This window comes from Paenibacillus sp. cl141a, assembly GCF_900109305.1.
Taxonomy (GTDB): Bacteria; Bacillota; Bacilli; order Paenibacillales; family Paenibacillaceae; genus Paenibacillus_AQ; species Paenibacillus_AQ lautus_A.
Window position 1 is genome coordinate 576200 of sequence record NZ_FNZO01000001.1, and the last position, 115343, is coordinate 691542.

A 115343-nucleotide genomic window follows, 5' to 3' on the forward strand; every position below is an offset into this window, starting at 1 on the left:
CGGAATGGGGCTGTTGCCATCGTGGCCGAGCGGGAGCTTTGTGGACTGCCAGGAAACGTTACGCAAATAACGGTGCCGGATACAAGAAGAATCCTGCCGATTCTCGCAAACGCTTTTTTTGGCGATCCTACGCGGCGATTGAAATTGATTGGAATTACCGGGACGAACGGCAAAACGACGACGACTCATATGGTAGATCAAATACTTAACGACGCCCGCCGCAAAACAGGGATCATCGGCACCTTGTATATGAAGATTGGCGAGCACGTGGAGAAGACATTGAATACTACGCCGGATACGATCCAGCTCATGCGTTATTTTCACACCATAATCTCGCATGGCGGTGAATACGGCGTTCTGGAAGTATCTTCGCACGGATTGGATATGGGAAGGGTGCGTGGATGCGATTTTCAGACGGTCGTCTTCACGAATTTATCGCATGATCATCTAGACTTCCATCAGACTATGGAGAGCTATCGCAATACGAAAGAGCTGCTGTTTGCCCAGCTGGGTAACAGTAACCGTGACATGCAGAAGAAGGCCGTCTTGAACGCAGACGAAGCCGCATCCTCTTATTACGCTAAACGAACATCCGCACAAATCTTAACCTATGGCATTCAGAATCAGGCGGACGTCCGGGCAACGCAAATTCATCACTCCAGGGAAGGCTGCGCCTTTCATGCAGAAACGCCCTGGGGAAGCAGCGACGTTTATCTGAAGGTGCACGGAGTACACAATATATACAACGCGCTGGCCGCCATGACAACCTGTCTGCTGGAAGGGATACCGCTGAAAGAAATCCGCGCAAGTTTGGAGCAATTTGCAGGGGTTCATGGCCGGTTTCAAGAAATACAAACAGGACGCCGTTTTGGCGTGGTGGTCGATTATGCGCATAATCCGGACGGTCTTAAAGCAACCTTGCAATCCGCCAAGGCCATTACTTCAGGCAAAATGATATGCGTGATGGGCTGCCGGGGCGAGCGGGACCGTTCGAAACGCCCGATCATGGCCGATATTGCAGCCTCGTATTCGGATTATGTATTGTTCACGGCCGACAATCCGTTCTCTGAGGATCCGGAGCAGATCATGGCCGAGATGCTGGGCGGTTTAACTTCCCGCGAATCGGAGAACTGGGAGGTTGTCTTAGACCGTAAAGAAGCAATTCAACGCGCAGTGGAAATGGCCGGTGACGAGGACAGGATCATTATTACCGGAAGAGGGCACGAAACCCGTTATGTTGCGGGCAGTCGGATCGAATCGTTTAGCGATGAGGATATCGTGATGAGTTCTTTGCAGGGCATAGCGCAGGACATCCAGATGATGACACCGAAGCCCTGAATAAACCCGGGAGGTGCTGGATTTGAAACGAAAGATGTTCGGCGTGATGTTTACAGCGGCGCTTCTGTTTCTTGCTGCATGTACAAGCCAGTCGTCCCCTTCGGCTGAAGAAGGAACCCAGGAGGAGAAGCGGGAAGCGACTCCGGATTCTTCCTATCAGGTGCTTGCGGAGCAATTGAGAACGCCTTGGTCCATCGATTTTGACGGTGAGACGATTTATATCAGCGAGCGGGAAGGGAATATCGTTCAGATCAAGGGCGGCACACTGAACAGACAATCGGTACATACCGAAAAGCCGGTTTTGCATCAAGGAGAAGGGGGATTTCTGGGCTTTGCGTTAGCGCCTGATTTTCGGGATTCCGGAAAAGCCTTCGCCTATCACACCTATGATCAGGGTGGAACACTGTTGAACCGGCTGGTTCTGCTGGAGTTGAAGGGAAACCAATGGAGGGAGTCCCAAGTCTTCCTTGAGTCCATTCCCGGCTCCAACGTGCATAATGGCGGCAGAATCGCGATCGGGCCCGATGAGATGCTATATGTTACGACGGGAGATTCGGGCGAAGGCGAGCTTGCGCAAAATCAGGAGAACCTGGCAGGCAAAATATTGCGATTGACGCTGGACGGGAAAGTCCCGGCGGACAATCCGACGGCAGGTTCTTACGTCTACACGTTAGGGCATCGGAATTCGCAGGGCTTGGCCTGGAATTCGGATGGGGACTTTTACAGCTCGGAGCACGGGCCTTCCGGCACGCCGGGCGGACACGATGAGATTAATGAAATCACGGCCGGCAGCAACTACGGCTGGCCCGAGATTTATGGCGATGATACGTTGGAAGGCATGGAACTCCCGCTGTACCATAGCGGCGAAACGGCAATAGCTCCTTCCGGCATCGCTTTCGACGAGCAGGACCGCTTGTACGTGGCGACCCTTCGGGGACAGAAGCTGTACCGGTTCCAGCCGGAGAAAGCCGCGCTCGAGACCGTACTGGAAGGCGAAGGCCGATTAAGAGACGTTAAGGTCCATAACGGCAAAACCTATGTCATTACCAACAATACCGATGGCCGGGGCGTGCCGTCCGATCAGGATGATCGACTGCTTGTACTGGAATAATTCCAAGAAACATACATGTCTCGTGATTCAAGAGAATAGGATAGGACAAGTGCTATAAGAAAATCGTCTATCGACGTACTTTCTCAGAAGACAGACCTCATATAGCGGAGGTTCTTCTTGCGAGTAAGGTGGGGAAGCCTCGGAAGTTTATACTTTCTTATCTCTTAACAAAAAAAGGGCCCCTTCCCGTATGGAAGGAGCCTGAAGTGGCAATAACAGATATTATGTTTGTTTGGCTTCGGCTTGCTTTCGGATCCGGTACACGCATTTCTTATCGCCTTTGGCAAGACATTCGGTACGTTCCACATCCGCCTCCAGCAAGGATTGAAACAGATCAAGTTCGCAGCGGCATGCATGCTGGTACCGGTTGGCTACCTGGGAAATCGGGCAGTTCAGTTCTTCAAGCACATATTCTTCATCCGCGATTTTTTGGTAATCCACCATGTACCCGTTGTCATTCTGAATCTGGGCAAGGGCCGCGACCCGATCTTCGAGAGTTTCGGCTTTTACCGTCGGCGTGTACTTGTTCAGCAACGTGTCTTTGCGCTTGTCGAACAGCAAAGATATCATTTCGTCGCCGGCCTCGTCCTGGAGCTCGTTAAGCAGATCGAGGGCAAGCGAATGATAGTTCTTAGGGAAAAAATCCTCTGCAGATTCAGTAAGACTGTATAGGGACACGGGTCTGCCCATCGGCTGCTTCACGGTTCGATACGTGATGTACCCTTCATTCTTCAAGCTCTCCAGATGTCGACGGACGGCCATGCCCGTAATGCCCAATGCCTCGGTAATGGATTTCGTGCTGAGTTCACCATTTATTTTCAACATTTGCATGATATACTCGCGGGTGCTGTATGCAACTTCTTGATCCACTATAATCACCGCCTTGTTTCTCGATGAATGCTTCCTTTTGCAACAAAAAAGGTTAAAAAGCAATATGTCTCATCTTATGTCTTTACCTTCTATAAGTCAACCGGAATGGCCGTTTTCAAGGCTGTTCTCTCGCGGTTTGTTGACAACTGGCATGATTAACCACATAATTATGATATATTTTAGTATAAAAAGTATAGAAACCGAGCAAATGAATGAGTAATGGACTTTTTGAAATGATAGCCCGGCGTAGCATTTAGAAGATTCTTATTACACTTGGGAAGGTGGAATCACGGATGTATGTTATTGGCTCAGCTTGTATCGAAGAGAAGGCGGGAGAATGCGTTGACGTTTGCCCAGTGGATTGCATCGAGGAAGGGGACGACCAGTTCTATATCGACACCGATATATGCATTTCCTGCGGTGCCTGCGAAGCGGCGTGTCCGGTAGCGGCCATTTACTATTTTGAGGACCTGCCTGAGGACGAAAAGCATTATTTCGATAAAGCGGTGGAATATTACAAAAACAAGTAGGGTGCTCGAGCGCTCCGGTTTGAGGCTATCGGGCGCTCCGGTTTGAGGCTATCGAGTGCTCCGGTTTGAGGCTATCCGCTCTGTTGTCCGTCCGTTTCCGGAATGGAAATAGGCAAGGTAGAAACGGACTCCCAAAGGATCGGCTATCCTCAAACCTCCGCTGGGGGGAAAGATAAAAGACTAAAGATAAGAGATAAAAGAGATAAAGAGATAAAGAGATTAAATATAAGAGATTAAGATTAAAGATAAGGGACTTAAAAGATTAAGAATTGATGTATAAAGGATTGCAAGCGATTGAATCTATATGTTATGTGTGTCAAAACAAAGCGGTTAAGTTAAATAACCGGAAAATCGTAAAGCAGCGCTCATGCTCGATCTATACATAAGCCATCCGGGATTTCGAGGCCCCCCTCGAATTAATTTCTCGGGTGGTTTAATTCGTTTTAGGCGAATGATGCAAGGATGTCCTAAACGAGCTGGGACAATACCGAAAATATCATAAGATGTACGCCACTTATAGCCATTCGGGATCAAGAATGTTCCATCATTCTTTTCTCGGGTGGCTTTATTATTGGGGTGAAACGACGTTGTTACCTACATTTTAGGAGTTTATACGTCATGTTCATGTCATGTTGTGCGTGATAGGAGGTCATCTGTATGTATGCAGGAGATTGAATTTCTTTCGTAAAAAAGTGAAATGCTTACATTTCCAGAATCAAAAAAATAATTATTTAAATGTGTCATATATATTGACACTTTTACAAAACACGTTTTATTATTAATATCACTGGAGAATAAAAATATTAAAACTGATAATAATCACTGTTTTTTGATGATTTCGGATCTTTTTATTTGGAAAATTGATCTAATTAATCTACTGGTGAAATTAAATAGGGGATGTCTTCATGAAAAAGCATGATCAAGACTTTATGAAGCGGCAGAACAGACTCACAGTATTTCAAATCATCAAGAATGAACAGCCGATTTCAAGAGCCGTCATTGCCAAACAGACGGGCATGAGTCCGACAACGGTCAGCCGGATCGTATCGGAGCTGACGGAGGAAGGATACGTTCACGAAACGGAAGAGCAGGCCTCGGCCGGCCGCGGCAGAAAGTCTTCCTTAATAAGGCTGCTGGATACGGCGGTCATCTCGATCGGCGTCGAACTGGATCGGCATCAAGCGAATATCGGATTCATTGACGTTCAGGGTAACGTATTGTGCAGCGGAAGCTTTTCAAGATCATCCGATGAAACGGCAGATGTCACGGTGACCCGGATTGCGGAAACCATTGAAGAGCTGATCGCCGAATGCGATATCGACCGAAGACGGGTGGTCGGCATTGGCGTTGGACTGCCGGGCATCATCGATGTCGACGCCGGCATCGTCAATTTTTCGGTACAGCTGGGATGGAAGAATGTGGGGCTCGCCGAGAGGCTCAAGGAACTAACCGGGCTTCAAGCTGTCGTGGACAATGAGCTGAAGGTGAAGGCGCTGGCGGAGCAGCTCAAGGGCTCGGCCTACGGCTCCAACCGTACGGTGCTCCTGGGCTTCGGTAATGGCGTCGGATCGGCGCTCATTCTGGAGGGGGAGATTTACCGCGGGGTGACGAACAGCGCCGGGGAAATCGGTCACACGACCGTGGACCCAGAAGGCATGATGTGCGACTGCGGGAAAGCCGGATGCCTCCAAACGTATATCAATATACCGTCCTTGTTGTCGGAAGCCAGCAAAATCAAACCCGTCCGCACGATCGAGGAGCTGTTCGCGGAGAGGCGGGCCGGAACGCGCTGGGCAAGCTATTTGATCGATCGGGCCCTTGCCTATATGGCGATTACGATCAACAACGTCGTCAGCATGTACAATCCGGACAGCGTCATTTTGAGCGGCGAGTTTCTGGACAAGTTTCCCGAAGTGTACGAGGAGATCACCAACCTGTGTTACTCGCAGTATATCTGGGAACCACTTCAAGAATCCTTTGCGATTGTTCGCTCGGAGCTTCACGAGCATGGGGTCATCATCGGGTCGGGACTTGTCGCACAGGACCGTTACTTTCAATTGAATTAATTCATCTGGAGATCGGGGGAGCATGAACATGGGATTTGTGCCATTGGTAGAGGAATATCGCGGGAACGTATTGGAGAACGTGCACTACGGCGCGATCAGCGTCGTAGATGAGAACGGAAAGGTTGTATACGCAGCAGGCGATCCGCATCACATGACCTTTTTAAGATCGGCGGCCAAGCCGTTCCAGGCAATTCCGGTAATGAAACGCCGGATTGACGAAGTGTACGGACTAACGGGGGAAGAAACGGCCTTGTTTGCCGCCTCCCATCGGGGCGAGCGATTCCACATTGATGCATTGGAATCCATTCTGAAGAAAACCGGGATTCGGGAAGAGAACCTTCACTGCTGCGCGACGTATCCATTGAACGAGGATGCTAAGGCGCAGCGCCATCGCGATCATGAGGAGAAGCGCAGAATTTTCCATAACTGCTCCGGCAAGCACAGCGGCTTGATTGCCCTATGCAAGCATATGGGCTGGGACGAAAGCACGTATTACAAACCGGAGCATCCGGTTCAGCAAGAGATCCTCGAGACGCTGGCTTATTTTGCCGAGGTTCCGGTTTCCTCGATCCCGCAAGGCATTGACGGCTGCGGACTTCCCATCTTCGCGCTTCCTCTGGATCGCATCGGGTATTCCTTCCTCAAGCTGGCATGCCCGGATTTGATCGAGGATCCAGAGACTGCAGAGGCAGCAGCCAGAATGGCGAAGCTGATGAATGAGTATCCGGATATCATTGCAGACACCAAGTTTGTGTGTTCGGCTCTGCTCCGGGACCACAACCTGACAGCCAAGGGCGGCGCGAAGGGCGTGTACGGCATCGGTCTTCGGAAAGAACGCTTGGCGATCTCGCTTAAAGTATCCGACGGCTCCGAGCAGGTATGGCCATGCATCATCGCTTCCATTCTGGAGCGTCTCGGCTACAGCGATCAGTCTACGATTGACCGGTTGTATGAGCTGGTTCCAAATGCAATTTTCAACGATGGGGGCACGCTTGTCGGTGAACGGCGCGCTGTGTATGAATGGAATGCTTAAACGGTGAGGAACTCAAGGCGGCAGGCAGGCTGTTTCATGCCGAAGCGGCGAGTGAATCTATAGATATTCACTACATCAAAGGGGGAGTAAAACAATGAGATTCAAAGGTAGAACATGGTCACTGCTCATGCTGCTGCTCGCATTTACGATCGTTGCGGCAGGCTGCGGCGGAAACAGCGGAAGCGGAGAAGGGGCAAGCGAAGGCGGCGAGAGCAAGCCGGTGACAAAAGATAACAAAGATGTTGTCATTGCGATTAACGCCAACTTCATCACGCTTGACCCTCACAATGCCGGAGACACGCACTCCATTTCCGGTGCTCGCACGATGTATGAAGGTTTGATGGGCTTCAACGAGAAAATGGAACTCGTTCCCGTGCTGGCTGAAGACTACAAGATCAGCGAAGACGGCCTGACGTACACATTCAATCTGCGCCAGAACGTCAAGTTCCATGATGGAACGGATTTCAATGCGGAAGCGGTAAAAGCCAATCTGGATCGCATCATGGATGAAAAGAACAACCTTAGAATGCGCAAGAGCTTCTCAACAGTAGCCGATGTTCAAACGCCGGATGAACACACCGTTGTCATCACCCTTAGCCAGCCGTATAACGCTTTCTTGAACAAGACGGCCATGGCGCTGATGATCAGCCCGAAGGCCCTGAAGGAAAGTGCCGACATCACCAAGAACCCGGTAGGTACGGCTGCTTACAAATTCAAGGAATGGATTCAAGGCGACCGCCTTGTCGTTGTGAAGAATGAAGATTACTGGCAAGAAGGACTTCCGAAGGTGGACAGCATTACGTTCAAACCGGTACCGGAGAACGGTTCCCGTATCGCGATGCTGAAAACGGGCGAAGCGGACTTCATTTATCCTATGCCGACAGAGCAAGTGTCCGAAGTAGAAGGCGATTCCAATATCGTCATCGACAAGACTGATTCTACGATCGTGCGTTATATCACGCTGAATACGATGAAGAAGCCTTACGACGATCTGAAGGTGCGTCAAGCGATCAACTATGCGATCGATAAAGATGCTTACATTAAAGTCGTTAAATCCGGACTGGGTTCGAAGCTGACTTCTTCCATGTCATCCATGACCCAGCACTACTTCGAGCAATCCGGTTATGATTATGATCCGGAGAAAGCCAAGGCCCTTTTGGCTGAAGCAGGATATCCAGATGGATTCGAAGCTGAGATTTGGGGAGAGAATGATTCCGAAACGGTAAAAGGCATGCAGTTTATTCAGCAGCAGCTTGCCCTCGTCGGAATCAAGGCTGAACCGAAGTCGATGGAAGGTGCAACCCTGTCCGATCAGATTAACTCGGCTACGCCGGAAAACGCGAAAATTCAAATGTGGTACGTAAGCTGGTCTCCATCGTCCGGCGATGCCGACGGCGCGACAAAAGGTCTGTTCAGCAGCGAATTCTTCCCGCCAGCGGGTTCCAACACCGCTTACTACAAGAACGACAACGTTGACCAATGGATCAAAGATGCTAACGCATCCGTCAAAGCTGAAGATGCCAAAGAAATCTATGCAAACATCCAAAAACAAATCTGGGAAGATGCTCCTTGGGCATTCCTCGGAGTCGATCAGGTCATCACGGGCAAACGTGCTTACCTTGAAGGCGTGAAGGCCCTTCCGGACGGATCGATCAGCGTGATCAACGCAGAAGTCAAATAATCAGGCAGCGAAGAGCTTGCTAAACGTATACCTTGTGGTGGGCCGCCTCTTGAATCAATAGGAAGCGGCCCATCGTATTTTAAAAGCTGGCATGTTGAAAGGAGGCACATCCTTTGGGAAGATATGCAATTCAGAGGCTGCTGGGTGTAATCCCGCTGTTGTTCGTTGTATCCATCCTTGTATTTATGTTCATTCACCTGATTCCTGGAGATCCGGCACGGCTTGTTGCAGGTAAGGATGCCACCCTTGAGGAGATCAACGGGATTCGAGAGCAGCTAGGCTTAAACTTGCCGCTATGGCAGCAGTATGTGAACTACATGAGTGATCTGTTGAAGGGTGACTTGGGTGTATCCGTTACTTCCGGTTTGCCGGTGACGGACATGTTGGAAAGCCGCTTTTTCCCGACGATTGTCCTGACCTTTACCAGCCTTGGCTGGGCACTGGTCATTGGTCTGATCATTGGTATCATATCAGCAGTCAATCGCGGCAAATGGCCGGACTATATCGGGATGCTGACGGCTATATCCGGTATTTCCCTGCCAGGTTTCTGGCTTGGTCTTGTATTGATTCAAATTTTCTCCGTTGAGCTGGGCTGGTTCCCTACAGGGGGCATCGACAGCTGGCAATCCTATATTTTGCCTTCCTTTACGCTGGGAGCGGGGATTATGTCCATGCTGGCAAGATACTCCCGTACTTCGATGCTCGAAACGATGCGCGAGGATTATGTCCGGACCGGACGCGCAAAGGGATTGCGGGAATTCGTCGTTGTCGGCAGGCATGCGCTGCGCAACTCCCTGATCCAGGTCGTGACCGTAGCGGGCCTTCAGTTCGGATTTTTGCTGGGCGGCTCGGTTATGGTCGAGACGGTATTCAGTATTCCCGGCATGGGGCGTCTCTTGGTAGATTCCATCGCGTTCCGGGATTACACCGTGATTCAAGCGCTTCTATTGCTGTTCGCAGCCGAATTTATCCTGATTAACCTGATTGTTGATTTATTGTACGGTGTACTGAATCCAAAAATCCGGTATGCATCGAAATAGGAGGGGGAGCTCATGAGCGACAATTCAACAGTGACGGTCCATTCCTCCGTACCGGAGGATATGCTTGCGAAGAGTCAGGCAACTGGCAAATTCAAAGCGTTTACGTCTAAATTCTTGAAACAAAAGCTTGCCGTTATATCAAGCGGATTTATTTTGTTACTACTTGTGCTGGCGGTGATCGGTCCGCATATCGTTCCGTATCCTCCGAACGAGCCGAACTATGATGCGATGATGCAAGGCCCGTCTGCTGCCCATTGGGCTGGAACGGACGAATACGGCCGCGACATTCTCAGCCGCTTGATCGACGGTACGCGGTTGACCATGGCGGTCAGCTTAAGCGCCGTATTTATATCCGCCGTGCTGGGTACGATTCTCGGATTGATCAGCGGGTACTATGGCGGGTGGCTGGATCGCCTCATCATGCGGGGCAGTGACGTTATGTTCTCGTTCCCTGACCTGCTGCTGGCCATCGGTATCGTGGCAATACTGGGGCCGGGCTTATCCAATGTAGTCATCGCGGTGGCGGTCTTCGGGACCCCGTCGTTTGCCAGAATCATTCGAAGCGTGACGCTCTCCGCAAAGGAATCTTTGTATGTAGAGGCAGCACGGTCCATGGGTGCCAAGCATAACCGGATTATCTGGAAACATATTTTTCCCGAGACGGTTCCCAGCATTATCGTCAACGTATCGATGAGAATCGGCGGCGCCATTCTGGCGGCTTCTTCGTTAAGCTTTCTCGGCCTTGGTGCCAAGCCGACGGAACCGGACTGGGGCGCCATGCTCAGCATGGGTCGGGATTACTTGAGTATTGCACCCCATATCGTGTATTACCCGGGGCTTCTCATATTCCTGACCGTGCTCGCATTCAACCTGATCGGTGACGGACTGAATGATGCCCTTGATCCGAAGACGAAAAACTAATAGGGGGGATAGATCGTGACGCAAACATTGCTTGAAGTTAAAGGTCTTAAAACCGAATTCAAACGCGATGGCTCATCGGTGCTTGCCGTAGCAGGAGTGGATTTTCATATCAATAAAGGCGAAGTGCTCGGGCTCGTGGGTGAATCCGGATGCGGCAAAAGCGTGACCTCCCTGTCCATCATGAGGCTTCTTAAAGACACGCCCGGCCGAATATCCGGGGGCTCGGTAAGCTTTGAGGGCAAGGATCTCGTGCAAATGTCGGAAAAAGAAATGCGCCGCTATCGCGGAAATGAGCTGGCCATGATCTTCCAGGAGCCGATGACGTCGCTGAATCCCGTCCTTCGGATCGGGAAGCAGCTGGAGGAAGCGATTATGCTGCACTTGGGATACGGCCGCAAGAAAGCGCGGCAGCATGCCATCGATTCGCTCAAACTCGTCGGCATTCCGCGGGCGGACGAGGTCGTGGATGACTATCCGCACCAATTATCCGGCGGCATGCGCCAGCGGGTCATGATTGCGATGGCCATGTCGTGCAATCCGAAGCTGCTGATCGCGGACGAGCCGACGACCGCCCTGGACGTTACGATTCAGGCTCAAATCCTGGATCTGATGAATCGACTCAAGACGGAACAGGAAATGGGCATGCTGCTCATTACCCATGACCTCGGCGTTGTGGCTGAAATGTGTGACCGGGTGGTTGTCATGTACGCTGGCCGAGTCGTCGAAGAGGCGACGGTCGAGGAATTGTTTGAGAACCCGCAGCATCCCTACACCAAAGGACTCATAAATTCGGTGCCCAAGCTTAGACAAAAGGTGCGCCGCTTGGAATCCATTCCGGGGAATGTACCGGATTTGCGGAACATGCCGCAAGGCTGCAAATTTGCTCCGCGTTGTCCGTTCGTCATGGAGCAGTGCCTCTCCCAGGAGCCGGAACTTCTTCCTGTTGTAAATGAAGAACATCGCAAAAGCCGCTGCTGGCTGACACAGGAAGGTCACTCGAAGGGAGGAGAAACCGCATGAAAGAAACACCTTTATTAGAAGTAAAAAACTTGCAGAAATCATTCACGGTAAAAAAAGGGTTCTTCGGTACGTCCAAGCAGCTCCGTGCCGTGGATGGCATCTCCTTCGCAATCCATAAGGGCGAGACCTTCAGCCTGGTTGGCGAGAGCGGCTGCGGCAAATCGACGACCGGCCGGCTGGTGACCCGACTGCTGACGCCGAATAGCGGCGAAGTGATTTTTAACGGAATCGACATTAGCGGATACAACGAGAATCAGATGCGTCCGCTGCGCAAAGACATGCAGATGGTCTTTCAGGATCCGTACGCTTCCCTTAATCCAAGGATGAAAGTCAAAGAGCTCGTAGCGGAGCCCTTGCTGATTCATACCAAGCTGAGTTCCAAAGAGCGCGATAAACTGGCTTGCGAGCTGTTGGAAACGGTCGGTTTGAACAGCTTCCATGCCGAACGCTTCGCCCATGAGTTCAGCGGCGGGCAGCGCCAGCGCATCGGCATTGCCCGAGCCTTATCCGTGCGTCCCAATCTGATTGTAGCCGACGAGCCTGTATCGGCACTGGACGTATCCATTCAATCCCAGGTATTGAACCTGCTGCAGGATCTTCAGGAAGAATACGGACTGACCTATCTGTTCATCTCCCATGATCTCAGCGTGGTTGAGCATATCAGCGACCGGATCGGCGTTATGTATCTGGGCGCGCTCGTGGAGACGGCCGATAAGGAGACGTTGTACGATCGACCGCTTCATCCTTACACTCAAGCGCTGCTGTCGTCGGTGCCGGTTCCGGATCCGAAGCAGAAGAAGGAACGGATCATTCTGAAGGGGGATCTGCCGAGCCCGGTCAATCCGCCGACAGGCTGCCGATTCCATACCCGCTGTCCTTCCTGCATGGAAGTATGCAAACAGATTACGCCTGTATACCGTGAGATTGAGCCGGGACATCAGGTGGCTTGCCATTTATATGACGAAGAAATCATGAAGAAGGCGTAACAGGCATTTTCTCATAAAAGGAGGTAAGGGCTCGATATGAACATCACCATCGATGAAGTTCAGCTGGCAGATACTTCGATTTATGCGGTTTATGAGGGGGAAGAGTCTCATTACCGCTTAACGGAATCCCGGAAGCAAAGCCAGACGCTGACCTGGTTCTATGGACGTTCCGAGCACGAGTCGGACGATCTCGTTGCCGGAATGGGGCGACGTTCGAACCTGACTTCGGAGCAGGTGCGAAGAACGGGCGCTTCGGCCGCAAGAGCGCTGCTCAAGGAGAATAAAACAAGCGCCGTGCTGATCCGCCCGGCAGTTAGCAATGTCGGGGCAGCATCAGGGATTTCGGCGAAGGAAGAGCTCCAGGCGTGGTTGGAAGGCTGGCTGTACGGATTATATCAATTCAATAAGCATCGCGGGGTTACGGCCAATCTGCAAGCCCTGTCTCTTCATCTTCGGCAAGAGGACTGGGAGGGGCTTTCCCGTGAAGATATAGAAGCTATCATCCGAACGGCGGAAATCCGGATCGAAGGAACGCAGTTCACCCGAGACTTGGTGAATGAATCACCTGAGACGTTAAATCCGGAGGCGTTTGTTGCGGTCGTTGAGGATCGTTTCAAAAAAGCGCCCGTAGACCTTCACGTATACCGCGGACAAGAGCTTCACGACCGGCAGATGAACGGACTGATCGCCGTGGGTGCCGGCAGCAAATACGAGCCAGCGATGATCGAGATTTCCTACAATGGAGCGGAATCCGGGAAGGAAAGCCCTCATATCGTGCTTATCGGCAAAGGCGTTACCTTTGATATGGGCGGCATGAACGTTAAGATCGGCCGAGATATCAGCGATGCCCGCATGGATATGGGAGGCGCAGCCGCCGTCGTGGGCGCCATGGATATTCTGGTGTCGCGGAAAGCTCCGGTACGGGTTACGGCATTGGTCGCCGTAGCGGATAATTTATCGGGACCGGATGCGATGCTTCCTTCTTCCGTCGTTCACTATCCGAACGGCCTGAGCGTTCAGGTAGCGAATACGGACGGGGAAGGAAGATTGATCATTGCGGACGCGCTGCTGCACGCAGCCCATCTTAACGCAGATAAGGTGATCGATATCGCTACCCTTACCGGCAATGTCGGTGCGGCATTGGGCTTGGAGATTGCCGGTATTTGGGGCGATCAGGAGATAACGGCCGATTTGGTCGAGATCGGGGAGCGCAACGGAGAGCGCTTATGGCCCATGCCGCTGATGGACGAGTATGAATCCGAGCTCAGAAGCGATTATGCCGACCTGAGGAATGTCGGCACGTCGACTTTGGCAGGCGCGATCACGGCAGCGTTGTTCATCCGACATTTTGTGGCGGAGACCATGAAATGGGTGCATATCGATATGGCAGGCACGGTCCAGTATAAACGGGAATTCCCTCACTCCACGGCAGGGGCTACCGGCTATGGAGCCAGGCTGCTGGCGGACTATGTGGAGAAGCAGTTTCGCCCTGCATAAGCGAACCAACGACAGTAAGGAGTGAAGAACATGCTGCTTGAAATTATCGCAACATGCGTGGACGATGCCATCACAGCCGAGAAGAATGGCGCGGATCGTCTGGAATTGATCACGGCGATCACCGAAGGCGGGCTCACGCCGGGCATCGGTCTCGTGGAAGAGGTCGTGAAAGCCGTTCGGATTCCGGTCCATGCGATGGTAAGGCCCCATAGCAGATCCTTTGTGTATAACTCGCTGGATATAGCAACCATGGTTGCGGAGGTTAAGGCGATCCGCAAAGCGGGTGCGGCTGGCGTGGTCCTTGGCATGATGACTCCGGAAGGAAAGATCGACGAGGCCGCCTTGGCCCAAATGCTGGAATGGACGGGCGATATGCAAGTGACATTCCACCGGGCTTTTGATGAATTGGAAGATCAGTTCGAAGGGCTGCGTACGTTGCAGAAATACCCGGCCGTCACCCGCGTCTTGACCTCGGGAGGACCTCAGCCGGCACCGCAAGCAATCCCGAGGATACGCGAGCTTGTGGAACAAGCCGCAGGGAGCGGGCTTAAGATATTGGCCGGGAACGGCCTGAAGTGGGAAATCATACGCGATTTCATCGACCAGACCGGCGTGAGCGAGGTTCATTTCTGCTCCGCTGTCCGGTATGGCCGATCAGGGCTGAAGCCCATTGATCCGGTTGAGCTGCGATCATTGGCTGACAGCTTACATCAATAGAAGTAGCAAACCTATCGGAAACAGGTGAACAAAAATTGCAAACCGAATTGAATAAACAGCAAGAATTTGTGGTTGGCGTTGACCTTGGGGGTACGAAGATCGCGGCAGCGCTCTTTGATTCCGAAGGACAGCTGCTGAACCGGGAGCAAATGGAGACAGCCGGAGCGCGTACGGCCGAGGAAGTGGTCGCGAGAATTACGAACATGATTCGCAGCGTGTCGGGCGGCCACCCGCTTCGAGGCGTAGGCATGGCTTCGCCGGGAACGGTTAACAGCCGGGAGGGCATTGTCATTCACGGCACGAATTTGCCGGAATGGACCAACGTCCCTCTCAAAGCCTGGATGGAACGAGATCTGAATACGGAAGTACAAGTGCTGAATGATGCCAATGCAGCCGCATGGGGCGAATATGTAAGAGGTGCCGGCCGAGGGTCGACGAACATGGTTTACGTGACGCTCAGCACAGGCATCGGTTCAGGCATCGTGCTGGATGGCAAGCTGTTTCTGGGCAGCAATTCCTTTGCAGGGGAGCTTGGGCATCATATCATTGATCCCAGCGGTCCGCAGTGCAATTGCGGCAGCCATGGCTGCTGGGAGGTGTTTGCTTCAGGAACGGCCATCGGCCTGGCAGCATCCCAGCGGATGCTTACCCAGACCAGCGTTATTTCTGAACTGGCCGCAGCCGATGGAGGCGTGAACGCCAGGCATGTATTCGAGGCTAAACGTCTTCATGACCCCGTCGCAGTGGAGGTCATCGATCGTGCCGTTTATTACATGGCGCTTGGAATGGTTAACGTCATTCACAGCTTCAACCCCGATCGCATCGTGGTTGGCGGGGGTGTGAGCAGAGCAGGGGAGCTCCTATTCCCGCAGCTGCGGGAAATGACGGATAAGCTCGTCATGCCGTCCTATCTAGGAACGTACGAGATCGTTCCTGCGGGACTGCGGGACGATGTTGGCCTGGTGGGAGCCGCAGCCTTGTTCCAATAGTACATTCGTAAAGAAAAGGCAACAAAAGCCGCCCTTCAAGGGCGGCTTTCTGATTATTTCATGAAGAGAGCGGGAAACGGAGCGATCATATTTGCGTAAGCGAAGTCCGTAACTTGTGACAGGTGATAGGCGTAAACCGTAAGCCGTCATCCGTTTTCACTGGAGTCGAGTTTTTGGTTTCCTATTAGGTTTGTTTGTATCCGACAAACAATAAGCGGTTGCCCGCACTTTCCCGCCCGCCGACGGAAGCCGCCGGCTCCAAACCCGCACGCGAGGCGGCCTGCAGGCTTGGAGCCGGCGGCTTCCGCTATTCCATGTATTTTGATGCGTCGAACGTAATCATGCTCGTATGGTTGGCATGCTCGATCAGTGAGGAGAGCCTGGTCACTTCGCGTTCCTTCTTGCGCGCCTGCGCCTGATAAGCTTCCGGATCGTATAAGGCCACGTTAAACAGCGTTACGGCGCCATCTCCGCTTCCCCGGCCGTTCTGGCGCTCCAGCTTCTTGCGGGAGCCGAGATGGGCAAGTTGTCCGATATCGCTGCGCATTTGTTTGGCGAGCTCGATCGCCTCCATGATGGTCATGTCGGAGCCGTTCCAACTAATGGTCTGCGTCGTGTTGGAGATTGCCATCAGCAGATCCAGCTTTCTGTAATCCGCTGCGGCGGCTTCGATCTCTTCCGTAATGGCATCCACGCTTCGTGCAGGATACTCCGCCGTTTCCCCTTTTTCAATGATCGTGCTGCTGTTGTTCAAGCGTTCCGACATCAATTGATTCATGAGACGGTTGATTGCTGCCCGGACTGCCAAAGCTTCAGCCATCGTGATTTGACTCATAAGCGAAGGATCACCTCTTTGATTTCTTGTCTGAATATGTAAACGTTCCGAACTGCCAAAAAGTTGCATGCCCGTTCATAAAACGTCGCCGGAGGCTCGATGGAGTGTTACATAATTGTCATGAGTATGTGAGATGGCATTATGAAAATACATGAAAATTTTCAGCCTAAACGACATTGATTAACATATAGTGATAGATTTCTAGGATATTATTGACAGCATCCTTGCTTGTATACTATATTAAGAGAAGGTTACAAAATGTTAATGAATTTTGCCGAATTTCGTTTGTGAAAACGGGGGAACCGTCTTGGGTGAATTATTCTTGTACCATAGAGAGTATAGGGAACCTTCAACCGAACCCTTAGCTAACTCCGTAGGCATCGAAGGAGAGAACATATTTTGAAGAAATTTGTCATCACATTGCTTGGGTCTGCAATTATTTTTTCTTCAGGTGCCGTATCAGCCTATGCTGATCAACAACCGAATTTTCAGCATCAAGTGAAGCAATTGGTAGGAACGCCTTATAAATGGGGCGGAACAACGACAAGCGGATTTGATTGCTCCGGATTTATTCTGTATATGTTTAGAAATTTCGACTTGGATCTTCCACGCACTTCCCAGAGTCAGGCTAATGCCGGGGTTCATGTGGATCGCGAGGATCTGAGAGTCGGAGATTTGGTATTCTTCAATACAAGCGGAAGCGGCATTTCCCATGCGGGCGTTTACATTGGAGATGGACAATTTGCGCATGCTTCCAGCAGCAAGGGCGTAAGAATCAGCAAGCTTAGCGACTCCTATTACGAACCGCGTTATGTTACGGCGCGCCGTGTATTGAGTCAAGAGAACTATGCTAAACTGGTAGGAAGCGCGAGCTAATTGGAATACGCAGTTTAGAGTGCGATACATAACCGGAAAGCCTGACAAGAGATGATCTTGTCAGGCTTTCTTTTTTTTTTGAAGATTATAATTGGGGATGCTGCGAAAGGATTCATTAGATTATTCCTTTACGACAGAGGCATTCACGGCGGCTTCCATGCCATTATTATAGGAACGGAACAAGCCCAGACGCCAGAAGGCGGCACCTTTCAGACCATAGCGCTTGGCCAAGCCGAGCTTATCGTCGACGGATGTGGCGGTTTCGCTGCTTAAGCTGATGCCGAGCAGGAGCTTCTGCTTAGGAACGCCTGCCTGAAGTGCCTGCTGAATGGCTTGGTCCACCAGACTGTTGGGTTCAGGAACCTGGGCTTTAGTGCCAACCGGATTGTACTGATACGCCATGACGATGAGATCGTCGGCAAGGGAGGCCAGCGTCTTGTAATCATAGCCTTTATAGGCGCTGTTCAATGGCGGAACCGCTAAGGACAGAGCCATGTCGCTCGGCAATGCCGCTTTCAATTGCTTGACGTAATCATTAAGCAGCTTCTGCTGCTTCACGGCATCCAGTTTAAAACCGAGCCCTTCGAAATCAAGCACCACGCCGCCGAATCCGTTATCCGCCACCGCGGTTGTGATGCCCTCAATGGACTTTTGGCGTAGGCTGCTGTCGCTGAGGACTTTGGTTAATTCGCCGTTTCCGTCCAAAGCGTATACCATCAGGTACGGTTTAATCTCCCGATCCGCTGCATCCGCAACAATCGATTGCGGAGTCACGTCGCCGGCCGGCGCAGGCAGACGATACTCGTCGCCTTGAAGCGTAAACTGACCTTCCCGATCAATGCGGCTCCAGCCGAAGGCGACTGAATTCATGGATGCTACGAGATCCCGCTCTTGGAAAGATTGCAAAGCGTAAAAGGCTCTTAGATGCATTTCGCGCTGCGGCGACACGAGGGAGACCGTGCGAGTCGCCTGATTCCAGCCCACATTGACGCCGAATTGGCTGCTGAACGAGCTGAGCGGAATCAGAACGCGGCCTTCCCGCTGGACAGGGGGAGCGGCCAGCTTCACTTTTTTACCGTTGACGGTTGCGCTCGTGCTTCCCACTTGAAGCAGCACTTCCGTCGTTTGACCTTTCACCTCGCCGATGGCCTTCACCGTTTGCGTCTTGCTGTTCCACGTGATTTGAATGCCGAGCGCCTCACCGACCGTCCGGAACGGCACGTAAGTGACCCCTTTGTCTATCCTGGGAGCTGCATCGAATGTAAGCGCAACGTCATCCAGCTTTACCGAAATGGCAGGCGCAGCATGTACCTGGCCGATATGGGGAGCGGTTCCGAGCAGAGATAAGGCAAGAACGGCAGCGACGGCCGTTTTTCCTATTGGTTTATGCAGCATGCTATTGTTTTCCCTCCAATCCAATAAAATAATAGAATGATTCTCATAGAATATGGAATTTGCTCTAGCATACGCTAGTATAGCAAAATTTTCATAGAGTTCCAATTGCATGATGTCATAGAATCGATAAGAGTAAGCATGTTGATTTTTTAAACTTTCCAGTATAATAATTGAAGGAATTCATACATAACCTGATGATTGTACATTGCATAGGGGGATAAAGGCGTGTTTAAATTCTGGAAAAACAAAAAGGGCGGGAACAGTGAAGGGGAATCGTCACCTCCGGCAGCGGAAGAGAGAAGGGAAGCCGTGCCGGACCGGATCATTGAGCTTTCAGGCCGCGAGGTACAGCGGAGCGTGGCCCCTGTTCTGGGCATGACGGTGCTTGACTTGGCCGAGCGGAATGAGGTGGATTGGAACTCTTTTTGCAAAAGAGGGACATGTGCGCGCTGCCGCTGCATGGTGGTGGAGGGAATCGAGTATTTGTCCGAGCCCAATCTGGCCGAAGAACGGCGCCTGGATCCGGAAGAAATCGAAGAGGGGTACCGTCTCGGATGCCAGAGCAGGATCGAAGCGGTCGGCCCCGTCAAAATCAAGCATGCTCCATACTTTTGACGATATAGAAGGACATACAACTGTAATATATTTAAAAAGCAGGCAGCCGCCCCAATGCGGCTGCCTGCTATGTTGAAAGGAAAACAGACGAAAATTCCTTCACTCCACGGCCATTTTGCTCTGTTCTCGGAACGAGCTTGGCGTTTGACCGGTAATTTTCTTGAATAACATCGAGAAATACTTGTCGTTGCCGTAGCCGACCTGGGAAGCAACCTCATGCACCGGCATTTCGGAATCCGCCAGCAGGCGCTTGGCCTCTTCAATCCGGCGGGATATCAAGTAATTGAAGGGGGAATCGCCGACTTCTTTTTTGAACAGATGGGATAAATAATGCTGGCTGACATACATCGTATCGGCAATGTCTTTGAGGCTGATGCTCTGGGTGTAGTTGGCGTCGATAAAGTGCTTGGTCCGCAGCGCGATTTCATTCTTGCCCTTTAAGGATTGGAATTGGTGTTTAACGTCCACGATGCGATAAATCACGGTAATCAATGACATCAGCAGGTTCGTGCTCAGCGTTTCATATCCCAGTACCTGCGAATCGCATTCGCGGAGGATCTCGGAAAGATAGCTCTCCACTTTATAAGCGTATTTCTCGCAGGATATGACCGGCTCGACATAGGCCGGCAGCAGCATCCCCTGAGGCACCCCTTCAATGTGAAGCGAATCCACGCCGCAATAGATTACCTTGAAAGGCCCATTGGTGATGGATTTCTCCTCATGGGGAATGCCAGGGTTATAGATGGCGACATCGCCTTTGTTAAGCTCATATACTTTACCTGCTATGGTGAATTCTCCGCGTCCTTCAACCACAAAGATGATCTCGCAGAAATCGTGGATTTGCGGCGGGCCATAAAAGAAGTCCTCGTCCACGACCTGGCCGGCAAAGAGCAGCTGCGGATTTTTGATGAAGCGGAAGTGATCGCTTTTACTATGCGAGATTTCGATTTTTGGCACGGTCTCGTCCCTCCTGAAAGCAGCATCCTTTTCCTATTATAATGCATATTGCTCCTCGATGCCGAAATCGTTTGCAACCCGCTTACGCATAGGTACACTGTCTTGCTGAAATTGGAGACCGATATAACAAAATAGTGGGTTATCCTCGAGCCCGAATCAACTTACAATGATGTCATAATCTTTATAGGGAGGCGTGACATACATGACAATTGAAAACGATTACAGATGGCGGGACGGATTTCCGAAAATCGGCATTCGCCCTACGATAGACGGCAGACGGAGAGGGGTAAGGGAATCCCTTGAGGAACAGACCATGAATCTGGCCAAGGCCGTCGCCGAGATGCTGACGAAAGAGCTTAAATATCCGAACGGCGAGCCGGTTGAATGCGTGATTGCGGATACTTGCATCGGCGGCGTTGCCGAAGCGACCGCAGCGGCCAAGAAGTTCAAGAATGCCGAGGTCGGCCTGACGATAACCGTTACGCCTTGCTGGTGTTACGGAACGGAAACGATGGATGCGGATCCTTCGCGTCCGAAGGCGGTATGGGGCTTCAACGGAACAGGACGTCCGGGCGCGGTGTATTTGGCAGCCGTCTTGTCGGCCCATGCGCAGAAGGGACTTCCCGCATTCGGCATCTATGGCGAAGACGTTCAGGATGAAGGGGATACCCGCATTCCGGATGACGTTCAAGAGAAACTCCTGCGCTTTGCGCGGAGCGGGCTGGCTGCGGCCTATATGCGCGGACAATCGTACTTGTCCATGGGCTCCGTGTCGATGGGCATCGCCGGCTCGATCGTGGACGACAGCTTCTTCCAGGAATATCTGGGCATGCGGAACGAATATGTGGATATGAGCGAGTTTACGCGCCGTTTGGAGGAAGGGATCTATGATCCGGAAGAGTATGAGAAGGCGCTTGCTTGGGTGAAGGAGAACTGTACGGAAGGACCGGATAACAATCCGGAACATCTGCAGAACAGCCGGGAGCGCAAGGATCTCGAATGGGAAACCGTCGTCAAAATGACGCTGATCACCCGTGATTTGATGATCGGCAATCCGCGATTGAAGGAGCTTGGTTTCGAAGAGGAAGCCCAGGGCCACAGCGCGATCGCTTCCGGCTTCCAGGGGCAGCGCCAATGGACGGATCACTCCCCGAACGGAGACTTTCTGGAGACCATCCTCAACTCCTCCTTCGATTGGAACGGCAGACGTTCGCCCTATATCGTGGCAACGGAGAATGACAGCCTGAACGGAGTCGGCATGCTGTTTGGATACCTGTTAACCAATACGGCACAGATTTTTGCGGATGTGCGGACGTACTGGAGTCCGGCCTCGGTAGAACGGGTTACCGGCTACAAGCTTGAAGGCAAGGCGGAGAACGGCATCCTGCATTTGATCAATTCCGGTTCGGCTGCACTGGACGGAACGGGCGAGCAGGAGCTTGACGGCAAACCGGCCTTGAAACCGTTCTGGGATATCACGGATGAAGAGGTTGACCGCACGCTCAAGGCCACGCAGTGGAGACCGGCTAACCTGGAGTATTTCCGGGGCGGCGGATACTCGACCGACTATCTGACGCGCGGCGGCATGCCGATGACGATGTTCCGCCTTAACTTGGTGAAAGGACTGGGTCCCGTCCTGCAAATCGCCGAAGGCTATTCCGTGGATCTGCCGTCGGAGGTGCACGATACGCTCGATAAGCGTACAGACCCGACATGGCCAACGACTTGGTTCGTACCGAACCTCACGGGAGAGGGAGCCTTCTCCAGCGTTTATGAGGTCATGAACCAGTGGGGCGCCAATCACGGCGTGATCAGTTACGGACATATCGGAGCAGATCTTATCACCCTGGCTTCGGTGCTGCGAATTCCGGTCAACATGCATAATGTGCCCGCTAACGAGGTGTTCCGTCCTCGTGCATGGGGCATGTTTGGAACGTCCGATCCAGAAAGCGCCGATTTCCGCGCTTGCCAGAACTTCGGTCCTCTATATAAATAAGGCCATTCGAGAGGAGAGCGAATCATGCTGAATGTAGAAACGAGAAACGAGCTCTGCAAGTATGCCAAAAAAATCGTCGACAGCGGACTCGTTGTAGGGCCAGGAGGGAACATCAGCGCCAGGGCAGGGGACAAAATGTATTTGTCCCCGAGCGGTTTCGCGCTGGAGGAGATCGAGCCGGAGCAATGGATCGAAGTCGATATCCCGACGGGCGATATTACCGATACGGGTCTGCGGCCTTCCTCCGAAGTGCTGATGCACCTGTACGGATACCGCAGCAACCCTGACATCGGGGCCATGGTGCATACGCATCCGTCCCATTGCATTGCCTTTACGCTGGTGGAACAAGAGCTGCCGGTGATGTTCCCTGATCAGGCGGCATTGGTCGGCCGTACGGCTTATATCCCGTACATCATTCCAACGACGGATTTGTTGGCGGATGCCGTCGCGGAGAAGGTGACCACGGCCAGCTCCATACTGCTGGGTAATCATGGACTGGTCACAACCGGCCGGAATCTGCGCGAAGCGTATTACCGGACCCAAGTGGTTGAAGAGAGCGCCAAAATTTATCTGAGCGCCAAGGCGGCCGGCACGCCGGTGCCGCTGACAGATCAGGAAGTAGCTGATATTGCTGCACTGGAGAGCGAGGATTATCGAATCCAGCTTCTGCAGAAGATGAAATAAATGTCGAGTTAAGCTTCAGACTCGGTTAGTTGAAATTTGAATTGGTTTCGTACCTAAGGTGAGAAAGGATGCGGCGTATGAGCAATTCATCTGCGGTGCTTGCGTTTGACTTGGGGGCCAGCAGCGGCCGGGCGCTGCTGGGCGAAATCACCGCTTCTGATCATGACTCTCCCGGCATACTGAAGATTACGGAGATTCATCGTTTTGCCAATACCCCCGTTCAGATGCGAGATCGTCTGCACTGGAACTTTCCGATGCTGCTCCAGGAGGTCAAGCATGGCATTCGTAAAGCGTTTCAGGACGGTTATCGCCCGGTCAGCTATGGCATTGATTCGTGGGGCGTCGATTATGGACTTATTGACCGGAACGGAGAGCTCATCGGAGTGCCTTATCATTATCGTGACCTCCGGACGGATGGCATGGTGGAGGAAACCTGCAAGCAGGTTGGCAGAGAGCGGCTGTTTCAAGAAAGCGGCCTGCAATTCATGCCGTTTAACACCATCTTCCAATTGAATGCGATGCTCAAGGCGAAGTCGCCGATGCTGGATATCGCGGACAAGTTCCTGCTCACGCCGGATCTTCTGAACTATTTTCTTACAGGGGTTCAGGCATGCGAGTTTACCATGGCAACCACGACCCAGCTGTATCATGTTACGGAAGGCAAGTGGAATGAACGGTTAATGGATGAGCTGGGACTTCCCTCGTCCTTGTTCCTTGAACCCGTACAGCCGGGAAGCGTGATTGGCAGGCTGCAGGATGCCGTGGCGCAAGAGCTTGGCGTTCCGGCGATCGAAGCGATTGCCGTGGCGTCGCACGATACGGAATCCGCCGTGGTGGCTGTTCCGGCGAATGCCGCCCGGTTTGCTTATCTCGTATGCGGGACCTGGTCGCTTCTCGGAACCGAGCTGCCGGAGCCGCTTGTTCACCCGGACGTGCTGGAAGAAGACTTCTCCAATGAGGGTGGGGCTTATCAATCCTTTCAATTGCTGAAGAATATCATGGGCCTCTGGATTCTTCAGGAGTGCAAGCGGCAGTGGGAAAATGAGGGACTGAAGTATTCTTATGCAGAGCTGGTTGAGCTAGCGGAGGGCACGGTGCCTTTCCGCAGCCTCATCCATCCCGATGATCTGCGCTTCATGAATCCGGCCGATATGACGGCTGAAATTCGGGATTATTGCCTGGAGACCGGGCAGCCCGTTCCGCAAAGCGCCGGTGAGTATGTCCAGTGCATACTGCAGAGCCTAGCTCTAAGATACCGGGAAGTGCTTGAACGGATGGAAGTCCTGACAGGGCACTCATACGATGGGCTTCATATGGTTGGCGGCGGCATTCAAAACGAGCTGTTATGCCGGTATACGGCGAATGCCATGGGCCGTACCGTGTGGGCGGGTCCGGTAGAAGCCAGCGCCATCGGGAACATGCTGGTTCAATTTGTGGCCAATGGCACGCTGTGCAGCAGGGAAGAGGGGGTCGAGCTCGTGAAGCGGTCTTTTCCGCTGGCCTGGTATGAACCCGAATCCAGTGAGGATTGGGAGGCAGCGTTCCTGCGTTACAAGTCCTTGATCGGACAGCAGCAGGCACAGCCCTGATCACAAGAGCGTTCAGGGACTGACAGCTCCCTGGCTCAGATTCTCATCTTGCTTCAAAATCTGATAAAGAAGGATGTCGTTCCATGCTAAAAGGCATATCTCATTTGCTCTCGCCTGAGCTGCTGAAAATACTTATGGAGATGGGACACGCGGATGAAATCGTTCTTGGCGACGCCAATTTCCCTGCAGCCAGTCACGCCCGGCGGTTGGTCCGGGCAGACGGACATGGAATCCCTGCGTTATTAAAAGCAATATTGCCGTTATTTCCGCTGGATACGTACGTTGAATCCCCGGTAGCGCTGATGGCCGTCACCCCCGGAGATACCATGGAAACGCCGATCTGGGAGGATTATCGCAAGATCGTGCAGCAGTTTCACGCCGTTCCCGTTGACTTCGATGAGATGGAACGCTTCTCGTTCTATGAACGCGCCAAGAATGCGTATGCCATCGTGTCGACGGGCGAACAAGCGCTGTATGCCAATGTTATCCTTAAAAAGGGCGTAGTCGTATAGTTGAAAATGCCAAAGAGTTTAGGGGTTAAATCCTTCTAGGCTCTATATGAAGAAAACCCTTGATGATTCAAGGGTTTTTTGTTGTTGCCGAGGACAGTCTGAATAGGTATGCAATACTGACCGTTTTGGTTAATGAAACCCCGATGCCGTAAAAGCAATGAAGAAAATTCATATACGGGGAACTCCTTAAAGAATCATGACACATGGGCGACCTGCCCACCATATTTTTTTAAACGATCGGTCGTTAAATTATTGACAATACATTATGATCATCCTTATAATGGCATTAATTCAAATGAAGGGAGCCTGAGGGTTATCAAGAAAAGAGATATTACATCTAATCATATCGTCCAAGCGGCATATGAGCTGTTTGCAGAGCATGGGATAGAGAGAACGAGTTTGGGCTTGATTTCTAATAAAGTAGGCATAACCAAATCCTCTATATACTACCATTTTGCAACAAAAGAAGAGTTGATTAGCCGAACCTTTGAGTATATTTTTAGAGATCATTATTTTGCTGCATACTTTGATACTGAATCCGTTAATGAAGACAATTTTGTAGAGACGATAATTAGAGGCGGTTTAAACATGCTGCCAACCGATGGTGAAGAGTATCGTTCAACCTTAAGAGTGCTTAGTGAGTTTACAATGCTAGCCGAGCGTGATGACCAATTTAGGGCTCCCTTGTTGAAAGTTCAACAAGATTTTGTCAACGGTTTTTATAATTTATTGTCAAAAGGCGCTGAATGGGATCTAGTTGAACCTACAAAAATCGAAGTTAGTTCTACAATTCTTGCCTTGCTGATTGATAATTTGTCTAGATGCAAAATGATGAAGATGGATATGGAATATCAGATGATTTGGGAAGAGACTGTTAATCGAATTATGATTCGAGAAAATACATAGTTAGCTTATAAGGAGCGGTCCATTTGAAACATATTATTATTACAGGTACATCAAGGGGTATCGGTGAATCTTTGGCTAATCAATTAATCGATAAGAACCACCACCTTATATGCATCTCTAGAACTACAAACCAACGGATTATCGATCTAGCCCAGGAAAGGGACTGCAGAGTTGACTATTTTAATTATGATTTAACAAACATGGGCGATATTGATCAACTTTTCGAAGAAATCTTCAGCCCAATTGAGCTCAATTCCAACGATGAAGCGATCTTTCTTATCAATAATGCCGCCATGTTGACTCCTGTAAGCCCAATTGAACGGATAGAAACCGATAAAATAATAGAGAACATCCATTTAAATCTATTAGCACCGATGATCATAACCGCAAACTATCTCAGACATACCAAGGATATGAATGTGGACAAAAGAATTCTAAATATATCCTCAGCATCCGCAAAATATTTATTACCCTCACAAAGCTGTTACAGTACTGGAAAAGCCGGCCTTGACTCGTTTACCAAAAGTATTGACATTGAGCAAAAGCTCGCTACATATCCTGCAAAAGTAGTCGCTGTATATCCAGGCATGATCGATACCCATTTACAATCGGAAATACGATCCGTAAGTATGGACCTGTTCCCATATGTTCATGAATTCATTCAACTTTCCGAGGAAGGAAAATTACAAACCCCCGAATATACTGCGCACAAATTAATCGAGATTCTGCTAAGCGAAGATTTTGGTAAAACTGTTGTTATTGAAACCATTGATTAATGATCCGATTAATCGCCTACTGACACAATTAAGATTCAGAAATGAATGCCACAGTATACGACAGTCAACTACATACTAAACCTAAAATAATTCTTGGGGTCGAACGTTATTCACGAGTTAGTGGATGTTCTATTTCCACATGACCCATTAAACTTTCGGTTGCATCTCCGTCAACAAGCAGTTCAATACTGCTTATTTCTTCAAACTGAAAAAATGTTTCTTTCAGGGCATCGATGGCTAGAAGTTCTCCTCCAGCACCTAATCTTGCTTCATCCGGAATATGCACATCAAGTGTCAATTTTCCTTGATTAAAAGTCGATGAGAGTAAATCAATACCATTCCATAATGAGATCAATTCGGTTTGATCGTTACTTTTAAGGGCGGCAAACGTCTTACTGTATTTGTCGGAGTCATCCTCAAAAGTAATATTCTTCGTACTTTGTTCTAATTGTAATAGTTGGTCGTCCGCGTAAAAAACCTGAATATCTTGAGATTGTTCGCCCTCCTCGTTCTGATTAGCTGTTGTCTCGGGTGAAGTACTTGCAGGGTCAGAACCCTGCACTGGACCAGAAGAAGTAGGCTTGCTACCACAGCCCACCGCTAGTATGCTGATGGCACAAATTGCGATAGCAAGATAGATTCCTTTTTTCATAGGAGCACATCCTTTTAAATTGATCATTGTTTATAACGTCAGATATTCTTTTATTCCATCAACAATGGCTTGTGCCGCTTTATTTTGATTGGTTTCTGACATCATAGCCTCTTCCTCAGATTTGTTACTTAAGAATCCGATTTCCAAGAGAACCGCAGACATTGTGGTTTCTCGAATGACCTGGTAATTTCCGTTCCTAACGCTACGATCTTTAAATCCCAAGGCCTTAATCAAATTATGATGAATGAGGTTTGCTAGTTCTTTACTACTTTCACGTTGGTAATAATACGTTTCGGTTCCCGATACTTGGGGAGCAGCCTTTACGCTGTTACCGTGTATAGATACAAACACATCTGCCTTAAGATCATTAGCAAGTTTAACTCGTTCCGATCGTGTAGGGTAAATATCCGTTTCACGAGTCATAATCACTTCTATGCCAGATTCTTGTTGTAAGAGAGCCTGAACTTTAAGGCCTAAAGCAAGGGCAAAAATCTTCTCAGGCTTTTTGGAGAAACTAGTTGTACCTGGATCACTTCCTCCATGTCCCGGATCAATAACGACTATTTTTTTGCCACTGCTGACAGGAGTTATAGGAACAGGTTCGTTTACCATACTTAGATCAAGGATGAATTTGCCGGCGATGGTCTGTTGCTCATAATTAACCGAACGAACATTGTTTAGTTCAATCACGATTCGAACTTGAGCAGGGTCATTTTTGAAAAGAGAATAACGTATATCGGTAATATTTGGAGATTCACTAGTATCTAGCCTCCCCATGGCTCCGCCAGAGAGTGCTTGTCCCATATCTCCCAAGTTGGTAGATGGAAAATCCACGACGATTCGTTCAGGGTTTTGAAGAGTTGTTATCACTGGAGTAATTTCCTGGTCTAACGAAACCACCAGTTGGTTACTTGCATAGTTTATTTCATGAATTTGATTAGTGGCTGCTTCGATCCCACTTTCATTAGAGGGCTCTGATGGAAGGGATGTATTGCTAGATAGAGTAACAAGCTTGTCCTTGTTATTCCAGCCAACGCTCAGACCCATTTCTTCACTAACAAAACGCATGGGAACGACAACCGTGTTCTTAATCATTTGAGGAGCAACGTTAAGCGTCACGGTGTCGTTTTCGACTAAAGCCTCATTTTTCCCAACGGTCAATGAAATTGCTTTTGAGCCTTGTTGAATATGTACATTTTGTGTTTTTTTATCCCAATTCACATTGAACTTTAAATTCTCAGCGACTACTCGAATTGGAATCATAATATTGTTGCGTATATTAACAACTTCAACAGAATGAGGTAACACAAGCTCCTGGCCATCTAAAAAAATTTTTGTTTGTTTTGCAGCTGCTTGAGTGTGCATGGGAATTAGAAAGAGTAGCAGTGCAGTAAACAGTAGCATCATCATAGATTTCTTCATTTTACACCTCGGTTTTAATTTTTACTTAAACTAATTTACTCATCTCCAATGACCCGTAAGTTAGTTCAAAAGCTGAAAGTACAAACTACTAAATTATGACATCATTCTACAATTATACATATTTAACCTGTGAATCGGTACCAAAAATTGAAAATATCAGTTGAAGTTTATAGCTAAGGGGACACGATCGTTCAATGCTAAAAGACTGCCCAAGGCAGCCTCAACAACATGAATTCATCCATACTATTGTCGATATCGCCGCTGAACCGTCTCAGGCAGTTCCTTGAAGGCAACCTCTTCCCAGCGCGTGACTCCCCGAAGCAGCGTGTGATATAGCTGTACATAAGCTCCTTCTCTTAATTGCTTTCCGGCCGAAAACCCAAGTCTTCTTTCATGTCCTTTCCCATTATATGAAGTCAGCTCATAGTTGTAACGTCCATTGTCATCTTGAATACCGAGGCCGGTTATCATCGTATAATAGATGTTTTTACCTGCAGAATTTTCTGGGGTAAGCTTCTCTGAGTCCAAGAAGAACATCCACAAACATGCTCCAATCAGGATGATGAGCCCCAGCACTAGTACTATTTTTTTCATTCTAAAAATCCTCCTAAGCGTAATCAGGATGAGACAATGTCTTTATTCTTCAACCGGCGAATAGTCATCGATGCAAAAATGATGATGAAAGCCAAATTGATGATCCAAAACAGAATGTTCTGCATGTCTGTTAACGGATCTTGACTCATCACACTCATCCCGATGTTGAGTAACGAGAACGGGAAAAATAGGCCTAACTTGGCAATATACATGCCCAGACCAATAAAGACCGCGCACAGACTGATGCCGATCGGCGTGGCAAAGCTGCGGATCCGCAGCGAAAGTCCCAGTTGTAGAGCAGTAATGGACATACACGCATACCATCCACGGATCATCCAACCTATAGTCTCTATCGGGAAAGGCCCGGGTAAGGAGAATAGGGTACCTGCAACCCAATAGAGTCCTATGAACAGTACTTGCGCGAACAAGATTAAAACACCGACGACTATCCATTTTGCAAGAAACACGCTGGCAATCGAAACAGGAGAGGTCATCACGATATTCCAATTTCGGTTTAAATGCTCCAGCCTACCAATATAGGAACAGCAGATGGAAATCAGAATAGGCAGGAAAAACACGCCGTAGAATAGGGCGACCTGGGTCCAAAGACTGTACCAACCATTTTGCAGGGCGTCCTGGTTAAAATAATAATTCGCACATCCAATCAACAGACTTAGAATTGGAAGCACCGCGATGATAAGGCCAATTCGAGAATGACGCAGTTTGAGCCATTCAGCAGAAATGCTTCGTTTCATAAACGCTCCTCCTCAGATTTCCTGCCTGCTTACATGGAAGTTCCCCACGAAATAGAACAGGAGAGTCATAATAAACGAACCCAGTACGATTCCAACGCTTTCAGGCTGTACGATATAGACGCTCGCAGACTCGGCGTATCGATAAGTTACAGGACTGAGATCCAAATAGTAAGACCAAATAAAAAGATGCCGAATTGCAGCCGGAAATAATCCGGCGGTCATTCCGATGAAGCCGCCCAGCATGCCCAAACCCAGCGCAAACGCCTGATTTTTGATAGCAAAAGATATCCACTGTTGAAGAGCGGCAACAGCAAGCGTCGTGAGGAGAGTGCCTCCAACGAAACGGAATAATAAATCGCTAGGCAGCGTACCGGGGAAATCCTTTGTGAGCCCGATCACGATGATGAATAAAGCCTGTACCCCGATGCCATACAGGATTAGACTATTGGTGCATATATACTTCGCTGCGTAAAGCCGTCCGCGTCCAACATTGGTGGCAGCAAGCATTTTCCAGGTCGATCCCTTATGTTCCATATCACAAATGCGTGAGACAACAACAGCCGACATAATGGGCATAAACAAACCATTCATGGATGATATACTAAAAAAAACGGATTCCCAAACGGCGTGATCCGGGTTGCTCGCAATGGACCGGCTTATGGACATAAAAGCCCACAGCATCTCTACGACAAGAAATAATATCATCATGATCCCTATTTTTTTGCGACGGATTTTATAATACTCCAGCCCTAACAACTTGATCACAAGCTCCGCCCCTTTCCTGTCAGCTCCAGGAATATATCCTCCAAACTTGTCTTCTGCTCTTCAATCCGAGTGACTTCGATTCTATGTTCAACAAGCAGTCTGTTCATCTCTGCCACTTCCGTATCCTGAAGCGTGCCGAGCTCAAGCCGGCTGCCACTTTGTGCCGGGCTGTATCCTTGAGTGAGCAGGAGCTGCTCGGCTTTCGCATTGTCCCCGGTTTTCATAAAAATGGCGTTTCTGTTTTTTTGCCGCAAGCTTGCCATACTCCCCTGATACAACAGATTCCCTTGCGTGATAATACCAACGGAGGTAGCGATTTGTTCGATCTCCGAGAGGAGATGGCTGGAGAGCAATACAGTGATTCCATAGCGTTCAGGCAATGACTTGATGAGCTCCCGAATTTCTCCAATGCCTGCGGGGTCAAGTCCGTTCGTCGGCTCATCAAGGATCAGCAGCTTGGGGAAAGCAAGCAGTGCCATCGCGATGCCCAGCCGTTGCTTCATTCCTAGCGAATATTGTTCCGTTTTTTTGTTTTTCTGATTTTCCAGCCGCACAATACGAAGGGCCTCGTGCACGTTTTTATCGGGTACATTCCGAAGGCGCTGCATAACCTTCATATTCTCAAGCCCGGTCAAATGCCCGTAATAAGAGGGAGATTCAATCAGCGACCCGGTACGTTGCAGAATGGATGGCCGATGTTTGCTCAGGTTTTCCCCGAAAATATGGATGGTCCCTTCCGTAGGCTTGACGAGACCGAGAAGCATTTTTAGCGTCGTTGTTTTCCCTGCACCGTTTGGGCCCAGAAACCCATAGATTTCTCCCTCTTGAACACGTAAATCCACTTTATTTACACTGTTATTTGCCCCATACGTTTTAGACAGATTTTGCGTTTGCACAATTGCGAGTGCACTCATAAGAAAGTCAGCTCCATTCCAGTCTTTAATTTCTCCTTCGTTTCAACCATAAAGAATCTACCTTACTTCAGTCTTTAGACAACCTTACGCTAACCTTAAATAGATTTAGAAAAAGACGGCGCATCCCCTTGTTCATGTATAATAAATTCAGGTGATGGGGCATGGAGAATTTAAAAGACAAAAAAATATTAATTGTAGATGATGAACCGGAAATCAGAATTATGATCGAACGATTTTTAAGAAAAGAGGGCTTTTACCGTATTTACATGGCAGGCGACTGTGCTTCGGCTCTGTCGATCTGCCGAGAGGGTAAACCGGATATCGCGATTCTCGATGTCATGCTGCCTGATGGCGACGGATTCTCGCTTCTGTCTTCCATTAAACAGTTGACGGATATTCCGATTCTTTTTCTCTCCGCGCGAGGTGAGGATGAAGATCGATTGCTTGGACTGGGTTTGGGGGCAGATGATTACATTGTGAAACCTTTCCTGCCGAGGGAGCTGGTATTACGGCTGATGGCAATACTGAAGCGGGTCTACTCCTCTCCCGTGGCAGAGCGTCTGCCTGTCTTCCGATTGGGGGAACAGACGATAGACCTTGAGAGCGCTGTCGTGCACAGGAACCGGAAGGAACTGTCATTGACGGCAAAGGAACATGCGATTCTTGTAAAGTTGTACGAGAACCAAGGCCGAATCGTCACGAGCGATGCCTTATGTCAAGCCGTTTGGGGAGATGACAGTTACGGATACGAAAATACATTGATGGTCCATGTCAGACGGGTACGGGAAAAAATCGAGAGGGATCCTTCTAAACCGATTCATCTACTCACCGTCAGGGGACTGGGATATAAGCTGCTGGTGAAGGAGATACGTTAGTGGAGGGGATTATTCGCATATTACGGCGGTTTGTCGCCGCAACCCTATTGTTCTCGTTATTTCTGCTTCTTTTTAATTTCGTATTACTAGGCACGCTAGTGTTTACGGAAAATGACCAGAACTCGTCCCCGGAAGGCATAGTTAAGCAAGTGACCCAAGGCTTGGAGATGAAGAAGGACAGCTTTCAACTGGACGGGCAAGCTACCGAGCTGCTGCAGCAGAATCATGCCTGGGCCATGCTGCTCGGTGAAAATGGTCATGTGATCTGGGAGTATCATATACCTCATGATGTTCCTGATTCTTACAATCTAGTCGATGTAGCCAAGTTCTCACGGTACTACCTTAAGGATTATCCGGTTTATACGTCAGAACATCAGGAAGGTCTGATGGTCGTAGGGTATCCCAAGGAAAGCCACTGGAAGTATCAATTGGACTTCCTTGCAGAATGGATAAGCTCGTTGCCCCTGCGGATCGTGCTGCTGCTACTTTGTAATTTGGCGTTAGCTCTACTGATATCTATTGTCATTGGCACGCGGCTCATCAGAAAGATACGCCCTCTGGTGGAAGGAGTCCACAATTTAGCCAGGGAGCAAGAGGTTCAGTTGGACACCAAAGGGATATTCGGTGATTTGGCCCAGAGCATGAATTCAGCGTCAGCAATACTCCAGAACAAGACAGCCGCGCTGCAGTCACGGGATGAAGCACGCGCCAACTGGATCGCCGGGATTTCTCATGATATTCGGACGCCGCTCTCCCTCATCCTCGGATATGCCAGCGAAATGGAGGATCAATCGGACTTGTCGGAGGAGCAGAGGCATCAAGCCGGTATTATCCGGAGCCAAGGCGAGAAGCTGCGCTCACTGGTAAGCGATCTGAATCTGGTCTCTATGCTTGAATATGAGATGCAGCCATTGCACTTGAAGTACATCCGGCTATCAGTTCTGGGTAGACAGGTTGTCACGGAATTTGTGAATCATGGTTTGGATGACCGGTATGACATTGAATTAAAACTAGCCGATGAAGCGGTTCGGGTCCATGGGGACGAGAAATTGCTGCTTCGGGCAATCAGCAATCTTGTCCAGAACAGTGTGCGTCATAACCCGCAGGGCTGCAAAATCACAATAGAAACCTCTCTATCCCAAGACCGCTCCCAATATCACATGATCGTAAGGGATGATGGGCGAGGAATCCCGCAAGAGCAATTGGCGGAGATAACCGAATTGTACTTTTCTGCAAGAAGAAAGCGCCCTGACCAGCAAGGTCACGGTTTGGGACTTCCGATGGTAGCAAGGATTGCGAAGGCGCATCACGGCCACCTCATTCTTGCAAATGGTGTGGACCAAAGAGGTCTAACAGCGATCATGGAATTCCCTGTGCAGATCATAAACCCAATATATCCCACGCTTGATTAAGAAGTTGTTTTATATGTTCCGTTTCTGCTGTTCATCGAATTTTGACGGCAATCATTGCACGGATTAAAACTTCCATGCATCATTTCCAGCAATAACTCCAAAAGACATAACATGAACAAACAGAAACGGACTAGTCACGCTAGTCCGTTTCATTCTGCTTGTATATATCCAAGTTCCAGTAGAATCAAAAGGCTTCCAACTTTTTCGACAGGAAATCAAGAACTACTTGATTGAATGGATGGGGTTCCTCGACAAAGGGGAGGTGGCCGCGGTCTTGCATGGTTATATTAGATGATCGTTCTATTCGTTTATGTAAAATTTCGGCAGCCTGTTTGTTAAAAGGATGGTCTTGATCGGAAATTATCAAGTGAAAGGGCTACTAAAAGAAGAGACAACCTGAGATCGACAAACAATCGAAAGTTGTGCTAATACCGCACGTTACCGGAACACCTACTCACAAAAAAATTAGAAATTCTCTGCTCGAATAAGGTGCAAATTCATATTATTTCCTTGGACAGACTCCGTAGAGTTCAGACTTAACTTAAGGCTGCTGTTCCTTGGCATAATTCAACCCTAAGAGATGAGCTTGGTTAAGCAGCATCTCATAATGCTTGGAATTGGAACCCAAAGTCTCGTATAAAAATTCGACTTTGGAATTGGAAACACCACAATAGTCTGCAATTCCCACATTAAGCAGATGAGTTATACTTTCATCATAGTTACGCTTTTTCATCTGTTCTTTGGAAACACCCGCTAGACCAATCCACAAGACATGCTCGTGATGAAGCTGATTCGAACCGTACGCAAACCCATTGTTCCATACACGGTCAATATAACCTTTGAGCATAGCTGGCAAATGCCACCACCAAACTGGAAAAATAAATGCCAAGGCGTCGTGCTCTTTCAATCGCCGTATTTCCATTTCCACCTCAGGAGAAAAGGACTGTTTCGCTGCTGACAAATCAGGTTCATCTACTCCTTTAAGAACAGGGTCGAAGCCAACCCCGTGTAAATCCAATATCTCATAGTCGTGGCCAGCCTCAGCAAGACCTTGTACGAAACGATCGGCCACCTTAAAGGTAAGGGAATCTTTCCTCGGATGCGAAACAACGATTAATACTTTCATACTAGTATATTCACACCTTTCTCATGATCAATGGCTGATGTTATTATAAACAGTAATAAAAACAACCTGGAAGTACGCACTTTCAAGTTCTATAGGATGATTCAGGTGCCATAGGAACATGGAAGTGCCTTAGATTGGTGCACTAGAAACTTTCGTGATTAACGAACTGAAGTAATGAATTTATGTCCCCAGCAAAAACACAGCCATTTAACGGAGGAATAAGAGATGACTGAAGAGAGGAAAAATAGCGTTGAAAAGAAGTATAAAGTTGGCGTGGAGGCGGCATTAGAGGTAATGGGGGGGAAATGGAAGCCTTTAATCATCTATCATTTGATGACGGGACGAAAACGGACGTCTGAGTTTCGACGGTTAATACCCGGCATTACACAAAAAATGCTGACCACTCAACTAAGAGGCCTTGAAAAGGATGAGATTGTCGCACGAAAAGTTTATAAAGAGATCCCACCTAAAGTAGAGTATGAGTTAACTTCCTACGGCTGGGGATTAAAGCCCGCTCTAGACCTTTTATGCTATTGGGGAGAGGATCACTTGGAAAAGGTTCACGGCGACAAATCAAAGGTTTTGGAAGATTTTTAAGGCTAACTTATGTTTGACCTAATCTCGTTCTTTTACTAAAAAGCAACCGATTCAACAGACCAACTTTCTCCTTGCTTTTATTCAACTAATCTGCCCGTTAGCTTAATAACTATCATCTTCTTTAGCTCAGCAAGATCAATTAAGCAGAGCATGCATGGAATTAAGCGAAATTTGATTGTAAACTGCACACGAATTGACTCTAACGTGACCCTAAGCTGAGCACCACATGACGGTTTTCCCGTCTGGAGCATATCCTCATTTCCGGGAATGGGGAACCCGGGCGGCTTTAACGAACATGAGCGGGCCAGATTGCCTGCCCCGATTTACGGGCACCTTCCGTTATGAAACAGAATTTGAATGGGGAGAATCAGCGAACGGGGCTTTGCTGGAGTTGGGAGAGGTTTATGAGACGGCAGAAGTATTGTTGAACGGCGAGCACATTGGAGTTCGCATTTGTCCGCCTTACCGCCTGGAAATCGGCGATCTCCTTAAGAAGGGGAAAAACAGGCTGGTCATCGAAGTTACGAATACGTTGGTGAAAGATCAGAGCGACTTTTTGTCGTCCTTTGCGCAGCAGGACCCCATCGGTCTGATCGGACCTGTTCGGGTGATCCGTGCCAAGTCGACGGAGTGTTGAAAACAGTAGTAGAAGGAAGAACGCGTATGGTGGAACCCATACACGTTCTTCCAATATACATGCAACTAGGATCCTTGATTCGAAGTGGATAGCACCTACGAATCTGTTGATTCCAGATTACTAGGGCTACGCAATACAGAAGTAACTATAAGTTATACCACCACTGCTGTTCCGCTGACGGCCACCATCAGCATTCCCTCACGAATGACCTCATAGTCGATGTCCACCGCTACGATAGCGTTGGCCCCCATTCGCTCAGCCTTGTCCTTCATCTCGGCAAACGCTACATCCCTTGCTTCCTGCAGCTTGTTCTCGTAGGCTCCCGAGCGCCCACCAACAAAATCGGTAATGGAGGCCATAAAGTCCCGCACTACATTAGCGCCCATAATGACTTCGCCGTTCACAATGCCGATATACCTTTTAACTGGGTAACCTTCAATGGTAGAGGTTGTTGTCAAAATCATATGATCTTCCTTCTTTCAAATAATTTTATGTAGCGTTTACGAATAAAAACACCTTTCACCTGGTGCTGATTTGGATTGCAGTACTTGGAAATATACAATCGTTTACCAGCGTGAGTGCTTTCTTTTAGTACGCCGACAGAAGAGAATTGGTTTCACGAACGGGCGTAAGAAGACAATTATCCGATGGAAAATGCTTATTGAAGTTGCAAAGCAGGTGGTCGAATAGGCGGTTGTTTCCTAAGAGGTATAGTAGTCACGCAAACAAATCTTGCATGGAAACCTGTAAGCCTGGATAAAGTTTGGATTCCGCAAAAGAGTCATGGGCTTGCGAGAAGTAGTTCACATCCGCGATCTCGCCGTCGGACAAGGAAAAGAGGATGACTTGAGCTTTCATCGGATCGATGATCCAATACTCTTTTACGCCGCATTGCCGGTATAGATCAAGCTTCGGGATCATGTCCTTGCTACGCGTGGACGGAGACAACACCTCGATGACGAGGTCAGGCGTACCCATATAGTTTCCCTTCTCATTGATTTGATCTTTGTCGCAAATGACGACCAGATCCGGCTGTACGACACAGATATTTGCCTCATCCTTCTTCAATGTAATATCAAGTGGGGAAGTCAGCGGTGTACAGGGTTTTCCTTTGAACCAATTGTAAAATGTGCCGTGCAGTTCATTAACTGCATGTTGGTGGTTGTATGAAGGGGAAGCCATGTTATACATGATCCCGTCGATCAACTCGTGGCGCTGTTCCGAGCCTTCGGTTAGTTTCAGGAAATCCTCGTAAGTGACGTTGTCATTGTCGGCTGTATACTTTACAGCCCCCTCTCTCAGGACAGGTTCATCTGTGCCGGCATAGGCTATTAATTTGGCAATATCTCTGCCGTTTCTCGTCACGATGATGTCCTCGCCAGCCTCAGCTAACTTAAGATACTTTCCGAAATTGTTTTGCATATCGGTGGAAGTCATTCTCATAAATTTCACCTCGATTTAGCTAATTTGAGTCTATAATAGCTAAATACAGGGAATGTTTCAATTAATTTAGCTAATTAAAAAGTAGGATGATTTTTTCGAACAGTTTGCTTCTGCTGCAGTTGCATTGAAACTCACGGATTTGTGGCGGACGGTATTTCTCGCGCCTTGCAAAGTGCTTACCTGCGCTTTCGGTACACTTTAGGAGATAGGCCATACACCTTCGAGAACTGTCGGGTAAAATAATTGCTGTCGTTGAAGCCGCTCTGATAAGAAATGTCCGAAATCGGAAGGGATGTCGTCTTTAACAGTCTGCATGCGTGCTCCAAGCGGAGCTGCAGAAGATAGGCGAACGGCGTTGTTTGGTAATAGGATTGGAATATCCGATTCAAATGCCTGACGGATATATTGGATTTGGCCGCAATTTCTTCACGGGAAATGGGCTGCAAATAGTTATCCTCCATAAAGGAAATGGCTTTCGCCAAATGCATCAGATGAATTTGGGCTCCGTGCCGCTCTTGCTTTTCATATTGCCGCGACAGCTGGACGACCAGCTCCATAAATCGCGAACGCAGGATGGTCTGGTAGCCCTGCAGTTTGTTCGCGTATTCCTCAATCATGAAGTCAACAACGGACGATACGTACTCCAGACTAGAGATTGGCAGGCTCATCTTGCTCAACGCGTGGTTGATATTGCGGTAATACGGCTCCAGAACGAAAAGCGCTTGATACCCGTTCGATCTTTTGAACTCCGGACCCGCCAATTCCAGCATCTCGGGCTTGTACATGATGTTGCAAATACGAAACTCATGCGGGTCTTTATATCCATGGGAGGTGGTGCCGTTAATGACAAAGACGTCCCCCTTCTTGATAAACGATTCCTCTGTGTTGACGATATGGGTGGCATGACCATGCAAAACGATAACGAGTTCGGAGAAATCAACATGGTGATGCACGTACATGTCCTCTTCGTGTCCGCCATATTGAATAAAGAACTTAAACTGCTCATCGGTCGTAAACCAATTCAAATGTACGCTTCTCATTCGGCCACCCTCCCAAGTATATTATGTCGTATCTTGATGTCCTTATCATGCTATATTCAGGCTCTAAGATCAAGGAATAAGGACGAAACTAGAAGATATAATAGGATCTGAAAGTGGAGTCGCTCTAAACCATTCATACAAAAAAGCTAGAATGCAGGATCTGCTGGCGACTGACAAGAAGATATTGAATAGGGGGTAAAGGCATGAAACACTGGAAGGGATTATCGCTGCTCTTGGCCATGATGATGCTGCTGGTTACTTTTATTCTGTCTGCGTGCAGCAGCGGTGACAGCGGCAATTCCGCAGGCAGCGAAGAGGAAGATTTGAAACCGGTTACAATTACTTATTTCAGCGCCGATTCGAATGCGAACTGGGCAAGTATGCAGGATGCCGTCGGCAAAAAGCTGACCGAGACGACCGGCGTTACGATCCAAGCCGAATTTGCGGTTGACGGTTCCAATCAGAAGTTGCCGTTGATGGTAGCGAGCGGTGAATATCCGGATCTCGTTTTCGCTAAAGGCGATGCGAACCTGTTCGTTGATTCGGGCGCTTTTATCGACCTTACCGATTTGATCGAAGAACATGCACCGAACCTGAAAAAACTCTATGGGGATTACATGAACCGTCTGAAGTGGAGCAACGAGGATGAATCGATCTATGTCCTTCCGACGCTCAATGCCGTGGATCATCAGCAATTGGATGCCGGCGGAAACTTTCATATCCAGCATGAAGTGCTGAAAGATCTCGGTTATCCGGAAATCAAGACCGTCAAGAATTTTGAGAAGGCGCTGAAGGATTATTATGAGAAACACCCGACGATCGACGGTCAGCCAACGATTCCGTTGACGCTCAATGCCGATGGATGGCGATTCATGATCTCCGTAACGGATGCGGCCGTGATTGCTACCGGTTTGTCAGGGGATGGGGAGTATTATGTTGATCCGGAAACGTATGAAGCGAAATTGCACTACAGACGTCCGGAGGACAAGGAATACTTCCGCTGGTTGAATCATCTCAACGCCACGGGCATATTGGACAATGAAACGTTCGTTCAGAAGACGGACCAGTACGAAGCAAAGATCGCCTCGGGCCGCGTTCTTGGCGTTATTGACGCCGATTGGGGGTTTGGAAACCCGACGAATGCGCTGAGAACGGCCGGCAAAGAGAACCGTACCTATGCGAGATTCCCGATCCAATTGGATGGGACGACCAAGGACGCTTCGTTCCAGAATGCAGGGTATGCAGCAGGCTGGGGCGTAGGCATCACGACATCCGCGAAGGATCCGGTACGGATCATCAAGTTCTTGGATTATTTGGCTTCCGAAGAAGGGCAGATTTTGATGAACTGGGGCATTGAAGGCGAGCATTACAATGTCAAAGACGGCAAACGCGTCATTCCGGAGGACGTGCAGGACCGCAAAGTTAACGACAACGCCAGCTTTACCAAAGAGAGCGGAATTGGATTATATAACAGTTTGTTTCCTCGTTATGGCGACGGCGCGAAGGATTCGACCGGAAATTTTTATACGACCAACTTCCCGGAACAAATCAAGGCCAATTATACGCCTTCAGCCAAAGAGACGCTGAAAGCGTATGGTGCGGAAATGTGGAAGGATCTTTGGCCAAAGTCCGAGGAATTTCCGACGAAGCCGTGGGGTGCGGCATATCTTATTTCCCCGCCGATCGACTCCAACATTGCAATCACCTACAAGCGGGTTGAAGAGATTGTTCGCAAACGCATTCCGGAGATCATCCTTGCGGACCCGTCCCAATTCGATGCCCTTTACGATCAATTCATTCAAGATCTGAACGCTGCCGGGGCGGAAAAAATGGAGCAGGAATATTCGGAGCTGGTTCGTGATCGGGTTGAGCTGTGGAATAACTGAACCGTTTGATTTGAGGGGCAGGCCCCAAAGCTGCCTCTCTTTTATGCCAATCTGTTTTTCACCATTGTTTCATAGACCATCGTTTCTTAGACATAAATTAGGAGTGCAGAGGAGTGTTTTGTTTCATGAAGTTTAGCAACCCCATCCTACCGGGCTTTTATCCGGATCCAAGCATTTGCCGGGTTGGCGAAGATTATTATTTGGTGACGAGCACATTTGAGTATTTCCCGGGCGTTCCCATCTTTCATAGCAAGGACTTGGTAAATTGGAAGCAAATTGGCCATTGCCTTACATCGGAAAAACAACTGCCTCTTCAGAATGCCGGGAGCTCAGGGGGAATTTATGCCCCGACCCTTCGCTATCATGAGGGCTGGTATTATATGACGACAACCAACGTCAGCGGAATCGGCAACTTTTACGTCAAAAGCACGGATCCGGCAGGTCCATGGTCTGATCCGATCCCTGTCGCCCAGCAAGGCATCGATCCTTCGCTGCTATTCGACGACGATGGTCGCGTCTATTTTCAGACGGCTTGCTACGGCGACGAGGGAGAGGGCATTTATCAATGCGAAATCGATATGGCAAGCGGCAAGAAGCTGACGGAAAGCCGCTTAATCTGGAGAGGAACCGGGGGAGCCAGTCCGGAAGCCCCGCATTTATACAAAATACACGGTCTGTATTATTTAATGATTGCCGAGGGCGGAACCGAGTACGGACATATGGTCACGGTCTCGCGAAGCCGACATCCTTACGGGCCGTTTGAGCCTTGTCCCCATAATCCGATTCTGTCCCATCGAAGCAGGAGAAGCCCCATACACGGGACAGGGCATGCGGATCTGGTGCAGGCTCAGGATGGCACGTGGTGGGCCGTTTTCTTGGGGATCAGGCCGGTTTCATACCCCATGCGCCATCATCTCGGCAGAGAAACTTATCTGGCTCCGGTCACATGGACGGCGGACGGTTGGCCGAGCATCGGATTCGAGGGAAGGGTCGAGCAGGTAATGGACAGTCCTCAGCTGCCGGCATGCCGGTGGCCTGCAAAGCCGTCCAGAGACGATTTCGATCACGCCTCCCTCGGTTTGGACTGGGTCTTTTTGCGCAACCCATTGCCAGGGAGCTGGTCGCTGCAGGAACATCCGGGATATCTCATGCTGCGGGGCAACCCATCGTCCATGAACGACGCGGCATCCCCTGCTTTTGTCGGGCGACGATTAAGGCACTTTTCTTGCAATATATCCGCTGCTCTGGACTTTGAGCCTGCAAACGAGGGGGAAGAAGCGGGAATAACCGTTTTTATGAATGAAAGGTATCATTATGATCTGGCCGTAAAGCTTATAAACGGGGAAAAAACGATCGTATTCAGACGTACCGTGGGGTCGCTTAGCGTAGAACAAACCAGTCGATGTCCGGAGGGGCCTGTCGTGTTACGAATCGAAGCAATGCCCGAGCATTTTCTATTCTCCGTGGGACAAAGTTCATCAGAGGTCATGAATATGGGATCAGGTGAAACCCATCTGCTGGCGACGGAAGTAGCCGGCGGATTTACAGGGTTAATGATTGCTATGTATGCATTCGGCGACAATGGAACAACCCCTGCGCTGTTCGACTGGTTTGATTATGAAGTCATCGATAGCCGGGCCGAATAGTCGAATTCGATAAGATGAAAGAGAGGGGACCGTTTATTTCGGTAACATGTTAAGAAGCAGAGGAAGAAGACATCTTCCTTGCGGCAGATGTCTTTTTGCGCGAACCTTGCTACCCGCCGCAGCGGGGTATTTTGCTCACCGTTCAAGTTACCACCTGAACGGTGAGATACAGCACCTCCAGCAAGATGGGCGTTCCGGCCAGAAGCACATCGCCGGGAGAATATAAGGTTAGTGCCTCCGAAGTGATGGTGTAGATACGGCCTTCCTGAATCATACCATTGATATAAACGGTCGAGGAGCTGTTCGGACCAACCATAATGCTCTGAAATGCCTGGTTACCGTCGTCATCCGTAAATTGTCCGGCAGATATGACGAAGGGATCATCCAGATTAACCTCGGACATCAATACGTAAAAATAGCGAAGCGTGGTCGGCAGCACGTTAATCTCCGGCACAATGACGCTTCCGGGGATTCCTTGAGGGCCTTGCGGCCCCGTAGGCCCCTGGATTCCAGCCGGCCCCTCCATACCTGGAGCGCCCTGAGGACCTTGGGGTCCCACCGGTCCGGGAATGCCCGCCGGCCCCTCCATACCTGGAGTGCCTGGAGCGCCCTGAGGACCTTGGGGTCCCATCGGTCCGGGAATGCCCGCCGGCCCCTCCGAGCCAGGGTTGCCAGGAGCGCCCTGAGGACCTTGGGGTCCCACCGGTCCGGGAATGCCCGCGGGCCCCTCCAAACCAGGAGTGCCAGGAGCGCCCTGAGGGCCTTGGGGTCCCATCGGTCCGGGAATGCCCGCCGGCCCCTCCGAGCCAGGGTTGCCTGGAGCGCCCTGAGGGCCTTGGGGTCCCACCGGTCCGGGAATGCCCGCCGGCCCCTCCCAGCCAGGGTTGCCAGGAGCGCCCTGAAGGCCTTGGGGTCCCACCGGTCCGGGAATGCCCTCCGCCCCCTCCGAGCCAGGGGTTCCGTGAATGCCCTGGGGTCCTTGAAGCCCGGCTGGCCCCGCCAAACCCGGGTTCCCAGGAATGCCTTGAGGTAATAGTGTCAATAAGAAGTCTTTCGGGCCGCGTCCCTCTTGATGTTTATGCTGGGCAGCTGAGGGGGTGGTCCGATGAGTGGATCTGGAGTTGCATCTCCATTTTCGTTTGCCTGCCGACACGACTCGTTTGTATTTTCGCTTCTTGCAGGTCCTGCGTTTTCGATATTCTGCAGCTTGAAGAATTCGATATCGTTTCCGCTTGATCACGGGAGTTTTCAGTCTTATCCCCCCTCTCCCGGATGAATGTCCGTACTTAGTTTATGTCATTGGAGAAGGACTCGAGTGGACATTTATCCTTTCTTCATGGATATATTGACCGGAATTTTGGATAATTGCTATACAATTTCACTGAAATTGGGAGAATGTCAGAACCAAATCTCATAATCTATCATTTAATGATAATGTGGCACAGCCATATTTTTTCTATTTAAGACAAGAGAGGAGTGAAGATAATGCCAGTTATTAAACCTATCATTACCGCGGTCGCATCGGTTCCCGTTGCAACAGGCGGCACGATCACCACGACGGTAACGCCAACCGTAACCCGTTATTTTGCGCTGGTCGACGAAGCGATGATCGGTGCAGACTCGATTACCATGCCGGCCACGAGTTTCATCGATGATGCTGAAGCACCCGTGACGGCATTTCCCGCGTTGACAGGCGCTGAATACTTTAATGTGTATATTAACGGGATGCTGCAGCAGCTTGCGTTATCGACTTTGACAACCACCAGCTTGGTGCTCGATACGACGGATGTTCCGGCGGGAGTACCGGTGTTGTTGGAAATTGCAAGCTTCACGAATACGGCCTCCGTCATCACGACACAGCCTACCATTTCGGCGCCGGTCATTACGATCATCAGTTAAATAGGTAAGCAAAGGGCTGCTCCGATTCACAAAATGGGGCAGCCTTTTGTTTATGTAATTTCTTTAATAAGGGATAATATTCTATTATTTTACTATAAGATATTATCCTTGTAAGAAATGATAAATATAGTATATTAATATTATCCTGCAAGCCAGCTAGTTAGCATACAGCACGTGCACCCCTCAGAAATTGAACCCGCTTACAAACGACTCGGCATAAGAAATTGGAAGATCCCTTCAGCCAGCGCTCAACACATCCGAAGCTTATTGCATAGCAACACCTTTCATATAAATGAATGAACTTCATGACTTGAAAGGAGGTGAGCATTTATGTGCATTCTTCGTCATACTTCCTGCAACACTACGGAGCAATGCGGACGCGACAAATTCGGCGTTCGCCTTGAAGTATGGGACTGCGGCAACGGTTCCGAAGAGAGATATACTTGCGGCTGTTAATTCTTTTGTAAACGCATGAACTTATCGTATAAACAGCGGAACTTCTTGTTCCGCTGTTTATATTTCACGCAGGGCATGCGGCTTCCTATTACGGTTGAAGAGTGAGGGGTCGAATATGGTTTTGGGTCCATTACAGTATGATCGGGAACGGGTGAACAGCGAAGAAGAACGGCAAGGTGCAGTCCAAGCAAGATATCAAATTCATCGAATGGGGGCTTGGTCTCCCTGGTTGTCGGGAAGGAGAATGAACCATGTCCATGAGCGCGCTTTGCCTTTTGTTTCTGACCTTGGTGTTTGTGTTTTCGGGAGTGTCGAAACTGTTATCGTTAGCGGATTTCAGGACGACGATCGAACGGCTGCAGATGCCTGCAGGCCGCTTACGGATTGTACCTGTTCTCATCTGCGCCGCTGAGATTGCAGCCGGGGCGGGTTTATTATTTTCCAGGAGCAGAGTCGCTGCGCAGATCGCGATTTTTATTTTGCTGGCAGGGTTCGGCTACGCCGTTTATAAAGCCAGGGTTGTGCAGAATCAGGAGATCCAATGCAGCTGCTTTGGCTCATGGTCTAGTGAGGCTCTCGGCATGAATACGGTCGTTAAGATTGCATACTTAGGTATATTGAATGCGCTAATTTGGCTGTTGTCCGAACCCGTGAATCTCTTCCTCATGCCGGTCCAAGAGGCGGTTCTTACCTTGCTGTCGGCCGGCGGCATTGCCGTTATTTCGTTGGTGGCGGTGAATGCGTATACTCTTGATTCATTACAGGCGAAGGAGGGAACAAATCCATGAATTTGATTACGAGCGTGCTCGTGATTCAGTATGGCTTGATATTCAGCTTGGCTTTCTTCGTGTTCAAACTATATCGCCAGGTTCGGGAGTTGAAGTTGAAGCCGCAGACAGCCGTGACTGGGCATGAGGAGCCTGCAGTTCCGAAGGAAGGGCTCGAGCTTGGCACGCAGATTCCTCAGGCAGCCTATACGAGCATGGCCGGCGATACCGTGAATTTGTACGACGGCAAGCCCAAAATTCTATTGTTCACGATGAACCATTGCAATGCCTGCAAAGAAACGTACGGGGCCATCAAAGCGTTTATGGCTTCGCATCCGGATCTTTCGGTCACGCTATTCCTATATGCCCAAGATGCGGATGAAGCCGCAGAAATGGCGGTTGCCAATGAGTTAACCGATATGCAGGTCGTGTGGGCAGACCGGGCTATGATCGATTCATTTAAAGTGAACCGGTTTCCGTTGGCGTTCTACTTATCCGAGGAGCAGCTCGTCATCAACAAAAGCGTCACGAATTATTTGCATCATTTAGAACAAATGATCAACCAGCTGCCTCATGCTAAACCTTCAGCCCTAAACAAATCGGCTTAGCGACGAAGGAGGCTCAAGGTTATACAACATGAAATATGCGAACCTGATGTTCGAGGTTATGAAACAAGTGTACCGCGTCTCTCCGCGGATGTTTACCAGATCGACCATGATTTATTTGATGCAGGCTTTTTTGCCCGTTGCCCAGATTTATATTACGGCTCAAGTCATCGACGCCGTTACCGGCGTGTTGATTCGGGATCAGGCTCCATACCAAGCATTGTATTGGCTGTTACTCCAGATGGCGGTCATTCTGATTGGCCTCGTGCTGGCATCTCTTCAAAAGTATACCGAGCGAAAGATGAATGCTTATGTATCCTATTGGTTTAATCTCCAAGTGTCGGAGAAGTTAAGCAAACTTCCGTTCGTATTCTTTGAATCTCCGGAAAGCTACGACAAGCTGCAGCGTGCTCTTCGCAATCTGAATATCTGCGGAATTAACATGGTGTTTTACATGTTCTCGATTATTCAGAACCTCATCACGCTGACGGGTTTGCTTGTTCTCTTGTTCAGCTTTCATTACATATTGCCTATCGTTATGCTGCTTCTGATCGTCCCGCTGTTGATCATCCAGAAGAAAGAGGGGGCTTCCCGCTTCGTGGTCATTCATCAGCAGACGGCTTCGTCTCGAATGGCGGCGTATATGAACCAACTGCTGCAGACGAAGGAAGCGGCCAAGGAAATCCGGCTGTTTCATGCCAAAGATTATTTATTGAATAAATGGCGGGGCATCTATTTCAAAAATACGTATGAAATGCTGGGCGTCGAGCGGAAAAACATGAAGAATCGCCTGATCGTGGAAGGGGCGGTGACGATTTGTTCTTTTAGCATTTTAGCCGTGTTCGTCTGGCTCGGCTCACGCCTCAAACTAACCATCGGCAGCTATGTCGCCCTCTATCAAGCGGTCCAGGACACGCGATATTCCATCCAGAACATCAGTCAGAACATCGGGCAAATCTATCATGACGGTCTGTTTATCCACGAATTGTTCGAATTTCTGGATACGCCAGTTCCGCAGCCGGAAAAAGCTCTGCCGATGACCACGCCTTTGCGGGAAGGAATCGAAGTCGATCGTGTTACCTTTTGCTATCCGAATCAGGATAAGCCCGTACTTGACGATTTGACGATTCGCATCAAGCCCGGAGAAAAGGTTGCCATCGTCGGGGAGAACGGTGCGGGAAAGAGCACGCTCGTAAAAATCATGCTAGGCTTGTATGAACCGACGCATGGCGTTGTGCGCTATGGCGGCATCCCGATCCAGGATTATGATTCCGCCAGCTTCCGCAGCAAAGTAACGGCGGTGTTCCAGGATTTTTACCGATATGAATGGACCCTTGAGGCTAACATTGCGCTGCGTGAGCATGATCCGGACGACCGGCAAGCCTATCTCCGATTGAATCATGCCATGGAGAAGGCCTCGATGACCCCGCTGGCGGATTCGCTTCCGGACGGAGTAGCAACCCAGCTGGGTACGCGCTTCTCCGGCGGGCGCGAACTGTCTCAGGGCCAATGGCAGAAGGTCGCGATCGCCCGGGCGTTCTATCGGGATTTCGAAGTGATCTATCTGGATGAGCCGACGGCAGCCGTAGACCCGCTTACGGAATCCGCGATCTTCGAGAGCCTGATGTCCATGACCGAAGGCAAAACCGCCATCTTCATATCGCACCGATTGGGAAGCTGCAGACATGCGGACCGCATTCTCGTCCTCAAGGAAGGGAGAATCGTTGAAGAGGGAAAACATGAGGAGTTACTCGGGCAGGGAGCCCATTATGCCGAAATGTTCAATAAACAGGCCCAGTGGTATCGTTAGCATGCAGCACCGGTTTTGAAGCGAATGCGAAAGTTAAGCGGAGCGGATCAAGAACTCATTCTTGGTCCGCTTCCTGCGTTTAGTTTACGTTAGGAGGGGCAAGCCGCCATGGGAGAAGAGAGAGCCGTTAAGATGCCGACCGATTGCGTGCCAGGAGGAGTTTCGTGTCTGAATCCCGAATTGAATAGGGACTTGAAACGTCTGGAGGCTAAAATATGAAACGTTAAACCCCACACCTGCCGCAAGATTAGTAAATTAAGGGGGACCATATATGAGCTTGGATAAAAGAGCATGGATTGTGGAAGCAACCATAGCGGACATGCAGCATGCCATGGAAGAAGGCTTGATGTCTTCGGTCGAACTGGTGCAATTGTATCTGGAACGGATCGGGTTATACGATGGATGGCTTCGCTCGATTCTAGAGGTGAACCCGGATGCGCTGCAGATTGCCCAAGAGCTGGATCAGGAGCGCAGAAACTTGGGAGCGCGGGGACGGCTGCACGGGATTCCGATACTGCTCAAAGACAACATCGACACCGGGGATCGGCTGCATACGAGCGCCGGCTCCATCACGCTGGCCGATTCGTACGCCGCCAAAGATTCCTTTGTTGCCGCAAAGCTCCGAGAGGCGGGGGCCGTTATTCTGGGCAAGAGCAACATGACCGAGTGGGCGAATTTCATGTCCTCGACCATGTGGGCAGGATACTCGTCAAGGCGCGGGCTTACTTTAAATCCCTACGGTCCCGGCGAAATGTTCGTCGGAGGTTCGAGCTCCGGTTCCGGAGCCGCCGTGGCGGCAAATTTGGCTGCGGCAGCCATCGGCACGGAAACTTCGGGATCGATTATCAGCCCTTCCAGCCAGAACAGTCTGGTTGGCTTGAAGCCGACGATCGGACTGGTAAGCCGGACGGGCATTATTCCCATCACGCGTACGCAAGATACGGCAGGTCCAATGACCCGAACGGTGGAAGATGCCGCGATTCTGCTTGGCGCGATCGCGGGTGCGGATGACCTGGACGAGGTGACCAAGACAGCTGCTCAAGCAAGGGTAGAGGATTACACGAAGTTTCTGGACGCCAGTTATCTGAAGCAGGCACGAATCGGGATTCCCCGATACTACTATAAGCACCTGGATCGGGATAGACTAGATATCGTAGAGTCTGCCATTGATGTTCTTCGCGAACAAGGCGCGGCCATCATCGATCCGGTGGAACTGCCATGCCAGGGCACCCGATGGGATGCCAACGTCCTTCGCTATGAATTCAAGAAATACGTCAATGATTATTTGGCGAATGTAGATCCGTCGCTGCCGGTTCATTCATTAGCTGAGGTTATCGCTTATAACGAGGCACACGCGGACATAGCCCTGAAATATGGACAGGACACCCTGATTTGGGCCGAGGAAACAAGCGGTTCGTTAACCGAAAAAGAGTATATGGAGAGCAAGCGGAAGAACAAGGAAAGGGCGGGCACCATGGGGATTGACCATGTACTGAGGGAGCATCAGCTGGACGCGCTGCTGTTTTTGGGTAATGAATATGGACCCGATCTGGCTGCCCGTGCAGGGTATCCTTCGGTTACCGTTCCCGGCGGTTATGCCGAGAATGGGATCATAGCTCCGGGAGGATACAACACCAAAGGTCCTCAGGGCATTACATTCATCGGGACGGCTTATAGCGAGCCGGTGCTGATTCAGTTAGCCTACGGCTTCGAGCAGGCCACCAAGCATCGTGTACCGCCGAAGCTTTCATGCCAGTCATCAGAGTAAAGAGAGGTGATGTTCCATCATGCCGCGCAATTTGGAGTATGTCCCATACGGCTACGAGCCCCCGAAGCCGACAACGAAAGGAACCTTGATATTCTACGACCTCTTTGAGTTGGAACAGGAGGTCCTTGAGCAGGCGGCTGCCATCGTTGAGGAACGCTCCTTCGCAAAGTTGGTGTTGTATCCGCTGCACGAAGAGACGGTGAAACGGATGTTCAAGGAGCCGGTGAGCCCGTATTACAAGCGGGAGAAACAGCTTCAGGAATGGATTGAGGAGCACGTAAGATCTTCGGTCGTGATTGAATCGTTCGAGTCGAAACGGAAAAAATACACGCCGATCGATACGGCGCTTCGACATCTGGTCGAGAAGTACGGAAGTCCCCATTTTCTTCTCATGACTCCGGAGGTAGCTAACGTGTTTGCTTCGTTTTCTTCCTTCGAGGAATGGATCGTGAAGCTGAGGCTGATCTTGTTGTCCGAGCCGCCGTTTCTGCATCCGAGGCTGGAGAAATTCCGCTATCGATGGGATGTGGCCGGGGCGAAGCGGGAAGAACATTAGGGTACAATCACTCCCGGCTGCAGCTCGTTTGCAGCCGGGCCTTTTCTATGGTGCAGACTGCTCGGACAAGGTGGCAATGAGGTGAAAATGCCGAACAGCCCTAAAAACGGTACATCACGGGTTCACCGTGTCCCGATCCATGCAACATGAAAAGGACTGTACCCCGTGGGAACAGTCCTATGTTAATCCGTGCGGAGACCGTTAAACCTCATCGGTTCAGGTCCCTACGCGGGTAAGTTTACTTATGATCTTGCGCACGCTTTCTCCAGACAGGAAGTAGGTCCGTTCCAATTCCTCAATGGACCGTCCTTTGCAGTATGCGCGATACATTTCTTTATTGCGACTTTCGATGCGTTGTTTGGAACCGCTTAACTCTCCCCAGCCGGCTCTTTGCTCGCTCTGTTTCGGTATGTAGAGTAATTCTCCGTCTATATACTGTTGAATTTGCTGCAGCAGCTCGGGGGGAAGCACTTCTCTTCCGTTCTTGTAATGGCCCATCGATGCCCTCCTCTTTCTGTATACATATTTAAGCTATCGCTGAGTTTCAAAACAATTGCATTGATCATGCTTGCCCTCCTCCTTTCGTGAAATTGGTTTTTTTTAGATTTTGGATTTATTCGAGTTGAAAATAGATATAGGGAGCCCGCGGCGGGCTCCCATTTAACGGATATTCGCTTTACGCGAATACCACCTCACGGATCTGAATCATTGCAATCAGCCTCCTTTCAGCTCATTTCGTCGGCCCGACTTCTATATTAAGCCATATGTAGGTGGAAATTTGCAAGAGATAAAACAATATTAATTGTTTTTTACCACAATTCATGGGATGAATGATCTGCGCCGGCCAGGAATTCCATTCGGAATTTGGATGGTGCGTGACAGGATTATATAATATAGTTACTTCAGAATGCAAAATAAAGAAGGAGCTTGCTTGTATGCCCACTCACGACCCGCATATCCAGGAGTTAATCACGTTGAAGACGATTGCCGAAACGCTGAACGAATCCAATGAGTTAGCCCCCATGCTGGACGTTGTTATCGGCAAACTGCTGGAGCTGACCGGACTTACGACCGGTTGGCTGTTCCTGGTGGAAGAGAAGAGAACGCATGAATTCGTAGCGGGCCGGAATCTGCCGCCTGCTCTGAGACGGGAAGATGACGAACCGATGAGGTGCGGCAGCTGCTGGTGCCTGGAGCGCTATGATGACGGCCGTCTGAAAAATGCCGTGAACATTTTGAATTGCAAACGTCTGGATAACGCCGTTCGTTATCAGTGGGGCGACACGGAGGGGATTACCCATCATGCTACCGTTCCGCTGCGTTCCGGCAGCCGCAGGTTCGGCGTGCTGAATGTGGCCGCACCCGGGAAGCTTCATTTTTCCAAGGAGGAGCTGGCGCTGCTGGAATCGGTAGCCTACCAAATCGGCAGCGCCATTGAGCGCATGCGTCTGTACGAGGCTGAGCAGCGTCGGGCTGATCTGTTCGCCCGGCTAGGAGAATATAGCAGTGCGCTAGGCGCTTATGCATCCCAAGCGGTGAGCCGGGCCGAATTAACGGAGCAAGTGATGAGTTTGCTCGGCCGTTATTTTGATTGGCCGGTTGCGGCGCTGCTTGAACCGGTGGGCCAGGAAATCACGCTGCGTGCGCTATACAGCGGTGGACAGACCACGTTGCCCCATGCCAAATTTCCGCTAGCCGACATGGCTCGGACCGGTCCTGATGCAGTGAAGCGCTCAGCAGTGCCGGTCGGCGATTCGGATGCGCAACAACTTGCGGATCAACTGGTGGAGAAAGGATGGATAGCTCCCATTCGTCGAGCCGTTGCAGTACCGCTTGCGGTTGCTTCGGACTCCTTAACCGGGAAGCTTTTGGTAGGCTATGATCAGTATGGAGTCCAGCATCGGGCGGACATGGAGGTCATCGAGGCCATAGCGGAGCATATCGGCATGACGCTTCAGCGCATCCGTTTGGAGGAGAACCGGCGGGAGCTCGCAAGGATGGATGAACGAAATCGTCTGGCCCGGGACCTGCACGACTCGGTAAGCCAAACCCTGTTCTCGCTGGTGATGATGTCCAAAGGTGTAGGGGGGATGATTGCTGCTGAACCGCATGAGCAGAAAAGCTTGCTCCAGGACACGATCCACGATATCCAGTCATTATCGCAAAGCGCACTAAAGGAAATGCGGGAGCTGATCATGCAGCTTCGCCCGCCCGGACTTGAGGAGGGGCTGATGACAGGTCTAAAGCAATACGGCGAACGATTGAAGCTTCATGTGCGTACACATATCACCGGGATGCAGGAGCTGCCGCGGATCGCGGAAGAGGCATTGTGGAGGATCGGGCAAGAGGCGCTGAACAATGTGAGCAAGCATGCGGATACGAAGGAAGTAACGGTGGCGTTATCCTTGCAAAACGATGAAGCGGAGCTTCGGATCGAGGATCAAGGGCGAGGGATAACCAAGCAGCGATGGAACGAGCTGACGCGGCATTCCATCGGCCTGTCCAGCATGCGGGAGCGGGCCGAATCGCTCGGAGGCCAGTTCCGTTTATACAGCGTGCACCGGGAGGGAACCATCATTGAGGTTACGATACCCTTGAAGGCGGTCACAACAGAGAAAGGGGGGATAACCGATGATCCGATTGTTAATAGCTGACGATCACGCCATGGTACGGCGGGGCCTTCAGGTTTTTTTGGCGACGCAGCCGGATATCGAAATGGTGGGAGAAGCCGCGAATGGCGAAGAGACGCTGGAACAGGCCAAACTTCTGCTGCCTGATGTCGTGTTGATGGATTTGAATATGCCTGTCCTGAATGGCATCGATACCACGGCACGTTTGAAAAAAGAACTGCCTCATATCAAAGTGATCGTACTGACCTCGTTTGTTGATTACGATCATGTTCTGCCTGCGATTCGAGCGGGTGCTCGCGGCTATCTCCTGAAGGATATTGAGCCGGAGGAATTGGTAGCCGGGATCCGACGCGTGTTCCAAGGACAGGTCGAATTGCATCCGGATGCTGCCGGCCTGCTCATGACGCATGTTACTTCCCCGGCGGGAGAGGATGAGGCCAATGGATCCAGCCATCAGGAAGCTGCGCAGCTGGATAAGCTTACCCGTCGAGAGCAGGAAGTATTACAGCTGATTGCCTCCGGGATGAATAACAGGGAAATCAGCGAAGCGCTTTATATTACCGAGAAGACGGTCAAAACCCATGTCAGCCACCTGCTGGATAAGCTGGGGGTTGCCGACCGGACACAGGCTGCCATCTATGCGCTTAAGCATGGAATCGTATAGGATTAGGGATTTGCTGCTAATGCAATATAACCGTACATAATGATCATTTCTAAGACTATAGTCGTAGAAGCTCTCAGCCGAAGGCATGAGAGCTTTTGCTCGTAAAATCACTCGATATGTTGACGATTTCATGACGTGGCTCCTCTACAATGTATTTAACAAAACATTCGAATACGAATAAGGGAGGCATTACCATGAAAATCGTAATGATCGCAGGCAGCAATCGCAAAGAAGCGACAAGCACCATTTTGGCCAAGGCCTTGGAAGCGCAAATGAACCGGTTGTTCGTCGAAGTGAAGCTGATTAATTTGTATGAAACGCCGCTCCCGTTCTATTCTCCGGACGAAATATTCAACCGGCATGAGGGCGTGCGTGAGCTGCAGGGTTTATTAATGGAGGCGGACGGCGTCATTTTGACTACCCCGGAATATCACGGCGGGATGAGCGGAGTGTTGAAGAATGCTCTGGATCATTTGGGGCAGATGCATTTCTCGGGTAAACCCGTCTTATCGGTAAGCTCGGCAGGCGGGGCGGTCGGCGTAAGTTCACTGCAGCAACTGCAAGCCACCATACGCAATTTGCATGGTATTAATAGTCCGGAATGGATTTCCATCGGCGGCTCTCAACGCGCCATTTACGAATCGGAAGCGGCTGAGGGCACGATCGTGCTGGATTATCGGGCCAAAGAGGCGCTTTCCATCTTTTTGGAGCTGGTTAAGAAGATCAGCAATAAAGTGGAGGCTGAAATCTCATGATCACCCATTTCGCCGGATTAACATTAAAGACCGTCTCCATCGAGGGAGTGAAGCAATTCTATCACGGATTGCTTCAATTCCCGGTCGTCAGAGAAAGCGAGGCCGAAATTGCATTTCAGCCTACACCCGATTTCACGCTTGTATTTGAAGAGGTGTATGAACCGATAGCCCCTGCCCATATCGCGTTTGAAGTGGCTTTCTCCCAATTTGATTCCACCGTCAGGAGCCTCGCGGAGCAGGTGCCGTTGTTGAAATGGCCGGACGGCAAGGTGATCGAACCCTTCGATTCCGGCGTGAACGTATACTTCAGGGATGGGGATGGAAATTTGCTGGAGTTTATCGCCCATCCGGATCTAAAGGAAGGGATTCTGACCCCGAACGGTAAATATGGCGTCCTCTATTTGCGGGAAGTGGGACTGCCTGTCGAGGATCCGGTAGCTGCCCGACTGTGGATGCAGCGGACGCTCGGATTCACCATCGCCAAGGAATCGGAACAATTTGCTTTTGTCATCGGCGGAACGGCCCATGCCGTTGTGGTATCCACGAGGCGCAAATGGATCCCGATCTCGATGTACGCGCTGGCACCGACGCTGGAATTAACGTATGGCGTCACCGACGAGCGGTTTATAGACCGGGTCCGCTCGGCCCTGGATCGGCGGATGATCCTATCGGATAACGATGAGGGACTGCGTTTTAGAATGTACGGCTACAGCATCAGGTTGAAGATAACCAGCTTTCCCAAGGACATTGCAGCCAAACTGAATCTGCCGAGTGCCGCCGAAGGGGAGGAGGTGACCCCGGTCATTGACGACCAATATTTGATAGACGGTCTCACGGCTTTGAGCCGCGGCGGTGAAGTAGGTTGGTTTGAAGGGCATGTCGGCGGAGCGTATTTGGCAGCGTATTACATGCAGAAGGAGCATGATCTGCCGCAAGATGTGCTCCATGGATTGGCTGCCAATTGCCGTCATCTGCGCGCTCAGCATGAAGATTGGTTTGAACCGTATCCATCCGAGTCCGCACAGCCTGAATTGATGAATCCATTGCTGGAAGGGCTTTTGCCCAACCTGACAAACTTGAGCACCTCGGGCCATGGCGTGACCCTGGGCGTGCTCGGACTGAAAGCACTGCGGGACCGTCCGGACTTACTGACTCCGTCCATCGTGAGAGGTTTGCTTAAGCTCATGGACGATGCAGCGAGTGAACATAAGCTTGCAAGGTATTACGGCATTGACGATTATACGCAGTTGGATCTATCGGAAATCTCACTCTCGGAAATACCGCCTTACCGGGATGTCTCCGATTTGGCATGCCGCGCACTTTCCGAGCTGGATCACGTGCTGCCGGATCAGCATGTGGATGGCCAATATTATTTTTTTGCCGGTGAGCTTGAGCATGGCGTTACCCACGCCCACGCGCTGATTGAGCTGGAACGGCTCGGTTATGTACAGCTGGCCAAGCTGGGCCAAGGCAATCACCGGCTCCAAACGAAACTTAACCGTCTCAGACCTCAAGCGCTTATGGCTCAGGGGATCGATGCGCCTGCCAAGGCATCCATCACGGAATCGGCCTATTGGAGCCGGCTGTATGAAGATCCGCATGCCATCAAGGTACCTTACGCCGCCATGGCACTGCTGCGGCATGTGCCTGCAGAAAGAAGGGCAGACCTGGAACGCGATGTCTGTAAGCTGCTTTCCCTGATGAAGTAGGACTAAGGCATTTTGACAATGGTAAAATATGGTGATAGGCTAAAATAAGTTACCCAATAACTGAATCATGTGTGCTGGAAAGGCATAGAACTGGAGGATATCATGAACGTTGCAATCGTGGTAGGAAGCATTAGAAAAGAGTCGTACAATCGGAAACTGGCGGAATATTTGAAGCAGCGCTATTCGGATCAGATCGCCTTTGATATCGTGGATCTTCGCGATCTTCCGTTCTACGATCAAGACACGGAGTTGGACCCTCCTGCGGCCGTCAAAGAATTCAAGGAGCGGATTGCCGCTTCCGATGCCGTATTGTGGATCACGCCGGAATATAATTATTCCATACCGGGCGTGCTCAAGAATGCACTGGATTGGTTATCGCGCGTTGATAAGGTCATGAACGGGAAGCCTTCATGGATCATGGGGGCGTCGATGGGGCAGCTCGGAACGGTTCGCGCCCAAGAGCATCTTCGGGACATTCTGTTCTCCGTTGGCATCACCTCGCCGCTGCTTCCTAACAATGAAGTTTATATCGGCGCCGTGCACGAGAAGATGGATGAGTCCGGCAAGCTGATCCATGAACCGACGATCGGTTTCATCGATATCGTGGTGAACAATTTCATAACGTGGATGAATGCCCGAAAATAAAACATGAAGTCTGGAGCCCTTTGGCAGTTGCCTGCCGAAGGGCTTTTCCTGTATTATTCACCTCGTAACATGATAAACCAAAGCGAATGGATTTGCTTTTGAACGGGGGAGGCTTTGATTGTATACGATTCTTATTGTGGACGACGAACCGATCGTAAGGGAAGGGATCCGAAACCGGATTCCGTGGTCGGAGCATGGCTATGAATGCATCGGGGATTGCGAGAACGGCAGAGATGCGTTGGAGGCCGTAACCCGCCATCAGCCCGATGTCGTGTTAACGGACATCAACATGCCGTACATGGATGGCCTGGAATTTTCCCGTCGTATTAAGGAACGTTTTCCCAAGACGAAGATCATCATCCTGACCGGGTTCGACGATTTCGAATACGCCCAGCAGGCAGTGAAGCTGCAGGTGACGGATTTTATTTTGAAACCGGTTACGGCGGCGGAATTAAGGGACATGCTCGACAAGCTCAAGCTGGAAATGGATGAGGAGCGCGGTCATACCGAACACTTGAAGAGACTCAAGAAGCAGTTGAACGAGAGCTTGGTCCTGCTTAGGGAACGTTTTCTGGAAAGATTGGCGTCATCGCCGATGAAGCGGTCCGAAATGGAGAGCCGGCTGGCTTATTTCGATATTCCGCTGCGCGGGCCGCTGTATATCGCCATGGCAGCGGATATGGATGAGCTTCGCTCGGATGAACAGCACGCCGATAATGAACTGCGTGCTTTTGCCTTATACAACATCATGCAGGAGATTCTGGCGGGTGAGCCCGGTGCGGCCGTGTTTCGGTACAAAGAGAATAAGGTCATGACCATTCTATCGGGCTCCGACGAGGAAATGCTGCATGATCGGGCGCAGGAACTGGCGGAGAACATTCGCTGCTCGACCAAGCAGTTCATGAAATTCACGGTCACGGTTGGCATCGGAACGATCTGTCGCAAGCTGCAGGACATACGATATTCCTGCAAGGCCTCGGAGGCCGCCCTGGAGTACCGGCTTCTGATCGGCCGCGATCAGGTGGTCCATATCACCGATCTTGAAAAACGCGGGAGCGGTCCTCTCCTGGATGGGATCGAAACGGAGACGGCGCTGGTTTCGGCAATCCGGGCAGGCACAGGCTCAGAGGTGAAGGTGTGCATCCGGCGGCTGATCAGCGAACTTGGAAGCGCTTCAATTTCAATCGAGCTCTGTTACGTGCGGGTCCTTCGGGTCATGCTTTCCGTGCTTCAAACCTTGATGGAAATCGGCAGCAATGGGAACGAACTGATCGGCAAGGAGAAGAGGCTGCTGTCCGATCTGTATTCTTTTCGGTCCTTGGATGAGATCGAGCGCTGGTTAAACGAGGTATGCGAGCAGGCGTTACGGGACGTAGCCAAGACCAGAAAGGATATTACACGCTCCCAGATGCTGGAGGCGGTCGATTTCATCCAGCGGCATTATGAGGATGCGGAGTTATCGATTAAGACCGTGTGCAGCCGGATCTTCATGAGCACGAGTTATTTCAGCGCCTTGTTCAAGTCGCATACCGGGAAGACCTTCGTCGAATACGTTACGGAAGTCCGCATGGAGAAGGCGAAGGAACTTCTGAAGCATTCCTCACTGAAAACCTACGAAATTGCAGCGAAAACCGGCTATCCGGATCCTCAATATTTTAGCGTGCTGTTTAAGAAGCATACCGGAGATACCCCGACGGAGTACCGGAACAAAATGGCGTCTGGCGGGGTACAGCCATGAAGGCTCCGCAGCGAATCAAAAGCATTCAGTCCCGCATTGCCAGTTCCTTCGTGATGCTCGTGCTGTTCACGGCGCTGCTGCTTATCTTCATCTCCTATCGGCTGTCCGAATCGGCTGTTCGCGAAACGGCGGAAAGTTATACCTCCGAGCTGATCAATCAAGTCAATGCGAATATCCAAACCTACATTACAGGCATGAAGGACATCTCGCTGGCCGCGATGAACAATCCGAACGTAAGAGAATACCTGGCCTCGGCCGACGAGCTGGAGCCTGCGCAGCTGGCGGTATTAAAGGCGAAGATAACGGATTATTTTCACTCGATTCGCGTTTCGCGCAAAGACATTGCTTCGATCAACATCTTCGGGGCGGGCGGGACCTTCATTTCCGATCGGTCCAACGCGGAGTTAAATCCTTATATTGAAATATCCGATCAGCCCTGGTATCGGCAGGCGAAGGAAAATCGAGGACAGACGGTGATCTCTTCCTCGCATGTACAGCCCGTCATTAAGGGAGAGTATCGCTGGGTTGTATCGCTCAGCCGCGAGCTCAGCGGCATGGATTCGACCCAAGGGCTTGGCATCCTGCTGATCGATCTTAACTTCAAAGTGATTAACGATATGCTCAGCAAGCTCGATCTGGGGAACCGGGGGTATGTGTTCGTTATCGACCGCGAAGGCCGGATTGTTTATCACCCCCAACAGCAGCTGCTTTACAGCAATCTGAAAACGGAGAGATTGGACCAGGTGCTGCAGGACAAACATGGAAGTTTTGTCGTGAAGGAGGACGGCGCAAGCCGGATTTACAGCATTAAGAACACGGATTTCGGCTGGAAAATCGTGGGCGTTTTTTACGAGAATGAGCTGGTGGACAATAAGAAGCAGATGCAGCTGTCTTTTGCTATAGCGGGCTTGTTATGCCTCGTCGTCGGCGTGCTGTTCTCCGTCGTCCTCTCCCGCAATCTGACGCGTCCCATTAAGAAGCTGCAAGAGAAGATGATGGAGGTGGAGAAGGGGAATTTCGACATCCGGGTCCCCGTGGGGCATTCCAGGGAAATCTCCGGATTGGCCCGCAGCTTCAACGTGATGGTGCTGAAGATTAAGGAATTGATGTATCAAATCGTGGTAGAGCAGGAGATTAAGAGAAAAAGCGAGTTGAATGCCCTGCAAGCCCAAATCAACCCCCATTTTCTGTACAATACGCTGGATTCCATCATATGGATGGCTGAGAGCAAGAAGCACGACGAGGTGATTTTGATGACATCGGCTTTAGCCAGGTTGTTTCGGGCTTCGCTCAGCAAGGGAAGGGAAATGATACCGATTGCGACCGAGGTGGAGCATATTACGAATTATTTAAAAATACAACAGATGCGTTATCAAGACAAAATCACGTTTGCCCTGGATATCGATCGCGGGCTTTACCCGTACCTGACGCTGAAGGTGCTGCTGCAGCCGCTGGTGGAGAATGCCATTTATCATGGCATCAAAAACAAGGAAGGGCCGGGAACGATCACGATTACGGGGGCGCGTCGAGATCACCGCATCGAATTTCAAGTCACGGACGACGGCATCGGGATGGATCAGTCCACGGTGGAGACGCTGCTCACGTCCAAAGAGGGCACACGATCGAGAAACAGCGTTGGCATTGCGAATGTTCATCAGCGGATACAGTTATATTTTGGAACGGAATATGGCCTTAGCTATGCGAGCGTGCCCGGATCCGGGACAAGCGTAACGCTGGTCATTCCGGCCGTTCATGCAGATGAATGGCAGCGTGTGGAGGGGGATATGCCTTGAAGTCGTACCTGCGAATGCGTTATATGGTCCTGCTGCTGATTCCATTGCTTTTTCTGGGTTATGTCGTTTATCAGTGGTCCAAGGAAGAACCTGGAACCAAGAAGATCATCGTCGGCGTAAAGGCGCTGGACGAGAATGAATTCTGGCGGGTGCTGATTGAAGGGGTGAACACGGCTTCCCGGGAATTCGGCGTGGACGTCTCGGTGGTCGGACCGTCTCAGGAAATTGAGGTTGACTTGCAGATTCAATTGTTGGAGGAAGCCGTCAAGCAGAAGCCGGATGCGATCGTTTTGGCCGCGGGTGATTATAATCGCCTGGTTCCCGTAGCAGAGTCGATTCGTAAGGCCGGCATCCCGCTCATTATGATTGATTCCGCCGTGAATGGCGATTACGCGCAGAGCTTGATCGCGACCGACAATGTGAAAGCGGGACAGAAGGCCGGCAAGGAGCTTTCGTCACGCCTGCCGGAACATGCCAAGGTCGCTATCATCAGTTTCGTGCAGGGCACCTCGACGCAGATCGAGAGGGAGCAAGGGGTTCGAAGCATTCTGAAGCAGCGCGGCGGCACGGAAATCGTAGGCACCTACTACAGCGAAGGCAAGGAGGAGAGGGCGTACGAAATCACGAAAAAGCTCCTGCTTGAGAGGCCTGACCTGAATGGAATCGTCGGACTGAATGAGCCTTCTACGGTGGGGGCCGGCAGAGCGATTCGGGAACTGGGGCTGGTGGGCAAGGTCAAGCTGGTCGGATTCGACAGCTCGGTGAAGGAAGTCAAGCTGCTTGAAGAGGGAGTCTTGCAATCCACGATCGTTCAGAAGCCCTTCAACATCGGTTATTTGGGCATCAAAACAGCCGTATCCATTATCGAGGGCGACAAGATGCCCCGGCATATATACACCGATTCCGTTATCATCAATAAGGACAATATGTATACCGAGGAGAACCAGAAGCTGCTCTTTCCCTTTGTGGAGGAGTAGCTTCTTCTCTTTTGGATTTCTGTGGCGGATCATAGATTATTCAACATCAATCAGAGAATATTCCATTCCTTCGCGGGGAAGCGGTTTGTACAATGATTCATAAAAGGTGCCAGCTAGAGAGGTGAGGGACGTTGAGCGAATGGCTGATACAGATGGAAGGAATCATGAAGGAATTTCCGGGTGTGCTCGCATTAAATGACTGCCGATTCGACCTGCGGGCCGGTGAAGTCCATGCCCTTATGGGTGAAAACGGAGCGGGCAAATCAACCCTGATGAAAATCCTGACCGGCGTTTATCAGAAGGATGCAGGGACGATCGAACTCAAAGGGCAGCCCGTTGAGCTATCGAACCCGAAAGCGGCTCAGGACGCGGGAATCAGTATGATTCATCAGGAGCTGAATCTGGCCCCTGACCTGACAGTCGCCCAGAATATCTTCATCGGGCGGGAGCCGCGGCGGAAGCTTCGATTGTTTCTGGACGACCGTGCGCTGCACCGGCAGGTGAAGGAACTGTTCGAACGGATGGGTCTGGACATGGACCCCTCCATCAAGGTTTCGGAATTAACGGTTGCCAAGCAGCAGATGGTGGAGATCGCCAAGGCATTATCCTACAACGCCGATGTGCTGGTCATGGATGAGCCGACAGCGGCTTTGAGCGAAATGGAGATTGAGGATTTGTTCCGCATTATACGGCAGCTTCGCGAGAGCGGAGTTGGAATCGTTTACATTTCCCACCGGATGGACGAGATCAAGCGAATCACGGATCGCATTACAGTGATGCGAGACGGGCAGTACATCGATACGGTATCCACGGCTGAAGTCACGACCCAGGACATTATCTCGAAGATGGTCGGTCGGCAAATTTACGAGACCTCGAAGCCGGAGAGGACGGCTGGTGAGCGCGAGACGGTATTGGAGGTTATAGGGCTGAATCAAGGAAGAACCTTAAAGGACATTAACCTGACTCTGAAAAAGGGAGAAATTCTTGGCATTGCAGGCCTCGTCGGCGCGGGACGGACCGAGCTAGCCCGGGCCATCTTCGGCGCCGACCGCATCCAATCCGGCGAGATCCGCGTGCATGGCCGCAAGGTAACGATCAAGGGACCGCACGATGCGGTGCGGCAAGGGATCGGCTATCTATCCGAGGATCGCAAGCGCTATGGATGCGTTGTCGATCTCGACGTGAAGAGCAATGTGGCTATCGCCTCATACGGCAGCTTCCTCCGTCCCGGCGGCTGGATGAATACGGCGAGGATTCGCGAGCAGGCGGAGGATATGGTGTCGCGATTGAAGGTCAAAACACCGCATGTCGATCAGGAAGTCAAGTTCCTCTCCGGGGGCAATCAACAGAAGGTCGTTATTGGCAAATGGCTGACGAGGGATTGCGACATCCTGATCTTCGACGAGCCGACGCGAGGAATCGACGTTGGGGCGAAGAGCGAAATCTACCGATTGCTGAACGATCTTGCAGTACAGGGCAAGTCGATCATCATGATTTCGTCGGAGCTGCCGGAAATTCTTCGGATGAGCCACCGGATTCTCGTCATGTGCGAAGGCCGGATAACGGGCGAGCTGGATCATGAAGAGGCTTCCCAAGAAAGCATTATGCATCTGGCTACAGCGAGGATGTTGTAAGACGCCGTCGCCGTCATCTATTCACGTCAGGAGGAACAAGCAGATGAACATTCAAATCAAATCGGGCGCGCTCCAGCAAGTGCTGGCTCTTGCCAGCTTGGTCGTGCTCGTCCTATTCTTTACGTTCTCGTCCAGCAATTTCTTTCAGTTCTCCAACATCGTGGGCATTCTTCTTTCCACGGCGGTAATCGGCGTGCTCGCTTTGGGATCCACCTTTGTCATTATTACCGGCGGCATTGATCTGTCCGTCGGGACGGTCATGACACTGAGCGGCGTTATGACCGGGGTCTGCATCACCTTCTGGGGATTGCCGGTACCCGTCGGCATTCTTGGCGGCATCTTGACTGGCGCCCTGTGCGGACTTCTGTCCGGGACGGCGGTGTCGAAAATGAAGATTCCGCCTTTTATTGCAACGCTGGCGATGATGATGATCGCCAAAGGTCTCGCGCTCATCATCTCCGGGGCCAAACCGGTCTATTTCAACGATGCCGAAAGCTTTGCCGAGGTGTCCCAGGGCAGTGTGCTGGGCTGGCTGGTACCGGGGCTCGATATTCCCAATGCGGTCGTCATTTTCTTCATTGCGGCGATCCTCGGCTATCTCATCTTATCGAAGACCATCATCGGCCGGTATAACTTTGCGCTGGGCAGCAACGAAGAGGCGACCCGATTGTCCGGCGTCAACGTGGGCTTCTGGAAAATCGTGATCTACACCTTAACCGGCGCATTCACCGGTTTGGCGGGCGTCATGATGGCGTCGAGGCTGAACTCGGCCAATCCGGCACTGGGTGCCGGGTACGAGCTGGAAGCCATCGCGGCGGTCGTGATCGGGGGAACTTCGCTCAGCGGAGGGAAGGGTACCATTATCGGAACGGTGATCGGGGCGTTGATCATGAGCGTGCTGACGAACGGATTGCGCATTCTGTCCGTGCCGCAGGAATGGCAAACCGTTGTTGTAGGGTTCGTTATTATACTCGCCGTGTATGCGGATATTTTGCGCAGACGCAAAGCGTAAGCCCTTACTAGTGCTTGCTGCCGGAGCTAGGTTTACCGTAGGTTGGTTTGATCTCGATAGAAGCTTCCATAACGGAAGATCTATAGCTGTACCAATATGTCTAAACAAGGGGAGATTGCATTATGAAAAAGCTTTCCGTATTAGCGCTGATTCTTTTACTGACTGCAAGCATGCTGGCGGCTTGCGGTTCATCGGGCAATAACGCTGCCGGAGGTACCGACAGTCCAGGCGAGGGCGGATCCGGTTCAGGAGCCGGTTCTGCAGCCGAAGGAGAGATCTACATCCCGATCATTTCCAAGGGCTTTCAGCACCAGTTTTGGCAGGCGGTGAAATCCGGTGCCGAGCAAGCAGGGGAAGAGCTTGGCGTGCGGATTACCTTTGAAGGTCCGGAAACGGAATCCCAGGTGGATAAACAGATCGAAATGCTGCAGGCCGCGCTCGACAAGAAACCAAGCGCGATCGGCTTTGCCGCATTGGATAGCCAGGCCTCCATACCTTATCTGAAAAAAGCCCAGGAAAACAACATCCCGGTCATCGCCTTCGATTCGGGCGTGGAAAGCGACATTCCGGTAACAACGGCTTCAACGGACAATATGGCTGCATCCGCGCTCGCGGCGGACAAAATGGCGGAGCTCATCGGGAATGAAGGCAAAATCGCCATGGTGGTCCATGACCAGACCAGCGTAACCGGGGTCAGCCGCCGCGACGGCTTCAAGAAACAGATCGAAGAGAAGTATCCGAATATCGAGATCGTGGACATCCAATATGGCGGCGGGGATCACCTGAAATCGACGGACCTGGCCAAAGCGATGATGCAGGCGCATCCGGATTTAAAAGGGATATTCGGCGCGAATGAAGGCTCCGCCGTCGGCGTCATCAATGCGGTGACGGAGATGAAGAAGGAAGGCCAAATCATCGTGGTCGGATTCGATTCCGGAAAAGCGCAGATCGACGCGATCAAGAACGGAACGATGGCGGGAGCCATCACGCAAAATCCGGTCGGCATCGGATATGAGACGGTAAAAGCCGCCGTGGCGGCCATCAAAGGAGAGAAGGTCGAACCGCAGATTGATACGGGATTCTACTGGTACGACAAAAACAATATCGATAGCGACGAAATCAAAGCCGTGATCTATGAATAAATGAAATGAAGGGGAGCCCCGTACGGGGCTCCCCTTAACGCGGCATCCGCTTACGCAGATGCCACCTCCATATTCTGAATCAATTCGTTCAGCCTCCTTTCCGATCATTTGGTCCAGCCGGACATCTATATTAAACCACGGCCGGCGGCAGGACTGAAGTGAATAAACAAGCTTAATTGTTTTTTACCAGGAAGTCCGGTCGTGAAGATGCAGGGTTTAGGTTAATGGATCTTCCCCTCATCCCAAATCCGCTTCCATATGTCTTGAGCGGTTTCTTCGGGAGTTAAATCGGAAGTGTCCAACCAGAGGCCGATTCTTGGCGTTTCGTCGGTTAACCGCCGGTTCAGCTCATGAATGCTCCAGACTCCGTAGCCTTTTTTGCCTCGATTCTGCTCCCGGTCACGGATGGTATCCTCGGAAGGATTGAGGACAACAACGAACACGGGAACGCCTGTTAACATAGCGGTCATTTCTTGCAGCGCCGGGCCGAGAATGACGTCCTGCAGTACGACATGAAAACCGGCCTCGGCATAAGCTTTGGCAGCGGAGGCGGATAAACTGTAGCGCAAGGCAAGCTGCCGCTTCGCTTCTTCGGAAGCATCCGGAAGCATTTCTTCCCTGCCCCTGGCCATCATTTTCCGAAACGAGTCACCCCGCAAATGGACTCCGCGATCAAACTTCTCGGCCAGCAGCTGGGCTACGGTCGACTTGCCTGAAGCCATGACGCCGGTGACAACGATTACGGCAGGTTGACGTGAGTAGGACATCATGTTACCTCCGGTTCTGTGGATTTCAAATGAAGGGGAGCCCTGTACGGGGCTCCCCTAAACGTGACACCCGCTTACGCGGATGCCACCTCCATATTCTGAATCAATTCGTTCAGCCTCCTTTCCGATCATTTTGTCCGGCCTGACAACTATATTAAACCACAGCCGAAGACTGGACTACAGTGAACAAACAGGCTTAATTGTTTTTTACCAGCATCGAGACGAGAGATTCGTTAATAAACGAAAACCTGAAAACCCTTGTCCCTCCTTATTACTTACTTCCACGTAAGTATCTCACTTATAAGTACGTACTTCCGTAAAGTAAACTGTCTACTCTACAATGATCGTGTAGTTATTAACCAATACACTCATAAGGAGAGATTGATAATATGGAACTTCAATTGGCATTGGATTTGGTGAATATTCCGGAAGCAAAAGAAGTGGTGGCAGAGGTAGCGGAGTTTATCGATATCGTGGAGATCGGCACGCCGGTTGTTATTAACGAAGGGCTTCATGCCGTCAAAGCGATTAAAGAGGCGTTCCCGCATCTGCGCGTGCTGGCCGACCTTAAAATTATGGATGCCGGGGGTTATGAAGTGATGAAAGCATCCGAAGCCGGCGCGGATATCATTACGGTGCTTGGCGTATCCGACGATTCCACGATCAAAGGCGCGGTAGCGGAAGCCCTCAAGCAAGGCAAGCAAGTGATGGTGGATATGATCAATGTAAAGGACATTGAAGGCAGGGCGCGGGAGATCGATGCTTTCGGCGTGGATTACATCTGCGTTCATTCCGGCTACGACCACCAGGCGGAAGGCAAAAACTCATTCGAGGAATTGGCAGCGATCAAACGTGTCGTGAAACAAGCCAAAACTGCCGTTGCGGGCGGAATCAAAATGGAGACGCTCCCCGAGGTGATTCAGGCGAAACCCGATCTCGTCATCGTCGGCGGCGGAATTACAAGCCAAACCGACAAGAAGGCCACAGCGGCTCAAATGAACGAGCTTGTGAAGCAGGCATAAGTTGCCATGAGTCATAACATCTTTCAACATGCATCCGTCATTGCCAAGGAGTTATCGGAATCCGTACAGCAGGTGGATGCTGGCCAGATCGAGGAATTGATTGAACGGATCGTGCAATCCGATGCCGTCTTCTTGGCAGGGGGAGGCAGATCCGGCCTGATGATCCGAGCTTTTGCCATGCGGTTAATGCAGATGGGATTTAAGGTTCATATCGTCGGCGATACGGTAACACCGGCCATCGGAGCGAATGACCTGCTTCTTATCGGTTCAGGCTCCGGCGAAACGCAAGGATTGGTATCCATGGCTCGGAAAGCCAAAGGGATCGGGTCCGCGGTTGCGGTCGTAACCGTGAGACCGGAATCGAGTATCGGCAAGCTTTCGGATGCGATGGTCCAGCTTCCGGGAACAACGAAGGAGCAGAATCAGGATATCCTCGTCACCGTTCAACCGATGGCTTCATTATTTGAGCAAAGCATGCTGATCGTGCTCGATGCGATTATCCTGAGATTGATGGAAAAAAGCAAGCTTCGCTCAGACCAAATGTTTAGCCTGCATGCCAATTTGGAATAAGAAGAAACGGTGACGATGATACGTTTGCCGCTTTGATGATATCCCCGCAACCGTTGTATACTATAGGGAAGAAGGGGTGATGCATTATGGCAAACGAGGTCAAGCAGCGAATTAATCTGAAGGAAATAAACTGCCATAAGGAGTTAACCCTGGCGGTCATCGGCGGCAAATGGAAACTGATCATCCTCTGGCATCTAGGTTTGGAGGGCGTGAAACGCTTCGGTGAACTGAACCGAATGATTCCCCACATCACGCAAAAAATGCTGACCAATCAGCTTCGTGAATTGGAGGAAGACCAGCTGGTCCACCGCATGGTTTACCCTGAGGTTCCCCCTCGGGTGGAATATTCGCTTACTCCCTACGGGGAGAGTTTGATGCCGATTTTGAAATTGATGTACGATTGGGGAAAAGATTACGGCGAACAAGTCATCTGGAAAGACGGCGAGTTGCCTGAGAATAAAGACGATGTACAGGCAGCGGAACAAGCGGTCGCCCAAAAGCTGTAATTTTTCTCGAACCTGCATGCGAATGCAAGTAGGAAAAACCCTCCTTAAATTTTAAGGGGGGTTTTCGAGCGTGATGATGTTGCATTCTGAAGAATTGAAAAAAGGCGAACCAGCAGGTTCGCCTCCGCTCGGTTGAGCTTCCTCAATCGATGTCATTATTGCTGGCTTTCAAGGTGTTCAGCGAGTTGATCAAAAGTACCGCCAAATCCTTGTTTCACCATTGGAGCCATTTCATCAAACGCTGCCAGTTCTTCGGCAGTCGCGTTTACAGGGCCTCCCTGCATGGTAAGCGTAGTTTTTCCGTCGATTTCTTCAAATGTGATGATATTCATAATTTCTAGCGGCCAGTTTGCGTTAAAAGGTGCACGTATCGTGTTCCCTTCCTCATCTGAGAATGATTGAACGAATACCAGCTTCTCAGGTTCGATAACTTCCTGATATACAAATTTACCCCACATGGCTTGACTGCCGTCCGGAGACTTCTGACAGCCTAGAAACATGCCTCCGGGACGTACATCCATTTTGATAACGTCTAAGGAAAACCCTTGAGGACCCCACCATTTGCCGAAGTGTTCAGGGTCGGTCCAAACTTTAAAAACCAGTTCCCGGGGGGCATTGAAAACACGTGACAGAAGTAAGCCTTGTTTGCTTTGCTCGGTCATTTGAATTCCTCCTAAGAAGAAGGGTAGCGACAGCTACCTTTTCTTTTGCATTTTTTCTAAATAATCCTCAAGTTGATCGAAGCGCTTTTCCCAAATACTGCGGAACGAGTCCAACCATTCGTCCATTTCTTGAAGCGGTTCAGGGCGTAGTTTATAAATTCGTCGATTAGCCTCCGCTTGAACTTCTACCAGTCCAGCTTCATACAATATTTTTAAATGTTTGGAAGTCTGAGGTTGCCGGATTTGAAGACATTCGGCAATCTGATTGACGGTTAAAGGACCTTCTCGTAACAGTTCGACCATCTGTAATCGGTTAGGTTCGGCTAGCGCATGCAACGTTGTCTGTTTCATGGGACCTTACCCCCGATCTGGTTATTACAACGAACTTGATGCTTGAACTAATAATTCGGATAGCTGTTCATAGTCAGGAGTATCGTCTTTTCGAATTTTGAGCCATTTCCGTTCGGGTGGACCATCGAAAGTTGAAGGGACTTCTAGATTGGTTGTGTTCATGATCATAAAGGCGATTGCATCTTTGGATGGCGAAATCACGGCTGCATAGTGTCCGTTTTTGAGAAAATGCGGTTTTTTGTACTGAATCTGTTCTTCTACCTCCGGAATGGCTTCATGGACCATGAGTCGAAGTTTTTTGCCGACTTCTGCTTGCCAAGGCAAACTCAGGTTTTCTATGAACGAAATTACGTCTTGGCTCATAACGTATCCTCCTTATTTGTAAAGATTAACCAATGACTGATTATAATATACCATTATGAGAATATTCTTGTAAAGGAATATTATGAAATTGATTACCGGAGATTGGAGATTTTTTCTGCTTGTAGAAATGTTTTTAAACGTGAAGGATTGACAATTTAATGGAGGGGATATATCATCATACCATAAATCGTAATTATTACGATTAAGGAATGGAGGAAGTCATTTGATGAATTACAACAATAGAATTCCGGTTACTGTTCTTAGCGGTTACCTCGGTTCAGGCAAAACGACGGTACTGAATCATGTGCTTCATAATCGCGAAGGATTGAAGGTAGCGGTCATCGTGAACGACATGAGCGAAGTGAACATCGATGCTGATTTGGTGAGAGGGGAAGGAAGCCTGTCACGAACGGATGAGAAGCTGGTCGAAATGTCCAATGGCTGCATCTGCTGCACGCTCCGGGAAGATTTGGTGCAGGAAGTTCAGAAGCTGGCTCAAGAGAATCGTTTTGATTACATACTGATCGAATCGACGGGAATCAGCGAGCCCGTGCCCGTTGCGCAGACCTTTGTTTACCCGGATGAGGTGTCCGGCGTACAGCTGTCCGATCTCGCCCGGCTGGATTGCATGGTAACGGTGGTGGACGCGAACCGATTCTGGAAGGATTTCTCTTCGGGGCAAAGCCTGCTTGATCGGAAGGAGGCGCTGGGCGAAGAGGATACGCGGGAAGTGGTGGATTTGTTAATCGACCAGGTAGAGACTTGCGATGTGCTGCTGTTGAACAAATGCGATTTGGTAAGCGAGGACGAATTGGCCAAGGTAGAGGGCATACTGCGAAAACTTCAGCCAAGCGCCAAAATCATCCGTACCGTAAAAGGGCAAGTGGCACCTGCGGAAATTCTGAATACCGGCTTATTCGATTTTGAAAAAGCCAGTCAGTCCCCCGGCTGGATCCAGGAGCTTCAGAAGGAGGAGCACGTGCCGGAAACGGATGAATACGGCATCAGCTCTTTTGTCTATCGGAGAAGAAGACCGTTTCATCCGGAGCGACTGGCGGCATTCATGGGTGATTGGCCGGAAGAAGTCGTACGTGCGAAAGGGATCGCTTGGCTGGCCGTACGCGAGGATGTGGCGGCAAGTGTAAGCCAGGCCGGGCCTTCGATTCAGTTCGGGCCTGCAGGATACTGGGTCGTGGCTTTAACCGAGCAGGAGCAGCAGGAGCTGTTACGAAGTGAGCCGGATGTGCGAAGAAAATGGGATAACGTCTGGGGAGATCGGATGACCGAACTCGTCATGATCGGTATTGGGATGGAACAGGAACAAATCGAGCGGGAGCTGGACGAGTGTTTGTTGACCGACCGGGAAATGCAGCTGGACTGGTCAACGTTTCACAATCCGCTGCCATGGATGGCCATCGAAGAGCTATCGCTATAAGGATGTTTATCTGTTCGATCCGGTTATGGAATGCGGTAATAGTATTAAAAAAGCCAACTCGTCTAAACGAGTTGGCTTCTTCATTCGGATTATAATCTGTTTCATTATTTGTTGATCAGTTGGCCAGCATAGGCCTGCACGTTTAGCGGAGCTGTCAGATATTTTGGAGCTTTAGCCACAAACGCCTGAAAATGGCTGCTCGCATTGTGGAGCCCCACAGCTTCCTGGTCTTTCCACTGTTCAACCATGAGATACGTGTTATCCTGCTCCGTATCTTTGAGCAGCTTATAAGATTCATTTCCTTGTTCCGCACGGGATGCTTCAATAAGCTCTTTTACGGATTCCAGAAATTCTGTCTCATGTTCGCTGTTAACTTTCATTTCTGCATGAATAATAATCATCGTTGTGCCCTCACTTCCACTCTGCAATACGATCAATAGGAAGACGAGTCGTCAAACGCGCTTCTTTGGCAGCTTTACCTACCGAGATGAGCATGACCGGCACATAACGTTCCTTCTCCATGCCAAATGCTTCTGCAATTCGGGATTTGTCGTATCCGCCGATAGGGTTCGTGTCATATCCACGGGCACGGGCAGCAAGCATAAGCTGCATGGAAACCAAGCCGCTATCTATAAGGATCATTTCACGGAAAGCCTGTGCCGGAATACGTGCGAACAGATCGGTATAGTTTGCCATCATCTGATCTTTTATCTCTTGCGGCAGATAACCGCGTTCTACAGCAGTGCCCATAATTTCATCTGCATTGTCGAATGCGTTCATATCTCCAAATACCGCAATGACTGCCGAAGAAGTTGAAACTTGTGTTTTGTTCCCTGGTGCAAGCTCTTCAAGCGTCGCTTTTCCTTCCGGGCTATCAACGACAAGAAATCTCCAAGGCTGAAGATTAACGGATGACGGAGCCAAAGTCGCTTCTTCCAAAATTTCAGTCATCTCTTCACGGCTGATTTTGACCGATGGGTCGTATACTCGCACAGAGCGGCGGGAAGTAATAATTTCTTTATAATCATTGTTTAGGGTCGTTACAGACATGGTATTCTCTCCTTTAGTCTCTATAAGTTAATCAGTTTTGCTTGGGTGTTTCATCTGTTGAATCTGGCTGTTCAATTTCTGTAAAGCATGAACAAGCGCAAGTCGTTCTGATTCCGTGAGGTCTGCCTGCAGTTCCTCCATAAATCGATCTTTCTCCGCCTTAAACGCTGCGACTTTACTTTTGCCCACTTCAGTTAGCTGAACCAACGTAATCCGGTTGTCATTCTCGCATCTCGTCCGCAGAAGCAATCCTTCCGCTTCCAGCTGTTGAACATGACGGGTCACCGCAGCCGGATCGATAGACACTGCCTTCTGGAGATCCGACTGGCTAATTTCGCCGCCGGTCAGTTTGCAGAGGAGTTCCAGCCGATTGGGACTAACGCCGGCACATCGTTCAAACCGAGTCGCAATGTGCTTATTCAGATGCATGAGCAAGTACAGCAGGTCTTGTGTATGGCATGTAGAGATGATAAAGACCTCCTTCAATTCATTGACTCATCAATGGTTGATGGGTCAATCATATAGGTTTATTTTCTGAAAATCAAGTCTTTTGTATAAAAAGCGAATCGAGTCCATAGTTCCTTCAGATAATCTGAATCCTGGGAGAGCCCGAGAATTCTGAATCGCATTTGATGTATAATAGGTGTAAGATTCCTAATTCATAGAATGAATGAAAGATTCGTTTTCATTGAGAATGTAATGCTGACGCATGAACAACATAAATCAGGAGGACAAGATTATGGCAAAAGCAAAAGTTCCAAAGCGACCCACCAGGGATGAGTTTGTACTGGAAGAGCTCGGAAATCAGCTTACGGAAGCTTATCAGGAGGAATCGGTCATCGTACTGACGGTCTGGGGATGGGAAGAGGCGGTCCGCGGACAAATCGATCAAATGGACTCCCGTACAGGGAAGGTGCATATGAAACAGAACGGCGTCATTACGAAGGTTCCTTTTATGGATATTATGGAAGTGAATTATCCCAGGGACTAATCATAAGCAAACCGAGAAAAAGGAGATCCCTGAGGATCTCCTTTTCTTTTTTTCATATCCCTGCATGCATTCAATGTCACTGCACCACGCCGCTGAGCAAGTCCTCCCACTCCTGCACAATGCGCGTTTTTTCCAGACGATGGCCGATTAACGTAAGATAGCCTCGCTGCAGCTTCAGCGTACTGGGCTCGATGGCAAGCTGTGAGCCTGCCCATTGAACCAGGGAAGGACCCGTGGAAAGCTGAATATATCCTTTGGCCCGCAGCAGGCCGGAACCGCGTGCGGCGAGAAAGGTTTCGACGAGGCTGATCTCAAGCGGGAAAGGGGTCGGAGCCGATAGAGTCAAGGTATCGAGGCCGGTATAGGAATGGCTGCCTTCCCCGGCCTCTTCTCCGTGAACATGGCGATGCTCATTATGAGTGAGAGCTCCTTCATGGTTGCGGCGCACCAGCTTGCTCCGATCTTCTTCGCTGGTCCAAGGGCTGCCTTGCAGGCGATCCGCAGGACTCCCTTGCCGGTTTGAAGAATGAGATGAATGGCTATGATTCTCCGTTGGCTCTAGCTGAAGGGCCGCAAACATTTCATGCTCATCCAAACGGCTGTAGTCGGTTACGGACAGGCTTGCCGATGCATTGATTTTTCTAATGGAGGTAATGACTTTATGGATCTGTTTCTCTTCGCATTCTCCCGCCTTGTTCAAGATGATCCAGTCCGCGAAGCTGATTTGTCCCCGCAGGGTACGGACCAGCTCTCGACTGGATGCAAAGAAGCTGTTGTACTCGAGAAATTTGCTGCAGTCGGCCAAGGCGATTTTGCCCCGGATCGATATTTGATCCACCAGTGACGGATCCTGCAAATCCTCAAGAATCTGTTCAGGATTCGCCACTCCGGTTGTCTCGATGAAAACGAGGTCGGGCTTCCGGTCTAACAGGCTTTTCAAGGCTTTCCCCAGCTCGTCTCGTTTGGTGCAGCAGATGCAGCCGTCAAGCAGCTTCTCGATCGGAAGATTAGGCATTTCACCGGACAGGATATCGCCATCCACGTCCTGTTCGCCCATCTCATTCATCAGGACGGCGGTCCTCCATTGCCGTTTGGCGGCATACGCCAGCAGCCTGAGCAGCAGCGTGGTTTTGCCGCTCCCCAAAAATCCGCTAATCAGCACGACGGGTATCTTGTTCATTTATTGATTTCCTCCTTGGTCTCGATATCATTCGAATACAGTTCATCAAAATCTGCGACAGAGTCCGGATTCGTGAAAATGTAAGGGGATGACGGCTGCTCGATCGGCTGAATCCGTTTCGCTTGAACTTGCAGCGTTTCCTTACCGTCCACAATGTTCACCTGGATCGTGCCAACGATCTGAACCCATGCGTCATTCGCGAACAACGAAGCATTCGCCGCGCGCACCATGACCCCGAACGGGACGGCGTCAGCCGTGCAGCACATCACGAGGAAGCGGCTGACGGCAAAGGTGTCTTCGTTCATATGTCCATCGCGGAAAACAAATCCTTGGACGGTGATGGCCTTTCCTTGAAAATGCTGTTTGTACATATCCATGGCCCCAACGGTCTCCGAGAAAATGTCCGGCTCCACTCGGATGACGGGTAAGGTATATAAGCGCTTGGCCAGCTCCGCGAATTCCACGCTGTAGATGTCTTTGGGAACAAAACGCTCGTTCAGTGCGATGTCCTCCGCTGCCGCCAGGTCATCATTCGTTCCATGCTTCTCCATGCCCGAAACGGCGGGAGCATTCCGCTCCTCGGTTTTACGGCGAACATCGGGGTTCGGATAGGTGTAGATCATGCCTTTTTTGGCCGCCATATCGCTGCCGAGGGCTTGGTCCGGCAGGAGCAGGCCGAACAGCAGCGGCACCGTGAATAACCCGTAAACCGATATGTTTTTGATCAGTCCGCTGGGCAGGGGGTGCTCGCAATCGCACACCTCGCCGGAAGCTCCCGCAATGGCGTGCCACAGCATGCCGAAAGCTATGAACAACAGCGGCACGGGACAGAGCAGAAGCAGGGTCTGCATATGGGGAGCCAAGTAATAGTCCAGTGAATTTGATGCGTTCAGATGCATGATATAGGCGGCCAGAGCTGAGATAAGCAGCGATCGCAGTATATAGTGGCTTCGCAGGCTCAGCCTGGGCTTCACGTCCCGAACACCTCCAATCTCAAGTGGATATCCGAAGGCATAACAGCCTGAAGGTGCCGTTATTCCAACCGTTTTTGTGTATTGCCTCTCCAGTTTGTTACCTACACCTAACCGCCGAATAGCGCGTTGACGGCTACAGAGCCGGTAAAGACAAGCGTAATTACCAGCAGGCTTAAACCGATCACGAATTTGGTCCTGAAGGTAGCCGACAGCATGAGCAGGCTTTTGAAATCCAGCATCGGGCCGAGGACCAGGAAGGAAACCAGCGGGCCGATGGTAAAGGTGTGCGTGAATGCCGATGCCACGAAGGCGTCCGAAGTCGAGCAGAGGGACAGGATGAAGGCAAAGCCCATCATGAACAGATAGGAGGCGGCAGGACCGTTCCCCAGAGCCAGCAGCTCCTCCCTCGGAATGAAGGATTGGATGCAGGCCGTCAGGAAAGCGCCCAGGACTAAATATTTGCACATCTCGATCAGCTCGTCTCCGGCGTGGACAAACATGCTTCTCCAGGTTTTGGGATGCTCATGCAACAAACGTTCCCCCTTGCGGGAGCCCTGTTCGGCGAACTCTTGAAAGGAACGCTTCAGGGGGCTGCTTCTTGAAAAAACATAAACGAGCAAACCCGTCGTCACCGCGACTGCAAAAGCCAGTCCCATTCGTCCGATCGTCACTTCGGGATGCGATCGGAAGGCCATGATCGTTGATGCGAATACAATGGGATTCAGAATAGGACCGCTGAGGATAAAGGTGACGGCGATATAGGCGGGCATACCCTTCAGCATCAACCTGCGAACGACCGGGATCATCCCGCATTCGCAGATGGGAAACAGGATGCCGAGCATGGAAGCGAACAGGACGCCAACCACCGGATTCTTCGGCGTGAGACGCCGCACCCATTGCTCTTGTACGAACAGCTGCAGAAGGGACGACAGCAGCACGCCAAGCAGAATAAAAGGAAGTGCCTCAAGGAAGATGCCCGTAAAGACGGTTTTAACCTGCTGTAGGTCTTGGCTGGATATGGGGGTTAAGTCCTTCTGCAGCCATATCGTCAAGACCGGAATCACGAACACAAGCGGAAGTATAAAGGGCAGCATTTTGAAGATCGCCGGATATCTCATCAAGACCTCCTGGAGCGAATTGTTCTTAGGACATTCTATGCTTGTACTTTCGGCAACATACGTGATTTCAGGCAATAAATCAAAAACCTTACGATTAAAGAGCAGCCGCATAGCCGGTGGCGCGAAGTCCAAAGTCGTGATATATTAAAAAAAGTTATCCATGTGTTACTGGCGTAGCTTGGGTTACCAAGAGGGAGCACATGGGATCATATGCCGTACGCCTGGGCAAGAGGTAAGGAGACGTTCGAGTCGCCTTGCCTCTTTATGTTTTTTAATACAATGGCGAAGGAGCGGATTAGCATGAGTAAGGAACCCGTAATTTTGGATGGGAAAAAGGTATCCGATGATATCAAGGCAAAGCTGGCGGTGAAGGTACAAGAATTGAAACAGCAAGGGGTAACCCCTTGTCTGGCAACGATTCTGGTTGGCGATGATCCTGCTTCGGCGACCTATGTACGGATGAAGGGAAATGCGTCCGAGCGGCTTGGCATCTTATCCAAGAAAGTAGTGCTAGAGACATCGACAACGACGGAGGAGCTGATCGCCGCGATTCAAGCACTGAACGAGGATCCGAACGTCCACGGTATTCTGCTTCAGCACCCGGTACCGCACCATATCGATGAGCGGGCGGCTTTTGATGCCATCGACATGAAAAAAGACGTGGATGGAGTAACCACGCTCGGGTTCTCGCAAAATGCGTTTGGTTTCGCCGATTACCCGTCATGCACGCCGGCGGCGATTATCGCGATTATGGACTATTACAGCCTGCCGATCGAAGGGAAGCATGCGGTGGTGGTCGGACGCAGTCCGATTCTGGGCAAGCCGGTATCGATGATGCTGCTCAATCGCAACGCCACGGTTACGATCTGCCATTCGAGAACGAAGAACCTTGGGGAGATTGTGTCCCAAGCGGATATTGTGGTTGCGGCCGTAGGCAAGCCTAATTTCATTCAAGGGGACTGGATCAAGCCGGGTGCCGTCGTGTTGGACGCCGGTTACAATAAAGGAAATATCGGGGACTGCGATTACGAAGCCTGCGCCAAGGCGGCATCCGCAATCACGCCGGTACCGGCGGGAGTAGGCCCCGTGACGATAGCGACATTGCTGAAGCATACCGTCGAATCGGCCGAGCGAACCGTCCAAGCTTAAGGGAATGCACTTGACCATTAGTATGTGAAGCAAGGCTGCACCCTTGAATCATCCCCTTCGAATCCTTCATTTCATGCCAGAGCCTGGAACATAGAAGCCAATATGGACCATGCAATGCTAGGCTTGGAGCCCGCATTTCACGGATCCCTGGACGTCATGGTATAGTTAGGAATAAGAGAAATACGAAGGGGAGAGATTCATGTTTATACGAATCATGGCCTGTTGTGCGGGACAACAGGGAGCTCCAGAGAATGATCCGTTCGATGCAGCGCTGCTAACGGCTCCGGAGATCTTGGCATGAAGAACACGATAGCCGATATTGCCCACAAAGCCGGAGTTGCCAAAAGCACGGTCTCCCGTTTCTTGAACGGAGGATCCGTCAGTCATGCGACACGCCGCAAGATTGAGCAGGTTATTCAGGAAACCGGCTATATCCCGAATTCTTTTGCGCAAAGCCTGAAAGCCAAAAAAACGAGCATGATCGGCACCATTATGCCGCGTCTGGACTCCTTCTCCGCATCGCAGACTGTCGCCGGCATGGACGAGGAATTAAGAAAACACGGATATCAGCTACTGATCATCAACGCAAGCCAGGATTTATCCAGGGAGATCGAAGCGCTGTATGATCTCGCCAGACAAAAAATCTCAGGCATTATTCTGTTCGCCACGCAGGTGACGGAAACCCATCTTGCCGCGATTCAAGAGATCGGCATTCCGGTCATTCTGCTCGGACAACAGCATGACCATGTCCACAGCATGATCTATAACGATTATGCCGCAGGTTATGAAATGGGCCGGTACGTGCTGTCGATGGGACATCGTCAAATTGCCTATATCGGGGTGACGGAAAAGGACGTAGCCGTCGGAGTCAAGCGGAAGGAAGGGTTCCTCAAAGCGGTAAGCGAGTATGAAGAGGCGGAAGCGGTTCTCTATGAGAGTGGATTCAAGATGTCGGATGGTGTGAAGACGGCATGCTCCATGTTTGAGTTGAACCGAACGCTGCCGACGGCCGTGGTCTGCGCCACGGACAACATTGCGCTGGGCGTGATGAAAGCGGCGCACATGAAAGGCATCCCTATTCCCGACCGAGTTTCCGTTACCGGATTTGGCGGATACGACGTAACCGAGGTGATTCATCCCGGGTTAACAACGGTGAAATATGGATATTTCCAAGCGGGCCACCTCGCGGCACAGCATATTATGAAGCTGGTCAACGACGAGCCGGTGGATTTCCTGACGGTCATGAATTGCGAGATGATTCATCGGGAAAGCGTTGACAATCTGAATTAGGTATTTTATACTTCAAATAACGGAACCGGTTCCAATCCGAGTGCTTGCTTGGTATTGGAACTGAGTTCATTATTTTTACCTTTGATTGGAACCGGTTCCACTGCAGTTGAGTTTATTTGTGTGCACGCGTTAGCATGATCTGTTTGATTTTTCAGCAAGACCATTTATAAGGAGAAGAGATATGGACAGAGAACTGAAATACCGACGCCTGGATCAGGCTTCTCCCGAAGAGCTTTCCTCCTTAAGGAAGAAAGTGCGATTAAGCGAATGGAGGCAGAAATTTCACGTACAGCCCATCATGGGCCTGATGAATGATCCCAATGGATTCTCTTATTACAACGGAGAGTATCACTTGTTTTACCAATGGTTTCCTCTGGGCACGTTTCACGGCTTGAAATACTGGTACCATACTTCCTCGAAAGACCTGGTCTTTTGGCAGAACCAAGGCATCGCTATTGAACCCGGTCACCCGCATGATGCTTATGGCGCTTATTCGGGCAGCGGTATCGTAAAAGATGGCAAACTATGCCTCATGTATACCGGGAATGCCCGGAATGAGGAATGGAACAGGCAATCTTATCAATGCATGGCCGTGATGGACCGCGACGGATCCATCACGAAACTCGATAAGCCGCTGATTGACCATGTGCCGGACGGATATACCGAACACTTCCGGGATCCGAAAGTATGGCAAGACAAAGACAAGTACCGGTTCGTCATCGGTGCCCAAAGGGTGAATCAGACAGGTGCGGCTGTCGTTTATGAATCCTCGGATTTGTTGGTTTGGGAATTCAAGGGGGAGATGCAAACCCGACTTCAGCATTTCGGTTATATGTGGGAATGCCCCGACTATTTTGAACTGGATGGCCAGGGCGTGCTTCTGTTTTCCCCGCAAGGGCTGCTTCCGGAGGACGACCATTTTCGAAACATTTATCAATCCGGCTATATTTCAGGCAAGCCGCTCAATAGGAATACGCTGGAGTTTGATCACGGTCCTTTTTGCGAGCTGGACAGAGGTTTTGATTTCTACGCGCCGCAGACCATGCTGGATGAGAAAGACCGGCGCATCATGGTGGGCTGGATGGGTTTGCCGGATATCGGGTATCCCACCGATTCGCATGGCTGGGCCCATTGTTTGACGCTTCCGCGTGTGCTTACGTTCCGTGAAGGCAGGCTGATTCAACAGCCGGTTCCCGAGCTTCAAGCGCTCCGCGATCATGCCGCTCAGGCAGAGGATACGCTTCACAGCGAAGTGAAGAGTTACGAGGGGGTTCAAGGAACCACATTCGAAATGATATGCGAGTTCCAAGCCATCGAGGCGGACGTCGTTGGCATTGAATTTCGGGCTAGCGAAGGGGAACGAACCGTTATTCGATATGAATCCGGCCAACGGAAGGTTACGCTGGATCGCTCTTCTTCGGGTGCAACGATTGTCAGTGATTACGGAGCGGAACGATCCTGTATGCTGCCAACCGAAAGAAATTCGATCCAATTTCATCTGTTCGTGGACATTTCTTCGGTTGAGCTGTTCATCAACGATGGCGAAGAGGTGTTTACAAGCAGAATTTTTCCGAAGTGGAACAGCCGAAACATTCGATTTTTCGTACAGAACGGCAGTGCCGGCTTGAAGGTCGAGAAATGGGATCTGACCGAAGCCGTAAAAGATAAAGAAGGGGCTGAATGAACATGGCAGCGGATAATCGGGAAATCGCAAGGCAGGTAGTGGAAGCCATTGGCGGCAGGGAGAACATCGCTTCCTTTGCCCATTGTGCCACCAGGCTGAGAATCATGGTTCATGATCAGAAGAAGATTGACCAGAAGAAGGTCGAGCAGATCGACAAGGTCAAAGGAGCCTTTTTCAACTCCGGGCAATACCAGATCATTTTCGGAACAGGAACCGTCAATCAGATTTTTGAAGCGGTTGAATCCCTTGGAATGGAGAGCACAAGCAAGGAAGAACTGAAATCTCAGGCGAAAAAGTCGGGGAATCCGTTTCAGCGGGCAATTCGTACATTCGGTGACGTGTTTGTGCCGATTATCCCGGTATTGGTCGCCACTGGCTTGTTCATGGGATTACGGGGGCTGCTGACCCAGGATACCGTGCTTGCCTGGTTCGGTGCGACACCGGATGATATCTCGGCTAATTTCCTGCTCTTCACCCAGGTATTGACGGATACGGCTTTCGCTTTCTTGCCGGCCTTGGTGGCATGGTCCGCGTTCAGGGTGTTCGGAGGCAGCCCTGTGCTGGGTATCGTCCTGGGATTGATGCTGGTTAACCCGGCTCTTCCCAATGCGTACAGCGTGGCGAACGGCTCGGCTGAGGCACTCATGATCTTTGATTTCATTCCGGTTGTCGGGTATCAGGGCTCGGTCCTGCCGGCATTCTTCATTGGACTGCTGGGCGCGAAATTCGAGAGATTTTTGCGAAAACGCATTCCTGACGCCATCGATCTGATCGTTACGCCGTTTCTAACCTTGCTTGTTATGATAACCCTTGGCTTGTTTGCGATCGGCCCCGTGTTCCACTCCCTGGAAGAAGTGGTTCTGAACGCGACGACGTTCTTGCTGGAGCTGCCGTTCGGTATCGCGGGTCTGGTCATCGGTTTCTTTAACCAGATCATTGTGGTCACTGGCGTGCATCATATTTTTAACTTCCTGGAGATCCAACTCCTTGAGAAGACAGGGAGCAATCCGTTCAATGCGATCGTGACCAGCGCCATGGCAGCGCAGGGTGCAGCTTGTCTGGCTGTCGGACTCAAGACGAGAAATAAAAAGCTCAAGGCATTATCCCTGCCATCGGCATTCTCCGCCTTGCTGGGAATCTCCGAGCCGGCGATCTTCGGGGTCAACCTCCGTTACGTCAGACCGTTTGTTATCGCCTTGATCGGCGGCGGCGTGGGCGGTTTCATGGCTTCCATCTTTCAGCTTGAGGCCACAGGCATGGCCATTACCGTCATCCCGGGCACGCTGTTGTATTTGAACAGCCAGCTTCCTCTTTACATTTTGTGCAACCTGACGGCGATGGCGATTACGTTCGTGCTGACCTGGATGTTCGGATTCAATGATAAGATGCTTGAAGAGGTCCGCTCGGAAGCGAAATAAAGCCATAAGCGAAAGGTCCGCCCTGAACAGGCGGGCCTTTTTGGGGCCGGATGCCGGTAAATCGTCTGGCTGACCGGCTTTCTTGTTCATTAAAATGGATATCTTGAAAAGAGTGCTCCCTTGCCGTTTTGGCGTTAGCTGGACTTGGTCCCAGAGGGCTTGGTAAATTTATGGCTTGCTCTGAAATGCTTTTCATCATTTACAATACAGTAACAAGCTTGAATATACGTAAAGAGAGGCGAGCGTTATTGATGAAGAAGATCCTATTTTTTGATATTGACGGTACGCTGCTGGATCATGAGAAGCAGGTTCCGGCGACAACAAAGGAGTCCATTGCTGAATTAAAGAAGGCCGGCCATATCGTAGCCATTGCTACGGGACGCGCCCCCTATCATTTTGAAGAGCTGCGGGAAGAGCTCGGCATCGATTCTTATGTTTGCTTGAACGGTCAGTATGTGGTTTATGAAGGCAAACCGATCTACGGTCATCCTCTGGCGGAGGATGCCTTGCAGGAGCTGACGGAACAAGCGGTCCGGCTGGATCATCCGATAATCTATGCCGGCAGCGAAGCGATGAAGATGAACGTAACCGAGCATGTCCATATCGATTCCAGCTGGGGGGAGCTGAAACTGACGATCCCGGAATACGATCCGGAATATTACTTGGGCCGCGATATATATCAAGCCATTGTATTCTGTACCGAGGATGAGGAGGCCGATTACGTAAAAAGATTCGAAGGGCGGTTTGATTTCGTGCGCTGGGGCCCCTATGGAATTGACGTGTTACCGGCAGGGGGCTCCAAAGCCGAAGGAATCAAACAATTGATTCAGCTGCTGCGCATCGATCTGGAGGATACCATCGCGTTTGGCGATTATCTGAATGATCTGGAGATGCTGTCGTATGTGGGCCACGGCGTGGCAATGGGCAATGCGCCGGAGATCGTGAAGCAGGCGGCCAGGCATGTCACCCGCGATGTCGGCCAAGACGGAATACAATACGGACTTCGCATGCTCGGTTTGCTGGGCAAGGAGCCGCAGGAGATTAAGTAACGGGTTTTACGATAAAAAAGCCAGGGCAGCGTGTCAGTCTTAGCGCATTTTGCGGTGCGTGCGGACTGGCATGTATTTCCGTTCCGCGTCTGCGCCAAATCGCAGGTTTGACGACGGAAACAGGGACTTGCTATTATTAATAACTGACAGTGACCGCTATATGGTAATACGAACCTTTTGGCGGAAATATACCGGAACAGGTGGAGACCCTATGTCAGCCGATCAAACGCGACAACTCATCACAAGTTGGCTATCCTTGACGCAGATTCATGCATTGATTTCCAACGAGCTGGAACAAAAGCTCCAGCAGAAGCACGATTTATCGCTGAATGAATTTTACGTGCTGTTATTTCTGTCCGAAGCTCCCGAGCAAAAGTTAAGGCTTCAGCAGCTGCAAACGATGGTGGGGCTAAGCCAGAGTGCGATGTCGAGACTGGTCAGCCGCTTTGAAGCCAAAGGCTGCGGCGCCATGCAAAGGGCGATATGCGAGGATGACAGGAGAGGAATCTACACGTCGCTGACTCCGATTGGCGAAGAGAAACTGCAAAAAGCCAAGAACACGGTCCAAGACGTGCTGGAGCAGCAATTCGCAATGCCCAAAATGAAGCATGGTCTGGAAGATGCATTGAAGCCTATCCGAGGGTAACTAGTTCGTTCACACAGCCATTCTTGACGAATGGTCTTTGTTTTGTTAATTTATATGCATGTGCATGCATTTGATTTAAAGAAATCAACATCATGAGTATAGAGGGAGCGTGTCTCTGAATGGAACATTTATTCAGTCCATACAAATTGAAATCGTTAGATCTGAAAAACCGGGTCGTTATGCCTCCGATGTGCCAATACTCGGTAACGAACAAAGACGGCATTGCCACCGATTGGCATTATTTGCATTATACAAGCCGGGCAATCGGCGGAGCCGGACTCGTTATCGTGGAGATGACGGATGTGGAACCGGACGGCCGTATTTCCGATTATGATCTTGGGTTATGGTCGGATGAGCAGATTCCCGCTTTGGCCCGCATAGTTGAAGCGATACATCAGCATGGCGCGAAGGCGGCGATTCAGATTGCGCATGCCGGGCGCAAAGCGGAGGACGCAGAAACGCCTGTTGCCCCATCGGCTATTCCTTTCGATGAGCACTCGAAAACGCCAAGGGCACTCACAACCGAAGAAGTTAAGCAGATGGTGGAAAAATTCCGCGTGGCTGTACGCCGTGCGGTGAAGGCCGGTTTTGACGCAATTGAATTGCATGGTGCCCACGGCTATCTGATTCATCAATTCCATTCTCCACTGACCAACCGGAGAACGGATGAATACGGCCAGGATCTAACCAAGTTCGGCCAAGAAGTGATTCAAGCCGCAAAAAGCGAAATGCCTGAGGACATGCCATTAATCATGCGAATCTCGGCCAGAGAATATGTAGCGGGCGGTTATGGCATCGAAGAGAGCATCGCATTCTCCAGGATCTATCAGGCTGCAGGCGTTGACATGTTCCATGTCAGCGCTGGCGGCGAAGGACCCATCGCGGCGGAAGGAAGACCGGGCACCCACGTTGCCTACCAAGTACCGCTAGCCAGACAGATCAAAGAAGCGCTGCAAGTACCCGTCATTGCCGTGGGCCGTTTGGATGAACCCGCGTTGGCGAATGCGGTAATAGGCAACGAAGAGGCTGATCTCGTTGCTGTTGGAAGAGGAATGCTGCGCAACCCCTACTGGGCATTAGAAGCAGCAACGGTGCTTCAGAAGGAGATCGCGATTCCGGCACAATACCAGAACGGTTTTCCCAGAAAATCGAGATAGATAGGCGGCTGAACATATAGCTGCCAACGAACGATGGAGATTGGCTTATCATTCCCTGAAAGTGAACATGATCAGGAACCCGATTATGGGTGAGCGTAATTAAAGAAGGTTATCTTACGGTCACGGCTGTAGGATAACCTTTTTTGCGTACAAGGAAATGCTTGAATTATGGTAGCCATCAAGCTTGTGAGCCGTTAACATAAGGTTAACTATAATATTTTTAAAAATTTATTAATTGTTTATTTACATTAGTGTGTGACGTACAGTATAATAATTTCCAGGAGATGATGATATGCCAGAGGATCAGGATATTTTAAACAGTATGGTGCAGGAGCTTCGGCGGGGTACGATCATCCTTGGTGTTCTCAGTCAGTTGTCCGAACCGCAGTATGGATATTCATTGGTGACCATATTGCAGGAGAGGGGGATCAACGTGGAAGCGGGTACGCTCTATCCGTTGCTGCGTCGGCTGGAGAAACAAGGCTTGCTTAACAGCGAGTGGGATACGAATGAAGCCCGGCCCAGAAAATATTACATCATAAGTCAGACAGGCAAGGATATATATCGGCAGCTCTACCATGAATGGAAGGATATGATGACAAGTATGGAGGGACTTGTGAATGACAAGGGGGACTAAGGTGATGGATCTTATTAACAGGTATATTTATGCTGTGACCCAGAAGCTGCCCGAATCGCAGCGGGCGGATATTGAGAAGGAGCTTCAAGGACTCGTCGAAGACATGCTGGAAGACCGGGGAGTCGGCGTAGAGACCGCAAATATGGAAGAGGTGGAGCAGGTGCTGCTTGAGCTAGGGCCGCCCTGGGAAATGGCAGCCAGATACAGAGGAAGGGAAAGGTATCTCATAGGTCCGGGTTTGATTAACAGCTATTGGTCCGTTCTTAGGATCGTACTGTATTCGATAGCCATTGCTCTAGGCATCGTCTACATCATTGATTTCTTTACAAGCACGGAACCTACTGCCGAGAAGCTGCTGGAACTCCTTGTTTCGCTGCTTAGCGTGGGAATCCACGGATTTGCATGGGTTACCGTTATTTTTGCCTTTATCGAATACCGCGGGGCTCGCCAAGTCCCCAATGATCCATGGAAACCCTCGGAATTGCCTGCAATTCCGGAACCAGCCGCTCGGATTAAGCCGATCGAGCCAGTGCTCGGCATCCTGTTTTCCGTGCTGTTCTTCGTCTTGTTCACGTTTTCCATTAACCTGATTGGTGTTCATCGATTCGATGAAAACTCGATCGCCATTCCGGTGTTTGAACAGGCTGCCATTGCCAAATATTTACCGCTGATATGGCTTCTTACCGCCTTCAGCATATTCAATGAAGCCAGGAAATTAATCACAAGAAAGTGGACGCCGTAGATTGCCGTCATGCATGTCATATTTAACGTTGCTTCCGTTATCGTTGCGGTGATCCTGTTCTCCGATATGACGATTTGGAATCCGACATTCATGGATCAGCTCGTTCAAGCGGGTCTCGTAACACCGGGAGATGAAGCGTATGAGACCGTAAAATCAATTTGGGATCGATCCAGGGACGGCCTCATTTACATCATAGTGGTCATTACCCTTATCGATACCGTATCTGTCGTGATGAAATGGTTTCGGGGAAAGGAAGGAAATACGGCGTTAACCAAGTAAAGACCAAAGTGTTGAAGCAAGGGTGTCCCAACAGATCTTGGATCTGGCGGGATGCTCTTTTTTTGTTGTTAGGAGACATCAAAGGCACTACGCACGAATCGTTTCTCCTCCACTTTTGCCGCCATTCACGAGCCAACTTTCCCCGCGTCATCGTGTATTTATATGGTTCGCTAGACCATGTACGACACGATACGAAATGGATAAGCATAGGATAAGGAGCGAGGCAAACGATTTTTTTGACAAAAATGTGAATGATATGTGTCAAAATTATGTACAATGGTGTTATAATAAGGTAAGAGGTAAATGAAAACCCTTACAGAATGAACGGAGCTGATTAATCATGAAGTATGCGATCCATTACTCTACCAGAATGAAAGACGTTATTTTGTTTTCCTTTGTCCTTAGCATTATCCTGTTTCAGGTAGCCACCTTGACCGAATATTCCTATCCTTTCTTCTTCTATATGCAGATGGCCGTGAATGTCGTTGTCGTTGCGGCACTGGCTATTGAAGGTTATGCGAGATTGGTCAAGCGGGAAGTGAATATTCAGGAGGATTCGGAGACGATTTCGATCAACGGCGTAGAGATTCACGCTGAACAGATCCGCGAAATCAAGGTTTCCGGCTGCCATAAAGCCGCTTTCCAAATTAGCCTCAAGGATAAGAGCGTAAACCCGATGTACTGCTGCTTTAAATTTGAAGAGAAGAATTGTAAAGGCATTCGGAGTCTCACGCGTTGGGCCGAGCGAAATCAGGTTTCCGTGCGCAAGGTCGGACCGCAAACCCGTTCCGGCTTGGTACTCACATCTAACCATTAATAGGCGGTATGTATATTAAGAATAGAAGCATCTGAACCTTGACGAATGGGTTCGGGTGCTTCTTTGTTTTAGTTGTAGTGGAAGGGCGTTTTTCCGGGCATCTATACCTACGGGAACTGAAAGTTTAACCAATGTTAAGCTCCTGTTTCAATGCAGGTTCATTTCGTCAGATATACTATGAATAACATTGGATTTGAAATATGAAGGAGGTTTGAATATGGTAGATGTTTCTAGATTCCTGTTGGATGGGGAACACCGCAAGTTGTACGAGCTGTTCGGAGAGGATTTGCGTTTACTTGTAACGATCGAACAATTTGAAGCGATGGCAGTGGAATATACGGCAGGCGTAAAAACGTTCCAGATCACGTTGGACGACACGCTCAACAAAATCCGAATGATAAACTGGATGGATGATAGCGGGCAAAAAGGCATTCAAGCGATGATCGATGAAACGGGTACCATTGTAGGGCTTATGCTATCGCCTATTGAGAGATTTCCTGAATCAGATGCCAAACAAACCGTCACGGTTTTCCGAGTTCCGTTTAAGGGAAAATGGTATGTGTTCTGGGGCGGCGAGAATGTTACGGATAATTACCATTACGCAGAGGAAAGCCAGCGGTACGCAATAGACGTCATCAAGACGGAGAACGCCATGTCCTATGAAGGAGATCCAGCCAAGAATGAGAGTTACTTCGCGTTTGGAGAGGAGATTCTTGCTGGTGCCCGCGGGAAGGTGGTGGGTATCGAGAATAACATCAGGGACAATGAGACTGTGGGTGAGACCAACGAAACAAAGCCCGTCGGTAACTATGTCATCATCGATCATGGACATTCAGAATATAGCCTATATGCACATCTAAAGCAGGGATCGGTATGCGTGAAGGAAGGCTCTGAGGTCCAAGCAGGTGAGCTGATAGGTCTATGCGGAAATTCCGGCAACTCAACCGAAGCTCATTTGCATTTTCAAGTGTCGGATCATCCGGATTTGTTTGGGGTTAATACGAAGTCTCTTAATATTAACTGGCTTGGGGATATCAAGGTAAGACGAGGCCAAGTTGTATATGGCGGGGTTTGAATGCCGGGTAAAACAAAAAGCATGGGCCTGAATTCTCAGGTCCATGCTTTTGTTCGATTCTTAACAAGCAACCGTTCTTGTTAAGTTTGTATTTAGCTGCTGCAGCCGCCTCCGCAGCTGCTGCAGGACGAACCGCTGCTGCAAGAGGACCCGCTGCTGCAGGAGGAACCGCCGCCTGATCCGCAAGCCGAAGCATAGGTGCAGGAGGAGCTGCTGTTGTTTTTATGAAGCTCGCGCTCATCCGGGATCATATGGTCAGTGAATTGATCCGGTGCGTTCCAGGCAAAATAGACGGCCGCTGCCAGGAGCACATCGCTATTCTGAAAGTTGACCATCTTCTCATGACGCCGCGGCTCGGTTTGAGCAATTCTGACCCGATCCTGCAGATCCCGGATAATTGCATCAATGGCCATGCGTGCTGCAGGAATCCTCTCATAGGTCCAGGCATTAAATCGCTTCTGGCCATGATTCACGGCAAAATGGGGGGAGGTGCAAAGGTCCAGCTCTTCACGCGGCAGCGGGACGCGGAAGAAAGCTCCCCATAGCTTGGCACTGTATTCATGCCAGCCGAATAATTGCACGTATACGGTATCGAACCAGGCCCGTTCATTCGGAATCGGCACATGTTCGGTACCGGTGTTGGGAGCATGGTGAAGCATCCGGCCAAGAAAGCGGTCCGAGAATTGTTGATATTCGTATGTATACATCAGCATTTCATGCCAGACCTCATCGACGTCCTTGCTGAACATCGGTACGCGGTCCAACACGGCGCACATGATAAAGAATCGTTTAAGCTCCTGCCATCTCCATTCATATTCCTGTTCGGACATGTCCGGATGCTCACTCAGCACGCGCTGTTTCAGCATGTTCTGATAAGTATCGGGCAGCGCGGCCTCCAGTCTGCCGACAAGCTCGCTTGCCGGGCTTTCGGCCTTGACGATCGGCGGCAGCTCCGGTATTGTCCCTCGTCGAGGCTTATTTCCCTTAGGGACCGGCTGGCTATTTTGTTTGCGTAACGAGCGTTTAACGAAAAAAGAAATAATCCATACATCCACCACGATGAATACAATGAGCAGTATCCAGGTTGTTGCGTTCATATATGTTCCTCCTGACTGTTTTGGTATGCGGAGGCGGATTATCATTTCTCTCCATGTGTAAATTATTGCAAATGTATCGCAGGTTGGCAATCGAATTTCTGGATTCGGGCATAGCGGCCGTAACTTGAATATAGGGTGTTCTTTATGATACATTCCGTGTGTGCCGGAGAGTTGGTTGATCATGAAGGTCTTTCGATCTTATGGGCGGCAATTATGTTTACTTATAGGAGCATACATATGTTAACAGGTTGGAAACTATCTGTATTAGGTGTTATTATCGTAGGCATTACAGGCATTATAGCGTCTGTTACCGGTCTGATCGAGCCTGGCCGTGCCGCCGCACTCTTCGTGGTATTCGTGCTTTTTATCGGGGCGCTGGAGCTGCTGGAGCGAATGAAGAGCCGCAGGAAGAAGAAGGGAGACATGTGATCTTCCAAGTGAGAATATGAAGACAGCAAGGAGGGAGCTTGTGAATTGGGTAGCCGTACAGCCGTACTATAAAATCAACCGAATCGTGGACGGCAGTGAACAACGAACGGAAGAGCAAGGGCGGGAGATGTTCCTGTACGAGGATCGAATCGTAACCCAATACCGGGAGTTTCCGATCCGGCAGGTGTTTGACCTGTCCTATCGGCCGATGGGGGACGGCGGAGGTTTCTTGTACCTGCATACCCAGCAAGGGGTGTATTCGTACACGGTGAAGGAGGATCCGGGGTCCTTCATTTCGGCATTTAAAAATCTCTGAACGAACATAATCCCAAACAAACCTGGTCTCAGGTCCAGTTCGTATCCTCGTCTACAGCACGTTTGCGAAAGCCGCGTTGTCTTATAAGCTGATATTATATTCCAGGGACGGATTAGGGGGCCAGGGCGTGGATACGCTATTGAATTTTATTGAACAAATCGGGCATTACGCATTATTCCTTGTATTATGCCTGGGATTGGTCGGGCTTCCCGTGCCGAATGAAGTCGTGGCCATGACTGGCGGAGCGTTGGCGGCATCCGGGATATTATCGCCGGCCCCGTCTTTTATCATGACCTTTCTCGGCGTGTGCTCGGGATCGACGGTCGGTTTCATGCTTAGCCGCTTTACCGCCAGCAAGCTGTTAAACCGCGTAGGGGAAAAGTCGAAGCTTCGCCAGTTTCTCGATGTATCCGAACGCTTGACCCGCCAATATGGCAATTACGCCATATGCATCAGCGCCTTTTTGCCCATCCTGCGCAATGTTACTCCGTATGCGGTCGGGATGAAGGGAATGCCGTATCGCCGGTTTGCGATCTACTCGTATATCGCGTCCTTGGTGTGGACCACCGGTTATTTTTCTTTGGGCATGTTTGTCGGCGATCAGGTCGTCGATCATATTGGCGTGCTGATTAACCGGTACGGATATTATGCGGCTGGGATCGTTGCGGCGCTGGCCGTCATCCTGATCATTTCGTGGTGGATGCGAAGAAATAAACGAAGCAAGGAGAATAATGAGATCCAATTTCATGGATAGTCCTACGGATTGGGTTCTGCGATAGCTTAAGGCTGATCCGGCAAGGTCTCGGGTGAATGGCGAATGATTTTCACGTATTCCCGAGGAGAGAACAAGAGGGATCCTCCTTGGGAATGCTGCATGTGATATACGCCGTTTGACGGGTTTTCCTGAAGGTAGGCGGACTGCGTGCGTAGATTCGTCACGATGGCCGCCGTCAATATCACGAGAAAGACGAAGGCGCAAACTGCCGCTTTTTTGATCATCATGGGAACCACTCCTTTACATACAGTAATTTCCCGAGAGCCTCCACTTCATTCCCCGACATACCCTTTGACAAAGCTTTGATCTCAAGATATACTGATTTTCAGTGTGATTCGAAAAAATACCATATGGTTTTACCTGGAGGAGCCTGCCAACAGCGGGCTCTTTTTGTGTTTTTTTGGACTTATGCCTAAATTATGGGGAAATACTACTAATGAAGGAAAAATCGGACTATAGGAGGAGTAGACTTTGTCTTTGCTGCACATCGCCGTTTGGGCACCTTTTATCGTAGCGCTTGTGGTTATGCTGACCTACAAGCTCATCGGCCGCGTCCACACCGGATGGGTGGTTTTGCCGGTCCCGGTTGTCCTGTTCGCCTTTTTTTCGGGACTTATCCCAACCATTCAGGGAGGTGAACAGCTCCAAGCCGTCCTGGAATGGATTCCAAGCGCGGGAATAAACTTTACCGTTTATTTGGATGGATTAAGCTTGATTTTTGCACTATTAATATCCGGCATTGGTTCCCTCGTTGTCCTGTACTCTATCTTTTATATGGATAAAAACAAGGAAGCGGTCCACAGATTCTATGTGTACCTGCTTCTGTTCATGGGCGCCATGCTGGGCGTCGTGCTCTCCGATAATCTGATGGTGCTGTATGGGTTCTGGGAACTGACCAGTATCTCGTCCTTCCTGCTGATTGCATTCTGGCATCATCGGGACCGCTCCAGATACGGAGCCTTAAAATCCATGCTCATCACCGTATTCGGCGGACTTGCCATGTTCGCGGGGTTTATCCTGCTGTATGCCATGACAGGCACCTTTAGCGTACGAGAGATCGTCGCCGATGTGGGGAGCATTGCCGGAGATGCGATGTTTATTCCGGCCATGATTCTGATCCTGCTCGGGGCCTTCACCAAGTCCGCGCAGTTTCCGTTCCATATCTGGCTGCCGGATGCGATGGAAGCACCGACCCCGGTAAGTGCTTATCTCCACTCCGCGACCATGGTGAAGGCCGGGATCTATTTGGTGGCCAGGTTTAGTCCGGTGTTTGCCGGGCAGGCATCCTGGTTCTGGATCGTAGCGATTACGGGCTTGACCACGTTGATTTATGCTTCGATCCGCGCGATCAAGCAGACGGATCTGAAAGCGCTGCTGGCATTCTCCACCATCAGCCAATTGGGGCTGATCATGAGCTTGCTCGGCCTGGGCTCTGCCGCCGCTTATTATGGAGGCGGCGTGGACACGCTGCTCTACGCGAAAGCGACGACGGCGGCCATCTTTCATCTGATGAATCATGCCATATTCAAAGGCGCCTTGTTTATGGTCGTCGGCATTGTGGATCATGAGACGGGCACCCGGGATCTGCGGAAGCTCGGCGGGCTGATGTCGCTCATGCCGATTACGTTTACCGTGGCGGTCATAGGGGCTTTTTCCATGGCCGGGCTGCCTCCGTTCAACGGATTCTTGAGTAAAGAGATGTTCTTTACGGCAGTCCTTCAGGCCTCGGACATGAATTTCTGGAATGCAGAGACCTGGGGCACACTGATCCCGGTCGTCGCCTGGATTGCCAGCGTGTTGACGTTCCTGTACAGCATGATCCTGGTCTTCAAAACCTTCACCGGACGCTTCCAGCCTGAAAAGCTGGAGAAGAAGCCGCACGAAGCCCCGCTGGGAATGCTGATTCCACCGGTCATTCTGGCATCGCTCGCCATCGTGTTCGGTTTGTTTCCGAACCTGTTGTCCCAAACGCTCATCGAACCGGCGATGGCCGCGATTCATCCAGGGCTGCTCGGGGCGGAGGATCGTTTTCACGTACACATCGAAATGTGGCACGGCTGGACGACGGAGATTTTCATGACCATCGGCATCATTGTTCTCGGTACCGTGCTGTATAAGCTTCATGGCAGAGCTCGAATATTGAATACATCGCTGATGAAGCGATGGACATGGAACAAGCTGTATGACGGGGGATTGCGCGTTCTCGAAAGAGGCGGCGAAGCGCTGACCTCAACCTATATGACAGGATCTCTCCGTCATTACGTGATGTATATTTTCGTGTTTTTTATAGCCGTTCTTGGCGGGGGGCTTCTGCTGGTCGACAATATCGGGTTTGATAGGACCGCTTACGCGCCGATGTCCTTCTATGAGGCCGTCGCCATACTCGGCCTGGTCATTCCGGTCATCGCGCTGCCGTTCGTCCGGACGCGGCTGATGGCGATCATATTGACCGGTGCTGCCGGTTACATGGTGACTTTGTTCTTCGTCCTGTTCCGGGCGCCGGATTTGGCGCTGACCCAGATGGTCGTCGAGACGGTATCCGTGATGCTGTTCCTGCTCTGTTTCTATCATTTGCCGAAGCTGAAGCGGGAGAAGGTGCCGATGAGCTTGAAATGGAGAAATCTGCTTATTTCGGCAGGCGTCGGTGCTGTCGTGACCTTGATCGCCCTGGCTGCGAGCAGCGGCAGGACCTTCGACTCCATTGCGGATTACTTCATTCAAGAGAGCTATCGCTCCGCCGGCGGCAAAAATATCGTCAACGTCATTCTGGTGGATTTCCGCGGCTTTGATACCCTGCTTGAAATTACGGTTCTGGGCATTGCATCCCTTGGAATTTATGCCTTGATCAAAATCGATTTGGGAGAAGGGATTCTGGGAGAGCGGGATCGTTATGAAGGGGCATATCTGCCCAACAGCAATGATGTCATTCTTCGAACCGTATCCAAGGTGGTTATCTTTATCGTGGTAACCTTCTCCTGGTTCCTGTTCAACTCGGGACACCATGAGCCGGGCGGCGGATTTATCGGAGGACTGATGACCTCTGCGGCACTGGTTCTTTTATCCATGGCTTTCGGCATGGATATGACCCGCAAGATCGTGCCTTTCGAGTTCCGAAAGGTTACGGCGGCGGGGCTTGCCATCGCCCTGCTTACAGGGATCGGCTCCTTTGCTTTTAACGCACCGTTCTTAAGTCATTCCTTCGGTTATTTCAACCTGCCGCTGCTCGGGAAAACGGAGCTGGCTACTGCGGTTCTCTTCGACCTCGGCGTTTATTTGGCCGTAGTCGGCGTGACGATGACCATCATCAATTCGATCGGGAGGGATAACTGACCATGGAACTATATATGTCGCTTGCCATCGGAATTATTTTCGCGGTTGGGATCTACCAGATCTTATCCAAGAGCCTGCTGCGGATCATTCTTGGCACTTCGCTGTTAACCCACGGCGTCCATCTGCTGCTGCTCACCATGTCAAGGCTGAAGACCGGCGCTGCCCCGCTGCTTGGCGAGGAGGCTTCCTCTTACGTTGATCCGGTTCCGCAAGCATTGATATTGACGTCCATCGTCATCAGCTTTGGCGTCACGTCGTTCTTTTTCGTACTGGCTTATAAAGCATATCAGCGCTTGGGCACGGACAACATGGAGGAGTTAAGGGGGACGGACGATGAATAACGTGATTGTGCTTCCGCTCCTGATTCCTTTGGTTACGGCCGTCATTCTTATTTTCTGTTCCAAATACGTCCGCGCGCAGCGGTGGATCAGCGCGGTTAGTATTCTAATCAACCTGCTTGGCGCCCTGTTCATCGTCAACCAGGTGAGTAACGAAGGCATCCAGACGCTTCATATGGGCGGATGGCAGCCGCCGTACGGGATCGTGTTCGTGGCGGATATGCTGGCGGCACTGCTGGTGCTTACGACGCTGATCGTTGCGGGAGCCTGCCTGTTCTATGCTTTTCGGAGCATCGGGGAAGAGAGAGAGAAGCATTACTTCTATCCCTTTTTTCAATTTTTGCTGGCCGGCGTGATCGGATCGTTTCTGACGGGGGATCTGTTCAACCTGTTTGTCTGCTTTGAGGTCATGCTGATCGCTTCCTATGCGCTGATCGTGCTGGGCGGCACCAAGCGGCAGCTGAGGGAAACCTTGAAGTACATGCTGATTAACATAATTTCATCCACCTTGTTTGTTGCAGCCGTAGCTTATTTATACGGCACGGTCGGCACGCTGAACATGGCCCATCTGTCCCTGCGCGTGGGTGAAGTACAGCAGGACGGAATATTGTCGGTCATTGGCCTTTTGTTCCTGATCGTATTCGCACTGAAGGCGGGCTTGTTCCTGTTCTTCTGGCTGCCCGGTTCCTACAGCGCACCTCCGGCGGCCGTAACGGCTCTGTTCGGCGCCCTGCTGACGAAGGTCGGGTTATATGCGATTATCCGAACCTTTACGCTGATCTTCCATCACGATACCGGCAATATTCACGCCGTCATCGGCTGGATGGCCGCAGCTACGCTCGTTCTGGGCAGCTTGGGCGCGGTTGCGTATAAGGATCTCGGACGCATCCTGAATTACAACATCATCATTAGCGTGGGCTTCATCGCCTTTGGTGTAGCAGTGGCCTCCTCCGATTCCTTAAACGGAGCCGTGTTCTATTTGATGCATGATATGATCGCTAAGGCGCTGCTCTTTATTCTGGGCGGCATCATCATGGCGAGCGCGGGCGCGAGCAAGCTGAGCGATATGGGCGGCCTGATGAAGCGCCATCCCCTGGTAGGGTGGATGTTCTTCATCGTGGCGCTGGCGCTGGTCGGCATTCCGCCGCTTAGCGGATTTCTTGGCAAGGTCCTTATCGTTCGCGGCGGACTGAGCGAGGGTCATTATGCGCTGACGGGATTGGCGCTGGCATCAAGCCTGGCGGTGCTCTACTCCCTGATCAAAGTGTTTATGGGAGCATTCTGGGGCGAATCGCCAGGGCCTAACCAATCGCGGCCGGTCAGAATCCATCGGACCGCATATGCGGGAGCGATCGGGCTTGCGATCATAGTGATTGTCCTGGGGGTCGGTTCAGAATGGGTATATTCCTATACCTCCCAAGCAGGCGCCGTATTATCCGATCCGTCACTATACATTCATGCCGTATTAAAGGAGTAGTGGATATGGGCCATCAAATCCTGTTAAATATCATCATTGCCATTGTCTGGATGTTCCTGAACAATAACTGGTCTCCCCAGCAATTCATTGTTGGATACCTGATCGGCATCTTGCTCATTTATATGCTGCGGCGCTTCTGGCCGAACGACTTCTATTTGCGCAAGCTGTGGTCCATCCTGATGCTGCTGCTCTTGTTTCTAAGCGAACTGTTTAAATCGAGCGTCACGGTCATCGGTCAGATCATAAGACCGAAGCTGAACGTTCGTCCCGGCATCTTCGCTTACTCCACGGAGCTGAAATCCGATTGGGAGATCACAGTGCTATCGTGCCTGATCTGCTTGACGCCAGGAACGCTTACCCTGGAAGTGTCGCGCGAGGGTCAGACGCTTTACATTCATGCGATGGATATCGAGGACGTCGAAGAGCTGTCAAATCAGATTCGCGGTACCTTCGAACGGGCGATCAAGGAGGTGACCCGCACATGATCCAGAGCATGCTGATTGCTTCGCTGGTGATTTTGTCGCTTGCCATCCTGGGCTGCTTGTATCGCTTGATCAAGGGACCCTCCATGAACGACCGGATCATGTCGCTGGATACGATCGGAATCATCCTGTTGTCCATGATCGCCGTGTTGTGCATGCTCTTCCGCACAACGGTCTATTTCGACATCATATTGCTGATCGGAATTCTAACGTTTATCGGAACGACCGCACTCGCCAGATATATCGAAAGGGGTGACGTCATTGAACGCACAAACGATGAGTCAGATCGGTGAGTTTCTGATTGCGCTGATGGTGCTGATCGGAGCTTTACTCGGCGCATTGAGCGCATTCGGCCTGATTCGCCTGCCGGATGTATACATGCGATCCCACGCAGCCACGAAGAGCGCTACCCTTGGCGTCCTCTTTATTCTTGCGGGCGCATTTCTATATTTCACCTTTTACTTGGAGCATGTCAGCGCGAAGCTGCTGCTGGGGATCGTGTTCGTTTTCATTACGGGTCCGGTTGCAGGCCACTTGAACGGGAGGGCGGCTTACCGGTCTGGCGTCTCCATGTGGGAAAAAAGCGTTCATGATGACCTGAAGCCTGCTCTCAAGCGCGAACGTGAACGCATGCGCGATTCCCGGAAGGCCGAACATTCCGAGAAAGGTTGACCGCAAACCGTAAACAAGGTCCCGATGAATAATGGAGAAGATGAGATGGGCTTTCCAAGCATATGGGAAGCCCATTTCTGGTTTCATGCTTGGCTCACGGATATCATTTCGTGGTAAAATTGACCAAAACGGATTCGCGGAGTGATGGGATATCACGCTAGGAAAGCTGATCCTGAACAAGGAGAATGTGTACAGATGGTATTGGATACAGATCAAACGAAATTAAGAGAGCTGTCTTCCTTTCTTGCCCGAATGAATGGGGATCGTCATCATCATGTCGGATATTGCGGCGAACAGGAAGGGGAGATTTATAGCACGCTGCTTGAAGATTTTTCGGAAAATGGCCGGCTGAGCAGCCAGCGATTTACCGTGATCTATGATCAAGATCAGATGGTAGGCGCGTTGGGATTCGATGTGGACGAAGAAGAGGGAACTGCTGAGATATGGGGACCTTTTATCGATGGACAAGGCGAGCTTTGGCATCGATTGGCGAAGGAGCTATGGGTTGAAGGAACAACGAAGCTGAATGGTAGCGTATCACGCTATTTCGGATTTTATAATGCAGCTCATCTGTCCGCTGCGAGGTTTATGGAGGACAAAGGGGGAAGAAAGACAGGCGTGCATCATGTACTGAGAATCCAAAAATCCACCTTGCTAACGAATGCCGCGTCTGGATTGCAGGATATCACGCCCGAATATTGGGATGAGTTCGCGGATCTGCATGGCAAGGCCTTCCCGAATACCTATCTCAACTCGGAGTCTATTTTGCAGAAGCTGGATGAGGATCACAGGCTCTTCATACTTACGGAAGAAGGCCGTTTCGCCGGGTATGTGTATGTGGAGGGAGACCCTGAATTCCAGGAAGGAAATATAGAGTACATCGCGGTATCCGAACATTTCCGGCGCAAAGGCTATGGCCGGATCCTGCTTGATCAAGCGCTCCATTATTTGTTCCAGGTCCTGCAGCTGGAAGAAATCTCGCTATGCGTGGACCAGGACAATGCAGGGGCGCTCCAGCTGTATCATCGTGCGGGCTTTGAGACGGTGCATAAACTGGCGGCATACGTATTGGAGTGAACATGATGATTTCCAACATAGTACGCCCATAAATAAGAAGACCCGCCCATCCCAGCAATCGGGACCGGCTGGTCTTGTTAACCTCTAACGCTTCGTCTTTTTACTGCTGATGACGACGCTTCCGGGCTGATCATCGTGATGGTAACGGTTTTCCATCTTTTTGCCGGCCAGCCACAACAGCCAGAGGACGACGGCCGCGATAAGAATGCGCCAAGGCTGCTGGATAAAGGCCTGCCAGTCATGTCCGATGAATGCCACCATGAAGATCATCACGGATTTGCCTGCCATAACGGCGATCGTGAACGTTGTAGCCGATACCGTGCTGATGCCGGATGCGATATTGATCAGCGAGGAAGGCGTAAAGGGAAAGCAGTACAGGATGAAGATCGGCGTAAAGCCCTTTTCTTCAATCCAATGGAAGAAACGCTGGGATCCCGGCATTCTTTTTTGTATAAGCAATCCCAGTTTGCCTCCCAGCTTGCGAACAATCCAAAACACCGTGACGGATCCAAGGCAAACGCCGATCCAGGACAGCAGGAATCCCCACCATAAACCATAGGCTGCGGAGTTTCCCATCACCAGGACGATGAGGGGCAGAAAGGGGAGAAACGCCTCTATAAATGGAAGCAAAATACCCGGAATGGGACCCAGCTGCGAGTACTGCTGCAGCCATCCCTGCACTTGATCCATGTCAATTTCTTTCATATGGGTCCACACGTTCTGAAGCCATTCCAACATGATGAGTAAATCCTCTCCCTGCCTGGGGTAAAATTATGTATTTTCTCGTCGATCGCGGATGGAATATATTATAGCATAACCGGAATCAATATTATAAATTGCAAGTATTGGCCCTACCCAGCTCCAATCGATTCGGTCTTGCCCCGCAGCGATGGGTCAGGAATAGATCGAAAGGTTTATAGGGCGGGACTGTACTCCTTATGTCCGGGGACCCGGCCATGGTCTGAAAGATCCATGTGACATGGTGTGTCAACATTGACACGCCATTCCTTTTTTTAATACAATGGTTCTTCGACAGGCTTTATCGTGTGAAAAATGATACAAAAGGAGAATGGCATGGTCAAAAATCACAAAAAACTGACAGTCGGCGAAATTCTGAAACGGTTCATCTTTATCACCGTCGGTGCAATTCTGATGGCCGTGGCGCTTGAGATCTTCCTGGTGCCCAACGAAATCATCGATGGTGGAATTACCGGTATTTCCATCGTATTATCATCGATTACGCCCATCAAATTGGGGGTATTCCTGTTTATCATCAACTTACCGTTTCTGTTTATCGGTTACAAGCAGATTGGCAAAACGTTTGCGTTTTCCACGCTGTACGGGATCGTGGTGCTGTCGGTGGCGACAACCTTCCTGCATCATGTAGATCCGTTCACGAACGAGAAGATTTTGGCGGTATTATTCGGCGGATTGGTTCTGGGCCTCGGGGTCGGTCTTGTCATCCGTTACGGCGGTGCGCTTGACGGGACGGAGATCGTAGCCATCCTGCTGTCCAAGAAGCTGCGAATGCCGGTCGGTCAGATCATCATGATCATCAACGTTTTCATATTCATTACCGCAGGGTTTGTATTCGGTGCAGATTCGGCGATGTATTCGATCTTCTCATACTACATAGCGGCAAAAGTGATGGATATTGTGGTAGAGGGCTTGGACGAGTCCAAATCCGTTACGATTATATCCAACGAATATGAGGAAATTTCGAGTGCCATCATGCAGCGTCTGGGACGCAGCACGACCATGATCTATGCCAAGGGCGGATATTCGAAAGAGGACACGCAGATGATTTATTGCGTCATCACCAGGCTGGAGATTGCGAAGCTTAAGACCGTGGTGCAGGAGATAGACAAGAACGCATTTATTTCGATTCAAAATGTCGCGGACGTGCTGGGCGGAAGCATGGCAAAGTCCGATATTCATTAGGGATGCGTTTAAGCTATCGTCTTGATATGCTGATTAACGAAGCGGCCCTCTGCAGATAAGTTCTGTAGAGGGCCGCTGTTTTAGTGATCGGCAATCCGCCGATCACTTCCGTACTTCAAAAAACTCGCATTCGTCCCGCTTGTGATAGCCGATCGAACTGACGCTGGATTGCGTAATGACGGTATCGTCGGTGAAACGGATGACAAGACTCCCCGAATCAATCAAATGATTATCCTTGAAGATGCGTATACGGATCTGCTGCTCCATGACTTCTTGAAAGTCCTGGTCGGTCAATAACGGTCTGACGATCGGCATGGATGACCAACTCCTAACGTAAAAAGGTGGTTTGATTGCGATAACGTCCTATGCTAAAGGGGGATTGGTATGGCATTTGCGGCAGACAGGGAAGTAGGTATCATTCCCGCCGATCAGGATCTGTTCGCCGGCATAGACGGGCTTGCCGTCGATGACGCGAAGGTTCATGATCGCTTTGCGCTCGCAGAACCAGCAGATCGTCTTCATTTCCTCGATTTTATCTGCGTAAATCAGCATCCAACGGCTGCCTTCAAACAGCTCGTTGCGGAAGTCGTTCTTTAGTCCGAAGCCCATGACAGGCACGTTAAGCTCATCGACGATCCGAACGAGCTGGAGGATGCTGTCCTTGGACAGGAACTGGCATTCGTCAACAAGAACGCAGTAGGGCTTAGGCTGATGATCCTTCACGATCCCGTAGATATCGGTCGTATCGGATATAGGTATCGCTTCACGGCGCAGGCCGATTCGCGACGATACATAACCGACGGCATCCCGGTCATCGAGAGCGGACGTAAAGAGAAGCACCGGTTTGTTCTGTTCTTCGTAGTTATGGGCGACTTTCAAAATCTCGATGGATTTGCCACTGTTCATGGAGCCGTACTTGAAAAATAATTGAGCCATGCTTTCGTTCCCTTCCTATAGGTGCAATGTTGCTTTTATAAGCGTAATGGTGCAAATTTCGTTATTCTTACTATATAAGATATGGCATGCAGAGTATATTGTCGCATTATTGGGCGGTATTTGTCCATTGCTGGTGTTGAATATATTCTGACAAACCTGTTAGCAGGGAACGAAAAAAAGGTTTGACAACCATTACCAGCAGTTGTAATATAACGGCATACCAAATGAATACCAAGATTATCGACCAGATAACTGGAGATATCACGCGAAGGAACAAGTACAACGGTTGAGCGTACTTTGACCAGCGTGATATCTCTTTTTTTTTCACCTCTTAACCAAGTAAACAGGTGTGAATAATTACAATAGGGGATGGTGAGGAAAATGTCAGCAGACACATTGATTATTCAACAGGTAAACAAAATTTTTCAAGCCCCGACAGGGAATGTTACGGCGCTGAAAGGCATTGACTTGCGGGTTCGTAAAGGGGAATTCATCACATTGATCGGACCGAGCGGCTGCGGGAAGAGCACCTTGCTCAAAATCGTTGCGGGCCTGGATACATCGTACGAGGGAAGTGTCCTGCTGAATGACAAGCCGATATCGGGCCCGAGCATCGAGAAGGGGTTTATTTTTCAAGAGCCGCGCTTGTTTCCATGGCTGACGGTGGAAAAGAATATCGCAGGCAATTTATCGCTGAAGCAGAAGGACGTCCGGAAAAAGGTGGATGAATTCATTGAGCTCGTTCGGCTGAAAGGCTTCGAGAAGGCATATCCCAGGGAGCTGTCGGGAGGGATGGCCCAGCGGGTAGCCATCGCCAGGGCGCTGCTGCGGAATCCGGACGTGCTGCTGCTGGATGAACCTTTTGGCGCGCTGGATGCGTTCACTCGCTCCCATATGCAGGAGGTGCTGCTGGACATCTGGCAAAATAACCGCACGACCATGCTATTTGTTACCCATGATCTGGATGAGGCTGTGTTTCTTGGCGAGCGGATCGTCATTATGAACCCGAGACCGGGCCATATTCGTTCCATCCTGCCGATCGATTTGCCGTTTCCGCGGAAACGGACCGGATCCTCCTTCCAGGAGCTGCGAACCAAAGTGCTGCGAGAGTTCGAGAAAGTGGAAGAACCGGAGTTCGATACCGGTGCAGGAATTTAATCGGTCCAGGGTTGCCGAGCCTCAAACCAAATGAACGAAAGAGAATAGGGGGAGACAATCTGATCATGCATACAAAGAAAAAGAACGTCGCCATTATGCTATTGCTTATCCTTTCCGTCTTCGTACCCGGCTGCGCCGGGGCAAACAGCCAGCCCGCGGCTGGAGCCGTTAAGAAGGGAGCAGACGGCAAATACACAGATTTGACCGTACGGCTCGGGGTTCAGGGAAGCGGCGGTTTGTTTGGCAAGGCGCGCGAGGAGAGATGGTTCGAGGAGGAGTTCGGCAAGCTAGGCGACAGGGTGGAGTGGGCAGAGTTTCAGAGCGGCCCTCCCATGACCGAAGCGATGGCTTCGAATCGTCTGGACTTTGCGGGGCTCGGCAATATGCCGATTATCGCCGCCCAGGCGGCCGATATTCCGTTTAAGGTCATCTCCCAGAGCTTGCACGGCCAGAAGAATGTGGCCATCATCGTGCCGCCGGACAGTACTGCGCAGACCCTCAGCGATCTGAAGGGAAAGAAGGTAGCGGTAACCAAAGGGAGCAATGCCTTTAACTTTTTGTACAGGGGATTGGCGGATCAAGGACTCAAGGTGTCCGACATCGAAATCATTCAGCTTCAGCCTGACGAAGCCCAGCCTGCATTCGAATCGGGCGGCGTCGATGCTTGGGCAACCTGGGACCCGTACATTACCTTGAACACGCTGACAGGCAAAGGCAACGTGCTGGCGGACGGCGAGCAGCTTGGCGTCCTGTCGCCTTCGTTCAATATCGTGCGGAAGGATTTTGCCGATCAATATCCGGACCTGGTCACGCTCTATCTGACCGTGCTGAACAAGACTCTCGCCTGGGAGAAGGAAAACGAAGCGGAGGCGATTAAACGTTACGCCGATGAGCGCGGCATCCCGCAGGAAGTCATTCAAGGCACGTTTGACCGTTCAAGGTCGATCAACATTCCCGTAACGGATGACATCATCGCGGAGCAGCAGAAAACCGCCGACTTCCAATTCGAGCAAAAAACGATCCGCAAAAAAATCCAGGTCAAAGAGGTGTTTGATAATCAGTACATTGAGGCTGCAACCCAATAAGCGGCACATCATCTAAAATTGAAAAGAGGTAGCGCTTATGCTCCCGGAAGGGATCAGCAAAAGGGCGGTTGTCGTGACCGCCGACCCCGTCGAAACCCGTCTCCGTCCTAAGCGGATTGAGCGCAGGTTCCTGTTTAAACTTACCCATGCATGGATCGGCTGGCTTGCTCCGCTCTTTATCATCATCGTGTGGCAGGCGGCTGGGGCCATGGGTTGGCTCAATCCGATCCTGCTTCCGACTCCGCTCGATATCTGGAAGGAATTCGTTCATTTAACAAGCTCCGGCGAGCTGATTCGGCATTTGGGCATCTCATCCTGGCGAGCGCTGCTCGGGTTTCTGCTCGGCGGCAGCCTCGGTTTGGCCGCGGGGATATGGGTTGGTTTCTCGTACAAGGCCGAGCGGCTTGTCGATCCTACCTTGCAAATGCTGCGGACGCTTCCCCATCTGGCTATTGCGCCACTGTTCATCCTATGGTTCGGATTCGGGGAAACCTCGAAAATCCTGCTTATTGCCAAGGGCTCGTTCTTTCCGCTCTACGTGAACACATTCCTCGGCATCCGCTCCGTGGACAACAGGCTGTTTGACGTAGCCCGCGTCCTGCAATTCAGCCGTTGGGATATGATCCGCAGGCTGATCGTTCCCGCTTCGCTGCCCCATATTTTCCTCGGCATCCGCCTCTCGATCGGGGTGGCATGGCTTGGCCTGGTTGTGGCGGAGCTGATGGGTTCCAGTTCCGGCATCGGTTATATCATCAATGACGCGCGTTCCTTCTCCTGGACCACGGTGGTCTTCGTCGGAATTTTGGTGTTTGCGCTCGTCGGGAAGCTGTCGGATTCCCTCGTCAAAGGGCTCGAAGGCAGACTTCTGCGTTGGCAGGACAGCTATAAGGGAGGCGACCCGTCATGAGAAGTCATGCAGACACTTCAGAAACAGGGGGGCGGGACTGGCTGAAGGCCATTCCAAAGCCCCTCCATGCCTGGCTTGTGCCCGCAGCGATCTTGGCTTTATGGCAGGCAGCCGGCGGATTTGGCTGGATTTCGGCGTCCCTGCTGCCTACTCCGCTTACGATAGCCAAGCAATTCGCGAGTTGGGGGGCCAGCGGCGAGCTGTGGGAGCATTTTCGGATCAGTCTCCTTCGAGCGCTATCGGGATTTTTGCTGGGCGGCTTGACGGGGCTGGCTCTGGGAATGTCCACGGGGCTTGGCAAAATGGCAGAGCGTACGCTGGACCCTTCATTTCAAATGCTGCGTACCGTACCGCTATTATCGCTGATTCCGCTGTTTATTCTATGGTTCGGCATCGGGGAATTCTCGAAGATTCTCATGATCTCCCTCGGAGCCTTTTTCCCGATCTATGTGAATACCTTCCTTGGCATTCGCAGCGTGGATGCGAAGCTTTATGAAGTATCGAGGATCTTTCAATATTCCAAGCTGCAGCTGCTGATCCGCTTGATCGTACCGGCTGCACTGCCGAACATCTTGCTTGGCATCCGCTTGTCGCTCGGCGTTTCCTGGCTTGTGTTGGTCGTAGCGGAGATGATGGGGACCAGCGCGGGCATCGGATACATGATTCAAGACGCCCGAGCCTATTCCCAAACGGACATTGTGTTTGTAGGCATTATTATTTTTGCGGTCGTGGGCAAGCTCTCCGATTCCGTTGTACGCCGGCTGGAATCCAGGCTGATGGGCTGGAGAGAGACATATAAGGGCTGATCAAGGATGGTTGGCTGACAATTTTATATGAACAGGAGTGGTTACGTAGATGGGGACAACCGACCGCAGAGATCATCAGATGCACCTGGGAGCGTTTATCTATTATGCAGGACATCATCACGCCGGGTGGCGTCATCCAACCTCGGACGTGGAGGGCATGTTTGGCATTGAGCTGTATAAGCAGCTGGCAGCCACAGCAGAGCGGGGAAAGTTCGACATGATGTTTTTTGCTGATCTGCTGTACGTGACCCAGGTCGAAAATTCCGCTTCCGGCATGCTGGACCCGTTAACGCTGTTATCCGCACTCTCCGCCGTGACGGACAAACTGGGGCTGACCGCCACGGTCTCCACAACGTACAATGAGCCGTATAACGTGGCTCGGAAATTTGCTTCTCTCGATTGGATCAGCGGGGGAAGAGCGGGCTGGAATATCGTGACGTCCCAGTTGGACATCGAAGCCCACAATTACGGCAAGCCGAAGCACCCGGAGCATGGCTTGCGTTACGAAATGGCACGCGAGTTTGTTGAAGCGGTTACCCGGTTATGGGACAGCTGGGAGGACGATGCGCTTGTGCTGGATCGGGAGTCCGGGAAATTTGCCGATGGAGCGAAGGTGCGTCCCGTGGACTTTAACGGGCAATGGTATTCCACGAAAGGCCCGCTGAACGTTCCGAGGCCGCCGCAAGGCTACCCGGTCCTGATACAGGCCGGTTCTTCCGGTCCGGGACAGGACTTTGCCGCTCAATATGGCGAGGTCATCTTTACGGCACAGCAGTCCAAGAAGGCAGCGCAGGCGTTTTACGTCAGCGTGCACTCGAAGCTGTCCCAATATGGAAGAGCGAGCGGAAGCCTGAAAATCATGCCGGGCCTGTCCCCTGTCATCGGCTCAACCGAGGAGGAGGCACGGCGCAAAGCGCAAGAACTGCTGGAATTGATTCCGCCAGCTTCGGCGATCGCCGTTCTGTCCGGGTTCCTGAATTACGACCTGAGCGGTTATCCGCCGGACCAGCCGCTGCCAAGAAACATCCCGGACCCCGTGGCGGCATCCAACGGCATGAAAAGCCGGGTCCAGTTATATATGGACATGGCTTATCAGGATAATCTGTCGATCTTAGAGTTAGGGAGGAAGATACTGACCTCGAGAGGTCATATGCCATTTGTCGGGACGCCCGAGCAGCTGGCCGACATGATGCAGGATTGGTTCGAAGGTTATGCCTGCGACGGATTTAATATCATGCCTCCGGTGCTGCCGGGAGATCTGGACGAGTTCGTGGATACGGTAATCCCGGTGCTGCAAAAACGGGGCCTGTTCCGTTCCGAATACAGCGGGCATACACTGAGGGAGCATCTGGGCTTAACGCGTCCTGAACCGGGACATTTTCGCCGGGAGGTTCAACAGGCCGCCGCGGATGCCATATAAGCGTGAACAGCCGGGGAACGTTTCAAGCGACCGAGGGTGCAGGTCAGCTTGGGACGTTTTTTTGTCGCTTCAAATGCAAAAAAAGCTATAATATTTCTCGGGTGATATTGTCAGAAATAACGATCTTCTCAGGTCATATAAGTAGTCAACGATACGAAAGAGGGTTCGAGCAATTGGAAACGACAGCAGACAGCGCGATTCAATGGGATGAGATGGAAGATGACGAGCTGGTGAAATACTCGCAGGCAGGGGAACGGGAAGCATTCGGGGAGCTTGTTCGGCGCCATCGCTCCAAGGTGTATGGCTATGCCAGAGCGATAACGCGGGAGTCCTACTTAGCAGAAGACGTGGTGCAAGATGCCCTGATCCGAGCATTCATGCATCTTGGCAAATTGGTGGATGCCCGGCGGTTCCTTCCATGGATGCACCGCATCGTCCGGAATCAGGCCTATACCCGCCTTAAAGGGAGCTCCGCGTGCAAAGAGCAGACATTCACCGAATTAGAAGGCAAGGGAAGGGTTAACGGTTCAGGGTGTCTGGAGCCATGGAACGATCTGGACAGCATTCTGGGCAGGCTCAACCATTCCGCAAGCGAAGCGGCCTCGGGTTTTAACGTACCGGAGGAACGCATCGTGCAGCAGGAAACGCTGCGTGTTTTAACCGGCATCATTCAATGCCTGAAGCCGCGCGAGAGGCTTATTTTCGAATCCCATTTTTTCGATCAGCTGTCCCCGCAGGAAATTGCCGACTTGTTTCAGCTCTCTTCGGCCAATGTGTATCAGATTATTTCGAGATCACGGAAAAAAGTGATCCAAGAAAAAATCCGCGTTACCGTTGACTCTTATATTAAGACGAGAAGGGACTTGGGAATTATGAAGAAGAACATATTGTCTTACGAAGGGCCGATGAAAGAAACCAAAACCTGGACATCCGCTGCGGATGCCACGTACAAAATGCTTCAGTTTACAGACCGCAAGCTATCGCTGCCGATGGTCATGGGGCTCACAGGGCATGCATTCCGGATCAATATCATACCGAATGATGTCCATATCGCAGGCCCGACCGCCTATTTTTTCGGCGAGTCTTTATCCCGCGGCCTTCATAATATCGGCTTCCATTCCAAATTCGTCGACGGCATGTCGGACGGCATCGGGACAAACGCCAATCTGCTGGATCCCGCCCTTATGGAAAAGGGTGCGATGAATAAACGCAGCATTCATCAAGAGCTGCCAAGAGCCCTCGATTTGATCCATGCCTCATTGGATCGCGGATATCCCGTCCTGGCCTGGGATATTTTCTTTCCGGAGTTCGGAACGCTCTACGGGTACGATGACGAGACGAGAACCCTATATGCGGAGGAGTGCGGAAGGGTCGATACGCTGCCTTACGAAAATCTGGGCAAGAGCGTCTTGGAAGAAATATTCGTCCTGGCGATTGAGGGTTCCGTGGATTTGACGCTTCGGCAGCAACTGCGACTGGCACTGGAAACCGCCACCGAGTTATATGAAGGAAAGGAAAACGCGGTGCCGACGGCTGTGAAGGGAATTGCGGCCTACGATGCTTGGATTGAATCGCTGCATGGCCGTGCCATTGAGCCGAATGGTCATGCTTACAACATCGAGGTGCTCCGGGATGCCCGGTACTACGCCGCCGAGTTCTTCAAGGAACTGGTGTCCGCCTGGCCGAAATCCATGGAGGACGGGCCGGATCTGACGACATCGTTCGAAGATGCCGCCGCGCTGTATACGGAGATCTGCAAGAAGTTCAGTGTCCTGCATGGGATGTTTCCATTTCCGAAGGGGGGCGAGCCTAATTCGGCAGAACAAGCAACAACGGCGATATCGATGGTAGAGGAGATCAAGGCCTTGGAGATCGAAGCTGCTGCGAAATTGAGCCGGATGTTCGCTACATTGTCCTCTTGAATCCAGGTTAATTTAGCGGCTTAATCCTTGCCGCAATAATTGGAATGAATAAGCATAAGATAAAGACGCCTGCGACGTTTGTAGTTGCGGCGTCTTTTTGACGTTATTGCACTAAAGTTGCAGTCGCACCTCAATATCAACTACTATTTAAAGAGGGACAGAACTTCTAGAAAGTCAGCAACGCGTTTTGTTTTTTATTTACTACTCGAGTCGTCACGGCTCTGAATCACACAATCGAAAGGAAGTATCCCATGAATTCTTTGCAAATCGAACAGCTCAAAATCATTCGAAACGAAATTACCCGATTCATGATGAAATACAAATTCGCCTTAGATGAGATCGAAACCAAGATGGAGATATTAAAAGAGGAGTTTCAGGCTCTTCATGACTATAGCCCGATCGAGCATACGAAATCCCGCCTGAAATCGCCGGAGAGCATCATGAAGAAGCTGCTTCGCAAGGGCGGAAACATATCGCTTAGTTCCATAGAAGATAACATTAAGGACATTGCGGGTTTACGAATCACTTGTTCATTCATTACCGACATCTACAAAATCAGCGACATGCTGCAGAATCAAAGCGATTTAACGGTCCTGAACGTCAAGGACTACATCAAGAATCCGAAGCCGAACGGATACCAAAGCTTGCATCTGTTAGTGGAAGTGCCCGTCTTTTTCTCTGACCGGGTGGAGAAGGTATGCGTTGAAGTCCAGATTCGAACGATTGCCATGGATTTCTGGGCGAGTCTGGAGCATAAAATCTTTTACAAATATAATAAATCGGTTCCCCAGCACCTGCTAGAAGAGCTTAAGAAGGCGGCGGATACCGCCAACGCGCTGGACCGTCAGATGGAGCAATTGCACCGCGAAGTGCAGGCTATTAAGGATTCGGAAAGCGACGATTCGCTGCTGGAGGAATTAAAAAGCATCCAAATCAACAACCGCAAGTATGAGCTCCCGGCGGGCTTGCTCGAAGTATTGACCGAGAATAATTAAGGCGTACCCGGGCGGCGCAAAAAAAGAATGCCTGACCTGTTTCATCGCCCATGGACCGGGTATATATATCCTAAGTGGGAAGTGGAAACACATCAACACCAGACGGATAACAAGACGTTAAGTCGGAATTACCGAAAGGATTTGATACCCATGTACAACGTAACAAGGAATAAGGACGGCACAGCCTGAATTATTCCGGCGTACACCTTAAGCTATTAAAGCAATGGAATGATAGCGTCAGAATGGATATAACCGCTTCCCACGAAAAAAACTCTGCGAGTGATCTCGCGGAGTTTTTTGCTGTCGACGACCATCCCAACACCTGGATAATGAGTGCAGCACGAACAATTATAGATTGTTCAGGGGTGATGTCCGGGAAACCGGTGGCTGTGAACGGCTCTGTTCACAATTTTGAGGGAATGGCACCCAACGAATGAACGGTCACTATGATATACTTAGGAATTGGATACAATGGTAACGTAACATTATATATTATTGAAATGAACCTACATAATAGAGGTGTATGTACAGTGACAACTACCGTAATCATCGGCGGCGGCATTACCGGACTTTCGACCTTATATTATCTGCAAAAAGAGCTGAAACATCATCGACGGGACATGGACTTGGTGCTGATTGAGGCAAGCGAGGTGCTGGGAGGCAAAATCCGAACCGTCCAGAACGGTGAATTTATTATGGAAACCGGAGCGGATTCGATCGTATCCCGGAAACCGAATGTGGCACCGCTTCTGGAGGAGCTTCAATTAACGGACCAGGTTGTGTACAATGCCACGGGGACTTCTTTCATATATACAACCGACGGCCTTAAAAAAATCCCCGAGGAGAGCGTATTTGGCATACCGCTTAGCTTGAAATCCTTAGCCGAAAGCGAGCTGGTATCCGCGGAGGGGAAGGTGGAGGCGCTCAAGGACTATTACACGCCGAATGAGACGTTCACCAAGCATGATTCCCTGGGAGAATTCCTTGAGTCCTTTCTAGGGAAGGAAATCGTTCAGAACCAGATCGCTCCGGTCATATCGGGCGTCTATTCCGGGGAGCTCCATGACCTGACCATTGCGTCCACATTCCCTTATTTGCTGGAGTACAAAAATACCTATGGCAGCATCATGGACGGTTTGGCCGAGAATAAACAGAAATTCCTAGGCACCGGCAATAAGAAATTCCTTTCCTTCAAAAACGGTGTCTCGGTGTTGATTGACGCACTGGAACGGAGCCTGACAGAAGCAGGCGCGAAGATCTCCAAGGGCGTTGCCGCTGAGAAGCTGGAGAGAACACCTAACGGCTATCGATTGATGCTGGCGAACGGCGAACAGATGGAAGCCGATTTTGTTGTTTTAAGCACGCTGGGATCAAGCGCGAAGGAGCTGCTGGAAGATCCGCGGCTTCACGAGGATTTTGACCAATTGTATACCAAGTCCCTCATCAGCGTGTATCTGGCCTATGATATTCGAGATGAAGAGCTTCCTTACGACGGCACGGGATTCATTACGGCCAAGGGGACGAAGCTGAAGTGTGACGCATGCACCTGGACAAGCCGGAAATGGGAGTATACCTCCGAGAATAATCGGTTATTGATGCGATTGTTCTACAAAAGCTCCAGTCCGTATTATGAGCAATTAATCCGATTGTCGGACGAAGAATTGAAGCATGTCGGGATGGAGGATCTCCGTCAGAGCTTAGGTTTAGAGGCTGAGCCCGTGTCCTGCGAAGTTACCAAATGGCATGAGAATATGCCGAACTATCATCTGAAGCACAGGCAGGTCGTGGAGTCGCTGGAGCACGCAATGGAAGACCTTTATCCTAACGTGATGCTTGCCGGCTGCTCATATTATGGCGTGGGGATCCCGGACTGCATCGCGAACGGGGAGAAGACGGCAGGCATGATCATGGAAAGGATGCTCAAATGACCATCTACATCGCTTTGCTTCGAGGAATTAATGTCGGGGGACACAATAAAATCAAAATGGCCGATTTAAGAAAGATGCTTGAAGGCATGGGCCTAACCCGCGTGCAAACATATATTCAGAGCGGAAACGTGCTCTTCGAATCTGCGGATTCCAAGGACACGCTGCAGGTCCAAATGGAGCAAGGCATACAAGAAGCGTTCGGCTTCCCGATAACCGTGATAATCAGAACCTCGGAGGAAATCGAGGGCATCGTCCGGCAGTGTCCTTTTTCGGAAGAATCGATACGTGCGGCGGAGGCAGCATCGGAGTTTGAGAGTCTTTATGTTGCCATGCTGCCGAAAGCGCCAGATCCCGATGACGTTGAGAAATTGAGGCTCTACGTGAACGATAAAGAAACTTTTGAAGCGATCGGAGAAGAAATCTATTTACTGTTTAAGGAAAGCGTTCGGAATTCCAAGCTGGCGGCGCAAATGGCAAAGTTCGGCGTACCGATGACGATGCGGAATTGGAAAACCATGAACAAGCTGGTAGAGCTGTCCCGAACGATGCAAAATGAACCGCCGCGGTAATGGATCCAAGGTGAGTAGTAGACATTAGCTGTATCCGGCGGTATCCGATTTCGAAAGAAATTTGGACCGGCGTGTTTCACATCCCGTGGACCGGGTAAATATAGAACAAGTGGGAAGTGGTATTGTCAATCGACGGACGGAAGAACATCATGTCATTCCGAAAGGCAGTTGATTCGCCATGAACACTCGCAAAAGGAGAAGGAGAGCGAAGTTTCTTCGATTCTTTTCAGGTAAGGCACCCTAGCAATTGGAAAATTGCTGCATAATGAATAATAAAATCGCTTCCCACTGATAAGGATCCTGCGATATCATTCGCGGGGGCTTTTTTTTTGTGCGGATTAAGCAATAGGTGCAGGATGTAAGACACGCCGGAGCGGGAAGTTGTTGCTCAAAGATGAATTGAAAATAAGCCGTTCATAGTGCTGAAGTATCGAACAATAGAGGTTGTTGGATCCCGAAATATGTGCCTTGAGAAACGGGAGAGCCATATGCCATGGACAAAAAGACGCGGCGTTACGATGTCCTATTGTACTAGATATTCAACAATTATCGGGACCTTTATATCATTTATCAAATTTTACATAAAGTGGTTTAAAAAACGATCGGAATATGCAATTATTGATCTTGGGAGGTGAAGAGGAAAAGGACCCCTCAAGGGGAAAAGCCTAATTTGAAATCGCGAGGGATTTTATGTTGAAAACGCTTTAATTATAATTTGGAGATCCCATGGAGACCTGGAGAATTGGGAAACTGAATTGATTGCTCAAAAAATCATTTCTAGGAGGTTTTCCATGTCTAAGATCGTCCTTAAACGATGTATTTCCTGCTTCTTGATTCTTTGTATCGTTATGTCTGCCTCGTTTACTGCACTCGCAGGACAAGCTTCCGCCCAGACATCCACCGCGCTTAACCCAGTGCCCGAGCTGCTGATCACCGAGCTTGTGCCTGATTCCACGAACGTAGGAACCGCCGACGGTTACGAATTTATCGAGGTTTACAACAATACCGATCAAGCCATCGATTTCAGCAATTATAAGATACGCTACCGTTACTTGGAGAGCGACACCCTGTGGGCTCATGTACCCGATGAGGTGACCATTCCATCCGGAGGCACACTGGTGTTCTGGATCATAAACGGTCAGAACAGCAAATCCACGATTGCTGATTTTAATCATAATTACGGTACCAACCTGAACGAAAACACCGATGTCGTCAAAATATTCTCAGGCGGCATGTCCAATTCGCGCATGCGCGAGCTCGTGGTTGTAACGAACACCGGCCGCCCGGTCGTGTCCGCGTTTTACAACGACGGTGAAGTTCATAACGGTCCCGATCAGGGAATCTTCTATAAATATCCCGAAGACGGCAGTCTAAAAATGCAACGGATCTCCCAGCTGGAGCATAAGGCTACGCCGGGTTCGCTCGCGCATTCGGAAGTGCCCGCGGAGCCGGTACATATCGACGTGACCAAGGAGCCGTCCGTTGTTAATCGGACGACAACCACGAACGTGGAGCCGGGAGACAATCTCGAAATCGCCGCGGAAGCACACGATGACCGTATGGTTACATCGCTCGCGTTATCTTATCGTGTCGACGGACAGAACGATTACAAGGTCGTACAGCTTCAGGAAGGACAGCAAGGCTATCATCATACGATACCTTATCTGGAGCTGCTGGGACATGCCAAGCTGGAGTATTTCTTCACGGTGTCCAACACGTTTAAGAAAGTGGAGAGCCCTAAATATGAGGTTGATCTCACGGGCAGCGGTGCAAGCGCGAGCCTGAACGTTAAAGATCAACAAACGGTTACGGGCATCACGTATATTCGGGGGGCAGCTGATGGGGCTGGGCCTTCCGATCTGGAGCTTCAAGTGGACGGAACGCCGGTTCAAGGCACTCCCGCCATGGAGCATTCCGCCTATTTTATATTTGAAGGCGACGGCATTGACGATGGAATCAACACGGTAACCATCGGCAAGGAGGTTCTTTTCCAGACGGAGGCGAACATTGACGGTTATCAAACTATCGTGGTCCCGATCGAACCGCAGTGGCTGACAAGCGGATCGAACGAAATTACCCTTCGGGCCGGCGATAACGAGAAGACCTACTTCGAAGAAGACAAGCCGACGGGCAATATGGATGATTTCAATGCGCGCAACGTGCGGCTGCTCTTGGGTGACGGAACGGAAATCCGGGACCCGCAATACAGCGATCCCGCATTGATCCATGACCTCGGCGACGATGGACGTTTCCTGCCTTTGGTAGCTTTTCAATTCGACATTCCTGCTGATAAAGTAAAAGCATTGTCCTACGCATGGGATACCTCGGCCGTCGCGGACGGAACGCATTCCATTCAATTGAAGGTCAATGGTCAGTCTGAGTCAGCTGCCGATGTTCAGGTAGATAACAACGGACCGGAAATTAGCGCAACCGTTGAAGAGGGCGAGGGTTACAAGGGCGGCATCCCGATCGATGTAACCGCCACGGATCGCGTATCCGGCGTGGACCGGGTCGAGGTTACGCTCGATGGACGCACTATCCAGGTGCCGTATAATACTTCCTCGGCCGAGCTTGAACCAGGCGATCATAAGCTGGAAATTCGCGCAGTGGACAAGATCGGCAACCGCTCGGAACGCACCGTGACGTTTAACACGGCTCAGGAGCATCCGAATAAACCTGTATTGGTGTCGCCGGCAGATATGGGGAGCGGCACCGGGCTGTCGCCGGAGCTTAAGGTTCAAGTCAGCGATCCATCGGATGACGAGCTCGAGGTCTCCTTCCATCAGGCTTATTCGTATCATGCTTTAAGCGGGGATCGGGTGAAAATGTCCAAGAACGCTTCGGACGAAGAACCGCCAAAGGACAGATTCCCTGCGGGCGAAACTGTGCTGACCGAAGAGGAATTGAAGCGGGTATCCGAATCCAACGATGAATATGTCACCGTAGATTCAACGTCTAAATTCCCTTACATCCGGTTCGAGGCAGAGCTGGAGCATGCCGTCGAGCCTGGCGACAGCGTCGAAGTCACTTGGGAAGGACACACGGTGTCCGGCCGCAAGGTCACGATGTATGCGTGGAACCACAAGCTGAGCAAATGGACGGAAATAACCAAGCATATTGCCCAGTCTGAAGATGATTTTACGCTTCGAGGCGAACTGACGGCAGCGGACTATGTACAGAACAACAAAGTCGATGTGATCGTACAGGATGAAATTCCTTCCCGAGGGGATTATGATTACACCTTTGTGTGGGTATCCGATACGCAGTTCTTGACGGAGCTCTATCCGCATATTCAGCAAAAGCAGTTCGAATGGATCGTTGATTCCATCGATGAGATGAACATCAAATATTTGTTCCATACCGGTGATATCGTGAATGATCCAACAGCCGAATACCAATGGAAACGTGCCGATGGTTACATGAACATGCTGGAGGATGCCAAGCTGCCGCACGGCGTGCTTGCCGGGAATCATGACGTGGGCAGCTA

At 50.6% G+C, this 115343-nt stretch carries 113 protein-coding genes, 1 pseudogene and 2 riboswitches (1 of these 116 cut by a window edge); of the genes and pseudogenes, 83 read left to right on the top strand and 31 right to left on the bottom strand.

What is annotated here, in order from left to right; genetic code table 11:
- Both BMX45_RS02745 and BMX45_RS02750 read left to right on the top strand, forming a co-directional pair.
- Positions 1-1338, top strand: partial view of a UDP-N-acetylmuramoyl-L-alanyl-D-glutamate--2,6-diaminopimelate ligase gene (locus tag BMX45_RS02745; RefSeq protein WP_090908384.1) — the 3' portion only. The gene continues 171 nt to the left of window position 1, outside the view; only the last 1338 of its 1509 coding nucleotides appear in the window; its start codon lies beyond the left edge, outside the window; the stop codon is at positions 1336-1338.
- 13 nt (positions 1339-1351) lie between these two features.
- Entirely contained in the window at positions 1352-2449 is a 1098-nt protein-coding gene (locus tag BMX45_RS02750; RefSeq protein ID WP_254777923.1) for a PQQ-dependent sugar dehydrogenase, read from the top strand.
- Between the two features lie 222 nt (positions 2450-2671).
- On the opposite strand, the gene BMX45_RS02755 is transcribed toward BMX45_RS02750, so the two are convergent.
- Entirely contained in the window at positions 2672-3319 is a 648-nt protein-coding gene (locus BMX45_RS02755) for a helix-turn-helix transcriptional regulator (RefSeq protein ID WP_090908386.1), read from the bottom strand.
- A 293-nt stretch (positions 3320-3612) separates the two neighbouring features.
- On the opposite strand from BMX45_RS02755, the gene BMX45_RS02760 reads away from it, so the two are divergent.
- The 11 genes from BMX45_RS02760 to BMX45_RS02810 all read left to right on the top strand — a co-directional run bounded on the left by BMX45_RS02760 (position 3613) and on the right by BMX45_RS02810 (position 15799).
- Positions 3613-3849 carry an indolepyruvate ferredoxin oxidoreductase subunit alpha gene (locus tag BMX45_RS02760; protein WP_009592106.1) on the top strand — a complete coding sequence of 79 codons (237 nt, stop codon included), beginning with the start codon at positions 3613-3615 and terminating at the stop codon, positions 3847-3849.
- Between the two features lie 905 nt (positions 3850-4754).
- A complete protein-coding gene (locus tag BMX45_RS02765; RefSeq protein ID WP_090908387.1) occupies positions 4755-5915 on the top strand; it encodes an ROK family transcriptional regulator in 1161 nt (386 codons plus the stop codon).
- Between the two features lie 28 nt (positions 5916-5943).
- Positions 5944-6948, top strand: a complete 1005-nt coding sequence (locus BMX45_RS02770; RefSeq protein ID WP_090908780.1) for an asparaginase — start codon at positions 5944-5946, stop codon at positions 6946-6948.
- Positions 6949-7042: 94 nt separating this feature from the next.
- The gene (locus tag BMX45_RS02775; RefSeq protein WP_090908388.1) at positions 7043-8629 is read left to right on the top strand and encodes a glutathione ABC transporter substrate-binding protein; all 1587 of its coding nucleotides are present in this window, start codon (positions 7043-7045) and stop codon (positions 8627-8629) included.
- Positions 8630-8742: 113 nt separating this feature from the next.
- Positions 8743-9669 (top strand): ABC transporter permease subunit, encoded by a 927-nt coding sequence (locus tag BMX45_RS02780; RefSeq protein ID WP_090908389.1) that lies wholly within the window; start codon positions 8743-8745, stop codon positions 9667-9669.
- A 60-nt stretch (positions 9670-9729) separates the two neighbouring features.
- Entirely contained in the window at positions 9730-10590 is an 861-nt protein-coding gene (locus BMX45_RS02785; protein WP_254777962.1) for an ABC transporter permease, read from the top strand.
- Between the two features lie 15 nt (positions 10591-10605).
- On the top strand, positions 10606-11610 hold the full coding sequence (locus tag BMX45_RS02790; protein ID WP_090908391.1) for an ABC transporter ATP-binding protein: 1005 nt from the start codon (positions 10606-10608) through the stop codon (positions 11608-11610).
- A complete protein-coding gene (locus BMX45_RS02795; protein ID WP_090908392.1) occupies positions 11607-12596 on the top strand; it encodes an ABC transporter ATP-binding protein in 990 nt (329 codons plus the stop codon). The genes BMX45_RS02790 and BMX45_RS02795 overlap by 4 nt, the downstream gene beginning before the upstream one ends.
- Before the next feature lie 36 nt (positions 12597-12632).
- Entirely contained in the window at positions 12633-14093 is a 1461-nt protein-coding gene (locus tag BMX45_RS02800; protein WP_090908393.1) for a leucyl aminopeptidase family protein, read from the top strand.
- Positions 14094-14123: 30 nt separating this feature from the next.
- Entirely contained in the window at positions 14124-14810 is a 687-nt protein-coding gene (locus BMX45_RS02805; protein ID WP_090908394.1) for a copper homeostasis protein CutC, read from the top strand.
- 35 nt (positions 14811-14845) lie between these two features.
- Positions 14846-15799, top strand: coding sequence for an ROK family protein (locus BMX45_RS02810; protein WP_090908395.1), 954 nt, complete (start codon positions 14846-14848; stop codon positions 15797-15799).
- Between the two features lie 307 nt (positions 15800-16106).
- On the opposite strand, the gene BMX45_RS02815 is transcribed toward BMX45_RS02810, so the two are convergent.
- Positions 16107-16634 (bottom strand): hypothetical protein, encoded by a 528-nt coding sequence (locus tag BMX45_RS02815; RefSeq protein WP_036661356.1) that lies wholly within the window; start codon positions 16632-16634, stop codon positions 16107-16109.
- 262 nt (positions 16635-16896) lie between these two features.
- Positions 16897-17030: riboswitch (cyclic di-AMP (ydaO/yuaA leader) on the top strand.
- A gap of 3 nt (positions 17031-17033) precedes the next feature.
- Here BMX45_RS02815 and BMX45_RS02820 point away from each other — a divergent pair.
- Positions 17034-17510 (top strand): C40 family peptidase, encoded by a 477-nt coding sequence (locus BMX45_RS02820; protein WP_090908396.1) that lies wholly within the window; start codon positions 17034-17036, stop codon positions 17508-17510.
- 120 nt (positions 17511-17630) lie between these two features.
- On the opposite strand, the gene BMX45_RS02825 is transcribed toward BMX45_RS02820, so the two are convergent.
- On the bottom strand, positions 17631-18905 hold the full coding sequence (locus BMX45_RS02825; protein ID WP_090908397.1) for a stalk domain-containing protein: 1275 nt from the start codon (positions 18903-18905) through the stop codon (positions 17631-17633).
- 225 nt (positions 18906-19130) lie between these two features.
- Between BMX45_RS02825 and BMX45_RS02830 the strand changes: the two genes are divergently transcribed.
- A complete protein-coding gene (locus BMX45_RS02830) occupies positions 19131-19520 on the top strand; it encodes a 2Fe-2S iron-sulfur cluster-binding protein (protein ID WP_090908398.1) in 390 nt (129 codons plus the stop codon).
- Positions 19521-19619: 99 nt separating this feature from the next.
- On the opposite strand, the gene BMX45_RS02835 is transcribed toward BMX45_RS02830, so the two are convergent.
- Positions 19620-20477 carry an AraC family transcriptional regulator gene (locus tag BMX45_RS02835; protein ID WP_090908399.1) on the bottom strand — a complete coding sequence of 286 codons (858 nt, stop codon included), beginning with the start codon at positions 20475-20477 and terminating at the stop codon, positions 19620-19622.
- Positions 20478-20679: 202 nt separating this feature from the next.
- Here BMX45_RS02835 and BMX45_RS02840 point away from each other — a divergent pair, with 202 nt between their 5' ends.
- The 6 genes from BMX45_RS02840 (at position 20680) to BMX45_RS02865 (ending at position 26940) form a co-directional block, all read left to right on the top strand.
- Positions 20680-22473 carry an L-fucose isomerase gene (locus tag BMX45_RS02840; protein WP_090908400.1) on the top strand — a complete coding sequence of 598 codons (1794 nt, stop codon included), beginning with the start codon at positions 20680-20682 and terminating at the stop codon, positions 22471-22473.
- A gap of 24 nt (positions 22474-22497) precedes the next feature.
- Positions 22498-23157, top strand: coding sequence for a class II aldolase/adducin family protein (locus BMX45_RS02845; RefSeq protein ID WP_090908401.1), 660 nt, complete (start codon positions 22498-22500; stop codon positions 23155-23157).
- A 77-nt stretch (positions 23158-23234) separates the two neighbouring features.
- Entirely contained in the window at positions 23235-24746 is a 1512-nt protein-coding gene (locus BMX45_RS02850) for a rhamnulokinase (protein WP_090908402.1), read from the top strand.
- 83 nt (positions 24747-24829) lie between these two features.
- Positions 24830-25258, top strand: a complete 429-nt coding sequence (gene fucU / locus BMX45_RS02855; RefSeq protein WP_090908403.1) for an L-fucose mutarotase — start codon at positions 24830-24832, stop codon at positions 25256-25258.
- 252 nt (positions 25259-25510) lie between these two features.
- The gene (locus BMX45_RS02860) at positions 25511-26164 is read left to right on the top strand and encodes a TetR/AcrR family transcriptional regulator (RefSeq protein WP_254777924.1); all 654 of its coding nucleotides are present in this window, start codon (positions 25511-25513) and stop codon (positions 26162-26164) included.
- A 23-nt stretch (positions 26165-26187) separates the two neighbouring features.
- On the top strand, positions 26188-26940 hold the full coding sequence (locus BMX45_RS02865; protein ID WP_090908405.1) for a (S)-benzoin forming benzil reductase: 753 nt from the start codon (positions 26188-26190) through the stop codon (positions 26938-26940).
- 106 nt (positions 26941-27046) lie between these two features.
- On the opposite strand, the gene BMX45_RS02870 is transcribed toward BMX45_RS02865, so the two are convergent.
- The 6 genes from BMX45_RS02870 to BMX45_RS02895 all read right to left on the bottom strand — a co-directional run bounded on the left by BMX45_RS02870 (position 27047) and on the right by BMX45_RS02895 (position 32042).
- Positions 27047-27592, bottom strand: a complete 546-nt coding sequence (locus tag BMX45_RS02870; protein WP_175495024.1) for a GerMN domain-containing protein — start codon at positions 27590-27592, stop codon at positions 27047-27049.
- 30 nt (positions 27593-27622) lie between these two features.
- Positions 27623-29014: an N-acetylmuramoyl-L-alanine amidase family protein gene (locus BMX45_RS02875; RefSeq protein ID WP_254777925.1), complete on the bottom strand. Its 1392-nt coding sequence runs from the start codon at positions 29012-29014 to the stop codon at positions 27623-27625.
- 243 nt (positions 29015-29257) lie between these two features.
- On the bottom strand, positions 29258-29608 hold the full coding sequence (locus BMX45_RS02880) for a YxeA family protein (protein WP_090908408.1): 351 nt from the start codon (positions 29606-29608) through the stop codon (positions 29258-29260).
- A 23-nt stretch (positions 29609-29631) separates the two neighbouring features.
- A complete protein-coding gene (locus BMX45_RS02885; RefSeq protein WP_090908409.1) occupies positions 29632-30363 on the bottom strand; it encodes an ABC transporter permease in 732 nt (243 codons plus the stop codon).
- A 12-nt stretch (positions 30364-30375) separates the two neighbouring features.
- A complete protein-coding gene (locus BMX45_RS02890; RefSeq protein ID WP_090908410.1) occupies positions 30376-31128 on the bottom strand; it encodes an ABC transporter permease in 753 nt (250 codons plus the stop codon).
- A complete protein-coding gene (locus BMX45_RS02895) occupies positions 31125-32042 on the bottom strand; it encodes an ABC transporter ATP-binding protein (protein ID WP_090908411.1) in 918 nt (305 codons plus the stop codon). The genes BMX45_RS02890 and BMX45_RS02895 overlap by 4 nt, the downstream gene beginning before the upstream one ends.
- Before the next feature lie 161 nt (positions 32043-32203).
- On the opposite strand from BMX45_RS02895, the gene BMX45_RS02900 reads away from it, so the two are divergent.
- Both BMX45_RS02900 and BMX45_RS02905 read left to right on the top strand, forming a co-directional pair.
- Positions 32204-32917, top strand: a complete 714-nt coding sequence (locus BMX45_RS02900; protein WP_036661348.1) for a response regulator transcription factor — start codon at positions 32204-32206, stop codon at positions 32915-32917.
- Positions 32917-34329, top strand: a complete 1413-nt coding sequence (locus BMX45_RS02905; RefSeq protein ID WP_090908412.1) for a sensor histidine kinase — start codon at positions 32917-32919, stop codon at positions 34327-34329. The genes BMX45_RS02900 and BMX45_RS02905 overlap by 1 nt, the downstream gene beginning before the upstream one ends.
- A gap of 541 nt (positions 34330-34870) precedes the next feature.
- On the opposite strand, the gene BMX45_RS02910 is transcribed toward BMX45_RS02905, so the two are convergent.
- Positions 34871-35455, bottom strand: a complete 585-nt coding sequence (locus BMX45_RS02910; RefSeq protein WP_090908413.1) for an NAD(P)H oxidoreductase — start codon at positions 35453-35455, stop codon at positions 34871-34873.
- Between the two features lie 225 nt (positions 35456-35680).
- Here BMX45_RS02910 and BMX45_RS02915 point away from each other — a divergent pair, with 225 nt between their 5' ends.
- Together BMX45_RS02915 and BMX45_RS02920 are read left to right on the top strand one after the other, a co-directional pair.
- Complete coding sequence (locus BMX45_RS02915) at positions 35681-36052, top strand: winged helix-turn-helix transcriptional regulator (RefSeq protein ID WP_090908414.1); 372 nt, start codon at positions 35681-35683, stop codon at positions 36050-36052.
- Positions 36053-36347: 295 nt separating this feature from the next.
- Complete coding sequence (locus BMX45_RS02920) at positions 36348-36689, top strand: glycosylhydrolase-like jelly roll fold domain-containing protein (RefSeq protein ID WP_254777926.1); 342 nt, start codon at positions 36348-36350, stop codon at positions 36687-36689.
- Between the two features lie 152 nt (positions 36690-36841).
- Here BMX45_RS02920 and BMX45_RS02925 read toward each other — a convergent pair whose 3' ends face one another.
- From BMX45_RS02925 to BMX45_RS02935, 3 genes are all read right to left on the bottom strand, one after another.
- Positions 36842-37153 carry a YbjQ family protein gene (locus tag BMX45_RS02925; RefSeq protein ID WP_090908415.1) on the bottom strand — a complete coding sequence of 104 codons (312 nt, stop codon included), beginning with the start codon at positions 37151-37153 and terminating at the stop codon, positions 36842-36844.
- Positions 37154-37406: 253 nt separating this feature from the next.
- A complete protein-coding gene (locus tag BMX45_RS02930; RefSeq protein ID WP_254777927.1) occupies positions 37407-38126 on the bottom strand; it encodes a type II toxin-antitoxin system prevent-host-death family antitoxin in 720 nt (239 codons plus the stop codon).
- 182 nt (positions 38127-38308) lie between these two features.
- Positions 38309-39172, bottom strand: coding sequence for a helix-turn-helix domain-containing protein (locus BMX45_RS02935; RefSeq protein ID WP_090908417.1), 864 nt, complete (start codon positions 39170-39172; stop codon positions 38309-38311).
- Between the two features lie 203 nt (positions 39173-39375).
- On the opposite strand from BMX45_RS02935, the gene BMX45_RS02940 reads away from it, so the two are divergent.
- Both BMX45_RS02940 and BMX45_RS02945 read left to right on the top strand, forming a co-directional pair.
- Entirely contained in the window at positions 39376-41058 is a 1683-nt protein-coding gene (locus tag BMX45_RS02940) for an ABC transporter substrate-binding protein (protein ID WP_090908418.1), read from the top strand.
- 125 nt (positions 41059-41183) lie between these two features.
- A complete protein-coding gene (locus BMX45_RS02945; protein ID WP_090908419.1) occupies positions 41184-42704 on the top strand; it encodes a glycoside hydrolase family 43 protein in 1521 nt (506 codons plus the stop codon).
- A gap of 142 nt (positions 42705-42846) precedes the next feature.
- Here BMX45_RS02945 and BMX45_RS31670 read toward each other — a convergent pair whose 3' ends face one another.
- Positions 42847-43746, bottom strand: a complete 900-nt coding sequence (locus BMX45_RS31670) for a DUF4183 domain-containing protein (RefSeq protein WP_254777928.1) — start codon at positions 43744-43746, stop codon at positions 42847-42849.
- A 443-nt stretch (positions 43747-44189) separates the two neighbouring features.
- Between BMX45_RS31670 and BMX45_RS02955 the strand changes: the two genes are divergently transcribed.
- The 7 genes from BMX45_RS02955 (at position 44190) to BMX45_RS02980 (ending at position 50565) form a co-directional block, all read left to right on the top strand.
- Positions 44190-44603 (top strand): DUF4183 domain-containing protein, encoded by a 414-nt coding sequence (locus BMX45_RS02955; RefSeq protein ID WP_090908421.1) that lies wholly within the window; start codon positions 44190-44192, stop codon positions 44601-44603.
- A gap of 330 nt (positions 44604-44933) precedes the next feature.
- Positions 44934-45059 (top strand): hypothetical protein, encoded by a 126-nt coding sequence (locus BMX45_RS32080; protein WP_260871392.1) that lies wholly within the window; start codon positions 44934-44936, stop codon positions 45057-45059.
- Between the two features lie 251 nt (positions 45060-45310).
- Positions 45311-45847, top strand: coding sequence for a MauE/DoxX family redox-associated membrane protein (locus BMX45_RS02960; protein ID WP_090908422.1), 537 nt, complete (start codon positions 45311-45313; stop codon positions 45845-45847).
- On the top strand, positions 45844-46434 hold the full coding sequence (locus BMX45_RS02965; protein ID WP_090908423.1) for a hypothetical protein: 591 nt from the start codon (positions 45844-45846) through the stop codon (positions 46432-46434). The genes BMX45_RS02960 and BMX45_RS02965 overlap by 4 nt, the downstream gene beginning before the upstream one ends.
- A 28-nt stretch (positions 46435-46462) precedes the next feature.
- Positions 46463-48241: an ABC transporter ATP-binding protein gene (locus tag BMX45_RS02970; protein WP_090908424.1), complete on the top strand. Its 1779-nt coding sequence runs from the start codon at positions 46463-46465 to the stop codon at positions 48239-48241.
- Positions 48242-48512: 271 nt separating this feature from the next.
- Positions 48513-50009 carry an amidase family protein gene (locus tag BMX45_RS02975; protein ID WP_090908425.1) on the top strand — a complete coding sequence of 499 codons (1497 nt, stop codon included), beginning with the start codon at positions 48513-48515 and terminating at the stop codon, positions 50007-50009.
- A 19-nt stretch (positions 50010-50028) separates the two neighbouring features.
- Positions 50029-50565 (top strand): hypothetical protein, encoded by a 537-nt coding sequence (locus tag BMX45_RS02980; RefSeq protein WP_090908426.1) that lies wholly within the window; start codon positions 50029-50031, stop codon positions 50563-50565.
- Positions 50566-50781: 216 nt separating this feature from the next.
- Here BMX45_RS02980 and BMX45_RS02985 read toward each other — a convergent pair whose 3' ends face one another.
- Positions 50782-51063: a CD3324 family protein gene (locus BMX45_RS02985; RefSeq protein WP_006211013.1), complete on the bottom strand. Its 282-nt coding sequence runs from the start codon at positions 51061-51063 to the stop codon at positions 50782-50784.
- 437 nt (positions 51064-51500) lie between these two features.
- Here BMX45_RS02985 and BMX45_RS02990 point away from each other — a divergent pair, with 437 nt between their 5' ends.
- The 11 genes from BMX45_RS02990 to BMX45_RS03040 all read left to right on the top strand — a co-directional run bounded on the left by BMX45_RS02990 (position 51501) and on the right by BMX45_RS03040 (position 65264).
- Positions 51501-53219 (top strand): GAF domain-containing sensor histidine kinase, encoded by a 1719-nt coding sequence (locus BMX45_RS02990; protein WP_090908427.1) that lies wholly within the window; start codon positions 51501-51503, stop codon positions 53217-53219.
- The gene (locus tag BMX45_RS02995) at positions 53197-53859 is read left to right on the top strand and encodes a response regulator (protein ID WP_015736093.1); all 663 of its coding nucleotides are present in this window, start codon (positions 53197-53199) and stop codon (positions 53857-53859) included. Before BMX45_RS02990 ends, BMX45_RS02995 begins: the two co-directional genes overlap by 23 nt.
- 194 nt (positions 53860-54053) lie before the next feature.
- Positions 54054-54614 carry an NADPH-dependent FMN reductase gene (locus BMX45_RS03000; RefSeq protein ID WP_090908428.1) on the top strand — a complete coding sequence of 187 codons (561 nt, stop codon included), beginning with the start codon at positions 54054-54056 and terminating at the stop codon, positions 54612-54614.
- Positions 54611-56323, top strand: coding sequence for a VOC family protein (locus tag BMX45_RS03005; protein WP_090908429.1), 1713 nt, complete (start codon positions 54611-54613; stop codon positions 56321-56323). Before BMX45_RS03000 ends, BMX45_RS03005 begins: the two co-directional genes overlap by 4 nt.
- A gap of 102 nt (positions 56324-56425) precedes the next feature.
- Positions 56426-56968, top strand: coding sequence for an NADPH-dependent FMN reductase (locus BMX45_RS03010; RefSeq protein ID WP_090908430.1), 543 nt, complete (start codon positions 56426-56428; stop codon positions 56966-56968).
- A 118-nt stretch (positions 56969-57086) separates the two neighbouring features.
- Positions 57087-58706, top strand: a complete 1620-nt coding sequence (locus BMX45_RS03015; protein WP_090908431.1) for a response regulator transcription factor — start codon at positions 57087-57089, stop codon at positions 58704-58706.
- Positions 58703-60499 carry a cache domain-containing sensor histidine kinase gene (locus BMX45_RS03020; RefSeq protein WP_090908432.1) on the top strand — a complete coding sequence of 599 codons (1797 nt, stop codon included), beginning with the start codon at positions 58703-58705 and terminating at the stop codon, positions 60497-60499. The genes BMX45_RS03015 and BMX45_RS03020 overlap by 4 nt, the downstream gene beginning before the upstream one ends.
- Complete coding sequence (locus BMX45_RS03025) at positions 60496-61476, top strand: substrate-binding domain-containing protein (protein WP_090908433.1); 981 nt, start codon at positions 60496-60498, stop codon at positions 61474-61476. The genes BMX45_RS03020 and BMX45_RS03025 overlap by 4 nt, the downstream gene beginning before the upstream one ends.
- Before the next feature lie 131 nt (positions 61477-61607).
- Entirely contained in the window at positions 61608-63110 is a 1503-nt protein-coding gene (locus BMX45_RS03030) for a sugar ABC transporter ATP-binding protein (protein ID WP_090908434.1), read from the top strand.
- A 43-nt stretch (positions 63111-63153) separates the two neighbouring features.
- Positions 63154-64122, top strand: a complete 969-nt coding sequence (locus BMX45_RS03035; RefSeq protein WP_090908435.1) for an ABC transporter permease — start codon at positions 63154-63156, stop codon at positions 64120-64122.
- Between the two features lie 122 nt (positions 64123-64244).
- Positions 64245-65264, top strand: coding sequence for an ABC transporter substrate-binding protein (locus BMX45_RS03040; protein ID WP_090908436.1), 1020 nt, complete (start codon positions 64245-64247; stop codon positions 65262-65264).
- A gap of 221 nt (positions 65265-65485) precedes the next feature.
- Here BMX45_RS03040 and BMX45_RS03045 read toward each other — a convergent pair whose 3' ends face one another.
- Complete coding sequence (locus tag BMX45_RS03045) at positions 65486-66031, bottom strand: phosphotransferase-like protein (protein ID WP_175495025.1); 546 nt, start codon at positions 66029-66031, stop codon at positions 65486-65488.
- A 389-nt stretch (positions 66032-66420) separates the two neighbouring features.
- Here BMX45_RS03045 and hxlA point away from each other — a divergent pair, with 389 nt between their 5' ends.
- The 3 genes from hxlA (at position 66421) to BMX45_RS03060 (ending at position 68129) form a co-directional block, all read left to right on the top strand.
- On the top strand, positions 66421-67053 hold the full coding sequence (gene hxlA, locus BMX45_RS03050) for a 3-hexulose-6-phosphate synthase (protein ID WP_090908438.1): 633 nt from the start codon (positions 66421-66423) through the stop codon (positions 67051-67053).
- A gap of 6 nt (positions 67054-67059) precedes the next feature.
- On the top strand, positions 67060-67623 hold the full coding sequence (gene hxlB, locus BMX45_RS03055) for a 6-phospho-3-hexuloisomerase (RefSeq protein ID WP_090908439.1): 564 nt from the start codon (positions 67060-67062) through the stop codon (positions 67621-67623).
- Positions 67624-67709: 86 nt separating this feature from the next.
- Entirely contained in the window at positions 67710-68129 is a 420-nt protein-coding gene (locus tag BMX45_RS03060) for a winged helix-turn-helix transcriptional regulator (RefSeq protein WP_090908440.1), read from the top strand.
- A gap of 155 nt (positions 68130-68284) precedes the next feature.
- Here the strand turns inward: BMX45_RS03060 and BMX45_RS03065 are convergent, their stop codons facing one another.
- Genes BMX45_RS03065 through BMX45_RS03075 form a run of 3 tightly spaced genes read right to left on the bottom strand, consistent with a single transcriptional unit; the run spans position 68285 to position 69505 of the window.
- Positions 68285-68791 (bottom strand): SRPBCC family protein, encoded by a 507-nt coding sequence (locus tag BMX45_RS03065; RefSeq protein ID WP_090908441.1) that lies wholly within the window; start codon positions 68789-68791, stop codon positions 68285-68287.
- 33 nt (positions 68792-68824) lie between these two features.
- The gene (locus BMX45_RS03070; RefSeq protein WP_090908442.1) at positions 68825-69142 is read right to left on the bottom strand and encodes an ArsR/SmtB family transcription factor; all 318 of its coding nucleotides are present in this window, start codon (positions 69140-69142) and stop codon (positions 68825-68827) included.
- Between the two features lie 24 nt (positions 69143-69166).
- Entirely contained in the window at positions 69167-69505 is a 339-nt protein-coding gene (locus tag BMX45_RS03075) for a DUF1801 domain-containing protein (RefSeq protein ID WP_090908443.1), read from the bottom strand.
- 226 nt (positions 69506-69731) lie between these two features.
- Between BMX45_RS03075 and BMX45_RS03080 the strand changes: the two genes are divergently transcribed.
- Positions 69732-70940: a GTP-binding protein gene (locus BMX45_RS03080; RefSeq protein WP_090908444.1), complete on the top strand. Its 1209-nt coding sequence runs from the start codon at positions 69732-69734 to the stop codon at positions 70938-70940.
- Between the two features lie 104 nt (positions 70941-71044).
- Here BMX45_RS03080 and BMX45_RS03085 read toward each other — a convergent pair whose 3' ends face one another.
- The 3 genes from BMX45_RS03085 to BMX45_RS03095 are packed head-to-tail and all read right to left on the bottom strand — an operon-like array spanning position 71045 to position 72419.
- Positions 71045-71341, bottom strand: a complete 297-nt coding sequence (locus BMX45_RS03085) for a putative quinol monooxygenase (RefSeq protein ID WP_090908445.1) — start codon at positions 71339-71341, stop codon at positions 71045-71047.
- A 10-nt stretch (positions 71342-71351) separates the two neighbouring features.
- Positions 71352-71990, bottom strand: a complete 639-nt coding sequence (locus BMX45_RS03090; RefSeq protein ID WP_090908446.1) for a nitroreductase family protein — start codon at positions 71988-71990, stop codon at positions 71352-71354.
- A 27-nt stretch (positions 71991-72017) separates the two neighbouring features.
- Positions 72018-72419 (bottom strand): MarR family winged helix-turn-helix transcriptional regulator, encoded by a 402-nt coding sequence (locus BMX45_RS03095; RefSeq protein WP_228468886.1) that lies wholly within the window; start codon positions 72417-72419, stop codon positions 72018-72020.
- Between the two features lie 310 nt (positions 72420-72729).
- Here BMX45_RS03095 and BMX45_RS03100 point away from each other — a divergent pair, with 310 nt between their 5' ends.
- On the top strand, positions 72730-72981 hold the full coding sequence (locus BMX45_RS03100; RefSeq protein WP_090908448.1) for a YolD-like family protein: 252 nt from the start codon (positions 72730-72732) through the stop codon (positions 72979-72981).
- Positions 72982-73057: 76 nt separating this feature from the next.
- On the opposite strand, the gene BMX45_RS03105 is transcribed toward BMX45_RS03100, so the two are convergent.
- The 3 genes from BMX45_RS03105 to BMX45_RS03115 all read right to left on the bottom strand — a co-directional run bounded on the left by BMX45_RS03105 (position 73058) and on the right by BMX45_RS03115 (position 76253).
- Positions 73058-74161 carry a CobW family GTP-binding protein gene (locus BMX45_RS03105; protein WP_090908449.1) on the bottom strand — a complete coding sequence of 368 codons (1104 nt, stop codon included), beginning with the start codon at positions 74159-74161 and terminating at the stop codon, positions 73058-73060.
- Positions 74158-75135, bottom strand: coding sequence for a TIGR03943 family putative permease subunit (locus tag BMX45_RS03110; RefSeq protein WP_090908450.1), 978 nt, complete (start codon positions 75133-75135; stop codon positions 74158-74160). The genes BMX45_RS03105 and BMX45_RS03110 overlap by 4 nt, the downstream gene beginning before the upstream one ends.
- 107 nt (positions 75136-75242) lie before the next feature.
- Complete coding sequence (locus BMX45_RS03115; protein ID WP_090908451.1) at positions 75243-76253, bottom strand: permease; 1011 nt, start codon at positions 76251-76253, stop codon at positions 75243-75245.
- A gap of 154 nt (positions 76254-76407) precedes the next feature.
- Positions 76408-76487, top strand: a riboswitch (ZMP/ZTP riboswitch).
- Between the two features lie 66 nt (positions 76488-76553).
- Here BMX45_RS03115 and BMX45_RS03120 point away from each other — a divergent pair.
- From BMX45_RS03120 to BMX45_RS03170, 12 genes are all read left to right on the top strand, one after another.
- On the top strand, positions 76554-77402 hold the full coding sequence (locus BMX45_RS03120; RefSeq protein WP_090908781.1) for a bifunctional 5,10-methylenetetrahydrofolate dehydrogenase/5,10-methenyltetrahydrofolate cyclohydrolase: 849 nt from the start codon (positions 76554-76556) through the stop codon (positions 77400-77402).
- Between the two features lie 297 nt (positions 77403-77699).
- A complete protein-coding gene (locus BMX45_RS03125; RefSeq protein WP_090908452.1) occupies positions 77700-78692 on the top strand; it encodes a LacI family DNA-binding transcriptional regulator in 993 nt (330 codons plus the stop codon).
- Positions 78693-78873: 181 nt separating this feature from the next.
- The gene (locus BMX45_RS03130) at positions 78874-80376 is read left to right on the top strand and encodes a glycoside hydrolase family 32 protein (RefSeq protein ID WP_090908453.1); all 1503 of its coding nucleotides are present in this window, start codon (positions 78874-78876) and stop codon (positions 80374-80376) included.
- On the top strand, positions 80373-81794 hold the full coding sequence (locus BMX45_RS03135) for a sucrose-specific PTS transporter subunit IIBC (RefSeq protein WP_009592374.1): 1422 nt from the start codon (positions 80373-80375) through the stop codon (positions 81792-81794). Before BMX45_RS03130 ends, BMX45_RS03135 begins: the two co-directional genes overlap by 4 nt.
- Before the next feature lie 248 nt (positions 81795-82042).
- Positions 82043-82843, top strand: a complete 801-nt coding sequence (locus BMX45_RS03140) for a Cof-type HAD-IIB family hydrolase (RefSeq protein ID WP_036672300.1) — start codon at positions 82043-82045, stop codon at positions 82841-82843.
- A gap of 211 nt (positions 82844-83054) precedes the next feature.
- Positions 83055-83489, top strand: coding sequence for a MarR family winged helix-turn-helix transcriptional regulator (locus tag BMX45_RS03145; RefSeq protein ID WP_090908454.1), 435 nt, complete (start codon positions 83055-83057; stop codon positions 83487-83489).
- A gap of 119 nt (positions 83490-83608) precedes the next feature.
- Positions 83609-84646, top strand: coding sequence for an NADH:flavin oxidoreductase/NADH oxidase (locus BMX45_RS03150; protein WP_090908455.1), 1038 nt, complete (start codon positions 83609-83611; stop codon positions 84644-84646).
- A 292-nt stretch (positions 84647-84938) separates the two neighbouring features.
- A complete protein-coding gene (locus BMX45_RS03155) occupies positions 84939-85283 on the top strand; it encodes a PadR family transcriptional regulator (RefSeq protein WP_090908456.1) in 345 nt (114 codons plus the stop codon).
- A gap of 4 nt (positions 85284-85287) precedes the next feature.
- Positions 85288-86025, top strand: coding sequence for a hypothetical protein (locus BMX45_RS03160; protein ID WP_254777929.1), 738 nt, complete (start codon positions 85288-85290; stop codon positions 86023-86025).
- Between the two features lie 9 nt (positions 86026-86034).
- On the top strand, positions 86035-86304 hold the full coding sequence (locus tag BMX45_RS31675; protein ID WP_254777930.1) for a hypothetical protein: 270 nt from the start codon (positions 86035-86037) through the stop codon (positions 86302-86304).
- A 340-nt stretch (positions 86305-86644) separates the two neighbouring features.
- Positions 86645-87121 (top strand): hypothetical protein, encoded by a 477-nt coding sequence (locus tag BMX45_RS03165; RefSeq protein WP_090908457.1) that lies wholly within the window; start codon positions 86645-86647, stop codon positions 87119-87121.
- A gap of 217 nt (positions 87122-87338) precedes the next feature.
- Entirely contained in the window at positions 87339-88196 is an 858-nt protein-coding gene (locus tag BMX45_RS03170) for a M23 family metallopeptidase (protein WP_090908458.1), read from the top strand.
- A gap of 92 nt (positions 88197-88288) precedes the next feature.
- On the opposite strand, the gene BMX45_RS03175 is transcribed toward BMX45_RS03170, so the two are convergent.
- Positions 88289-89293, bottom strand: coding sequence for a glycine-rich domain-containing protein (locus tag BMX45_RS03175; protein ID WP_090908459.1), 1005 nt, complete (start codon positions 89291-89293; stop codon positions 88289-88291).
- A 237-nt stretch (positions 89294-89530) separates the two neighbouring features.
- Here BMX45_RS03175 and BMX45_RS03180 point away from each other — a divergent pair, with 237 nt between their 5' ends.
- The 3 genes from BMX45_RS03180 (at position 89531) to BMX45_RS03190 (ending at position 90792) form a co-directional block, all read left to right on the top strand.
- Positions 89531-89722 carry a hypothetical protein gene (locus BMX45_RS03180; RefSeq protein ID WP_090908782.1) on the top strand — a complete coding sequence of 64 codons (192 nt, stop codon included), beginning with the start codon at positions 89531-89533 and terminating at the stop codon, positions 89720-89722.
- A 40-nt stretch (positions 89723-89762) separates the two neighbouring features.
- The gene (locus BMX45_RS03185; RefSeq protein ID WP_090908460.1) at positions 89763-90038 is read left to right on the top strand and encodes a hypothetical protein; all 276 of its coding nucleotides are present in this window, start codon (positions 89763-89765) and stop codon (positions 90036-90038) included.
- Positions 90039-90165: 127 nt separating this feature from the next.
- A complete protein-coding gene (locus BMX45_RS03190) occupies positions 90166-90792 on the top strand; it encodes a DedA family protein (RefSeq protein ID WP_090908461.1) in 627 nt (208 codons plus the stop codon).
- A gap of 26 nt (positions 90793-90818) precedes the next feature.
- On the opposite strand, the gene BMX45_RS03195 is transcribed toward BMX45_RS03190, so the two are convergent.
- Positions 90819-91040, bottom strand: coding sequence for a hypothetical protein (locus BMX45_RS03195; RefSeq protein WP_009592432.1), 222 nt, complete (start codon positions 91038-91040; stop codon positions 90819-90821).
- 244 nt (positions 91041-91284) lie between these two features.
- On the opposite strand from BMX45_RS03195, the gene BMX45_RS03200 reads away from it, so the two are divergent.
- The 7 genes from BMX45_RS03200 (at position 91285) to BMX45_RS03230 (ending at position 98189) form a co-directional block, all read left to right on the top strand.
- On the top strand, positions 91285-94143 hold the full coding sequence (locus BMX45_RS03200; protein WP_090908462.1) for a Na+/H+ antiporter subunit A: 2859 nt from the start codon (positions 91285-91287) through the stop codon (positions 94141-94143).
- Positions 94144-94145: 2 nt separating this feature from the next.
- On the top strand, positions 94146-94484 hold the full coding sequence (locus BMX45_RS03205; protein WP_009592433.1) for a Na(+)/H(+) antiporter subunit C: 339 nt from the start codon (positions 94146-94148) through the stop codon (positions 94482-94484).
- The gene (locus tag BMX45_RS03210; RefSeq protein WP_090908463.1) at positions 94477-95958 is read left to right on the top strand and encodes a Na+/H+ antiporter subunit D; all 1482 of its coding nucleotides are present in this window, start codon (positions 94477-94479) and stop codon (positions 95956-95958) included. The genes BMX45_RS03205 and BMX45_RS03210 overlap by 8 nt, the downstream gene beginning before the upstream one ends.
- Positions 95959-95963: 5 nt before the next feature.
- Complete coding sequence (locus BMX45_RS03215; protein WP_015736054.1) at positions 95964-96443, top strand: Na+/H+ antiporter subunit E; 480 nt, start codon at positions 95964-95966, stop codon at positions 96441-96443.
- Entirely contained in the window at positions 96440-96733 is a 294-nt protein-coding gene (locus tag BMX45_RS03220; RefSeq protein ID WP_009592424.1) for a Na(+)/H(+) antiporter subunit F1, read from the top strand. The genes BMX45_RS03215 and BMX45_RS03220 overlap by 4 nt, the downstream gene beginning before the upstream one ends.
- A complete protein-coding gene (gene mnhG, locus BMX45_RS03225; RefSeq protein ID WP_090908464.1) occupies positions 96717-97112 on the top strand; it encodes a monovalent cation/H(+) antiporter subunit G in 396 nt (131 codons plus the stop codon). The genes BMX45_RS03220 and mnhG overlap by 17 nt, the downstream gene beginning before the upstream one ends.
- 195 nt (positions 97113-97307) lie before the next feature.
- A complete protein-coding gene (locus tag BMX45_RS03230) occupies positions 97308-98189 on the top strand; it encodes a GNAT family N-acetyltransferase (protein WP_015736052.1) in 882 nt (293 codons plus the stop codon).
- A gap of 84 nt (positions 98190-98273) precedes the next feature.
- On the opposite strand, the gene BMX45_RS03235 is transcribed toward BMX45_RS03230, so the two are convergent.
- Positions 98274-98927 (bottom strand): TVP38/TMEM64 family protein, encoded by a 654-nt coding sequence (locus tag BMX45_RS03235; RefSeq protein WP_015736051.1) that lies wholly within the window; start codon positions 98925-98927, stop codon positions 98274-98276.
- Between the two features lie 336 nt (positions 98928-99263).
- Here BMX45_RS03235 and BMX45_RS03240 point away from each other — a divergent pair, with 336 nt between their 5' ends.
- The gene (locus BMX45_RS03240) at positions 99264-100130 is read left to right on the top strand and encodes a YitT family protein (protein ID WP_009592439.1); all 867 of its coding nucleotides are present in this window, start codon (positions 99264-99266) and stop codon (positions 100128-100130) included.
- Positions 100131-100232: 102 nt separating this feature from the next.
- On the opposite strand, the gene BMX45_RS03245 is transcribed toward BMX45_RS03240, so the two are convergent.
- Positions 100233-100445, bottom strand: a complete 213-nt coding sequence (locus BMX45_RS03245) for a hypothetical protein (protein ID WP_036661247.1) — start codon at positions 100443-100445, stop codon at positions 100233-100235.
- A gap of 48 nt (positions 100446-100493) precedes the next feature.
- Positions 100494-101066, bottom strand: coding sequence for a thymidine kinase (locus BMX45_RS03250; protein WP_036661246.1), 573 nt, complete (start codon positions 101064-101066; stop codon positions 100494-100496).
- 381 nt (positions 101067-101447) lie between these two features.
- Here BMX45_RS03250 and BMX45_RS03255 point away from each other — a divergent pair, with 381 nt between their 5' ends.
- The 10 genes and pseudogenes from BMX45_RS03255 to BMX45_RS32185 all read left to right on the top strand — a co-directional run.
- Complete coding sequence (locus tag BMX45_RS03255) at positions 101448-102224, top strand: ABC transporter ATP-binding protein (protein WP_090908465.1); 777 nt, start codon at positions 101448-101450, stop codon at positions 102222-102224.
- Positions 102225-102289: 65 nt separating this feature from the next.
- On the top strand, positions 102290-103309 hold the full coding sequence (locus tag BMX45_RS03260) for an aliphatic sulfonate ABC transporter substrate-binding protein (RefSeq protein ID WP_090908466.1): 1020 nt from the start codon (positions 102290-102292) through the stop codon (positions 103307-103309).
- Positions 103310-103346: 37 nt separating this feature from the next.
- Positions 103347-104216 (top strand): ABC transporter permease, encoded by an 870-nt coding sequence (locus tag BMX45_RS03265; RefSeq protein ID WP_090908467.1) that lies wholly within the window; start codon positions 103347-103349, stop codon positions 104214-104216.
- Positions 104213-105022: an ABC transporter permease gene (locus tag BMX45_RS03270; RefSeq protein WP_090908468.1), complete on the top strand. Its 810-nt coding sequence runs from the start codon at positions 104213-104215 to the stop codon at positions 105020-105022. Before BMX45_RS03265 ends, BMX45_RS03270 begins: the two co-directional genes overlap by 4 nt.
- A gap of 49 nt (positions 105023-105071) precedes the next feature.
- Positions 105072-106442: an LLM class flavin-dependent oxidoreductase gene (locus BMX45_RS03275; RefSeq protein WP_090908469.1), complete on the top strand. Its 1371-nt coding sequence runs from the start codon at positions 105072-105074 to the stop codon at positions 106440-106442.
- Between the two features lie 173 nt (positions 106443-106615).
- Complete coding sequence (locus BMX45_RS03280; RefSeq protein WP_090908470.1) at positions 106616-108364, top strand: RNA polymerase sigma factor; 1749 nt, start codon at positions 106616-106618, stop codon at positions 108362-108364.
- Positions 108365-108615: 251 nt separating this feature from the next.
- Positions 108616-109359, top strand: a complete 744-nt coding sequence (locus tag BMX45_RS03285) for a GTP pyrophosphokinase (RefSeq protein WP_090908471.1) — start codon at positions 108616-108618, stop codon at positions 109357-109359.
- A 530-nt stretch (positions 109360-109889) separates the two neighbouring features.
- On the top strand, positions 109890-111287 hold the full coding sequence (locus BMX45_RS03290) for a protoporphyrinogen oxidase (RefSeq protein ID WP_090908472.1): 1398 nt from the start codon (positions 109890-109892) through the stop codon (positions 111285-111287).
- Entirely contained in the window at positions 111284-111856 is a 573-nt protein-coding gene (locus BMX45_RS03295) for a DUF1697 domain-containing protein (protein WP_090908473.1), read from the top strand. Before BMX45_RS03290 ends, BMX45_RS03295 begins: the two co-directional genes overlap by 4 nt.
- Before the next feature lie 848 nt (positions 111857-112704).
- Positions 112705-113061: pseudogene (locus tag BMX45_RS32185) on the top strand (lamin tail domain-containing protein); the annotation flags it as partial.
- Positions 113062-115343: the final 2282 nt, after the last annotated feature.

Coding starts and splice junctions, on each gene's coding strand:
- BMX45_RS03120 (WP_090908781.1), top strand. CDS start 76,554: ATGAGTAAGGAACCCGTAATTTTGGATGGGAAAAAGGTATCCGATGAT.
- BMX45_RS02775 (WP_090908388.1), top strand. CDS start 7,043: ATGAGATTCAAAGGTAGAACATGGTCACTGCTCATGCTGCTGCTCGCA.
- BMX45_RS02850 (WP_090908402.1), top strand. CDS start 23,235: ATGAGCAATTCATCTGCGGTGCTTGCGTTTGACTTGGGGGCCAGCAGC.
- BMX45_RS03220 (WP_009592424.1), top strand. CDS start 96,440: ATGATCCAGAGCATGCTGATTGCTTCGCTGGTGATTTTGTCGCTTGCC.
- BMX45_RS02990 (WP_090908427.1), top strand. CDS start 51,501: ATGCCCACTCACGACCCGCATATCCAGGAGTTAATCACGTTGAAGACG.
- BMX45_RS03005 (WP_090908429.1), top strand. CDS start 54,611: ATGATCACCCATTTCGCCGGATTAACATTAAAGACCGTCTCCATCGAG.
- BMX45_RS03090 (WP_090908446.1), bottom strand. CDS start 71,990: ATGTCTGTAACGACCCTAAACAATGATTATAAAGAAATTATTACTTCC.
- BMX45_RS03160 (WP_254777929.1), top strand. CDS start 85,288: ATGGATCTTATTAACAGGTATATTTATGCTGTGACCCAGAAGCTGCCC.
- BMX45_RS02795 (WP_090908392.1), top strand. CDS start 11,607: ATGAAAGAAACACCTTTATTAGAAGTAAAAAACTTGCAGAAATCATTC.
- BMX45_RS03135 (WP_009592374.1), top strand. CDS start 80,373: ATGAACATGGCAGCGGATAATCGGGAAATCGCAAGGCAGGTAGTGGAA.
- BMX45_RS03170 (WP_090908458.1), top strand. CDS start 87,339: ATGGTAGATGTTTCTAGATTCCTGTTGGATGGGGAACACCGCAAGTTG.
- BMX45_RS03240 (WP_009592439.1), top strand. CDS start 99,264: ATGGTCAAAAATCACAAAAAACTGACAGTCGGCGAAATTCTGAAACGG.
- BMX45_RS02955 (WP_090908421.1), top strand. CDS start 44,190: ATGCCAGTTATTAAACCTATCATTACCGCGGTCGCATCGGTTCCCGTT.
- BMX45_RS02975 (WP_090908425.1), top strand. CDS start 48,513: ATGAGCTTGGATAAAAGAGCATGGATTGTGGAAGCAACCATAGCGGAC.
- BMX45_RS02845 (WP_090908401.1), top strand. CDS start 22,498: ATGCTGAATGTAGAAACGAGAAACGAGCTCTGCAAGTATGCCAAAAAA.
- BMX45_RS03080 (WP_090908444.1), top strand. CDS start 69,732: ATGAATTACAACAATAGAATTCCGGTTACTGTTCTTAGCGGTTACCTC.
- BMX45_RS31675 (WP_254777930.1), top strand. CDS start 86,035: ATGCATGTCATATTTAACGTTGCTTCCGTTATCGTTGCGGTGATCCTG.
- BMX45_RS03145 (WP_090908454.1), top strand. CDS start 83,055: ATGTCAGCCGATCAAACGCGACAACTCATCACAAGTTGGCTATCCTTG.
- BMX45_RS02995 (WP_015736093.1), top strand. CDS start 53,197: ATGATCCGATTGTTAATAGCTGACGATCACGCCATGGTACGGCGGGGC.
- BMX45_RS02815 (WP_036661356.1), bottom strand. CDS start 16,634: ATGAGTCAAATCACGATGGCTGAAGCTTTGGCAGTCCGGGCAGCAATC.
- BMX45_RS03260 (WP_090908466.1), top strand. CDS start 102,290: ATGCATACAAAGAAAAAGAACGTCGCCATTATGCTATTGCTTATCCTT.
- mnhG (WP_090908464.1), top strand. CDS start 96,717: ATGAGTCAGATCGGTGAGTTTCTGATTGCGCTGATGGTGCTGATCGGA.
- BMX45_RS03000 (WP_090908428.1), top strand. CDS start 54,054: ATGAAAATCGTAATGATCGCAGGCAGCAATCGCAAAGAAGCGACAAGC.
- hxlB (WP_090908439.1), top strand. CDS start 67,060: ATGAGTCATAACATCTTTCAACATGCATCCGTCATTGCCAAGGAGTTA.
- BMX45_RS02880 (WP_090908408.1), bottom strand. CDS start 29,608: ATGAAAAAAATAGTACTAGTGCTGGGGCTCATCATCCTGATTGGAGCA.
- BMX45_RS03165 (WP_090908457.1), top strand. CDS start 86,645: ATGAAGTATGCGATCCATTACTCTACCAGAATGAAAGACGTTATTTTG.
- BMX45_RS03215 (WP_015736054.1), top strand. CDS start 95,964: ATGGGCCATCAAATCCTGTTAAATATCATCATTGCCATTGTCTGGATG.
- BMX45_RS02785 (WP_254777962.1), top strand. CDS start 9,730: ATGCTTGCGAAGAGTCAGGCAACTGGCAAATTCAAAGCGTTTACGTCT.
- BMX45_RS03105 (WP_090908449.1), bottom strand. CDS start 74,161: ATGAACAAGATACCCGTCGTGCTGATTAGCGGATTTTTGGGGAGCGGC.
- BMX45_RS03245 (WP_036661247.1), bottom strand. CDS start 100,445: ATGCCGATCGTCAGACCGTTATTGACCGACCAGGACTTTCAAGAAGTC.
- BMX45_RS02980 (WP_090908426.1), top strand. CDS start 50,029: ATGCCGCGCAATTTGGAGTATGTCCCATACGGCTACGAGCCCCCGAAG.
- BMX45_RS03020 (WP_090908432.1), top strand. CDS start 58,703: ATGAAGGCTCCGCAGCGAATCAAAAGCATTCAGTCCCGCATTGCCAGT.
- BMX45_RS03155 (WP_090908456.1), top strand. CDS start 84,939: ATGCCAGAGGATCAGGATATTTTAAACAGTATGGTGCAGGAGCTTCGG.
- BMX45_RS02960 (WP_090908422.1), top strand. CDS start 45,311: ATGTCCATGAGCGCGCTTTGCCTTTTGTTTCTGACCTTGGTGTTTGTG.
- BMX45_RS02970 (WP_090908424.1), top strand. CDS start 46,463: ATGAAATATGCGAACCTGATGTTCGAGGTTATGAAACAAGTGTACCGC.
- BMX45_RS02965 (WP_090908423.1), top strand. CDS start 45,844: ATGAATTTGATTACGAGCGTGCTCGTGATTCAGTATGGCTTGATATTC.
- BMX45_RS03295 (WP_090908473.1), top strand. CDS start 111,284: ATGACCATCTACATCGCTTTGCTTCGAGGAATTAATGTCGGGGGACAC.
- BMX45_RS03010 (WP_090908430.1), top strand. CDS start 56,426: ATGAACGTTGCAATCGTGGTAGGAAGCATTAGAAAAGAGTCGTACAAT.
- BMX45_RS03065 (WP_090908441.1), bottom strand. CDS start 68,791: ATGACCGAGCAAAGCAAACAAGGCTTACTTCTGTCACGTGTTTTCAAT.
- BMX45_RS03045 (WP_175495025.1), bottom strand. CDS start 66,031: ATGTCCTACTCACGTCAACCTGCCGTAATCGTTGTCACCGGCGTCATG.
- BMX45_RS03195 (WP_009592432.1), bottom strand. CDS start 91,040: ATGATGATCAAAAAAGCGGCAGTTTGCGCCTTCGTCTTTCTCGTGATA.
- BMX45_RS03075 (WP_090908443.1), bottom strand. CDS start 69,505: ATGAGCCAAGACGTAATTTCGTTCATAGAAAACCTGAGTTTGCCTTGG.
- BMX45_RS03060 (WP_090908440.1), top strand. CDS start 67,710: ATGGCAAACGAGGTCAAGCAGCGAATTAATCTGAAGGAAATAAACTGC.
- hxlA (WP_090908438.1), top strand. CDS start 66,421: ATGGAACTTCAATTGGCATTGGATTTGGTGAATATTCCGGAAGCAAAA.
- BMX45_RS03255 (WP_090908465.1), top strand. CDS start 101,448: ATGTCAGCAGACACATTGATTATTCAACAGGTAAACAAAATTTTTCAA.
- BMX45_RS03100 (WP_090908448.1), top strand. CDS start 72,730: ATGGCAAAAGCAAAAGTTCCAAAGCGACCCACCAGGGATGAGTTTGTA.
- BMX45_RS02770 (WP_090908780.1), top strand. CDS start 5,944: ATGGGATTTGTGCCATTGGTAGAGGAATATCGCGGGAACGTATTGGAG.
- BMX45_RS02825 (WP_090908397.1), bottom strand. CDS start 18,905: ATGCTGCATAAACCAATAGGAAAAACGGCCGTCGCTGCCGTTCTTGCC.
- BMX45_RS03235 (WP_015736051.1), bottom strand. CDS start 98,927: ATGTTGGAATGGCTTCAGAACGTGTGGACCCATATGAAAGAAATTGAC.
- BMX45_RS02885 (WP_090908409.1), bottom strand. CDS start 30,363: ATGAAACGAAGCATTTCTGCTGAATGGCTCAAACTGCGTCATTCTCGA.
- BMX45_RS03175 (WP_090908459.1), bottom strand. CDS start 89,293: ATGAACGCAACAACCTGGATACTGCTCATTGTATTCATCGTGGTGGAT.
- BMX45_RS32080 (WP_260871392.1), top strand. CDS start 44,934: ATGTGCATTCTTCGTCATACTTCCTGCAACACTACGGAGCAATGCGGA.
- BMX45_RS03150 (WP_090908455.1), top strand. CDS start 83,609: ATGGAACATTTATTCAGTCCATACAAATTGAAATCGTTAGATCTGAAA.
- BMX45_RS03035 (WP_090908435.1), top strand. CDS start 63,154: ATGAACATTCAAATCAAATCGGGCGCGCTCCAGCAAGTGCTGGCTCTT.
- BMX45_RS03285 (WP_090908471.1), top strand. CDS start 108,616: ATGAATTCTTTGCAAATCGAACAGCTCAAAATCATTCGAAACGAAATT.
- BMX45_RS02920 (WP_254777926.1), top strand. CDS start 36,348: ATGAGCGGGCCAGATTGCCTGCCCCGATTTACGGGCACCTTCCGTTAT.
- BMX45_RS02985 (WP_006211013.1), bottom strand. CDS start 51,063: ATGGGCCATTACAAGAACGGAAGAGAAGTGCTTCCCCCCGAGCTGCTG.
- BMX45_RS02930 (WP_254777927.1), bottom strand. CDS start 38,126: ATGACTTCCACCGATATGCAAAACAATTTCGGAAAGTATCTTAAGTTA.
- BMX45_RS03115 (WP_090908451.1), bottom strand. CDS start 76,253: ATGAGATATCCGGCGATCTTCAAAATGCTGCCCTTTATACTTCCGCTT.
- BMX45_RS02910 (WP_090908413.1), bottom strand. CDS start 35,455: ATGAAAGTATTAATCGTTGTTTCGCATCCGAGGAAAGATTCCCTTACC.
- BMX45_RS02895 (WP_090908411.1), bottom strand. CDS start 32,042: ATGAGTGCACTCGCAATTGTGCAAACGCAAAATCTGTCTAAAACGTAT.
- BMX45_RS03210 (WP_090908463.1), top strand. CDS start 94,477: ATGAATAACGTGATTGTGCTTCCGCTCCTGATTCCTTTGGTTACGGCC.
- BMX45_RS02940 (WP_090908418.1), top strand. CDS start 39,376: ATGAAACACTGGAAGGGATTATCGCTGCTCTTGGCCATGATGATGCTG.
- BMX45_RS03095 (WP_228468886.1), bottom strand. CDS start 72,419: ATGCATCTGAATAAGCACATTGCGACTCGGTTTGAACGATGTGCCGGC.
- BMX45_RS02915 (WP_090908414.1), top strand. CDS start 35,681: ATGACTGAAGAGAGGAAAAATAGCGTTGAAAAGAAGTATAAAGTTGGC.
- BMX45_RS03040 (WP_090908436.1), top strand. CDS start 64,245: ATGAAAAAGCTTTCCGTATTAGCGCTGATTCTTTTACTGACTGCAAGC.
- BMX45_RS02945 (WP_090908419.1), top strand. CDS start 41,184: ATGAAGTTTAGCAACCCCATCCTACCGGGCTTTTATCCGGATCCAAGC.
- BMX45_RS02760 (WP_009592106.1), top strand. CDS start 3,613: ATGTATGTTATTGGCTCAGCTTGTATCGAAGAGAAGGCGGGAGAATGC.
- BMX45_RS02805 (WP_090908394.1), top strand. CDS start 14,124: ATGCTGCTTGAAATTATCGCAACATGCGTGGACGATGCCATCACAGCC.
- BMX45_RS03270 (WP_090908468.1), top strand. CDS start 104,213: ATGAGAAGTCATGCAGACACTTCAGAAACAGGGGGGCGGGACTGGCTG.
- BMX45_RS03180 (WP_090908782.1), top strand. CDS start 89,531: ATGTTAACAGGTTGGAAACTATCTGTATTAGGTGTTATTATCGTAGGC.
- BMX45_RS03230 (WP_015736052.1), top strand. CDS start 97,308: ATGGTATTGGATACAGATCAAACGAAATTAAGAGAGCTGTCTTCCTTT.
- BMX45_RS02800 (WP_090908393.1), top strand. CDS start 12,633: ATGAACATCACCATCGATGAAGTTCAGCTGGCAGATACTTCGATTTAT.
- BMX45_RS03070 (WP_090908442.1), bottom strand. CDS start 69,142: ATGAAACAGACAACGTTGCATGCGCTAGCCGAACCTAACCGATTACAG.
- BMX45_RS02840 (WP_090908400.1), top strand. CDS start 20,680: ATGACAATTGAAAACGATTACAGATGGCGGGACGGATTTCCGAAAATC.
- BMX45_RS02875 (WP_254777925.1), bottom strand. CDS start 29,014: ATGAAGAAATCTATGATGATGCTACTGTTTACTGCACTGCTACTCTTT.
- BMX45_RS02870 (WP_175495024.1), bottom strand. CDS start 27,592: ATGAAAAAAGGAATCTATCTTGCTATCGCAATTTGTGCCATCAGCATA.
- BMX45_RS02935 (WP_090908417.1), bottom strand. CDS start 39,172: ATGAGAAGCGTACATTTGAATTGGTTTACGACCGATGAGCAGTTTAAG.
- BMX45_RS03275 (WP_090908469.1), top strand. CDS start 105,072: ATGGGGACAACCGACCGCAGAGATCATCAGATGCACCTGGGAGCGTTT.
- fucU (WP_090908403.1), top strand. CDS start 24,830: ATGCTAAAAGGCATATCTCATTTGCTCTCGCCTGAGCTGCTGAAAATA.
- BMX45_RS03265 (WP_090908467.1), top strand. CDS start 103,347: ATGCTCCCGGAAGGGATCAGCAAAAGGGCGGTTGTCGTGACCGCCGAC.
- BMX45_RS02925 (WP_090908415.1), bottom strand. CDS start 37,153: ATGATTTTGACAACAACCTCTACCATTGAAGGTTACCCAGTTAAAAGG.
- BMX45_RS02765 (WP_090908387.1), top strand. CDS start 4,755: ATGAAAAAGCATGATCAAGACTTTATGAAGCGGCAGAACAGACTCACA.
- BMX45_RS03250 (WP_036661246.1), bottom strand. CDS start 101,066: ATGGCTCAATTATTTTTCAAGTACGGCTCCATGAACAGTGGCAAATCC.
- BMX45_RS03085 (WP_090908445.1), bottom strand. CDS start 71,341: ATGATTATTATTCATGCAGAAATGAAAGTTAACAGCGAACATGAGACA.
- BMX45_RS03130 (WP_090908453.1), top strand. CDS start 78,874: ATGGACAGAGAACTGAAATACCGACGCCTGGATCAGGCTTCTCCCGAA.
- BMX45_RS02900 (WP_036661348.1), top strand. CDS start 32,204: ATGGAGAATTTAAAAGACAAAAAAATATTAATTGTAGATGATGAACCG.
- BMX45_RS03205 (WP_009592433.1), top strand. CDS start 94,146: ATGGAACTATATATGTCGCTTGCCATCGGAATTATTTTCGCGGTTGGG.
- BMX45_RS03125 (WP_090908452.1), top strand. CDS start 77,700: ATGAAGAACACGATAGCCGATATTGCCCACAAAGCCGGAGTTGCCAAA.